The sequence below is a fragment of the Halorussus lipolyticus genome (assembly GCF_029338375.1).
GTDB lineage: Archaea > Halobacteriota > Halobacteria > Halobacteriales > Haladaptataceae > Halorussus > Halorussus lipolyticus.
Map to the genome: position 1 here is coordinate 1 of NZ_CP119806.1, position 87,025 is coordinate 87,025.

An 87,025-nucleotide genomic window follows, 5' to 3' on the forward strand; every position below is an offset into this window, starting at 1 on the left:
CCATTACAAATGAGTGTTGCAAATAGTTGTTTCAAATGAGTCTAGCAAACGAGTGTTACAAATGAACCCAACAAACGAGTGTTGCAAATGAATCGTCTGACGAAAACTTATAAATGAAGTCTTCGATGACACCCGTATATGCTCTCGTACTCGGTCTATAGTGAAGCAGGTGGCGTCGGAAAAACCACGCTCACCGCAAACTTAGCGGTAGCGCACGCCAGAGCCGGCCTCAACGTCCTTGTCGTCCCACTCGACCCCCAAGACGGCGATCTAAGCTACCTTTTCGATGTCGACCACAACCGAGCAGACAGCGATGTCGACACGCTCGTCCACCACCTCGTGGGGCGAGGGAAAGGCGAGTTCATGGACCTCATCGAAACCGTCGAACACGGTGTCGATATCATCCCAGAACACAATCGACTCGAAGATTTAGGGGAAACACTACGGAAAGAGCAGGAAGCCCGAAGCGACTTCGGCGAGTCATTCCCAATGTGGACGCAACTCCAGCGGGTTCTCCGAGAAGCAGAAGTTCACAAGCACTACGATGTCCTCCTCGTTGACCCGCCCGCAAGTTCGGGCCCGCACCTCTACAACGCGCTGGACGCAACTCGGAATCTCGTTATGCCGGTCGAACCCTCCGGAAAAGGGCAGGCGTCAGTAAGTGGACTGAACGACCTCGTGTCGAACCTCGAAGAACAGTTAGAGATCAATATTGGTGTCCTCGCTGCAGTACCGAATCGGGTGAAAGGGACACGCGATCAGGATGCAGTCATCGAAGATATCGAGGATCAAGGGTTCGACGTACCAGTTGTTCTCCGTGACCGTACGTCACTACTCGAAGGATGCTGGAGTGAGAAGTGTAGTGCATACACGTACGTGCGCGAACACAGAAGTCGGGAGCGCGACTACGAATTAGAGACGCTCGCGAAGTTCGACGATATCGCACGGCACCTCGAAGCTGAAGGGAGCATCGAAGCGCCAAACCCACCGGAGTCCGGTAGCCTCAAACGCGACGACGTGGAGGTGCGTGCATGACAGGGCTGAAATCAGGTTCAGGAGACGATCTATGGGGTGACGAGAGTGACGAGACGGACGAGGCGGACGCCGAGGAGACGGAAAGCAAGAGCGACACAGTAGCTACTGATGCTGAATCACCCACGAATAACGAGACAGAGCAGACGTCGCAGTCATCTGTGACGAACACGAGGAATGAGGAGAACTCTGCTTCATCCTCGGATTCGACTACGTCAAGTGAGTCGATGAATCAACAGCAGCCGTACATTGTTCGGCGGGCGGTCCAGGATAAGTCCATCAAGTTTGAGCGTGACGAGCGGCTGACGTTCTTTGTCCACGACGATGTCGTTGACGGAGAGCGAAACCTCATTACGGATATGGAATCAGAACTCGGCCGATCTATCCCGAAGTTCGACGTTCGCGAGGCAGTATATCGTGCGGCACTTCGAAACCGCGACGACATTCTCGACGAACTTCTCAAAATGGGATACTCGACCGACGATAGTTAGCGATTGCAAGCCACGACTCAATCACGTTTTGCCACGTTTGCTAATCTCGCGTTGCTTGAGTTGAGGGTTATAGATAGTTGAGTACTCGTTGGGACGTAGCTGGAATTGGTTTGGCGATGAGAAACCACGATGGCTGGTGGAACCCCCTCCCCCCTTTTTCGAGTTGTAAAACCTTGAGGGGGTGGGGAGGGGGTAGCCCGTCAGGACACCGTGAAACTAACGAAAACGCCGATTTAGAAAGATAGAAACCGTGTACGTCCTGTTCTGCTTCCCACTATTAAAAAGGAAAGTTTTATACTGGTAGCTCAGAAACAGTATCTGTAATACGTTCTTAAACAAACCATTAATAATATTTTATTATATAGTTGCAGACACTCTAAGCTTCTCACTAAAGAGCCGAGTAAATCTGCTATTATCGAAAACTCCGGCAAGTAAGCCGCTCTACGACGCTTTCAACTATAGCATTTCCCGTTAGATACTGTTGGAGACTACCCCTCCATACCGATTTACAACTCGAAAAAGGGGGGAGAGGGTGTCCGCAACATCTTCTCATGCTGACGCACGAGGAATCTTTAAGGTGACATGGAGCTATTCCATCGTCTCCGAAAACAACCTTCCTCCTTGCGTAGGGACCTTTCTCTTGAGTCGAGAATACTCTGTTTGTGTACCACACATCAGGTCTCATCGAGAGTCAGGCGAATTTGATGTCCAAAAGGAGAGCAGAACCGACCGAGCAACTGACTGGACGCCACCAAAACGATCAGAGTACACACCAAGCGGGATAGGTTCGGTGTGTTGTCGCTGTACTATCGACTAAGACACTTACTACTCGAAAACGGGGGGAGAGATAACCCCCGAAATGAAGGAACTGACGACGACGTATCCGTTACAAATCGATAACGGGGGGTGATAGTTTACGAAGACGGTATCTAGGGAGAGATAGTAATATCCGCCTACAATAGCTAGCTCGACCGATTTCGCTGGCTTACAACTCCACAAAGGTCCACTTTTTTATAGCCGGAGTTCGATGGGGTTCATAATGGGCCGGAAGGGACGGACAGAGAGCTCGGATGAGCAAGCAACCGAACAGAACCGTGAATTTTTCGCTACTGATTCTGAAGACTCCGAGCAGGCCGACTCAACGGGTGAAAGTTCGGACTCATCTTCGACCTCGCAAACGACTTTCGAGAACGACCCCGATGCTCTCAATAATGCGATAGATGATGACGGGGGTGGGATTTCAATCCGCGACCGACTTCAAACTCAGTCATCTGGTGGCGTCTTCGCTGACAAAGATCTTGTCCGGTCAGATACCATCATCGATGAGGACCGTATCGTTGGCCGTGATGACCAGCTAGCCCGCGTCGTTGACAACCTCAAACCTGTCCTTCAGAACGAAGGCATCCCAGATATGCTCCTGAGTGGCCCGTCAGGAACCGGGAAATCCCTCATCATCCATGCGGTCTGCAAGCAAATCGTCGAACTCTGTGAATCACAGGACAAGACGTTCGGGGTTCTTTCTATTAACTGCGAGGGGCCAAAGACCGCAGACCGAGCAGTCTATCGGTTAGTCAAAGCTGCTGCTGACGATCTCGGTGTCGATCCGGGGGTACCTCAGACTGGCGTTTCAACGGACCAAAAGCTAGAACGGCTCTATGAACTTATGCGGGAGCATTACGACGGAGTCATCTTCATTCTCGACGAAATCGACATGCTCGAAGGGCCATACCAGGAGGCAGAATATAATTCTCTCATCTACCAGCTTTCACGGGCCCGAAAGCTCGCTGATTTTGATGGCCCAATCTCACTCACGACCATCACTAACTACGCTGATTTCATGAAGGACCTCAACAGTCGAGCGCAGAGTTCCTACAACCCGGATGATATCTTCTTCGATGACTATGATGCGACGCAACTCCGGAGCATTCTCAAATATCGCCGTGACGCGTTCAAACCAGATTCCCTCGCAGAAGACGTCATTCCGCTCGTGGCTGCGTTCGGTTCCCAAACGCATGGTGACGCTCGAAAAGCAATTGATCTCCTCAGATGGGCTGGTGAACTCGCTGAACGACGTGGCGCTGACATGGTCACCGAGAATGATGTTCGCGAGGCCCAAGAGAAATACACCGAGAATCGGAAACTCCGCCATATTAGCGGGATTTCGACGCAGAAGAAACTCTCCATCTATGCCGTGGCGGCTACTGCCCACTATGCAAAGGAACATCCTGAGTGGATACCGGCCGGGCCTGCGTTCAAAACGTATCAATTCATCGCAGATACGATGGACGCGGATCAATACAGTCGTGAAACCTTCGTGAATCACGTCACGGAGCAGAGTACGTATGGTGTGTTGGACTTCGAGCGACGAGGTAAGGGTCGAGGAAGAGGGGTGCACATGTATTTCTCCCTCTCTGAGAATCCAGAGACGATATTGGAGACGATTCGTGAGGATTCTCGGTTCGCTGATTTAGCTCACGAAGACGCGACTATCCGTGCTGTCGTTCGTGAACGGCTGAAGAACTTCCACACTAAGAACTGATTGCGTCTCCTGCCCTAGGGGTTTACTACTCGAAAACGGGGGGTGTGTGTTTCGAGTGTCGGATTACAACTCGAAAAAGGGGGGTGGTAGATGTCGTTGATTTCGTTACTACTCGAAAACGGGGGGTGGGTGCATCTTAGGTAGAGTGTTACAGCTCGAAAACGGAGTGGGTGAACCGTGAGAACCGTCTCTCTGCATCATCGGATCTCCTCTCGCTACTCCCTTCCCTACTTACTACTCGAAAACGGGGTATTAGTCCTCTCGCTGATTTACTGGAGTATCAGTAAATATCGACTCACTCGTCCGGATTGACGGGTCCCTTGTACTGTGAACGGATTTTGTCTCCGTCCCGCCATTGCCAATAGTAGTAGCGATTGTCGTTAATCTCCTTGATCGTAATCGTCGCCTTCGAGGGAACGTCATCTGGGAGGTCGTCCGGCCGTTCTTCGATTTCATCTTCTTCGTCTTTCTCGGCAAGACGAGCTTCACGCTCACGGTGTTCAGCGAGCTTCTCCGCGTAGCTGGCGACGTGACGAAGGAGCTCGGGCGAGGAGTCGTTGAGGGTGTCGACGATGTCGGTGGGGAGTTCGGCTGGGGGTGTCGGTGGCTCGTAGGACATGGTGGCACACTCTGTGTTAACCAACATAGGCCGCTACTACTGTAGTTTTGTTGGTTAAGGCTGTTTCGGGACCGCCAACCCCTGGCAACTGTAACATTACCCGAAACCATTTCATATACTAGTTTCGTATTATGTTACACCGAGTTGCAGAGCATCGAACTGGAGGTCCTCGCCACCGTCGAACGCGGCGACACGATCTCCGACCTCGCGACGAATCTCGACCATAGCAAGAGTTATCTCTCCCGTGCCGTCGCGGCCCTCGCCGAGAAAGGCTTAGTCTACACGAAGCGCAACGGCCGCGAAAAACGAGTCATCCCTTCGGATGCTCGGGCGGTCGAACTCTACCAAGATTTCGTGCGCCAGCACTCCTACATCGAGTTTGCCGAGTTGCTGACGGGCAAGGCACTCGAGGTACTCTATTACCTGGACCAGCCACAAACCGTCTCTGAGATCGCCGCGTAAAGCGACAACTACCGCAACACCGTCAATCGCGTTCTCAAACGGTTACGGGACCGGGGACTCGTCGGCACGGACGACGGACGCTACCACTTCAACGGAAACTTCGGGCGACTTCACGACTTCGCACGTGAGCTTGCCCACCATCTCCACCGACAGTGCCTCGAATCGGTAGTCGACACCGCAACCAACACCACCCAAACGGGGGAAATATAATGCGGGGCGAGTACGTACCCCCAGATATGAATAGTGAGGCCGCGGCCGAGGCGCTTCCTGCTGGCTCACACCGCGAGGCAGCCACAGCCTTTGTCGAGCGCGCACGGTCTCAGCACGGTGATGACCTCGTTGAGCTATACGTTTTCGGGTCGACTGTCCGTGGCGAAGCAAGGGGTCGGTCGAGCGACGTCGATATCCTGGTCGTCCTCCCGGATGCACCAGACCGAGACGCTATCGCTGATTCCCTCCGTGACATCGCCTACGATGTGATGCTTGAACACGGGCCGCTCGTCGAACTCCACATTTTGGACGAGACTACGTTTGAGCGCCACCGGAACGAAGGGAACCCGTTTGTTCACAATGTTCTCAGCGAGGGTCGATCCTATGCCTGATGAGGAAGCCCCGAGTGATGCTGCGGTCGAGGATCAACTCCGACAGGCCACCAAGCGCTTTCTGATGCTGACGGAGCACGGGATGCAGGGCTCTCCGACGCGGTCATCATTAACCGACTGTACTATGCGTGCTTTCATGCCGCACAGGCCGCCTTATACGACCGAGGGTATGATCCTAGCACCCATGGCGGTGTTCTCTCCTTATTCGGATCAGAGATCGTTAGTGAAGGCGATGCATCGCGCGAAGACGGTCGCTTTCTGAACGACCTCGGGGAACTCCGCCAGCAGGCTGACTACGGCTATGGGACTCTCGACGAGGATGTCGATGCACTTCTTTCACGAACTCGCAAATTCGTCGCCGAAATGGAAACTCTCTGCTCAACTGAGGATTGACATCCCTAACTACGTTCCGTTCAATGGGCCTGACGAGTTCGCACAGCTCTACTCCGAGTCGCCCGAGAGCAAGTTGAGAAAGTAGATACTTGAGCGGATTACGTCTCGTCTGGTTCTCTGGTTGATTAGTCAATCCTCTCAATGATTTCTTTTGCCGTGTTGCTAATCCGGTCAAGCCGATTTTGGATCGACGCTGGATTATCTTCTTGCCATGCAGCAAGATAGAACGCCGACCCACTTGTGTCGAGCCCGCAGTACCGGCCAACGATGTATGCGACGGCTTCTGCTTCGACCTCGCGTTTCGCCCGCTCGGTTTTGTCGGTGATGTCCGAGTGGAGGAGTGCGTGGGCGTATTCGTGAATCAGCGTGACAGCGAGATCGGCGTGATTCGAGCGGGCTTTCGCCTCGACGACTGGTTGGAGATCACGCTTCCTCCGATATTTGCAGACGCCCGTTGCGTCGCCATGCTCCCACTCGCCAGCATTGACGATACGAACTGTCACGCCGATATCAGCGGCTGCATCCTTGAGTGTAGGCACGAGGTCGTCGGCGTCGCCAGTCGCCTCCGTTTCTAACTCAGGGAGCGGCTCACCTTCAGTCTGGGACACGTCGAAGACCGCCGTTGGCTTGAAGCCGACAAGCCCCTTCGACCACTCCTCCGGTGATGTCTCGTCGTACTCACAACCGATTTGCTCGTGGTAGCTCGGCGAATTCTCACACTCGGGACATCGGTTGGTGATGATCGGTGTCCAGATCCAGATGGCCTGTTCGCCTTCCTGGACGTGCCGGTCGAACTCATTCCGCCACGTGTTGTAGCCTGCGACCTTCGTCGCTTCGGGATACTGGAGCTTAATGAGAAGCGTGTTCCGATGGGAATAGTCGTGGAAGCGACTCTGGACGTCCAGCCAGTCTTGGAACTCCTCGCTGGCCTGCGCATCGTCGACGTGGTCGACGAGGTCGTCGATCCACGCTTCGATGGTACTGTGCATCTCGTCGCGTCGGGCGTCGGTCTCCTCGAATGAGACCGACGAATCACTGGTCGTAGTCATGATTTTCAGTAAATCGCGTTCACGGCGACTGCGTCGGAGTAGGACGCGCCGCACCCCTCGGGGCGCAAAAAACACTCGTGGCGTCACGCCGGTGGGAGGTAGACGCTCTGCTCGCCAGCAAGTTCTTCGAGGTGATTCCGGTGCCGGTGTGAAAAGTAGCAGTCGTAGCTGCAGTAGCCACAGATGTCCCCCGTGTCGTACTCTGCGACGTATGGACCGCGGTCGGTCGTCCACACGTTTGTGCCACACTCAGTACACGCCGCACTCTCGATATCGCCCGGTGACGGACCCTGATACGCGATTTGGGGCTCGTCTTCCTGGGGTGTCGACTCGGGCCAGACGCCCTGCGCCTGCCAGAACTCACGAATCCGAGCGAGGCCGTGGCGCACGGTCTTGCGAACAGTTACATGATCGGCGTTGCGACCGCTGTCGTCCCACCCATCGGGCGTCCAAAACTCGCCGAACTGCGCCCCCCGATGGACACCGTTCCAATCGAGGCCGACGATATCGGCCGGTGGGTCGCCCGTCAGCGTCGGGCGAGTAAGCTGGTCAATCACGCTGAGTTGCTTGGGCGGGCTTCCACCGAGAATGTGGACGCGACGGCCACGCCAATCCACAGGGTCAGAGAATTCGTGAGCGAGTCGATCGGCGTAGCCGCGGGAGTACCCGACGACAAGATCATCGGGGACTGCGCGAATTGTGGCACGGCACTTTGGAACGATCACGAGGTCTGCACCGGGGTAGCTTCCCTGGATTTCGCGTGCGGTGGTAACGTATTCATCGACCTCGTCGACGTCGTAGGCGTCACCGATTACCCCGACCTGCGGTTCGTACTCGAAAAAGCGCTCGACGTATCGATCAAGGTCGGGATTGCGAAAATCGTTGTCGAGCATCCCGACCGGTAGCTCCAGATCTGTGTACTGGTGCTGTTGGTAGGTACAGTCTTCGCGAAAGCCCGTAAGAAAACCGAGTCGGAATGCATCAAGCGCGAAGGGAACGCGGTGGAGGAACGCTACGTGGTCGGCCTGACGGGCAGTTGTAATTTCCGTTGCGATGCGACTGGTCGGACGTGCTGAGAGTGCCATCTCGAATCACCTCGAAGACGCGGGAGTGGTCGCCCCGCACCCCTCGGGGGCAGAAAAACCAGTCGCAGACGCCAACGTTAACCAACAATGTCCGTAGCTCTTTCCCTATTGTTGGTTAATCCTCGAAGAGACACCGAGTGGCCGCATCCTCGCCTGTAAGCGTCCGTTGGTCGTCGGCAGTATCGGCGAATAGGGTCGCTTGGTCACTCTCGGCCGAGCGCGCTACTTCGGGCCGGTCGTCAACGCCGAACTGGTCTGCTTCCGGCCGTTCCAGCTTGGAATCACGCTCACGGTGGTCGACCTCACCGCCGAAATCTTCGAGGGATGTCTCGACGCTTTCTTCGACGACTTCGAGTTGGCCGTCGTCTCCAAACGCGGTCTGGTGCCGAATCTCGATTTCTGGTTGATTACTCATGTTCTTCGAGCCTCCGCCCATTCGAGGCTCAAAAACGTGCTCTCCGCGAGACGAAGTGTTACCCGTAGTTGGTAGCATGGTTTCTGTATTCAGAACCGCCCGTGTAACCGTCGCTGAATCTGGAGCGTGCCTCTATTACTGCCACCAACGATTTGACCTACAGGTGTCAGAAAGAGTGTGCTGAATAGAGGGCGCAAATCGGTCGGTGTCACAAACTCTCTACAGTCGCACTGTTACAAAATATGACCACCAATCGGTGTCGATATTTCGACAAAAAGGTGCGTCAGACGGTGGGCTATCTATTCAAATTCTGGATACTCTTCTAAATGTTCCCATACCTCATCGAAACACAGGTCAGCCATTACTTTAGCTGGGTGTATTATCCACGATTCATCTGTAGCTGTTTCACTAACATCCAAATTTGTGGCATTTCGGACCACCCGAGCACGAGTTTCTGGATCTACGTGGCTGCCCCAGAGTTTCGTCTCAATAAGAAGCTCTGGTGATTCGACTATGCTCGCCGCCCTGGTCCGCACAATTCTGGCATCATCAATAAAACCATCCGCAAGTGTGGCCATTGCGGAGTCTGCCCAGTCGGTGATGGGCTCTTGTCTCCAGATATCATGACACAATGCACCAATCGCCGCTGCACGTACCCGAGGATCAGAATCTTCAGACGCTTCCAAGAGTTGTTCCGCGACAGGATCTGGATCAAATTCGTACGTATAATCGAATGCTTTTGCACTCCAGGCCCGGATATCAGCATCATCAGCCGACAGACACTCCCCAAGAGCGTTGATAGTGGTGGTTGAATGGTTGCGGCCGCAACGCCCCTCAGTTGGAATCCCGTGTCGGGCACAGAGCGCTGCTGCCGCCTTCGCTGTCTTCGTATTACGTACTTTCTTTGTGATATGCTCGCTGTCGAGTTCTCCATTCTTTCCCAGATCGGTTTGATCTGTCTCTGGCAGCACGTGTATCATCCTACGTGCATATTGGCCTGCAGGTGATGTGTCTCTGAGGTGATCCGTGGCGAGATCCAGTATCTCCCATATCCTTGTTGGGTCTGAAATCCTCTTTGTCCCTTGATTTTCGAGCGCTTTGATGAATTGTTCGGTGGATTCCTGAAAGTTCATGGTTTAGAGCTCCCTTTTCCCCTGTATTCCATGTTCCAAGAGAAAATAGTCAAGGACCACACGTCCATACGAGACATCACGAAAGATGTCCGTCTGTAAGAATTCTCCATCAATCCATTCGTAAATCCGCCCGGTTCCGGCCCCAGCTGTGTCTTGAATGTTTATTGCGAGTGCTTTTGAACACGGTACCTCCAAGGACTGAAATGCCTCGCCATCAAAACCGTGAACTCGCCAGACGACTCTTGTTTCATCAAAGCCTATGTTCGGATCTTGCTGTTCGTCTTCTCGACAGACTTGAGCGTCAACTTCTGTTAAGGAGTGACGAAGATCAGAAGCTACACTTTCTGGTGTATGTTTTCCTGGGTCGAATGTTACACATGTCCAACTACTCATGCCAACTTCTATACGTGGAATGGATTAAAAATTATGCACGCTGTCAAACCGTTGCATCACGCTGCAGAGAATCGACTCCCTGGAATCTCTTTAGTGTGTTTGGGGCCTGGTATGTATCACATGGTCTGTAGAGATGCAAACTCAGTAACTGACTTGAGCGAGTAACTGAAAAAACGAAAACGCTGTGCTGACTACATGCTCTGTATTCAGCATGTCCCTCGAAATACTATCTGTAACTAATGGGAAGTCCCATAGTTAATCCGTACCACGAATTGAGCAAAACCACCGAATCAGTTACGGGCTATAAACTGAATAAAGAAATCGTATCACCAACTACTGCTACGCCTACTTTGACCTGATTTCTTCTGCACGCCGCTTGAGTCGTCGAAGAATCTGGATGCGATTCTGGTGGGTATTCTCGTAGGCGACACAGGCACGGAGGGTGTCCATGTCGTCTATCGTCGCAATGCTTGGGTCGATGAGCCGGATGTTTCGCGGCTCAAGTCGTTGTTCTGGTGAGAGTCCATTCGATTCGCCATCTGTGACGTTGCTCATTTGTTGTCGCCTCTGCTCCTGTCGGAGGCGACGAAAAAACAACCGAGAGCGATTTTTTGGACTCTACGCCGGAAGCCTACATGAGACGTGTTTCGAGGTGCGGATGAAAGAGCGCGACCGGACTAGCAGTCGCGGTCGGTGTACCGCTGGCGCTCCGGCCGAATCCCTCCAGCGAGGACCTCGCTTTCGTAGTGATCGCCGACGCTTCTATTGAGATCAACGAGTTTGAACACGCCGTCACCGGTCCAGCCACAGTCGGCTGAACATCGAGCGACCGCGTACGCATCTGCATCCTCGCCAAGATGAATGCCGTCGAGCGTGAGCGCGCTATCGCACGCTGGACAGATGGGACTGACCGAGGTGTACGTGTGTCCGAGCATCACCTGAATGTCTGCAGTGGTGTCACCGAGCGTCTCGTTGAAGACGCTGCCGACGGCCGTTTCGAGTGACTCACAGAGTGCCTGCTGTCCGGCTTCGTCTTCTGGAAGGTTGGCGTTCGTAACTGCGATGGTTAGTCGTGCGAGCGAAGCGTCGTCGTTGGTGTTTTCGGGGGAAGTCATAGAGTTCGGAATCTGCTGTTGATTGTGCTTCGATACCGCGTGGCAGAACGTACAGGGGTCGTCTTGACGTACAGAGTGCTATTCAGGGAGGTCACGTCGTCCAGTCCGGTAGCACTCCCAGCACGGAAAATCGCTGGAGAGGTCTGCACAGTCGCAGTCTGGCTCGTCGGCCTCCGGTTGTTCTTCGGAGTTCTCCTCGTGGTCGCGCACTTGGTTTGAGGGCTGGACAGCCTCGCCACCGTCGGCGAGGAGTTGGTGGTGGCGGACAGCGTCGAGAATGGGTCGGCGGAGCGCAACAGCGACGCGGTGTTTGCACGCCCCGCTGTATTTCGCGTCTGCCGGGCACGTACACGCTGTCGGCAGGTCGTCCTCGATGCGAACGGTGTACTCGTGATTCTCCGGGTCGGCGTAGCTTCCATTCCGAACACGCACATCACCGTTTTGGAGTTCGAATTCAAGGGCTTCGTACTGGGCGCGTTTCCGGACTCTACTCGTCGTCTCTAGGTTTGCAAGTGGCGTTGTCATACTGGTCGTGGGGCACCGAGAAGTCGAGTGCCCCGCACCCTTCGGGGGCAGAAAATAATCCTGCTGTATCAATACTACTTAGAACCCCTTCGGGAAATGGGGAATACTGCTTGTCTTCTCATCTACGCTCCCGAGGAGACTCTTGTTTGCCCAGCTACGATACTACAATCTGGAAAACGCTACCCAATCGGCGTCATCGATACGTTTCGATCTCGACGCCGTCGATCGTTCCGAAATGAGAGTCGGCCGTCAAAATCGGCTCGTCGCGTTCGAGTGCTGTCGCTGCAATTGCGGCATCACCTTTCCCGATGCCCGGCCCATCGCCATCGTCTGCGTTCATTTGCTCGCCGAGCAGTCGACCAGCACGACGGGAGATACTCGGTGTCATCTCCACGAGCGGGTAGGTGTCGAGAATCGCTTCGACTTGCTGGCGTTCCTGTGCCGAGTTTGCGACTTTCCCCACGCCGATGTAGAGTTCGAGCAGGGTCATCGCGGGAATGACGAGGGGGACACCTGCGGCTTCGAGTTCTCGTTCTTTCTCGACGGCCTCCTCCACACCGTCGATGACGTCCAGAACGAAGCTCGTGTCGACGATCATTCGAAGCGTTCGCCGATTTCACGGACCTCGGCAACGTCCTCTTCATCTGCTGTTTCGATCGCGTCCCGCATCTCGTCCACCTGGTCATCATCGAAGACGTCCTGAAGGTCACGAAGCGAACGGTCGTTGATGAGGCGCTCGATGGCGTCACTAAACGACTCTCCCTCCTGCTTGGTTGCTTTGATGCGCTCGTAGAGGTCATCGTTGAGTCGGACCTGGTGCGACATTCTTGTTGACAACGTTGACACCGAACGTGAATTAGTGTTTGGGTCACTCACGAAACCTCTCCTCCGACATTCGCTGCAAACGAGTTCAGTATTAGCATTCAGTTCTCAACTGGCTCAAGAGTCCGAAGGTCTGCTCGCAGGACGTCGCCATGCCGGACGACGTATCGAGAGGCAAGCACCGGGAACCGACATTTCGTAAATCCGGCCGTCTGAATATCGAGTTCGTCGCCCTCCTTGACGTACGTTGCGAGTGCTTGAAGGAACTCGTGGGTCCGCTGTCCTGCTTCGTAGTCTGGCAGGCCGTTTTCTCGACGCCCGTAGACCTCGAATGCGTCGTAGCCCCAAATCGAGAGTCGGTCGTTGTCGTCAACCTCCCATTCAAGCGTTCCGAAACAGTATGATTCGCAGAGTTCTCGAACTGCCTGTGCATCGGTGACGGTGACACCGTCCGACGTTGTTGCTGCTTGGAGTGTTGCCATGTTTCTCGGGCAGGGACTGCTATCCCCGCACCTTTCAGGGGTCGAAAAACACATCGTAATCGCCGGTCTCAATCGGATTCACTTCTGCGCGGCCTCGGCGAGTTTCGATGGCGAGTCTCTATTCGAGGGGGACGAAATAGAGTATTCTAGTAGTGGAGGAACTCTTTGTCGGGTTTTCAAGTACGGGTGGTCCTATCGTACTTGTAAATAGATGGATGTCTCGTACCAGAATGCGAATGTCTACGCTGGCAATGAGTCTACCCTCTTGCGATTTCACACGAATGACGGGACGACCGCGTGCATCCTCATCGACGCTGGAGAAGGCGTCGATGTAGACGAATTACTCGCTGATGACGAATATCTTAACGCGATACTGCTCACGCACGGCCATATCGACCACTATCGAACGCTTGGCGACAACGTTCGCCACAACGCTCCGATCTATACTGCGCCCGCAACAGCAACAATTGTCGAGCGCGCACTCCCCGAAGCCCAGAAACACAACGACCTCGGGGCTGTCTCAGACGCACTCAACGCGCTCGAACCAATCGAGGACTGGACCGCTATCCTGCCGAATCTCGAAGTTCGTCCAATTCCAGTCGGGCACACACCGGGTGCTGTCGGATTCGTCATCCGGTTCCACGACGAGGCGAGCGCTAACTCAGCATTCGATGACGAGATGCAGTATCTCTTGGCGACCGGTGACTTCACGACTCGGCCCTGCGCGGGATACCTTGGACTGGAGACGGCCTTGCCGGTCGATATCGACGCCGTTCTGCTGAACGTTTCGACGGCCGACGAGTACACGACCCACCTCAACGATTCGTTGCGAACGATTCTCGAACGTGGGTTCGCCGGGTCATCTGTCGTCGTTGCAACGAGCGCGCTAACTGGCGTCCACTACGCGACGCTCCTCGGCCACTTAGTCAACGAACTTGACCGGACACTTCCGATTCGACTCGTCGGTCAAACCGCGAAACTCTGGGACGACCTTGACTTCGATACGCCGAACGTCGAATCACAGCCGGTTTTCTCTGAGCCGTCGGAGGTCTTGGACTCGGGCGTCATCACGATTTGTGGTCCTGACGAGCCTGTCCGAGGAAGCGCCAAGCGATTGTTCGGGGCTATCGAGGACGACCCCTCTGCGGTGTTCGTCCAACTTACGACGGGCGGGGCTGAGCCTGCTTCCGGCGGGTCGTGTACCACCCACGCATTCGAGGTCATCAACCACCCGACGCCAGAGACACTCGACGAGACCGTCGCGGAGCTAGCGCCACAGCACGTCGTCATCAAGCACGCGACGGGTGGGGAGCTGAATCGGTTCCAGAAGCGCTACGACGAATGTTTCACATGGGGTACCAACGACTCACACGAGCACACTCTCTACGAGTCGGGGGAATGGGTTGCTCCGGGCTGGCTCACCGAGAGAGTCGTCCAAAAGATTCGGATGCAACAATGGCAGGCGCTCGGCGACAAACCCGTTGCCACCCGAGAGGACTTTCCCACTCCCGAGCGAACACCGGTCGATGTAGCGGCGGAAGGTGTGGCCGTTGATGAGTTCCGAGACCGATTCTCTACTCAATCGATTGAAGCGAGTCACGATGGTCGAACAAATGGCCCGTCTGCTTCGACTGAGGATCAACAGTCACATCCAGCAACGACTGAAGACGTGTGCGACGACCCAGTGGCGGCGAGTTCGCCGGATTCCGAGGCGGATTCGTTCGAATCAACGGTGTTGACTCAGCTGGACGCTATCGAGGCGAAGCTCGACGCCGAGGACGCGACCGAGACTGTGACGGCACGAGTATTGAGTGGAGATGGGCAGACATTCCTCCAAGTCTTGGACGAGACTGACCTCCCACCGGGCCAGCTAGTCGAGCTTCAAATCGGTGAGACGGCTATAGACGATTCTGGCTGAGACGCTATTTTAATGTGGTGGCTACCTGACAGTTGATTTTCGAGAACAGGAGGTCTCGTTTGACCGACGGGCTGGTGTGTGACGGGATTTCTGCTCCCACCTGTTTCTTGTCTCAAAATCTGGCAGTCCTATTTAGTTGCGTAGGTATATCAGGCTCGGTTGACCGTGACTGTTTGAATCTATTCATTCCACTCCTATTCAATAATACCAAAAATAATTTTATAACTGAATTTATATCGGGATGTAATCAATGGACCGTCGCATGCAACGCACCCTCGCCGTCATCTTCTCTATCCTCATCGTCACGGCGACACTCACCCCTGCCAGCGCCGCTCTCTCCCCGCCGAACCAATCGCAGACCGACAGTTCACTCACCGACTCGCTCACGAATTCCCTCGCCGAGTTCGACGCACTTCCCGCGATACTCGGTGCAGGCAACGGCAACGGGAACGGCAAGGGGAAAGGCAAAAACACCTCGCAGACGACCACAGCCACCACGACACCGCCCGAAACCACCACCGCAAAACCACCGGGAGGCCCGCCAACAACCACCCGCAACAAAACGCGGGGCCCACCCGAGAACAAAACTCAGGGTCCTCCGGGGAATAAGACGCAAGGGCCACCAGGCAACAAAACTCAGGGGCCACCCGAAAACAAGACGCAGGGACCGCCGGGCAACAAAACCCAAGGCCCGCCCGGAAATAAGACGCGAGGTCCACCGGAAGACCCTGGTCCTCCTGAGGACCCCGGCCCGCCTGAAGACCGAGGGCCACCCGAAGACCGTGGCGGCGGTCCGCCGGAAGACCGCGGCCCGCCCGAGTGGGCACAGAACCCCAAAACGCCGCCGAGCGTCGCGCACAATCGGTCGGCGCTCGCCAACAAGAGCAAGCCACTCGCCAACGCCTCGGTCAACGTCACCTTCCGCGACGACGCCTCGGCCGCTGACTACCGGCTCGCGGCCATCGCCGCGCTCCAGCAGGCTGACTTCGACGGCCCCGGCCGGTCGGCCGAACGCCACCGCACCGCCGCGCTCAAAGCCCTCAACAAAACCCTCCCCTACATCCTCGACGCGAACCGCACCACGTCGGCAGTCCTCTTCGACCACGACAAAGAAGCCAGCACCCCGCCGCAATTCGCGCCGAATGTCACGAACCTCCTCGTGCGGTCCGACGAACAACTCGCCGCAACCGCTATTGGGGACGCCGAGCGTGTCCGCAAGACGCTCCGCGAGCGAAACATCTCGTTCAACGAATCGGCAGTCGCGGAGAATATCACGACCGCCAAAGCCGCGGTCGAGCGTGCTGAGCGCTTCCGGAATCGCGGCCAGCACCACACCGCCATCAGCCAGTACCGGGTCGCATGGATTCACGCCCAGCAGGCACTCGACGTGATGGACCTCGCCACCACACCGAACGTCACGATTACTAGCCGCGGGGACTTGCCGCACACGGAGAATATCACTCACGCGGTCCGAGGCCGGGTGTTCGACGTGCGCGGCCACGAACTCGATACTGTCCGCGTCACGCTGAATGGAACAAGTCGCACGGTCACGCTCTCGGTGAACGCGACACCCGAGACGACCCCCGGCGCAGTCGCCACCTTCCGGACCAACCTGACCCTCACTAAGCAGATCAACGTCATCGAGGTTTCGGCGACCGACCCGAACCGACGCTGGGCACCTGACTATCCCGACGTGAACGCGACAACGGGCCGGGATGTCCTCCGGCTTGACGCCGATGGTCTGCCCGACACCTACGAGCAGAACGTTATCGGGACTGACCCGCTGGACCCCGACAGCAATGCAACCCAGACCGCACAGAACGAGTCGGCGAACAACATCACGGACGGTGCGGAGGACTTAGATGGCGACGGCGAAACCGTCTACGAGGCCTACCGCTACGGTCTCGACCCGTTCGACAACGACACCGACGGGGACCGCCTGCAGGACGGCTTCGAACTTCGGTTCCAAGGCATCGACCCTGCCCGCAACGATACCGACAACGACTCGGTCTCGGACGCCGCGGAGGACCTCGACAACGACACGCTGTCGAACTTCCGCGAACAGAACGCAAGTACCAGTCCTGTTCAACCGGACACCGATATCGACGGGCTGAACGACTCGGAAGAACTGGCGAACGGGACCGACCCCCTTGCGCCTGATACGGACGCTGACGGGCTTCTCGACCCCGACGAGTACGAGGTCGGGACGGACCCGACCGTGGCCGACACTGACGGAGACGGGGTACTCGACGGCAACGAGACGTTCTCGACCAGTAAAACCGATTCGGAGACTGGCGTGTCGGTCAACATCACCGGCAAGGGTAACGCCGCGTCGACGCTCTCGATCAACAACAGCACCGAGCCGATGCTGAAGACCGACAGCATCAAGAACGTCAGCGCGTCGGCCGCCTACGATTTCGAGGCCACGGCGAATTTCTCGACCGCGAATATCACGATTCCCTACAACGAGTCGCGCGTCGGCGACGCCGACGAGTCGAACCTCGGCGCGTACCGATATAACGAAACGCTCCAGACGCTCATCCCGGTGAACAACTCGACGGTCGATACCCGGAATAATACGGTGACGGCCGAGACGCCGCACTTCTCGACGTACACCGTACTTTCGACCGAGAAATGGGAGTCGCGCTTCGACGAGCCACTCCCCTCGAAGTGGTCGAACTCCGATAACTTCAGCGACCTCAACGAGTGGCGACAGAGCGGGAACGTCTCGATACAGACCGTCGAGAACGTCGAGGCCTCACTCGTGAGCGAAACCCGCCGTGAGAACGAGACCGACGAGGACTCGACCGCGGTCGTCGGGTCGGTTCACCGGGACACCGAGCGAAATTGGACGATTCCGAAGGAGAACGAGACGACCGAGAAACCACCGGACGACAACTCCAGCTCTGAGTGTCTCGTCAATACTACTTGTGTCGTACCGACGACGGAGGAAACCACCACCACGACTGAAGAACACGTCACAACCAAAGACCCCTACGAGGACTCCGACGGCGACGATACGTACGACCGAAACGACGACTGTCCGGACAAGCCCGGTGAAGCTGACGACGGGTGTGAAAAACACAGCGACGACGACGATATCCGGGACTGGAACGACGAGTGCGATACCCGGGAAGGCGAAGGTGACGGTTGTCCGACCCACAGCGACGACGACGACGTTCGAGACTTCTACGACGAGTGTGAGAACACGCCCGGCCTCGGCGAGGACGGCTGTACGATTCACTCCGACGACGACGATTACAACGACTACGACGACGACTGTCCGGAAGAACCGGGTACCGGGTCTGACGGGTGTCCCATCGACGACGACGGTGACGACACTCGCAATTTCTACGATAAATGTCCGGAGTTCCCCGGCTGGAAGGACAACGGCTGTCCGCACGAATCCGGCCTCGAACGCACCATCACGTTACGAGACGCCGAGACAGTCACGCTCGGCACCATCGCAAAGGCCGAGGCCGTCAGCAAGCGGTCGGTCGCCCAACTTGTCGTCGTCGGCCCTGACGGCGAGCGTATGGAGGTCTACGGCGAGGAGAACACGCCCGAGAGCGCGACTGATTCGATTGTTCGCACGAAGGGCATCATCCCCGGCGGCGACGGCGACGCCCACGGCGATTTCGAGGCGGTCGAGTACGACCTCTCGGAGTTCGCAGGAGAGGAGGTCACCATCAAAGTCGAGACGGTCGGGCGGGCGACCTTCGAGATTGACGCGCTGAAAATCGGCTACGACACCGACGGCGACACCATCTACGACGCCATCGAACGCCCGAGTTGCGGGCTTCGAGACGGCTCTGGACAGTGTCTGGACACCGACCCGTATCTCGCCGACACCGACGGTGACGGCCTCTCTGACAACTACGAAATCGGCGAGCGCAGGCAGGTCCATGGCCACGTCTACAAGAAGCTATACAGTAATCCGACGGTTCGGGACACCGACCACGACGGGCTGAGCGACGCTCAGGAAGTCCGCGGGACTTTCGAGATGGCGGTCACGCGGGACCCAGAGGCTTCCCGCAAGTACCTCAATGGAGAATGGCCGTCGGACAAACAAGAGCATCTCTACACCGAGACGGTCGATAGCGATCCGCTGAAATACGATACTGACGGCGACGGGTTGAACGACCGTCAAGAATGGCTGTACAAGACCGACCCGCGAAACAAGGACAGCGACGGTGACGGCCGCCTCGACGGTCGTGAGCGTGCGGTCGGTGAAGACCCCACACTTCACGATTATCGGGGGCCGGACATTCGGCCAAAGCGGTACGGATATATATTCAATTACAGCGCACCTCATATCAAGTATGTAGTCGAATATTTTGTCTTCGATCCAAGTGGTGTTTCCCGGACGAAGGTCACAAAGAATGGCGGGACGCGCTATCGAGCGTCGCCGAACGAGTTGTTCAGCCGCCACGACGGGTCATTCATCGAGACAGAAGCCGAAGTTAGCACAGGTGGCGGCAGTCTGACTGGCACGACGGTCAAAATAGTGGCAACTGACAGCCACGGAAACCGTGAGTCGCTTACTGCGGTCCAACGCTCGAATGATTGCGGTCAAGCCGCCAAACGCTGGACGGGATCGTACGAATACTTTACTGAAAGCGCGGTGCGAGGCTACGGTGTTTGTTCTGGCTTCCAAGCGAGCATCGGCAGTAGTCTCCAGTCTATTGTTGACTTGATAAACAACCCTGAGCAGATTCTTCCAAATCTCGTCGCCATCTTCAAATTGCTCGACAAATCCGGTCTTCTCGACATGTTTATCGATATGTTCATCTCCAGTATGGAAACGAAACAGAAGACCAATAATCCGTTTGCGGAAGGAACAGAGAAATATAGCGAATACCGTCGCGCATGGTACGCTGGGTACGCGACTGCATTCATCGCGAAGGCCCTTTATGGCGCTTCTGCCACTAAAGCGGTCAAAAGCACGAGCTATGCCGAAAAAATAGAGGATTTCGCTAAAGCGACGCGCGCCGGGAAGACCGCGATGCGAATAAAAGCGCCCTACGACCGCGGGAAAGCGCGCGTGGCGACGGGGCTTGCTCAGGCAGGCGGGAAGGCTGCTGGGCCGATTCTCCGCCGTGCGAAATCTGCTGGGGCGGCCTATCGGCTGTGGAAACTACAACGGAAGGGAGACGTTGATGTTGACTCCCTCTCGGAGACAGAGCGCAAGCGCGTCACTGGGTATCTCGCTCGTCATGGTGAAGACGGCGCGACAAATCTGCGCTGGATGGACGATGAAGACTTCGACGCGCTGTTTCGGAAAGCCTGCAGTAGCGGTGTTGGGATATCGAGACGTGGCGGTAGTGACTGTGCCGAGTTAGATGAAATTGAGCAGGATCAATACGAGGACGCCGCGGTGGAAGCAGGCGTAGACCCGAACCAGTTTGATGCGCGCTTAGAACAGTTAGATGTAAACGAGGGGTCAGCAAAGCGCGTCTTCGCTCAGACTGGAACAGACGGCGTCAAATTAGCGACCCAACTGGATGACGATGCACTTAGTCAGTTCGTCGAGATGGACGATGAAGCACGTCAAGTCCTTGTACGATCCTCGCGCTACGACGATGTTGAACTCACCTCCGAAAAAGTAGAGGATATTGGTAAAACACTTGCTAATCTTGATGGTGACGCCAAATATCAAGCGATTCGGGTGATGGACGATGCTGGCCCAGCAGGTATTCGCCTTACAAAGCGGCTATCTGCTGATGATCTCAAGCGGTTGTTTGACTACGACGGCGCTGGCGATCAGAAAATGCTGACGCGACTAAGCATAGTGTACGATAATGGGAAAATATCGGCTGAGCAAATTGAGATGTTCAGTCGTGACCTCGATGCACTCCGACGTGCCGATGTTGATGGTGTCGAACACGTGATTTACGAAGATATTGTCAAAAACGGTGAAGCGAGCAATGTTCAGGGTGCACTGTACGAATTCCGCACAGCTAATGCCCGCGTGGACAATCTAGATGATATTCGAGAAATCGGTAGAGAAATCAGAACTGTAAAATATGGTGAATTGAATGACGACCAACTCAAACAACTGATTAAAGAGATTGAATTCAAAGACGCCACGACATTCGAGCAGAAGAAAGAGGTCATACAGAGTGTTCTGAGTCCGACCTCTGACGGGCAAATCAAAGAAAATGAATTTGATATTTTGTTGGAAAATGGAAATTATCTAGAAGCAAAATCTGGAAGCGTCACGTACTCAGATATCCAAAGCAAGGTTATACGCTACAAAGCTGCCCAATTGAATAGAGACATCGCTCCGTCTGATGGAGTTATGAAAGTCATTGCCCCAGATGGTGAGTTCACAGACGGTCGTAGCGGAGAGTTGAATAAGGTCGGAGAACTAATTCGTGACACTCGTGGTCTTACGAAAGGAACGATGGCTAATAAGAAGGAACTGTCGGATAGCGATATCAATAGTTACCACGATTCCAAAGTGAGGAATATGAAAACCGATAAACGTCACAGTCAGATACTCGAAACGAGCGACATAGTCGATAGTATTCGTTCTCCCACCAAACTCAAAACCGCCACCAGATTTAAACCCAAAAATGGATTACAGTAATATATACTGTTGCAACCAATCCACTAATTAAAGATGTCTGACGAGTTCGTACAAGTCCATTTTGCCTACTGGGACGGCGACCACGACGAATTAGAGGCGGCCCACAAACAGGTGATTGAAGCAAATGGGATATTTGACATCGGCACCATGTCCATTTCCGGGCCATTCGGAACTGTCCAAATACGCACAAATGACGTTCCCGAAATCACGAGCATGTCTCATTTGGAACACTACGAATACGTAGATGATTCCATGGATATTGACCTCCTGTATGCACCACTGGTAAAATACTTTCTCGTGGAATCGCAATATCTAGATGAGGAGACCCACACAACCAATATCTCAAAGGCAACACCTTTGGAACAGTTCATCGAATTAGTAACCATCGGCTATCAGGCTACAGAGCAGAAACCTGCCGCAGTGTACGCCGAATCTCCGCCGCACAATTACTGGATTGCTACGTCAGGGACACCCCCCTTTACTGCGGAGTCACTCGCACACAACCAGTACCATCACCTGAGTTGGCTGACAATATTCACACCACCGATGGTTGAACACTACGGTCGTGAGACACTCCTCTCGGCCCCTGCGTGGAAAGTCGAGGAACTTGACGACGGCGCAATTTTGGTCGTCTGCCACGACGACGTTGCCGAGTGGCAAACCGACTGTCACGATGTTGCCGAACACATCGGACTCCCTTGGTATACAGATATCGAGTAAGTTTAGACCGCCTCAAGCACAGTCTAATTCAGCAGATTTGAGAGGAGATCATCTGCACCGTCTAAGACATCTACCAACTTCGAGTGGTTGGTTGACCCTACTCCTTCATCATGAGTCGAATTTTGGAAGACTTGCTCAACGTTCCTTTCGACAGTCGAGAGATCGAACTCGATTTAGGACGTTCGGAGAGACTCCCTTTGACTGCACTTCTGCCGAAACCTCTCCCAACGGACTTCAATCGACTCTTTTACTCTGCTAGTTGAATCTGACGAGTTTCCTCGGCGAGGTCTCGAATGTACGCTCGAAGTGTGTCCATATCGTCACGGGCGTCGTCAAGTGTTTTCGCTTTGACCTTCGCCTTAATCTGGTCTTCATCCCGCGTCCCACTCCCTCGCTTGAGTTTTACCGTGAGCGAGACACCGACATCGCTCCGCTCAATGTGCTCTGTCGGCGATGATTCGTCATTGGTTGATTTCGATTCGTTGCCTGCACGAGACGGTGAGTTGTGTTCTGACATGGTGTATCTGTATTACTTGATGTTCAGTTGGACGGTGCGACGGCTTTGTCGGACAGTTCATGAAGGACATTTTCGATGTCGGTGCCGGTGAGTCGCCAATACCCCTCCGGATGTGAGCAGTCTAACTGGCTCACGACCCTGCTTTTGAATGCGGTGTAGTGGGCTAGTGCGACATCTTCGTCGCCGGTGTAGTCCAGTAGGAGCGCAAGCGCAAGTTGCGCTGGGCCACTCCCACTGTATCCCCAGCTGAAGCCCGAGGGACTGTGGTTCGCCAGTTCGAGACTCTGCTGTGGCGTCACCTGCTCTTGACCGGGTTGTTTTTCTACGATAGCGCGTCCGCGCCGCCGGTAGCCGACGTAGACGACATCCTGTTTCTGGCTTGGCCGTGTCTGTTCGAGTGATTGTGAGTCGGTTGTTCCACTCATAGTTCGTTCCGAGGGACTACTTTGAGTCCCCCGCACCCCTCAGGGGGTGAAAAACTCACGCGGTCACACCGTCACGTTCCTTGGCTAGCTTGGGCGCTCAGTAGTGAACGTCTGCTGGGACAATCCAGAGATTCTCGCGCTCCTCAAGGATGCGGTCGAGTTGACCTCGATGCCGAATACCGCTGCCGTGTTCGTCATACAGGAAGATAGTGGGTCCATCGTACGCGCCAACTTGGTGGAACGCATGCCGGGCAAGCCCGTCGTCACGCATAATCTCCTCATCGCTCAGTTCCTCAAGTGCGTCCCGGACACGGTCGAGATTCCGCTTGAACTCGCTCTTCGTCGCCTCCCAGCCACGCTCCAACAGTTCTTGCCCATCGTCGGACTTGACGGGTGCTGCTACTGGCAGGTCGCCCCACCGGGCCTTCCCAGCGACTGACGTGCCCGACTCGTCAAACGTCACGTAGTAATCGAACACCGCAGTTGCGTGTGGGCTGGCTCCGACGAGTCGGTCGAAGACCGTCTTTCCATTTGCGAGTGCGTCGTCTCGTGTCGATGCCTCTACCAGCGAGTAAATAACCGTATGCATTGGTTTTCACTTCGATCTGCCGACGCACGCGACTACACGTCGCGCTACTGCTTGGTGCGCCGGCACTCATCGCCGGCGTAAAAAACACAGACAGTCATCGTCCAACTGGGAAGTAGTGGTAAGTGGGACTGTAGTTAACCAACAAACGCCGAATTCCGTGCTCGTCTGTTGGTTAAGGATGTCCGCTCTTATGTAGAGCTGCGGAAAGCCCCTGTAGTTACACTGAGCTGGCCATAATTCGGGAGTATGTCGTCTGCTCAGCCAGCGTTCGGCGCAATGTTTCGAGAGCTGATCGAGCTGGGCGTTGTCAAGATCGACACCGAGCCGCTCGATGCCCGCATCGAGCGGCGACTCAAGGACTTCTGGGAGAACACGTCCTGTCCACGCTGCGGGCACAACTCGGTTCAAACGTGGCCGCATCTCGACCGCGTGTGGTGCCGAGACTGCAACTTCAAGCCGGTCTACACCTACGGAACGCCGTTCCACGAGAAGCACCTCACCTGCGGCGAGGTACTTCTCGCATTCACGCTCTACGCTGATACCTTACTCAGTATCAACCAGATCGCGCCGTTGGTCGGGCGAGCCTACAAAACCATTCACACGGCGATTCGGGAGGTGGAAGCCGCGATTCATCGCGGCTTCCCCGTCGTCTGGAGCCTCCTCGACCAAACCATCGACGGACCGATACAAGTCGACGAATCTGGTGAGATCTGTTCGGGCTACAAAGGCCAAGAGCCGCCGCGGCACAGCCGTTCTCGCGGCGGCTCGTCCCAGAGAGGCCGATCACGCTGGCGAGGGCGTCACGGTGATCAACTGACGCTCGTCGCGGCGTGCCGCGACTCGCTTCGCGTGATCCGCGGCCAACTCGGCATCGACTACGACGGTGATCTTGAGCCAGTGATTCAGGCGGCTGAAGACCTCTCCCAGCCACTGGGAGAGGTCTGGACCGACGGTCTCCAAGCCTACCGAGAGATGGAGCGTGACCATCGAACCGTCGTGCACAAGGAACGGTACGTATCGCCCGAGGGCGTCCACATTAATCAGGCTGAGTGCCTGTTTTCGCTTGTTCAACCATGGCTGCGGAAGTTCCGCGGCCTGTCCAAGCAGGGCTTGGAACAGGCCGCTCGTACCTTCGGCATTGTTCGCTCACTCATCCTGGCTGGCAAATCCGTCGACTCAACCATTGAGTGTCTCGTTATCGGGGCTTTCCGCAGCTCTACATAAGAGCGAGGATGTCCTCCCGTCTATTGGTTCGCTTTGGGTTCTGGCCCGTATCGGGGCGTGCTGCAGACGTGGCACTCCCACATTGGCTGGCCACTCCATTCGTCGTCGGTGACAGTCTCGAAGTCGAGAAATCGATGCCTCGTATCGCGGTCGCACTCACGACACTCGAGGTGCCTCCTGTTCGGTCGCTCGCGTTGGTGGCTGTCAGTCCTGGTCTCTTCGACAGATTGCTGGAGTGCAATTGCGGGGACTAGCCACACGTCGTCTACGTCCTCAAGAAGAGTCTCAAGATGGTCTTTGTTCTGAATCCCACGTCCACCTTCGTCATAGAGGAACGTCGCATGTTCGCCGTCATGACGCGATTGCGTCGTGTCCTGCCACTCCGTCAGTTCACGAGCAGTCTTGAGTAGCTGTCTACCCGAGTTGGACGTAGTCCGTACTGCCTCAGGGAGTGAAGGCCATTTGCTGGTAAGTTGTGGTGCAGGCTCCTCGTCGAACTCGGAGATTGGTTGGCAGTCGTTGACCGCGGAGTCTCTGTCGGCCTTCACGAGGAGGTCCGCAGCTGCAGTCCCCTTCGCAATGGCACTATAGAATGTCGATGCTTCCACGACGAAATGAACAACGTGAAGCAGTGTCCACTCCGTATCTGAATTCGACTGTCCTGCGTCAGAGCTATCGAGGTGGTTCACCAGACAGAACCGACATTTGGTCCGACTCGAAGGAATAGTTGCTCCACAGGAAGAACACTCGCTCTCCGTTGCTATCGTCTCGTTTGGATATCTTGCAGCGACTGCATCTAGTCGCTGTTGGCTCGACTCCTTGTCGCTACTATTGGAGAGTTTGTCGTCGGGAACATGCGTTGCTTCGCCGACCGGCCGAAGTTCTTTGTAGTTAGAGCTCCGCTTAGTCATCAAGTAATGTAGTACTGCCTCGTCTTCGTATTTAAACGATCGCCCATAGTCAACTCCTATTGAGAACTGCGAATTAGGGGAACACGCGCATTTACATGACGAGTTCAGTCCCATTCACGTCGGTCCCACGCCCGATTTCGGCCGAGAGGCCGCGGTCATGACGGGTGGCCGTCAGTGGTGCTCCGGTACGTTTGCGTTCATTTTCCTCGAACGACTGCCACTCTGGTCCGTGGTCGATTCTGTGAATCGGTCGGGCGGGGTGTCGATTAGCCGTCGCCTCTGGCCCTATCGAAGCAATAAAAACGAGACCAGACAGAGGACGATGTTCGTGGAAATCGAACGTCTGATTTGTTCTAAACTTATATTCTATTCTCTTCTGATTCAAATTGGCTCTCGGAACCCTTACCCTATTTATAACCCACACATTAAAAGTAAATATATAATTTCAACTTTATTGAGGGGTGAGATCGTAGTGTAACGATGTCAGAGGCAGAAACCACCGAGCTAGTAGCGTTTCTTCACGAACACCCGCGGTTGATGGGGCTCCTGTTTACAAGCGCACTACTCGCTATGGAAACGATAGGACGAGCCGAAGCAGGCGGTGCCGCTACCGCTGGCCCCTAAGACTCACGAAGATCCTTCGCGGTAATCTCGTTGCTCCAGAACAGGTCGCCGTCGTAGACGACTGGATGATTGTCAATAGTAAAATGCCGCTCCAATTCTGCATCAGTAACTTCAAACGAATCTAACGGTCCCGATGCGAGATACTGCGTCGAACTTCCTCCGACTGTCGGGTCGAAAAGGGTGCCCATATTGAACTCCCGCATCGGAACTGTCGAGAGGTCCAGTTGCCACCCTTCCGTCGTCTTAGCTACGTCTGAGAGCAAGCAACAGCCACTTTTCGACTGCACGAGCGCTAGACCTCCGTCGCCAATCGTCATGTACGAATACCCTGCGACGACCCGCTGTACCAGATTGACGGCGGCCTGTAGTGGATAGCCACGATTGAGGGCCTTAGCCAGCGCGCATCCGACTTGCGTGCCCGTGCTATTCGTGATTTCTGAGAGAGTGACGACACCGCCGAGACTGCCAGCTTTGACGAGGGCCTCACCCTGTGCGTACGAGCGACAGGCATTCAGCAGGAACGCCTTCACGTTCACGTCGTCAAGCGTCCGCGCATCGAGATGGCCATCTGGACACCGGAGACCATTCGCGTCAACATGCCCGATGAAATGGAAGAAGTCGACGGACGTCTCTAGCAGTTCACGTACTTCCTCGCTCGTCAGCCCGTAGTGAATGTTTACGTCGAACTCGAGGAGTTCGCGGACGCCGTAGAACTCTTCGACGACGCCCTCGGATTCCATTTGGGCGTCATTACAGACGACGTGAATCGTAATCGAGGACTGCTCCGGCGTTTCTTGTTCGAGTTGGCGTTCGTACGCTTTTTTCGTCGCCTTCGTCGCACCAAGCGGATATCCGTCGCCGACCCACGCATGGCGAAGCGAGTCCGTCTCCTTCGGTGTAAAGATGTCGTCGTCAGAGCTGTCGTGTAGTTTACCAGCCGATCGGGTTAGCACACCGCCTGCATTACGAGTGTTTGTACCGCGAGTGAACTCGGTGAGCATGTCCGGTGTTGGTGCTGGGTCGTGCCCGTCCGGGGTCGGACTCCGGACGAATGCGAGTTGTGCTGCTGCGAAGGGAAGCATCGGTGCGTGGTCCGACTCGGGGACGATATCCATCGTCAACATCCACTGAGGGAGGTACGGTTCGACGACGGAGAACGGGACGGACAGATATGCCGCGAGTTGCTCTGGAAGCGACTGGTCGTAGAGCGTCTCGAAGTCAAGGTCGACGAGCGGCTCAACCTGATTTCGCTCGTGTAGATCAACCTCGTACAACCCCTCTGTCCGGGTGAGACAGTCGAAGAAGAACACTTGCTGTAACGTCCGGCTGACCACCTCCTCGTAGCCGAGTGGTCCGTCAAGTCGATACTCAAATCCGTCCGTGGTCACGAGTCGCGGTGTCTGTGCCGGTTCGACAGCCGCACCGAGATAGTACGCCAACGAGACCGCAGGATAGACGTACCCGTACTCCGGTGGCAATTCGAGTCGGACACCCGTTGCAGGTGACTTGATATCACTTGGCGCGTCGAACGTCTCACCGCGTTCGAGCAGTGGCGGGTGGCCACGCAACGTCGGGAATGACCGCTCTGGGGACGTATCTTTCAACGCGGAACCGAACAACGATACCGCGTCCATCAAGTCACGCGGGTCGTCAGGGACCGTAATCATCCCTGCGGGTTGCTCGTGGAACGACCGCGCACCGACGTGAACACAGACCGGCGTCGTCCCAAAGCTGATCCGAACCGTCGCGTCTCGGTACTCAATATCGAGGGTACTCTCGACACGAAGGTAGAGCTTGACGGGTGCTGTCGTCAGTTCCAGAACGTATTCACCATGTGGAAGCGACCGATCTGTCTGCCCACTCGTTTCGGCGAGTAGGTCTCCCGTTGGCGAACGAACATAGATATTCGACAACGACGGAATCTCAATGTCGGTCGTCTCGATACGAACCGCCGTCGTAATAGGAACCGGAAAGAGAGCGACGTCCGACGTTGTCGGATCAACTGCTGTCGGTGTAAAGAGAGCGAACTGTGCGTGTTCGATAGGGTCAAAAATATCGAGTCCCGTTTGGGAAGCGTGAGTCGTAATTCGAGGCTCCATTTTGTATTGAATCCGTGAATCCTACTTAGAGCTGCGTCCAGGGTGTCGATCCGACTTTTGGAATTCGCCAGCGTTGCTCCGCGGGGCTGCCGTTCCGTTTCCGAAGCTGGATTTCGGCGTCACAGTGCGCCATCAGCTTTTTAACGGTTTCGCGGTTTTCGTCAGGGTCCCGCTGATAAATAATGTGGAACATTCCGTTATCGACTTTCACACTCGCACTGATGGTGGCGATCAGTCGCTCAACTTCTGAGAAACTGTGTTTTTCGAGCAGGTGGCTGATTGAGTTGATGCCAACTCGCAGTTGGGCCGGTTTGAGGTCGCCGTCGCCGAACCACTCGATAGCATGCTGCAACTCCGACCGGAGTCCTTTGACTGCGTCTGTGTCTTGGCTGGCCGTTGCAATCTTCGGGGCCGCTGAGGCCGGAACACTCCGTTCATGTCCGTCGAGATCGATAATCCAGTTACGTGACGCCGCCTGTGGATCTGTCTCTTGAAAGTGAGCCGCTGCCTGCGCACGCGAACCGTCTGTTAACGCGAGGACGCGTTTTCGTGGTGGGGTGGCTTCCGGATCACCGAAGAGATTGCTAGTGGCGTACGCTGCGGTCTGCTCGCCGACCGCTCCGGTGACGAGGAGTGTACTGCCGGACTGTTTGAGTTTGCTGAGTTTTGCTCGCATTTCGTCCACGTCGAACTCTTCAGTCTCGGGGGCTGGCCCACCGCGAAAAGAAAGTCCATCAGCATTCCGTACCGACATCTCTGTTCTATATCTTATATTATAGAAATTAAACTTAATACTACTGGTTTCTAACAGCTCAGAAGTAACGAATTAGTAGCTGATTCTTGCGACCACTCAAAGACTCAGTATGAACGTCCGCAGGCACGACCCACACCTGCTCGTCGCTGTCAAGGACGCGGTCGAGTTGGTCTCGGTGACGAATCCCCGTGCCGGACTCCTCGTAGAGGAATACTGGCGGGCCGCGATATGCACCGAGGTCGTAGCACGCCTTCCGAACGAAGTTCTTATTCTGCATTATTGCTTCCGTATCGAGTTCCCCGAGTGCGTCGCGCACTCGGTCGAGGTTGTGCTCGAACTCCTTGACGGTCGCTTCCCAACCGGATTCGACTAGTTCTGTTCCGTCCTCAGAATCGATGGGTGCTGCTACAGGGCGCTCGCCCCAGCGTGCTTTGCCTGCAACGGTCGAACTGTTGTCGTCGAACGTTACGTAATAGTCGAAGACGGCACCGTCGGTTGGGCTTGCACCGACGAGTCCGTCGAACGTCGTCTTCGCGGCCGCGAGTGCTTGGTCTTCGCTCGATGCTTCGACAAGTGCGTAGATTAGCTGGTGCATCTGGATCACCTCGCCGACGCACCGTCCTCACAGTCCGAACGCGCTCGGGACTCCGACGTGCACCAGCGCCCCTGCTGGCGCACGACAAATTACGTCGGCTCGACATGGAATTCGCTACTTGCAGATGTACGGAAAGTAGAGACAGAATTCTGATAGCATCCGGGCACACGAGTCTCGCTATTAATTCTCCGAAACCGGTTCGAGTCCATCGAGATCTGCATACAGCACCTCACCACGTCGGACGACGTACCGAGACGCAAGGACGGGGAAGCGACACTTCGTAAATCCTGCCGTCTGGATGTCGAGGGTCTCACCCGTAGCGATATACGACGCGAGCTCTCGTAGAAATTCTTCAGTCCGCTCGCCACCCTCGTAATCTGGAAGGCCATTCTCACGCTGTTCGTAGACCTCGAACGCGTCGTATCCCCACAACGAGAATCGACCGTCGTCGTCCACATCCCACTTGAGCGTCCCGAAACAGTACGACTCGCAGAGCCTACGAACGCGCTCGGGGTCCGTTACAACTGCACCGTTTGATGTTGTCGCCGCTTGAAGCGTTGCCATTGGTTGCTATGATTTTGTCTCAGAAGCCGGATTCACGCCCAGTTCATCGAGCGCGTCTCGATGTGTCCGTATCGTCCGCGGACTAATGTCAGCTACCTCCGCGACGTCCCGCTGGCTGACCAACCAGCCGTGTTCGTGACATGCTTTGTAGAGGCAGGCCGCCGCGAACCCAGACGGCTGGACCCCAACCGTGATATCTGCTTCTTGTGCCGCCCTTGTGAGTGCTCGTGCCCGCTGACGTATCGAATCGGTCACCTCAAGCGCCGAGGCAAGTCGCGGCACGAACGCGGTCGGTTTGACGGGTTTCGTCGGAAGCCCGAGTTCCACGTTTATTGCTTGATAGGAACTACGCACTCTCGACTGCTTGACCCGCGCGACGTTCGCTACGTCGGCGAGCGTTCTGGAGAGACCGAGACATCGACACGCGCCGTGGACGCTCGCCGCCGCCATCGCTTCGACCGACCGTCCGCACAGGATGTCCTCGTTCTGTGCACTCCGGAACAGCGAACACGCCTGCTCGCCGAATGCTTTCGAGAGCCCGAGTGCACTAGTCAGCCGATGGATTTCACCGAGTCCATGCGCGAGAATCCGCTCGGCTTTCGACTGGAACCGACTACGACTGTGTTCACGACGCATCCGCGCGAGCCGACGGCGCTTCCGGCCCGCGAACTGTTCCCTCGTCGCTTCAACTTTCTCGCCGATTTCGGTTGAGAGGCCGCGGTCGTGGCGCGTCGCCGTCAGCGGCGCACCTGTACGCTCTCGGTTCTGCTCGTCGTCACTGAACGACCGCCACTCCGGCCCGTGGTCAATCCGTTCGTCCTCAAGAACGAGTCCACACTCCTCACACACGGTCTCTGCGACGTTGGTAGTGACCTGTCCGTCGCACTCCGGGCATTGGTTACTTTCGTTCTGTACGTCCTCGTCGAACGCCGTCTCGTAGATTTCGCTCGTTGCCATGATACTCACGAGGGACTCCGTGGATTGGTCTCTCGAAGAGGCCCTCACCCATTGAGGGCAAAATAAACACGTCGCGGTGGGGAACCAAATCTGACTGCTGTGGCGAAAGCCCGGCCGCGAACGGCACGTGGGCCGTGAGCGGCCCGGACCGGGGAGGTGGCGGTGACCGCATCACACCAGCAAAAATGGGGCCGAACCTTCTTTACTAGGTTTAGGAGAAAACTCGAGTTCCCCATTCGGGATTTGTACTCCATCGACTTCGACACTGGAGAAAGTGAAGGTTGCTGACTGCTAGATATCACCGAACTTCTCTCGGTACCACTCTCTATCCCGGGGATCTTTGATGTACGGCATTCTCGATACAAACTCGCTCGGTCAGTTCATAAACGTCCACAAACTACCCCCAGAAACGAAGGGACATCAACCGATTCGTAGCAGTAAACCGTATGTAGATGTTGTGGGAGACGTCTAGGAGAGAACGAAGTAGTTGTCTCCGCCGGCTTCTGCTCCTACTGCGTACTTGACATAGTCGTAGGCGTAATGCGAGATAGTGATGCGGTCATGCATTTCCATATCTCGGTCCATCGTCCAGATCTCGAAGTCATCTTCACCCGGTTGAGGAATCATCTCTTTGTTATCCATATTTGACTTAGCCGTATACCGCATCTGGCCATTCTTGAACTCTTGAGTCACATCAAACTCATCTTTGTGTTCCTCGTACATTGACCGAAGAAACTGGTGGTACTCGGTGTGAACCTGAGCTAGCACTTTCTCAATCCGTTCAAAGGCCAGTTGCAGTGTTGGCGGATCAGTACTTTCGACTTTGAGCTCAACCTTGAAATCCTCTGGACCCAACTCAACGAAGTTCATACCTCTCACTAGTGGATTGCCCAGCTCTGTTGATCTCTTCATATAGATCTGCAGGTAGTGGTACCGCATATCCGTCTCAAGCTGAAATAAATCATTCGGACGGTTCGGATCGCTGACCGAAACGGTTAGGTACGTCAGTTCCTCCTCATCATCAAAAGCACAATTGCGTAGCTGTAGGTTGATTTGCTCACCAACTTCAGGTGTGAAAGAGATTTCTTGGCCGGCGACGGCGTCGAAGATATTCCTGCGAGTATCCGATGTTGATTCTTGCTCAGGGGTTATGGATTGTGCCAATCTGATGGAGGATATGATACTACTGATGTCCATAAGATAGATCGTGGGCTCAAATCATATAGATGTCTGGTGACCATGGCGAAATTAGATCTCAGCCCGGTAAATGTCAGATCTATATTCTTCACAGCCCACGCCCTAGTGGAGTTCTAAGGGGCGAGGTCGGTTGACGAGCCGCGACGATGTCTTCGGGAGTGAACGACTGAAGGCTCGTCAGAGCTTCTCTCTGACGGTGTAAGCACCGCAACGGAGTGAGGAGCGCAGCGAGCCGCGGCCGTCGAGCGGCCGAGGGCCTTTGTGGACTACTCGATCCCGTCTGTCCCCGAGAACCGTACTCAGGGAACGTTTATTTGAGCGGGCTGACGTGAACCGATATGAATCGTAGACAGGTCCTCGCTGGCGCTGCCCTCGGAAGTACTGCCCTCACAGGGTGTACTTCTCGCCTTCCCTCCATTGGTTCCTTATCGACCACGTCGGGTCGCACGGAACCGCTTCCCGGCGAAGACGACGAGTCGTGGGCACAGTTCGGGTGAACGGCCGCCCATCCCGGACAGAATACGGACGTCACTATCGAGAGTCCTCAAGTACGCTGGCAGACGACCCTCCCTGCGGGTGTCACCCCTCCGGCAGTCGTCGGCGAGACGGTGTTCGTCAGCGGCGGTATCTTCAACGACCACAACGAGGACCACGCCGCAGGCGGCGTGTACGCCTTCGACCGTGAGACAGGCGACGAGAAGTGGAAGACGACATTCCCAGCGCTCGGTGGTGGGTTCGCTGGCTGTCCGCCGACGATCTACAAGGGGTCGGTCTATGTTGGCGACGCTGGGGAGCACTACTTTCACGCGCTCGACGCTCGGACTGGTGAGAAACGATGGCATCTCGATCTCGACGGGTCAGTGAACGAGGCGATTCCTGCGGCGAACGACCGCGTCTGCTTCGTCGAACAGGAGGCCGCGATTGGTGTCGATACACAGGGCGAGGAACGTTGGCGTTACACCAAGGACGGTCACGTCTTCCTCGCTCCACCGGCCATCGCTGACGGGACGGCGTACGTGGGGTCCGTCTACGACGAGCGCGACCAGAGCGAAAGCGAGGACAATACCTCGTCGCTCCTCGCGGCAGTCGAGGTCGAAACGGGCGAGGAACAGTGGGCACACCAACTGGGCGAGAATTTCCACAGTCTCGTGGTGGACGACGACAACGACACCCTGTTCGCCTGCGATACGCGCGCCGTCTACGCCGTCGAGACGGCAACGGGGACTCAACGCTGGCGACATGTCATCGAGGACTTCGGCCTCGGAGAACTCGCCGTGGGCGACGAGACGGTGTTTGTCGCCGATGGTCGAACGCTCCGAGCATTCGAACGCGCCGACGGGAGTACGCGGTGGCAGTTCGAGATCGAGTCAGGCTATCTGCGGACAACCCCGGTCGTTATCGACGGCGCGGTCGTGGTGACGTCCGAACACCCCCAACAGCTGTCGACCGACGCGACGACCTACGCGCTCGACATTAAGACAGGTGACATTCGCTGGACGTACCAACAGCCGGGGAACATGGGGTATTCCGCGGCGGCCGTGGGCGACGCGCTCTATCTTCCGGTGTATCGAGGTGGCGGGGAAACAGAAGCGACGCTGACGGTCTTGGAGGCCGAGCAGTAACTGACAGATTGCTAGGCGGACTCGAAGGCGACGAGTCGCTGTCGAAATGGATCAACTAGAAAGAGACATCCTGCACCGACGGCGGGCGCGGCGAACGTGGCCGGATCGAATGCTGTCTCCCAAAGCTTCCGCCCAGAGAGCTTCACTTGGAGACCGTTTCCATGTCGGATTGCGACCGCGCGGTGGCTCGGTGCGATGATGGCGTTCTCGAGTACCGGCGATGGAGACGACATGACGGTCGTCCGAAGGTCGAACGACCAGCGGGTCTCACCACTCTTGGGGTTGAGTTCTCGGACTGTATCGCCGTCTTTGGCGTATACTGCATCGCCGGATAGCGTTGGTGCGGAGGTCCCACCAATGTCATCGCGCGACCAGCGACCTGAGCCGTCGAGAGTGAACGCTCGGAGCTGTTTGTAGCCCTGTGCGTAGACACCGCGCTCGCCGACGGAGACGCCCAGCGCGTACCTCACGTCGTCCCGCCAGCGCTGTTCGCCTGTCTTGCGGTTGAGTGCGAGGACGCCATGCCGTACAGGGACGTACACCCGGTCTTCGGTCACCGCGGGCGCGATATTCCCTGTGACGCTGACAGAGTCCGGAATATTATACTCGTGATATTCGAGCGGTTCGAGACCGTTGTATCGCCACAACTCCTCGCCGTTCGAGAGCGCGACAACGGCGTTGCTGGTCCGAGCATAAACTGTGCCCTTCCGAAGAGTGAGTGCATATACTGCGTCGTCGCCGACTTTCCGTGCCCACTTTCTATTGCCGTCTGTCGCGTCGTAGGCGTAGACGAATGCGCCTTCCTCATCGGTCGTTCGGTCGTAGGCTGGCACGTAGACTGTCGAACTATCGGAATCGTAGGCAGGTGTCCCACCGGGTTCGTGCGGGAGGTCAGCTTCGAAGGTACGCTTGCCGCTCGTGGCTCTAATTGCAGTAAGCGTGTTCTGCGTAGCGATGAACATTCGACGATCACCGACGATGGGAGAAGTGTAGGGCCAGCCGCCAATATGAGCGTCCCATGCTTCGGTGACCTTCGAGGGTACGGTCGCATTCGGATAGAAGGCGGTGTTCGTCGGAGTACGGGCTACCTGCGGCCAGTCGCCTAACGGGAGCGACCCAGACTCTTCGAAGGTAGCACAGCCAGCGAGACCAGTTGTGAGTCCACTGGCCGCGGTGAGGAGGGCTCGCCGCGAGAACGTTGGAGAGGGCATCATCGGAGTAGTCCCATTGATACTGGAAAAGTTTTCTGAATGATTATATCTTGGTTCTCGACCAAGAGTCCCGAAAATCCTGTTACTCACCCTCTGCGTTCAGTTCGCCTGAACGAGAATTTATCGGGCTACAGCGTGAGCAATAGCTGATTCGACGGATTCCACATGCCTTCCGATGACTCCTCTCCGACTTCCTCCGAACGACAGTATATTCGAATCCAGCCGACCACCGACTCGCTCTCGGTCGATTCGGTAACGACGCAGTTTACTCGTCTCCATCGTTTCCTCATGAACGACGACGAGCGCTCGTGGTCACGACGACTCGTCTCGAAGACTGATCCAGACCCGAGGACACTCGAATGGCTCTTCGTCGCCTCACCCGATGGTCGCCTCGAATACTACGTCGGGCTACCCACATCCGACGACGACCGAGAACTCGAGTCGCTCGAAGGACTCCTCCGAAGTCTCTTTCCGGATAGCTACGAACTCGACCGATCCTCGTTCGACCTCGATGAATTCCTCGGCTTCCGATTACTCGACGAGCACACGGCCGACGATTTCGAGACCCTCAATCCTCCGACGGACGATTCCCAACGAACGACACCTCGCCTCCGGAAACCTTTTGGAACTACTGAATCGTCTCCATGCTCAGTCACCATCTTCGTCGGGGGGAGAATTTCGTTCGAGAAATGAAAGAGAACGCTACGTCAGAAGGGAGTGATGAAAGCACGCCTTCGCTTCAGCAGTCAGGGCAAGTTTCGCAACAATTGGTCTTACAGTACGAGGCCTACCCACTCCGGTAATCACCGTAGGTACAGTTTCCGGAACAACACTACCAACTGCCGCAGAAGAAACAGTCCTGACCACCGATACAAGCGGACGTATTGACTGAGAGTCGTTGCCCGAAGTGTAGATTTCGCTCGTTGCCATGATACTCACGAGGGTCTTAAACACGTCGCGGTGGAGCAACAGCAGAGTTGACTGCTGTGGCGAAAGCCCGGTCGCGAAACGGCACGTGGGCCGTGAGCGGCCCGGACCGTGGAGGTGGTGGGAGGTGGCGGTGACCGCACCACACCAGCAAAAAAGGGGGTACTCGGGCTATTCCCACCAGCGACCGCGCTCAGGGAACTGGATGGTCGTCCACCCGGTCACGGCCAACGAGACGCGCCCTTCGTACCAGTTCCGGGCCGCTCCGCGAATGCACACTTGCTCGCCTTCCTCCATCCATGGCGCTCGCGAGTTTTTCCAGACCGTCACTCGAACTCGCCCGCTTTCGTCCGCGATAAGGCCGACTTGCGCGATACTTGGATGCGATGGCTCCCACAACGTCTCGACACGCCCGGAGATGCTCACCTCCTTGCGATTCACGTCTTCGAGTTTGCCGATTGGAATCACCTGTCCCGGGGCCGTCTGCAATTCTTCGTGGACGCCGACGACTGCACTCATCAGGCTCGCTCCTTCGACCACGCGCTCGGCCAATCGCCGACTGATCGCCGCTCTCGTCCACCCATCCAACTTCTCGCTCAATCGCTTCGCCTGTTCGTTCACGCTCGATAGTTCGTCCTGCGACAGCTCCTCGCGTGGGTCCGGCCGCTCCGGGTCTGCCATGGGGGTCACGCTTGCCGCCCGCTTCTGGAACTCTCGACGCCGCTCTTTGCTCCGTTTCGCCGCGATGTCTCGCGCTCGTTCTGCCCGACCATCCTGCCGACTGACTTTAGCTCTGACACTAATTCGCTCTAGTTCCGCTTCCCGCGCCCGAATGCGCTCCTCCTGTTCGAGGGTCGCACCCTGAATTCGTTCGTTGTTCGTCTCCTTGATTCCGTCCGGATGGTTCGCATCTACCTTCGCCTGCGTCTCCTGCTCAACCGTCGCCCTCATCTCGGGAGTCTCCTTGACGACCTCGAAGCCATCCGCATCGACTTCCGTCTCGTCCGCCTGTTCGAGTGCCTGTTCATCGACCGAAACGACCTTGCCGCTTGCGTTGTTACTAGACATTGGTCTTACCGACCTGAAGGCGCTCACGCGCCCGACACCGCGATGTCCTACCATCGCGGATTTCCTCGACAACCACAACCAACAGACTCATCTGCGCTCTCGCTCGCGCCTTCGCGCGCCCCTTGGGGCGCGAGCGAGAGCGCACCCGGAGAGGGGACGCATCCAGCACCGCGCGCCGTCTCGGCCGCCGCGAGCGTCCAGCGGAGTATGCGTCGCGGGGTGAGCACCTACGGCGCGCAACCCCCGGTGGATACCCGCTGGCGTCGAGACCAGATTCACTTTAGCCCGGACCGGGCGCTCGCGGTGTGGAGAGCGCCCGCATGCCCGGAATGGTCGGTCGCGAGTGACGCGGCGGTCTCGTGAGCGAAGCGAACGAGACGTCGGTGAGCTTGCTCACCGGAAGCCGGTAAGCGGCGAGCGGGGCGGGCCGTTGAGAGTCACTTGTCTTGTCGGCCATATCGTTCGGGGAGTCAACCACCGTCCTGGCGGACTCAGAAAGGGCGAGGCCGTCTCGGTCGTCCCCCGACCCTGCAAGCACCACAGGCACGAGGAGCGCAGTCGTGGTCGCGGGATGCCGAGCGGCCGAGGGCTTTCAAGGGAAGGGTCTTGTCGGTCCTCGCTGTGTTGTATTCTCGACAGAGCCGTCCTCCAGCCGTCCGGATTCAACCTTCCGTCGAGTAGGACGGACGAAGCTCCCCGACGTTCAAGTAGCGGCCGTCGCCCTCTCCTTATGGACTTCCCTGTAACAGTCGCGCAATACAGAGCGTGATCGATAACGCGGGGAAAGTTATTTACCGTGAAGAGTTCACGCGCAAGTATGTCGTTGCCGTTCTCACGGCCATCACTCGACTAAATGCTTTCTAAATCGATTCCCGGAACCGTACTGGTCCTTCTTGGTGGAGTGGTTCTGCTGGCTGGAAGCCTATATGGAATGGCTCTCGGCTTTACTGAACTGCTTTCACCGCCACCTTCTGGCCCAACGCCAGCCGGAAACAGTAACATCTTCAGTTCCGTTGGGGTCCTTCTTTTAATTGGCTCGGCAATTATCGTTCTTGGTGGACAGCTGATAGGGTACTCCAGATAAATCCGCACCACAAATTGCGTACGTCACCTGCTGTCACACCTGAAGGACCTCAACAGAGTTAGGCTTCTCTTCTGTCCCGCCCGCTCTTGAACGCCAGCGTCGAGGGAATAGCAGAACTCACCACGGCCTCTTTGGAAATCTCAACAAACACATGGTGTTAGCTGGATTTACTCCGCGTCCGTCGGTTCGACGACCGCCGACGACCGCACTTCAAGACATACCCACCGCTAGCCAACCTAGAGAGAACAGGACTGCTCGGGCTTCCTTGGGAAGCGTGGGATAGTTCCTAGAGCGATTGCGTGGTGTGGACGGGGGTATGGTGACACCCCGTCGTGGTGGCTGTGCTAACACCACCTGCAAGCCGACTCGCCATCACTCGCCCTCGACGCTGGCGTCGTGAAGTTGGACGACGAGTCGGTGTTCGCCCGCCTGATTCTTATCCACGCGAACGGTACGTGGTGAGATGGCCGCGAGGTCCTCGATTTTCTCGAAGATGCGTTTGAGTTCGCTCGAGGCGAACGTCCGGTCAAAGTACGCGTTCAGGAACGGCCGAACTGCTGGGGCGGTGTAGACGACGCGCTGGCCGTTCGCATCCGAGACCACTCTCCCCCATTCGTCGGGGTGTTCGAGGAGTGCTTGGGCGCGTTCGTGGACGGGGTAGACGCGGTCGGTAACGGCGTCAGGCCCCTGCTGGACGAGTCGCACGATTTTGTCTTTTTCGATTAGGTCAGCGTCCGATACGTCGATGTCGGCTTCGTCGGCAATGTCCGAGAGCCGTTGTTTCAGGCGGGCGTCTGCTTGACTTCGCGTCTGTTGCTCGGTCTGGATGGTGTCGTGGAGATCGTGGACGTCCTCGCGCACATCCGCCTTCGCGCGAGCAATCTGTTGGGTGCGGTCTTTCTTGAGGCCCTCCTCGGCCTGCTTGCGGGCGTGGTGTTCTGCTTGGAGGTCACCTCGGAGTTCTTTAATCTCGGTTTCTTGGCGGTCGATAGTCGCCTGTTGGTCGTCCACATCGCTCCGGAGGTTCTGGACCTCCTCGCGGAGCTGGCGGACTTCCGTGGCGAGTTCTCCGATAGTCATTGCCGACACGGGTGTCTCGGCGTCTGGCTCAGACGACATGCGCGGTCACTCCCTCGTCGGCGTCGGTCTGACGGCGTAGAGTCGATCGAGCAGATGATTCAGCTAGTCGTGCGGGAGATTCAAGTCCCCGCGTCATGATTGCGTACATGGCTTCCGTAGGGTGCTTACGGAGGCTCACGCGGACTCGATGGTCCTAACATCGGGGTCCGCTTTTTGTGATGGACCTATCGGCGAGCGACAGGTCTGAGATTGTGTCTCCGTGAGTTCTCGTTTAGAGCCACACCTCATAAGCTTTGATACCAAGTAGTGTTATAGACAAACCAGAAGGTGTTAGAAGCAGATGGGTGATATGCAGTTATGGCAGTTGCGGAACCAGAGCGGAGTAATGCGTCCGTTGGTGTCTTGGATGACCAAATCTGATCCTGCTATCCTCGAATTCTTCGAGGAACAAGACATAGCCATGCCACCAGCGGTGGTCTCGTTCAATATTCAGGGCGTCTCGCATCCGACGGTCAAGCGGCGAATGCCAGAATTGGCCAATCACAGACTATTGGAAAAAGTCGAAGGGAAGCGCGGATACTATCGGATTACTGAAAGGGGTCGACAGTATCTTGCCGGAGAGCTTGATGCGAGCGAACTGGAAGACGACGTATAACTGGTTCCGTGTCTCTTCTCCTTAAAATCGCTAATTGTCGAAATCCTGTTTTAAACGTCAGGTTAGGTGGTCACTTTGTTAATTCGTCCGGTAGGGGACCATCCCCGAAGTTGTCAGTAACAATTTGGCATTTATTCAGGAATCCAAGCGTCATTCGCTTTGTCGTTTATAAGTGAATGTATATACTGGGATCCGAAAGCGTTTCTCTCGGGTGACTGACGCCTCTGAGTTTATAATAGCAGAGTAACGGTACTTCGTGAGTAGCGAAATAGACTGAGTGGAGCAGAAATCTATGTATATTGAGACTCCAGATAATGGTGTCACGTGCATGTATCCTGGCGACTGTATATATTCACGTCAAAACTATGGTGTTATGCAAAAACATCGTGTCCACCCTTTTAAGGAGATGAGTAGTATACCTAGCATCGTGGCTTTCACCAAAGAAGAATGAATATCGTAAGTACAATGCGAACTGGTTTTGTAGGGCGCGAGATGGACTTAGAACCGCTCGTTAGCGACCTTCAGTCACAACATGGTAAAGTAATGAATGCGAATTTTCGTGGCGATTCTATGGTGACCGTTCGATTGGAAGAAGCTGGCCCTGCTTACACGATCTATTGAACGGGTTCATTCCAAATCCGGGGTGCTGAGACTGAAGCGGATTTAGTTTCGGCTGAGAATCGTTTTCGAGAGGCGCTAGATGAGCTTGAGATCGAAATAGATAATTACGAGTTTGAGCACGTCACTTCGGTGTTCCTGGAAAGCCTGAACCAAGAGATAGATCTTGAAGCTGCGGCGATTGCTTTAGGTCTGGAAAACACCGAGTATGAGCCGGAATAATTGCCAGGACTCATTCATCGCCTTCCTTCATTCGGGGTCACCTTGCTGGTCTTCGCAAGCGGGAAGATCATCATCGGTGGAACTACCGAAAGAGATCAAGCTCTCGAAGCGGTGAATCAGCTACATGATCAATTGAGCACCATAGAACGCGTTTGAACTTCTCGCTCCTAAATGAAAGTATCAATCTGATCCAAAAGATACGCGACCGCCTCTTCCGCAGAATCAACGGCCGTTGTCCCCGTGATGATCACCTTCTCAGAACCGAAGATTAACATTACACAGTCATGGTCCGTCGGTCGGTAAACTAATCCGGGAAATTGCTCTGGCTCATACTCAGTGAATTCTAGCTCTAGTCCGATAGCAAGTGCTGAGAGATCCAGTTGTTGGTCAATGTCGGCCATACAGACGTAGTTCTGAATTTTATACCATTCGTCCTCGGCCTTCGAAAGTATACTATGTTCTGTGAGTAACTGGAGAAATTTTGTGCGTGTAGATGATGCTTCCTCTTCTGAGCCCGCTCCGGTAATTATGTACTTCCCTGTACGGTAAACCGTAATTAGCGGTGCAGAGTCATTAAGGCGGAAATAGGAACCAGGATATTTCTCTGGGTCGTAATCAAGGTCGTGTTTAGTTAAGAGTGAAGGATGAGGCGAGTGTGATTTTGTGCTGGTTCATGGCCAAAATCACCCGCCTCAGCGGTTGTAGTGACTGGATCGACTTGGAGTTTGTGGAGCGTGAACGGACACCGCCCCGACTGATGAAGCTCGGTATTCGATTGCATCTCGCCGGATTATCACTCTCGAATACCGTCTCAGAACTTGAGAAATCCGGTGTCCAACGGAGTCGGAAAGCGGTCCACGATTGGGTACAAAAAGCCGGTCTACAGCCCACTGACGGTGAAAATCCGAATCAAATTGCGGTGGACGAAACAGTGATTCGCATCGATGATGAGCAGTATTGGCTGTACGCCGCCGTCGATCCAGCGACGAACCACCTACTTCATGTTCGGCTATTTTCAACGTACACAACCGCTCTAACCCAGATTTTCCTCCGGGAACTCCGGGAGAAACACGACGTCGAAGGGAGTCTGTTTCTCGTCGATGGCGCATCCCACCTCCAGACTGCGCTTGACCGTGCAGGCCTCCGATTTCAGTACGAACGCCACGGAAATCGGAATAGCGCCGAACGTGTCTTCCGTGAAATAAAACGACGAACCTCCTCGTTCAGCAATTGTTTCAGCCACGTCGAACCAGCAACTGCTGAAACATGGCTCCAAGCGTTCGCCGTCTGGCACAATTCCACTAACTAAACACGATGGTAATCAACCACCTCGCTTAATTCATGAGCTACAGCCTCTAGATCGATCTCTACGTCCAGAGAGCCCGAAGCGACGACGTTCTCTACGCTAACTATTTTGTGATCTTCTGTATCACGTTTCTCATCTCGCCAAATAATAAACTGTGGTAACTGACTCCCCTTTGCCGCTGGTCTTTGCTGGATCCATAAACCGGCATGAATTGCAGCTGTCCAGATGGACCGTAGGTTCATATACGAAAACGTAGGGAATTACCCTCGGATGAATCACCGACAACTTGCGGGCGTTTCCCAAGAGTATAAATGATGATGGCGAGAAAGGCCGTCAACCGAAATATGTCTGTCCGAACTCCTATCGAAGGTCTCGCCTCAATCGAAGACGGAGGCGATGTCATCGACTATTTGCTCGACTCAGAGGGGCTAAACTACAGTACCTTCGTTAAGGTGCCGAGTGGAATAAAGCGCAATCAAGGAAGGAACGATTGGTACGAGGCGCACTTAGTTGATGAGAATGGTGGCGGCATCATTCGATACATTGAACTTGAAGCGTCTGGGGATGCCCCTGCATTTAGCGATCTGAAGAGACATCTGAAACGTCACGGTAGCCCGATTAACGAACTATTTACTGTCATTGCGTACAGGGAATCTGACGAGGGGCCACTGACCAGTCCCCTGAACGACGACCTAACGTTCCTTCATATTGAGGAGCAGTTCTCTTCAGAAGATGTCGAGGTGACCTTCGATCTCAACTACTTCACCGTCAAGCGGTTTGGTGTCGAGCCAGCCTATCTCGACTATCTTGAGGACCTTACGGTGGACTCTGGACAAGGCCGACCGAGTCTCGAAGGCGACATCGAGGATGTCTTCTCCATTCGAGAGGTCACGCGTAGCTTCTACCAAGATTTTGGCGAGATATTCCGCGAAGACCTTCAAGATGCGATTCACAGTCTGGAAAACCCGGAGGAGAATCTCAACGCTTACACGAGAACTGTCGTCAACCGAGTGTTATTCCTGCTGTTCATTGAGGAGAAGAGATGGCTCGACGGGGATGTTGACTATATCGAGAACAAGTACGAAGAAGTAGCCGAAGAGCCTGATGTGCACGTCTATGACGACTTCTTCGAGCCGTTGTTCTTCGAAGCACTCTCAGAGGAAGGGACGACTGAGTCCGAGACACTCGGCCGGATTCCCTTCCTTAATGGCGGACTCTTTGAGCGCAAGGACATCGAGAAGAATGTCAAAATCGACGAGGCATTCTTCGATAAGCTCCTCAGCCCAGAGGAGAACGACTCCGGTAACCCAGAGGGACTCCTCCGCCGTTACAAGATCTCCCTGCGCGAGTCGAATCCAAGCGAGCAAGAACTCGTTGTAGACCCAGAGTTCATCGGGCGCATCTTTGAGATGTTTATGCAGAAGGACGACCGCGCCGATCTGGGTGCATTCTACACACCGAAGCCGATCACCGCCTATATGACAAAAAATGCCCTCAAGCAGCACTTGCTGGGCCAGACAGATATCACACACGAGGAGGCGGTATCACTGGTGACCGATCACACTACACCGGATTCCCTCTCTGAGAGCCAGATTGAGGCCCTTGACGATGCGCTCCGCTCCGCGACCGTATTAGATCCAGCTGTAGGTAGCGGTGCGTTCATTATCGCTATGCTAGAGGAGCTCGTCGCGGTATCAGAGGCGCTGGACTCCAGCTGTGGCGACGACCGGAGTCGATTCCAACTTAAGAAGGAATTCATTGCCGACACGCTCTACGGTGTCGACATTGATGCTACCGGCATCGAAATGTGTAAATTCCGAGTTTGGCTCCACCTGATGCAGGATCTCAAGCATGTGAGTCACGAGGAGTTCCTTGAGGCCAACGAGAAATTCGCCCTGCCAAACCTTGGATTCAAATTCTTTGTCGGGAATAGCCTCGTCGGCGAACACGACCCGACACGTGTGGACGTTAGTTCCTATCAGGAGACGCTCACTGGTGGACTCAGTAGTACCCTAAAGGAGATTCACCAGACGCGAAAGGAGTTCCAGACTGCGCATGGCGAGAATAAAGACCGCCTCAGCGAGCAACTGGAAAAACTCACGACGGAACTGGAAGCTCAGTTAGCTGTGAAAGAGAAGGGTGGCTGGATGGCTGAAGCTGCAGAAGCAGCGGAATCTAGCTTTACTTGGACTACGAATATCCCGGAAGTGATTCTGGACGGTGGCTTTGATATAGTCATTGGGAACCCACCGTACGAGGGCCAAGAGGGAGCAGAATACAAGAGCGAGCTCGGAGATTTCTACTCGGAAAAAGAAGGGTTCAGATACTACTCTAAAACAGATCTGTTCCAATTTTTCGTCCACCGTGGGTACGAACTCGCCAATAGCGAGGGAGTATTCACATACATAATGTCTGATACCTTCTTCACCCAAATAAACAAAACTGACGTTCGATCCACTCTACTTGACGAGTTGGACGAACTGACCCGTGTGAACCCGGATGCCTTCGATGCATCTGTGGAGACAGCGATATTCTCACTGAGTAAGTCCAGCAACAAGTCGAACGAAGTACGACTCAATGATAGCTATGATGTCGATATTAAGTCGTATCCGCAATTGTTGACCCCGATTAACAACGATGAATCGTACTCTGTCACAATAGGAGACGTATCGTATGAGACCAAGAGATCACATCTAGGGGAGCACACCATCTATCAGTTGAATAGGGAACTCTATAGAAAGTCGATAAATAACTCATTCTTTACACCGACAGAGCTAAACACCGAGATATTCGGAGAATTCATCGCGCCGTTTAATTCAGTCTACGACCGCTGGCAAAAGGAGATCGCAGACGTATCGAACCTTGAAAACAGTCTGCCAGAGGTAGAATCCCTGATACAAGAGACAAGTCCCGGAGAAATTCTTCCGTTCGGCCTGCTGACCGTCGGTGGACAGGGCATCTCAATGAGAACCAATAAGGACTTCATCCACGTGTTGGAGGGGACAAAAAAGGCCAAAAGAATCGAGGAGGAAGATTCCTATAGCCGGAGTAAACTCTATAAGACTGTCAAAGAAGAGAAGGTCATACACGATGCCAGTCAGCTCTCTGAGGAAGAGAAGTTACATGGCGTTGCTAATGATGCTGACCGAACCTTCGTGAAGGTGACACGGGAAAGCAAAAGTCGGGATCTCTATTTCTGTCCGACTGACGAGTTCGTGGAGTGGTCACGCGATAACGTCGATAAGCTCAAGGACCAAGGAGTTCCCCGGAACGACCAGTACTACCTGAATCAGGGAATCGCAACGAAGCAAGGAGGTGGGGTCAGAAATCTGGAGTGCCGGATGATTGAGCCATCTGTATTTACGAATACAAATCTTGTCTTCTTCAGTATCGACGAGGAGAAAGCTGACCTGAAGTATATGATGGCCATTCTCAACTCCACTTTCTCCGGATATATCGCTAAGAATTTCCTCAATCGGATCGGGCTATCGACACGGGACGTGCGTCGACTACCGATCAAAATCCCGGACGACGATGAGAAGGAGAAGATAGTCGGGTTGGTGGAAGATGCGATTCAGATCCAGAAAAAGCGACCCGACGTTTTAGACGACCCCGATATGGACGCTATCGAGGAAATAGATCGAAAGCTCGACGAAGCGGTCGCGGAGCTTTACGGGGTTGACTTGGAGAGGCTCGAAAATGGGATCTGACGAAGGAGACAATCCGGACTGGTCCGGCTACTCTGACGTCCTTGACAACCGCGAGTATGATGTCGCCGAGCGAGCGAATGCCCTCGCGCCTGAAGCCGAGACCATCCGAATCGCTGTCGGCTACTTCTACCTCGGTGGATTCGATCTTCTGAGGGAAAATCTCCGAGGGGCCGAACGTGTCGAACTCCTCATCGGGACCGATACAGATCAGCGCACCATCGATGAACTAGAACGCGGGTTCGCTGACGACCTAGAAGAGTACGACCGATCTGAAGCCCAAGAGGGGATCAATCGACTTTACGAGCTCATCCAAGAGGAGAAGGTGGATGTGCGGGTGTATGACGACAGTCGATTCCATCCAAAGCTCTATCTCTTCGAGCATCCGGCGGGTTCCCCGGACCTGGGTCGGGCGATCATCGGCTCTTCAAACCTCTCCGCCAGCGGCCTCCGCGGAAACGTCGAACTGAACGTTGAAAAGAAGGACAACAACACTATCCGGTATCTCGGCGAGTGGTTCGAGGAGATCTGGACGGAGGCCAGCGAATTCGACACGAATTTGATGTCCGCCGAAATAGAGAAGTCGCAGTTCGGAGACGACCTGCCGGACACCTCCAAGGGAGAAGGTGGGTCATCGGTTGCCGAGGTGGAAACGATTTCACCGTACGAAGCAACGAAGCGGTTTATTGTTGAGCAATTCTCCCGAGACGTTCGAGAGGGCACCCTACTTCAGGACATCACCGGCGATTACGAAGAGCAACTCACTGCGTTCCAGCAAGACGCGTTCAGGGCAGCCCGTCGTCCGCTCGAAAAATACAACGGTGTGGTTTTAGCAGACAGTGTCGGGCTCGGCAAGTCATACATCGGAGCACCGCTTGTACAGGACTATACGAGTTCCCGAGACGATGTTCTCGTCATTGCTCCCAAACGGCTGAAGCAGATGTGGATGCAGGAGCTCCTTGATGCGGACACAGGAGAGTTCCCGACGACTGCCGAGAAGACGTTCATCAGTTTCAACAAACTCTCCCGGCTTTCTGAGAAGGAGATTCAGCGGCTCCGTGGAGTTGATCTGATCCTCGTCGACGAGGCTCATAATCTCCGAAACACCGGCACACAGCGGTACGACAAGCTCCAGTCAATCGGTCGGAAGGGCAAGAAGTTCGTGATGCTTACCGCGACGCCGATCCATAACTCTGTCCGGGATGTGGACAATCTGATCAAGGTATTCGCCGACGACGACGACTTCGACATCGAGCTGAAGGGTTTGTCACCGAGCGAGATTTTCAAACAGTACGACCGACTCTCTAGCGAAGAAGACAAGTCTTCGAGCACTCAGAGCCGGATTTCAGAGCTTGAAGAGCTCATCGAGTCGATAATGAGGGAGGTGATTATTTCGAGGGATCGTAAGTACATTCTCAACAACTATGATGACATCACTATCGGAGACCGGGCCATTAGCGTTCCTGACCGAAAGCCCCGTCTCGTTACACCCGATGACCCTCGCCTTGACGAACTCTATAGCGACATCGTCGATACGGTCATCGGCTCGGATGACTCCGAGAACTCCGGATTGAACATTCCCTACGTCAGCGCTGATCGGTATGACGCCGATGGAGATGAAGAGGAGGAGTTGATCATAGAGTACCAGAATGCGAGCATTCTGATGCTCATCAACCTCCTCAAGCGTCTTGAGAGCAGCCTCGCCGCATTCGAGAGCTCTGTCGAACGCCTCATAGAAAGAGAAAAAATCACACGCCACATCGCTACTGGCGAGTTAGAGGATGCCGAAGATCGGAAGGACGCAGTTGATCAGATACGAGATACCTTCGAGGACGATTTCGCCAAGGACGTTGACTTTGAGGACGTTGCAGAGGCGATCAATCGAGTTAGTCCGTCTAAAAGAGACGAGATCGTCGCGGATATCGACGAAGACCTACAGGAACTGGATCGTATAAAACGGCAAGCACAAAATGCACTTCAGACCAAGGAAGACGGGCGAACTAAGGACGCAAAGGCAGAACGTCTGCGTGGATTAATCGACCGAGAGCTATCAGACGAGAAGGTTCTCATATTCAGCCAATACGTACCCACAATTACGCATCTCTTTAAACAACTAACTGATGAGAATCCAACGCACACTAACGTTGCTACGCTTGGTCAAGATCCGAGTAGTCCTACTGTCGGATTTGTCCACGGGGGCAGCGGGTTCGACGAGAGAATTATTGAGCGATTCGCTCCAGAGGCTCAAGAAGCCGACGTTACCCCCGGTGAAGAGATTGACATCCTGTTTGCAACCGACGTATTGGGGGTCGGACAGAATCTCCAGGATGCGCGAGTTATCGTGAATTACGACCTTCACTGGAACCCGATGAAGATGGAGCAGAGAATTGGGCGTATTGACCGCATCACAACGCGACATGACGAACTGTGGATCTACAACTTTGCTCCGACAGGTGACCTACGGAAGCAACTCGGGCTTGTTGAGCGGATCCAAGAGAAAATCGAAGACATTGCAAACACCTTCGGTCATGCCGCCCCCATCCTAGATACTGCTGAAGAGCAAGTACACAAGACGCTCATCACTTACGAGCGACTAGAAGAAGGCGGTGCAGAGTTTGGGGACGAACGGTTGGAGGGTATTGGGTCGAAGTACGACGATCTCAGAAACGTCGTTCGAGCATTCTGTGAAGGGAATAATGTCGAGATTGAGGAACTTCAGGAAACCTATGATGCCGTTGAAGACAGGTCGGAACCGCAGTATTTCGTCTCCCCTGGCGAAGAAGGATACGTCTCACTCGCACATTTAGAACACAGTAGTGGACGCACTGAATGGCGAACCACTATCTTCGATTCGGATCGGGTACAAAGCACTACAATCGGGGGACAAACGGTCTTCACCCAATTCCCACGGCTAGAGACAGATGAAGTTCGTGTGTTCGAGACAATATCCTCTCCCGATACCACTCGCCACGCAATCCCGGAGGATGATTTTGAGGAATTGAAATCCTTCGTAAGTGAGCTGGGTACGCCGAGTACGTGGCAAAACGACATTTTAAGCCGGCAGAGTGGCGATAGTGATGTCGTTACTGACATCAAACAGTTATGTCGTCAGATTGCGGACAGCAATGAGGACGTAAGTGGAGAAGCAGAGCATATCCTCGGTCTACTGGATGATCACGAGATGAGCGACTGGGCAGAGGGTCAATTACGTACGATCCACCGTAGACGGCGTCGATACGGAACTAACGGCACAATTCGTAGGATACATCATAAGCTCACGGAAGAGATCGAATTAGTTGATCCAGAAACTGTTACGGAAGCGGATGTCGCGCTTGCCGGCCAATTAGACGAAAGCACATCCGAGACATAATCGAAGTATCTCGAAGAGGTCTTGGGAACTCCCTTGCTTCTGGAAGATCTCTGTTGTGTGGAAGGCAGAGTAGGTCTTTTGATTTTATGTCCTTAGGTACACCCTCTAAGAGAGAACCGGAAACGCGCCACCTGGTTTTTCCGTTAGGATAGCTATCAGATCACCAAATCGAAATAGCACTCAGGTCTATCCAGTGTTGGGAGAAGGTGATAAGCGGCCGAAAAAAGCGAATGTTAGAAAGAGCTCAGTTGGCAGATAGTGTTGTCATTCAATCATTATGCGATATTTGGTGCGCGTTGGCGCTCCTTTTTAGCCTAAGTATCCCAATCAACGGATTCCGTTTCGGCGCTCTGCCAACGGCATTCTTCTTCAGCGGCAGCTGTCGACGACTTGCGGGCGTCTAGATAGGCCGAAATGTCCCCGAATGCGTTCTCACCTTCCATTGGTGAACTTGACTATAGCATGAATTCATGCGATAGACTCGTCAAAGACTTCTCGATAGGCGTTGGCACCTGACTGCAGCAACTCTCGGAGTCCTTCCGTGTCGGGGTTGTTCCGGATTTTCAGCAGCTTTCGGCAGTCATCGGTTTCTCGGATTGTAACTTTGTAGTCGCGTTCCATCGGCCCCACGGGCCACAGCCGCGTTCATTGGTAAGATCAGCAATAACAGCATTCCCGTTTCAGGGGAGTTTGTATTCCGCGATCTCGGTTGGTCCACAGTAGGAGCAGGGCTCTGTCTGTGAGTTAACAGTCGTCCCACACTGCCGACACTCATAGACCGTCGTTGATTTGCTTTGCCTCGCTAAGAGACGGTAGAGAAGTTGCAGAACGCTCATCTACGGGTCCCCCCGAATCGGGCACTGGTTCCCGCGCGACGCCTCGTCCCATGAGCGCGGGATGACGCCGCGATGCTCAATCACGTCGGCATACTCGCGGAGGAGATCAACGAGCACGAGTTCGGGGACCCCGGCTTGTGCTTGCAGGAGTAGCCAGCGTTTGAGGTCTTGTTCGACTGTGTCGATACGACTCTGGCCAAACGGACGTTGAGTGTTCTCAGTCATTGTTGTGGCGCGACCTCGCGGGTCGCGCCTGCACCCCTACAGGCGCACACAAACTCCCCGAATGCCACATGTCACAACACGCCATCGTGAGGACCGATGACCGCCGTCTCGTCACGACTCCATGCTCGGAGTTTTTCAACCATGTACGTCCGTGCCTCCCCGGGCGTGAATTCACCGTCGTCAACGCGGTCACCGACGATGTCTTTCAACGCTTGGAATTGGCCGTGGCTGTACTCCTCGGGACGGGGTTCGCCGTCCCGCCAACTGACGGACTGGAGGACGCCATTGCCTGTCGTCTCTGAGGACTCGACAGCCTCAGCGTCGTACTCGAGACCAAGCCAGCGTGTTCGGTACGCCCTCACCTCGAAGTCCTCTGTGACCACGTAGAAGGCTTCGTGGTGGAGATAGTCGAGATACTCCGAGTAGACTTCGTCCAATGAAACTCCCACGGCGATTGGGTCTGGGTTGACTGGTGTCTGTGACTGTCGGTTGACGGCGTATGCGTCGGCGGTCGTCTTCGTGCTTGATTGCAGGGCTTCGTACTGGTCGTGAGCCCATTGGGTTGGGTGGTCACCACCGAAGGGCGTCTCTGACGTGAGTTGGTGTTTCAGCTGGTAGTCAAGGGCTCCGTTATGCGAGTAGTGGAGGGTATGCGATGCGTCTGGTCGTTCGTAGGCGATGAGTGCGCGATATCCCATGTGGAATCAGCGGGGCCACCGAGGTGCGCCCGCAGTCCTGCCGGGCGCACAAAAATCGATAACGGCGCAATAGTAAAATCGTAATTAGTAAAATCGTGATTTAGATAATCGTTAGTATTATCTTCAGCTGGCTCGAAGGAGGGGTATGGCTTATCCGCGCTTTGTTAACCGAGAGGACGAACTTGAGATGTTGCACTCACGGTTTGAGAGTGATACCGCAGAATTGCTCGTTGTGTATGGACGTCGCCGACTCGGCAAGAGCGCACTCGTTCGTGAAGCAATCGAAGACCGAGATGACGCAATCTACTGGCAGGCGACCGAGGAGACCCCGGAAGTACAACTTACGAACTTCATTGAGACTGCCCGTGAGACATTTCCGCTGATTGAGGACATCAAGCGAGACTGGGAAGCACTCCTCCGAGTTCTCGGACGTCAAAATGCAGTTGTCGTTCTTGACGAATTCCCATATCTTATCGAATCGGATGATGCGCTGCCCTCGAAGATTCAGCGTGTGTGGGACATGCACCTCGAAGAAACTGAGATAACGCTCGTTCTCGTTGGCTCATCGATCAGTATCATGGAAGAGAAGGTACTGAGTGGTGGAAGTCCACTCTACGGTCGGCGGACAGCCACGATTGATTTGCCACCACTCGAACTTGAAGATGCACGCCAATTCTATCCGGAAGACGACCCGGATTCAGTCATTCAGACATGGGGGGTTTTCGGAGGTACTCCGTACTACTTGCAGGCGCTCACTCCGTCTGCATCACTCACTGAGAACGTGCAATCACATGTGCTCTCAGAACATGGCGTGCTCCATAACGAGCCAGAGTTTCTGTTACGAACGGAGTTTGGGATTCGTGAGCCTCAGACCTACTACACAATCCTCAGAGCGATCGCCATGGGCAAGCGTGAAGCGAATGAGATTGCTGACTTCGCTGGCATCGATTCGAACGCACTCGGGTCATACCTCTCGAAGCTCCGGCGACTCCGATTGGTTGAACGAGATATTCCGGTAACGGCGAACCCGAACTCGACTCGGAAAAGCCGGTATCGGCTGAAAGAACCGTTGTTCCGCTTCTGGTTTCGATACGTCTACGGGCGAGAAGGGAAACTCGCACAACTTGGCGAGGACGCCTACGAACAACTCGTTGAGACGACGTTCTCGGACTACATGGGATCAATGTTCGAGATCGTCTGCCAGAATCAACTCCCGTCGTTAGTCCCGAAAACATATCAGGGGATCGGCTACTGGTGGCACAAACATCATGAACTTGACGTTGTCGGGTTGGCGAGCGACGGGACGCTCGTCGCTGGTGAGTGCAAATACACGACCCGAGAAATGACAGAAGGCGATTTAGCCGACCTCGAACGAAGTGCAACACACGTCCAGTGGACGCCACCGAACGGCGGGTCGCCCGACTACCACTACTGCTGCTTCTGTCGGTCTGGCTTCTCAAATGGACTTCAACAGACTGCAGACGAGCGAGATGATGTCTCGCTGTTCACACCCACCGATATCGTAGAATCTAGTTAATAGAGTTTACGCGCTTCCTCCCACCCCTAAAGGGGGGTTTCCGCGCTGTACTGCTGTGGTGGCTCAAGATGGCTGAATCGTCCACAGGGGGGGAATGAATGGGGCCGGGTGCTCGCGTCCGAAGGACGTGGTCGGTTCTGCGGGCGACTATCTGTGCCGACTAGTGCTGAGAGGCACAGATATCTTGCAGAGCAACCGCGAGCACCCGGGGGCGTTCGAGGATGTCGTCGCTACTGTTTCGAGGAGCCTCCATCTTAACCAACAGTCGCTCCCGAGTAGTACCGCGTGTTGGTTAATGATTTGGGCTTGCTGGAATTGTCTGCTGTTGAGAGACGTGACTTGTGGGAGCAATGCAGTCCCAATACCGTATGTTTATATCGTGCGACCAGAACCAATCGGGGCGTGGGATACCCTGTTTCTCCCCAAATCCCCATTGGGTATCCCACGCCTGAGCCTGACCTCGTAGACACGTACCATACAGTGCGTCACCCCGCCGAGATCGTTTTGTACTACAGGTCAAGTACAGAAATCGCATTCCTACAGACGGCAGTTCTCGAAAGCACCGCTAGAGATCACCCTCACTCGCGAGGGGGCTGTCACTGTCGTACTGGAGACGCTCGGATAATGGTGGGTGGTCCGGGAATTGAGCTCGATACTCCGTAATAGCGTCAGCACACGTCGTGTGGAGTTGCGTCAGAAAGTCCTCCGCATTCATCTCATGGTATCGAACGAAGGCTTGCTCAGTATTTATAGGTACTCGATCAACACGTTCTAATCAACCAGGGGAGAACCCTCAGATATGCCCTCCCAAGACGCTCCTTCCACGCAAAAACAGGCACTCGTCACTGCCCTTCAATGGGGATTAGTCCAGACTTTCGTTCTTGATACACTTGGCCGTCTCCTCCGGAACTATTACCGTGCAACGACGGACGCCTTCTTTCCGCCAAGCTGGGTGACTTCAATTCAATTCGCAGCCCCGTTGGGTCTCCTCGTCGGCGGCATCGGCGGATACCGCTGGGTGACGAGCGACCGAGCTTCAACATCAGCCTCAGCACATCGAAACCGCGTTATCTTCGTCGGGTCGCTCCTTGCTGGTTGGGCGCTCGCCATCGTCCCAACAATGGCGTTCCAGTGGCTCCTTGGAGATCGGCTGTTTTCGATGCCGTATTTCGTCCTTCCGACCCTGACAGCAATCTCCGTTTTCGTCGGGTCGTACCTGCTTGCCTATCGAGTCGAGACCGCGTGGTACCGCCGTCACCGACCCCGACTTCTAGGCGCAGTCAAAGGGGCATTTGCTGGACTGCTGGTTGGCTTCATCGGTTTCATCGCGTACGGTGGGTATCTCGCTTCGACGCAGACCAACTACAGTCTCAGTGGTGGCCCGGGGATCGTCACGGCCGTGTGTCTTGGTGCAATTGCCGGTTACATGCTAACTGACACGGAACGTGGCGGGGATCGATCTGCCGAGTTTGTTGGTCTCCTGATTGTATCTCTTCTCGCGTTCAGTCTACTGATGACTCTCGGGATGGTTGCATTCAATGCAGTCGGAGTGTCTCTATTCGGGTTTAGTTCGTCGTTCATTTGGCCCCTTATTCCGCTTGTTTTGGCGCTCGGAGTGGCTAGTTACCTAGCGTACGGGGTTCAGACAACATTCTACCGACGATTCGCTGGTCGATAGCCGACGACGCAATCTTTCTCCCGACTTCCGAGGCTACGAGTCCAAGCCGAAGGTTCGGTCGGACCCCAATGGTCTATTTGATGGCGTCCAATATATCGAATGATGCCGAGTTCACGGAGGCCCTTGAGCACGAGCGAGCAGGCTGTGCTCGACCACCTCGACACGTATGTCGAGACCACGGCAGATGAGGAGCGTCTCTCACATGCAGACGCCGTCACGTACCTCAGTGAGCAAGGACTCACGCGTGCCGACGCCGATGAGCTTGTCGAACAACTGTTGTTGAAAGGATATCTGTACGAGGTCGGCGACAAACTCCGTATTCCGCCTCGCATCTAAAGCTGGTTCGAGGATTTCGGATTCGGAGAGATCCCGTATCTCAGAAATCTCCTGAACACGCTCTGTGAAAGTATCCGTCATACTGGAACGTCACTCCGTCTTTTCATAAACGCCATCGCAACTGTCCAACAATTTTGAAATTGGTGGTTAGTCTGCGCTCGCAGGTGTACTCTCTGTGTCCTCGTCCTCAAGGAGGGGGTAGTGGATGTGCATCTCGATTTTGTCGAAGGGCACAACTGGCTGGATTGCGCCACCAGGGCCGCCCTCTTTGAGTTCGAGAATTCCGAGTACCTCCGAGTGCTTCAAGTCTGAATGAACATCGGACACATCCCGATCGACGAGGCGGGCGGCCTCACGCATGCTCTCGGGTTGTTCGTTCGCAATCGCTTTGATGAGTTCAAGGCGAAGTGGCGTGAGGCTGTCAACGAATTCATCGTAGGTGCCGAACTGGAGGACGGCACGCTCATCACTCTCTTCTAACTCGTCTTCTTTGGCATGCTGGATGAAGTTGAGGATGTCCTCACGGAGCTGTGCTCGGTCGCCGACGGTGATGTGAAGTGTAGTCATGATTGGCTGTGGATGCTGTTACTGTTTAGTAGGGGCGTGGTGGAGTGGTGCCGATTGTTTCCCAGTACTCGTCGGCACTCGCCCAAAACTCGATGATGAGTTCCGCCATACCTGGAAACTCCACGTCAGTATCGCCAGCGGCGGTGTGGAGTTCGTGGCCTTTGATGTCTTCGTACGTCTTCAGACTAAATCAGCCGCATTGAGCTCCCAGCATCATCCCCGATGACATCTGTAAGTCCGCACACGGTAATCACATCCGTATAGCCCTGTGCGGTCACTGCATTTTTCAATCCCTCTCTAGCTGGTTGATCATCTGTGAGGACAACGACGTTTGGCTCTGGGCGGTCGCGAACGTACTGGACGACAAGCCCTGCAAGAATTGCGTCTGTCTTTTCAACATCATGTTCGGCCTGCCCCGTTTCACTCGCAATCGTTCGCTTGGCAATATCGCTTGCCGCAACAGCATCCCCATCCGTCGGGTCCGGCGCGTCAATGATCTCCGCCCATCCTTCCTCAAGTGCTGTCTGTACGCGGTCTGCCTGTGGTCCACCGAGTTCACCAATTACCCGACGTGGTAGTTTCAGCACAACGTTAGCCGTCCGAACTGCCTGTCGGAATTGGCTATACTGTGGTTTCGATGGGCGACCAAGCGCGATGAACACGTTCGCGTCGACAAGAACAGTCGTCGCATCCGACAAGGGAGTATCCTGACCCATTCCTCGTCCTCACTCCTCATTCGCGGGGTCCGCTGGCATCGTCTCCGTCTCTTTGGGGTCGGGAAGGTCCATCTGGTCGTGGACATCAGGGAAGAGATACTCGAAGTAGGGGTCGTGGTCACGTCCGACAGCGAGCGCGGGCACCAGCGCGTACACGATCAGCATCGCGTCGGCGTCCCGCACGTCGATATCGCTCGCGACCATCCGTTGGGTGGTCTTCCCTGCGAAGTGAAGTCCTGCGCCACGAAGTGCCGCGACGAGCTTGCCGATGCCATGCCGGTCAACAAAGTACTCAACGTCTTCGTCGACCTCCTGGAGCGCAAAGGCGTGGAGCACAGTCGGCGTGATGATAATTGGGAGCTGTTGCTCAACAAGGACGAGCGGCTCGGCAGTCAACTGCTGAGGCCGAGTCGCCTCATCACGGTCGACAAGCCCGAGGTCAACCAGCCGATCGACGTATTCGTAGGTGGTTGATTTCGAGAGGTCGAGATCATCCATGACCTCTGGTGGCGTGACTGGCCCCCAATAGCAGACGTACACGTACACACGAGCGAGTGCTGGCTGATTGAGAAGCTCGACAACTGTCTCTAATCCAGGGGCATTTCTGGCAAGCGCTTCCGGTGTCAGCGTCTCCTCATTCAACACGTCGGTTGGTGGTGGGTCACGGATGTCGATTCCTCCGTCTGGAAGAACGCGGTTTCGCTGTGGTAGGTGAGTCATATCTACTAGTTCAAAGTCCATGAACTTCAGACTACTGGTGGTCAATGGTATTCTCTCTACTGTCGTACTATTCGTGTTCTCAAGCTATCGTAGTTCCCAAAGTCTCGTCCAAGGTGCGCCTCACCCTTCAGGCGCACAAAAACGATTACTCAGAGTCGTTTCCGAACAATCGCTTCGTCCGCCCCCAGACAGACTCCGACTGTGATTCTTCATCGTCTCGATTCCCACCACCAACAACAGGCTCCTCGTGGGTTTGATCTGTCGCTTGGTCACGCTCCGTGAGTTCAATTGTGAGTCGCTCAACTTCTGCTTCGAGTTCCTCAATACGCTCGTTCTTCCATTCGAGAAGCGTCTCTAGCTCCTCGACACGCTCGGTTAACAGCCGATTCTTCTCGGTGAGATACGCTTGACTCCGCTTAGACCCGTCACGGCCAGCATCGGCAGAGGAGTCCCCAGTCGAGGTAGAGTCCTGAGGCGAGTCCTCTCTCGGTTCTAGGTCGTAGAACGCCGACGTATTCCCTACTGCTCGCTCAATCGTCTTCTCGCCGTACGTTGAGCCATCGGCGTAGTGGACCTCATCCCATTTGTCACGAAGTAACCCCGACTGGCGGAACAATTCGTCCATCCGTGTGTGGTCGCCACCAGTCCAGAACGCCAGCATGTTGCAGAGCGCCATATCAGCCTCCGACTGACTATCGTATCCACCCGTATTCCCCTTCCAAAGACGCTCAAACTTCGCGCCATTCGACGCATTCATCGCCTTCTCCAGCAACTCCTCGTCCGCAAGATCCACATCGACGCTGGATGGTCCATTCGTCGTGGACTCTTCGTCAGTGCTCTCACGCCGGTCAGGTTCGGCCTCCGAACTATCGTCGGTGTCTTGGACGTACTCACGATGAATGGCCGTGAGCGCGTCCTGCCGTCGTGCAACACACGACGGCGTCTCCTCGACGTGATCACCGGTCACAGTAAAGAAGCGCGCCGTCTCGTACAACTCGAAACTCCCACGCCGATTCCGACCATCAGGGAGGCCACCCTTGATGAGCACGTGGTAGCCAGTTCCGGATGGTGAGACCTCTGTGTACGAATCGAGACGCTCAATAATGTCACGTGCCGCCTCGTCAACCTCCTCGGTTTCGGGGTCCCGACAGTCGTCGAGGTCCACCCCCACAATTGGATCATCATCGGTGAACACGAACCCGACGCCATCAGCATTCCCCGATTCGACGTAGTCAAACGCGGTCTCGACCCCCGTCCATGTCTCCGAGTCCGTCGAGGACGCGAACCTACCCGATCCGGGTGTTACTGGAATCTTCGTCGCCTTCCCATCCCGTTGCTCCTCCTTCCAGCACACCCATTGCTCGCGTTCACACAACTCGTCTGGTAGGACATTTACATCAACACTCACTCGAAGTCACCTCGCATGGCTCTCGCCCCAAGCGAGCCACCAGAAACTACCCACCATCTCTCTTCCCTCTTTCAATCCGCGAGTTCCAACGGGGACCCCCCGTTCTATAGTAGTTGGTTTTTGCTGTAACAGAATCTGCCGTCCTGACGTACACTCCATGAACTGCGTTTGAACAGCATTTACGGCATTTCGAAGGGCTGGTTTACGTGTTACGGCAATCCACCTATTGCCGTAACACGACGCCGTCTTGCGTTTTTCCCGAGATTGCTGGCCGACGGACATCTGGGCCTGTTGCCGTAACGTAGAATGCTGTTTGAGGCGTTCACCTAGCTCAAAATGGCTGAATCCGCTATTCATCTTCTTCCTCCTGTTGTTGGAGTGCGATGCCATCGTAGCACCGCACTTGTGACCCACCTTTCCGCTCAGTTGTTCGCTCGAAGGTCACGTGATTGCCGAGACGACGACCGAACCAACTCTTTGAGTCCGGATCTACATCATGGGTGTCAGCCCACGTTTCGTAGACCGTGTACACCTCTGCAGAGGTGACTGATTCGGCTTCGTCCTCACGGACACATTCGGCTGCAAAGCGCCCGATTGCGGCGTCCGGATCTTCCTTCCAGTTCTCATCCTGTAAAGGAGTTGCAGACACCTCAAAGTCGTCAGAAGTAGGTTCATCCGGTGTCTCCGGTTCTGTAGTCACTGGACTCCGACCAGACTGGGTTCCATTCTTAAATGAGTCTGGAGAGCCAACGGTAAACGATGTGTCGAGCAGGGATTGGATTGAACTCGTTGTACCGTTTCTGTAGAACACCGGGTCACCATCCATCGGGAGGATAACGATTCCATACGCATCATTCCCGTAGGTTGGGTGTGGAAGCTCATCCTCGGGGACGAACGGCTTTTTGACGGGAACCCAGTTCTCCTCAAATGCGGCTTTTGACTCGTAGGTAGATGTCTCGCCGCGAGCGTGAACGAGGTACTCGTTTGCAGTCTGGTCGTAGCTGTATATCGCTGGCACTCGGTCCTTAGTTACGGACGCAATCGATGACGTTCGAAGATGCTCCGTTCCAGTCTCGTCCCGGAGGATGATGCAATCATCCTCCTGCACCCAAACGGTACGGTTTGTATCAGTTTCTTCTGCGATAGGACGGACGGCGGTAACTCCGCCGTCTTCGGTCGCACCACCGTTGAACGTGAGGTTAGAGTCGTGCGTGTAGAATTGTGTTTCACCACTCTGGAGGTGTCTGACTGGTGGAGAGAGAATTCCTTCAACTCGTTCGGCCCAGGCCGTTTTCGACGAACCGGGACGAACGATGAACAGCGGTATTTCCGCTGTCTTCTGGGCTTTCTGGAAATTCGTCAGCACCTTTACGGGGTTCTCTGGTGTTGTCGTCTCGACCTCGATTGCGAACGTCTCCTCGATGTCCGGGTGGGTCGCTCGTGCGTCGGGTTTCTCACTTCCGTCTTGAGAGAGTATCGTGACGGTGAACCCGAGCGCCGTCAATTCCGCTTCGATTTCGAGGAGTGCATCGTCGTGGTCACTTCCTCCGGCGGCTTGGACGCTTCCAGTATCCGGGGTCGCTACGTCTTCACCCGCCTCGGTGAGTCGGATGACAATCTCGTCGGTATCGATATCGACGGTTGTCTCAAGGAACCGCGAGCGCTGGCGAATTGCCGCTAGCTCCTCGTACGACGGTGCGTCTGCGTCGACATCTTCGAAGAAATACCGGAGCTCATCATCGACTGTTTCGACTGCAACCAATCCATTTTCCTCCCGAACGTCCTCTCGAAGTTGGATACTCCGCACGACCTTCGAGATAGCAACATCCAACTCGTCGTCGCTTATATCGAGGATGTCATGCAGTTCCGCAGGTGTGTCTGTGCGTGGCTCACCAGTCGTTTCGGGAACCCCGTATTCCTCTTGAACGCGTTCGTGTATCGCCGACAGCGTCTCGGTGAACTGTTGTTCTTCTCGTGGTGTGAGCGGGTGGTCACTCTCGGGGTGGCCTGCTGGAATCGGGAGGGGTTTGAGACTGAACGGATACGGACCGGTCTTCCCGAATGTCGGACTTGGCAAGTTGGCGATCCATTCACCACGAGGGAGCGACCGAATCCGGTTGGCGAAATCGTCCGGGTCCATCTCCTCGTGAGCCATCGCTCGGGCTAACTCTCGGTCGACGTTGACGTTCCCGACGAGCGAACTCCCGATGTTGTTGAGGACGTTCAAGTACATCCGCCGACCGCCTGCTGATTCGATTTGTTCGGGAAACTGCATCGCCAACCCAACCGAAAGCCGAAAACTCCGTCCTTTTTCTAGCAGGTCATTCATGATGTCGGAGACCACGAGTGATGCCGCCTCGTCGATGAATAGGTTGACTACGTAGTCGTCCGGATACTGGCCAACGTTCTGCTTGCGTTCTTTGAGCGCATCTTGGAGATTGCTCAGTATCAGGCCAGTCATCAAGTGCGCACCGTCGTCGCGCAAATCGCCAAGGTCGAATATGATGACCGTATCCTCGTCAAGGATATCCCGAAAGTCGAATCGATTCTCGGTGTTATTGAACACCCGGCGCAGATGGCTATTCTGCGAAATATACGCAAGACGATTCCCGACACCACCCACCACGTTCTTGAACGCACGCTCATCAAGGTCGAGTTGCCGTCGAATCATCCGGGTATCTTCCTCATCGCTCGACTGGGGAGCCTGCTCAAAGTCGGGGTTCGGTGGCCCTGCATTCTGAAGTTGGTCAACGGCGTTTTCTAGTTGCCGGTGGGCGAAATAGTCGACTGACTCTCGGTAAACACCGTTCTCACGGCCGTGTTCCTCGTCAAAGAGCGCCTTGATAAGAGTCTTCATCAGGTTATTCGACACGGTGACTCGGTCATATTTGTCTTCGCCCATTGCGAGCTTCAGAATCTCTTCGTAGTGGTCGGCCTTGCGTTGGACAGCATCGACACGCCGTCGGCCGTTTGCTAGCGAAGAGGTGAGGTTGAAAAACGAGAAGCCGGGAAGTGTATTCGGGATATCGAAGTGAATCACGTTCTCTTCGAGGTCGGTCATTCCGAACCGGCGGGCATGGGCACGCATGTAGTTCGTGGCCATCCCGTCTCCTTTCCGGTCGATAAGAATGGTTGGCCCGCTCGTATTCTCGTATAGCGAGAGAGAACTGTTACTCGCTAAAATTGACTTTCCTGACCCTGTCGTTCCGTATATGCCGTAGTGGACTGGCAACAAACTCGACGGGATGTGTACGGGGATATCTTCGGGTTCACCGTCTTCGTCGAGCGCGTAGCCGATTGCCATTCCATCACGGAACTCACGCATCAAGTCCGGGTGTGGACGTGGGAGTGGGTTGCGACTCCGTTGTTCCGCCCGTGTTCCCCGGACCCCTTCGACGCTGAGTTGTTCACTCGATGGGACGAGAATGAAGTTCGCGAGTTCGTCTGCATTCAACACGAGGTCGGGCCGGGTCTTTCCGCTATCCGTCAGGAGTTCTCGGTTGAGAATGCGTTTGAGGGCCTTGCGAGCGTTCTTCGTTTTGGTCTTCTGTCGCCAGCCAGCGTGACGGAATCGCTGGCCTTCAACCTCGTAGAATTTCCCATCAAGCGGGTCGAAGACTGGGGCGAGCGACTCCATCTTCGACTCTAGTTTCGCCGTGGCATCCTCGCTCGTTAGGACTGTAACTGCTCGTAGGTTGACCGTGAACGTTCGCTTTGGGTCCTTCTCGGAGATCCGCTTAATGCGGTCCTCCACAATCTCACCTAATTCTCGGTCTTCAGTATCGATGGATTCACCTTCGAGTAGTGGTCCGATCCATCGCTGACTCCATGTATCCCGACCGTCTTTCAGGTCCTCTTGTCGAAGCTCTGCGTCCGAAACCCAACTCGGTCGGCGCTGGAAGAGCGCTTGGAATCCAATCGGATGCTCGGAGCTACTTAGCTCGTCGATGAGCGCCGCTAGTGGTGTTCCTGTCGACTCACTCGCCGAGTCGGATGTCGTGGACTCTGAGTCAGTATCGTGGGTAAGCGTCGTCATCCAGTCGTCTTTCCGAGTGGCGACACCACACCACCGCACACCTATCGGTTGGAGGTAGTCAATCGCTTGGCGAGCCAGAATCGTGCCATCCGTCGTGAGTGTTGGCTTCCGAACCGAGGTCGGTAGAAAACCCTCGGAGCCCGTCTCTTGAGCGTCGGTTTGGAAGAGACCTGTCTCGGTCTCGACCACGGTATCGGCATCTGAATCGATGCCAACTTCAGTCGATTCTGACAGTTCCGCAGAGGTATCTACGGTGTTCGAATCAGGCTCGGTGGAGGTATCTGAGTCACTCTCGACCTGCTCGTCCTCGGAGAACTCGTAGAGCAATTGACCGCTATCGAGGCTCTCCCTGAACTCTTCGCGTTCGTATTCGGTTGGTGGAATGAGCTTTGTCGCGGGGTCGATCTCGGCCGGGTTGATGTCGAACGTCGACGGATAGATAGAGCGAAGCCGTCGTTCGAGAATATCGAGATGATCGTCCGCCCCGTAGTAGAACTCGACAGGAGCATCCCGTCCTTCACTAATCGCCAGAAACTCGAAGCGAAGGGGCTGTGCCGATTTGAGTGGGTTCACTCTCTCAAGAAGGCCAGATGCCTCATCAGTCGTCAATTTGTGAAGGCTGGCGAGGACCGTTGAGACCTTGCTGGCTGGAAGTTCCTCGGAGGTTGGTGTGACGCGAAGGTATTCGCGTTTCATCGCGGTCGGTCCACCTCCGACCCGCCGTCCGTTTCTGTCTCGACACCCGGGCTCGAATTACTCGAAGCCCGCTGTTGGAGGTCCTCACGGAACGCTTGAACCTCCGGATCGACTGCATCTCGGTCCGCACCGGGAAGTGATTCTCGTGTCTGTTCGGTCGGGTCGAAATCGATAACCTGTTTTTCTTTGTCCATTGCTTGGACCTTGATGCCGCGCCATTCACCGTCAACGCCGACGAGCGCCTCAGAGAACCCAGCATCCTCGTTACCCGGAACCGCATCCTGCACGTAGCGCATCTGTGCGTAATTCAAGCCGAACTCGTCGGCCCACTCCTCGTCCATCCCGTCCAACCGATGGAACTGCTTGACGGCACACTGATCGAGGATGGCTTCAGCTTGGGCGTGTTCGAAGAACTCGTCGACAGTCTGGGTAACCAGTCGAATCGAGAGGTCGTGATGACGGTGGTGCCGGAACACCGTTTCGAGGAACGCCAGACTTGCGGCGTCCTGCATGATGTACCGCGCCTCGTCGATGTAGAACACGACTTCCTTGTCCGTCTCTTTCGCTCGTTCGTACACGAGCGAGATGAGCAACTGCATCGTCAGCGCCGTGCTACTGTCGACGCTGCCTTCCTGCTGGGCAAGGTCAAGGTAAATGACCTTCTCGTCGCGGATGTCGAACTCCGAGGATTTCCCGAGGTTGGCGTGGCGACCATCGTCCTCGAAGGGGCGAAGCTGGTCCAACAGCCACGTCGCGTCCTCGCGGATCTTTCCAGCCTCTTCGTCAGACCGGACGACGAACTCCTCGGGGTCGTCAACCATGTCCTCGAAGACGTCCATCATCTCCCGGATGGTCGGGCTGAGGTTGCTGTGCGTCGAGATATCGTCGGTGATGTCGTTGCGCTTGTAGGCGCGCTTCAGGCCGAGTTCGAGCGTTGTCCGACGGTCACCGAGCGAGATACCGCGTAGTGCGAAGAAGTTCGTCAGGAAGCTCATCGCGTCGTCGAGCTTCTCGTTGAACGGACTCGCGTCCTCACCCATCGCTCGCTGAACGTGCTCGGGTGTCTGGCGAATCTCTAGGGGATTCAGGCCGAGTGTCCCACCGACGGTGATGCGTTTCGCATCGAGGGCTTCGGAGACGCCTGCCCAGTTGTTGAGCGGTTCGAGAATGATGCCGATGCGGTCCTTGCTCTGTTCGATGGAACGGATGAAGTTCTGTTTGGAACTGAACGACTTCCCCGAGCCGGTGTCGCCGACGGTGAACATCGCGTACCCGTTGTCACGGGCGAACGGGTCGATGACGACGGGGCTCTGGTTGTCCTTGTGAATCCCGAACTCGACTCCGTCCTCCTCGAGGATGGTCGCATTATGCGGCGACGAGAGCAGGGCGCCAACGGCTCCACCAAGGGCGATAGATTCTCGCCCGAATACGTTGTCTCCGATGGGGGCTGCCGACTGCAGCGCGAGGTCCTGCCGACAAATCGCGGTCTTCGGCGTGAGATTCGCCGGGTCGTCACGGAGAGCACTCTTGACCTTCTGGACCGAATCCCGGAGGTCCTCCTTGTCGTCGGCGCGAACCGTGACGAACATTCCCTGGTCGAAGACGTTCGCTCCGCTCTCGACGGCTTTGTAGGTCGCAGCGGCTTCGTTTGCTCGTTCCTGTAGATACGCACTACGGACGCTCTGTTCGAGGTCGGCGTCGACTTGGAGGTCATCAGCGATATCCTGTAGTTCGTTCCGCGCTCGTTGCTGGTTCTTCGGGGTGATGTGCGCTGTGAGATCGAACTCAACGTCAGTCAACTCGAAGAGGTCGCTCAGATAGCCGTCGCTCGGGTAATCGGCGTAGTCGGCCATGTATAGTGTCGTCGTCCACTGCTCGCCAACGCGTGCGGCGCGTGTCCCCCACTCGATGGCTGCTGGCGCAGTTACCGTCTTGTGTGACTCGGACATATCGTCAAGGAGTTGGCCCTCTGCGTGGCCCTCCTCAAGCATCTCCTCGTCAAGAACATCCGAGAAGTCAACTTCTGGCTCGTCGGCGGCGGTGTGCCGGTCCCAGAGGAGTTTACCGGCGACTCCGAGGACCACAACCAGTAGGAGATAAACCGACGCACCTCCGGGTGACGTTGGGTTCAGAAGCCACTCTGTGAGCTGGCTGAAGGTCCCGCCACCCGCCTGCAGGACGACGTTACGCATTGGTCTCGTCCTCCCGGCGGGAGTGGCCGATAATCGGTTGCTCGCGAACGACGCGCTCGGCGTCGTCGTAGTCGTGCTCCCGTCCGTTCCAGAAATCCATGTTCAGGACGAACAGTTCGACTGTACTGAGCCGACGAGCAGACCAGCCGGACGCCTGCTGGATGAACTCGGCGCGAACGTCGTTGACGCGGCTATCGAGTTTCTCGAACATCTGCACACGGCGCTCGACATCGGTGAGGTCCTCACGACGTGTCACGAACGGGTTGAACAGGAATCCGATGACAGGGAACTTAGTCAGTTTCTCGGCGGGCGTCCCTTCGTCTCTAAATCGGTCGTAGACCTCCAGCGGCGTGACCTCGACGCCGATGTAGTAGCGAACTTGCTGGATGCCTCGGTCACGCATCTCCTTGGGACGCGTCTCACGGTACTCTTCGAGGAGTTCCCGGAAGATCGGGTTCTGCGTGACGTCCTCATCGCTGAGTCGGTCCTCGATGGTCTCGGTGATCTGCTCTACCGGAAATGACCGAGTTGTCGCGTGGAATTTGAGCTTCGAGTCGAGTTCCTTGTTGGCGAACTCTTCGCCCGCCTCTTGGAGTTGCGCCCAGTCATCAGACATGGCGAAATCCATGTTCCCTGGATCAATCTCGATGAACGCCTCCATCGTGCCGTCTGACCGCTGAATTGCACCCGCGCCCGGCCACGCTCGCTTAACGTTCGTGAGGTCTTGCGTTCGCTCGTCCGGTTTGAACGGCGTGTAGTTCGCGAGTCCGCCTTCGTTTCGCTCGGTCTCGTTTGTACTACTGTCTGCTTCCTCTGGAGCACTGAACGTAACTCGCGGACGCTTGGCGTAGCGGTAGACGTCCTTCGTCCACGTCCACGCATTCAGGTGGTCGGGAGAGACGTAGATGACAGCAACGCCAAACCCGAATCCGCCCGCTACGAACGGGAGGGCGAGTGATTCGATTCCGGTGATGCCAGCGATGAACAGGCCGATAATCGGGAAGGCGATGAGTACACCGACATCCTCTTCCTCGATGTTGAGGTAGGGAATGCGGCTCTCCTCGCCGAACTGGTTCATGATGCGCCGTGCGGCTGCGTCTGGGTCTGTCGACATTAGTGAATACCTCGATCATACTCCATTCCGCGTTTGTCACTCGATGCATCTGGTGTGGGCCCACTCGGGTCATTCTCTGTCCGACGGTACGACGGTGTACCCCCACCCTCGCTTCCGTGCCCTCCTCGATCGGCAACTTTCTGTGCTATGGCTTGACCGGCTGCTGCTTTCGGTCCCCAGCGCGCTGCGGTCGTCGCGACGCCAGCACCGCCGACATACGCACCGGCTGCGACACCGCCGATAAGAGCAGCCCCTTTCGTCGCTCCTCCGACGACCCTGGCTGTCAGCGGAGTCGCATACTTGAACGTCTTCCAGGTGATGTAGAGAGCAACCAGCGGGAGGGAAGCAGCGACTAAGAATTTGAGAAATGCAGTCTGAGGGGTGAGCGTCCCGCCACCGTATATTAAGTCGTAGCCTTTGAATACTATCGAGGCTGGTAGTGGTAGGACGGCAAGGGGGACAAACCGCTTGCAGAACCCTATGGCGATATCGGATACTATAGGTATATTGCCATACCCGATAGCAATCGCAATCGGCATTCCGTAGAGATAGACATAGAGGAGAATCTCACGGATGTAAAACAGGGCTTCTAGTGCCCACATCGAGATGCCGCCGATTAGTGCAAACAACAGCGATAACCCTGGATTGGTCAGTGTTACGCCGAGGAACCCCAACATAGCATTTCGAAGCGAAGCCATACCGGGCATCAGAGCAATCGAGAACCCGTCAACAATGTAGAGCGAGAGGACACCGACCCAATACCAGACAATAATCAGAAACGCACCAACCCACGCAGTTTTCTTCGTCTTCCTCGCTTCGTATGCACTTCCGATGTTGAATATTCGAATAGTATGACGCCCTTGTACGCTCATCACGAGCAGCAGCAACGCAATGAGCATTATTTCGCCACCGACGAGTGCATCCTGAATCGTTGACCAGAGTGCGTTCGTCGGTTCCCCAAAGACGAATGCTCCATCTGTCTGAGGGGTGGGAGTCCCGAACATCTCCTCGGTGAGGTTATTGTATCCCGTCGTCAGGCCATCCATGAAGAGGCCGATAATCCAGTCAACGACGTCTTTGAACCCTTCTAAGACAACATCGATTAGATCAACCATAGTCAAGTCTCACTAATTGCGATTTCGCAGTTTTGCATCTCGTCAGAGCCCGTGTACTCTACACCGTACGATTTCGTGATTTCCTGGCCTGTAACTCGAGTTTCCAAAACGACCGTGAATTGCCCACTATTTCCGTCAGTCGAACAGCCCATACCCTCGTTCCCGATTTCTGAACCGAATGGGAATGAATCGCTAAAGAGCGCTACTGTCTTACCTGCCGGGACCACAACGTTGTCTTTTCCAAATATCCCACTTCTACGAGGATCATCGACAGGGTTAGGGACGTCTCCAGTAAACCGGAGTTCAACGACCGCATCCGGTCCGCTTCCAGAGTTCTGAATAGTAACAAATACCTCTCCGTTCTTTTTCGAGTCAGTTTTACTCTCACCGTAGACCTCGTCCCACGGCTTGTCAGGATTATTCCGGTAGAGTCCAACGTCCTGAATCTGAACCTCCGGTACGATATCCGTCGTGCTCTCTACGACTGTCTCTTCACCTTTCAGTGCGACCACGCGGTACTCTCCAGGCTCGTAAGCAGTCCCAATCTCGAACGAGACCTGTTGGACCCCCGCGGCCACATCACGCTTTCCGAACAGCTCTCCATTAGGCTGGACGAGGTTGACTTGGTCAACGTTGGCTTCTGCCGAGAGTTCGACGACGAGCGTCGTTCCGTCGACGGCGATTCGCTTGAGCGGTCCCTGACTTTCTGAAGAGGTTGTCTCGACACCGGGAGTTCCGGAGTTTCCGCTGTTGTCCAGACAGCCAGCTACGCTCACAAGCGTAGCGCCTGTGACTGTTCGGAGGGCGTTTCTTCGACTGATGTGTGGATGATCTCTGGTCATGAGTTTCGTTGGAAGATGTCTTCTGGGCCGAGCATTCGGAGGAGGCGGTGTCCCGCGTAGAACATCACGAAGAAGGGGATGAACTGCCAGCCGACCTCGAAGATGAACGCGAACCAGCCATCAATGGTTCCGAGTGGATGCCACCGGGCGGTCGCCGTATCACTCACATAAGCCGGGCTATGTCCGAGCCACGACCCAGGATGATACCGGGCCGTGTAGATACCGGGCTCAGTAATCGTCAGAATGGCGACTCCAGAGGCGTTGGTTTCGACCGTCTGATTGGCAATGGTGATGTAGCCATTACGTTGGTTACCACCAATGGGAAATCGACGGGCGCTATCGTTGAGGACAATGGGTGCGCCAGTCTGGTTGTCACGCAGTTCGATTCGAAGGGTCGCCTGCGACTGGTTTTGCTGGAGCACTTCGACGGTGAGGTTACTGCGCCGAAGCTGTCGTTCAGAACCGGCGTCGGGCACCACAATCGACGCGTTCACCCCACGAACGATGCCTGCAACGTGAAGTGCCTCTCTGTCGACGGTCTCAGCGCGGACGCCCACACCGTACGTCGTCTCATAGGATTGGTTGACGACCTCAATGGTGACGTTCTCGCCGATGGTCTCTAACGGGGAGGGTCGTTCCGTTCCCCATGTGTCGATAATCTCCGGGCCGTCCCGGACGGGTTCAGCACGCGGTCCAATCCGGGATGGATACGCGTGGACGTACACGGGAATGGCGTCGGACTCAACTTTGGCACTGTCTGTCCGGTTCGATTTGACGAGCGTGTCCCAGTTTGTGTTTCGGGCGGTGTAGAACCGCCAGACACCACGCACGCTCGCGTTTCCCTCGTCAGTGAGCGTGTACCCTTGCCACGGCCGAGACTGGAAGATAGCCACGCCAGCATCGCCATTGGGGTACTTAGCGTAGTAGGGGTACGCCGAGAGGTCGTAGATCTCGACGTCGGTCGAGTCCGAGACGTTTCGCGTCTCCTCACGGTAGACGACGTCGACGTTGGTTCCGTTGACCATATTGGTCCGTATCGTCTTCTTCAACCGAACGTGAATTTCTGCTTCGAGGGTAAGGGTCGCGCTCCAGTCGTCATCGATCTGGTAGTCGATGGCCGGCGTGTGCGACCCATCGGTCCTCGCAATGGTCTCCTCGTCCTTCTTCAGGCGTACTTCCTCGATCTCGTGTTCCGTAAGCGACCACTCGACGGTCCTGTTCCTGGAGGAACTCCCGTTCGGCACGCGGATTCGGTAATCGACGAATCCGCGCATCGTCCCGTTCGGGGCGATGTAGAGTGGAGTGTCACCGGATTCGAGGTGGCCACGGGTCGACGGCTGAAGCGCGAATACAGTCGCATGGGCGTCCTCGATGAACACGCCGTTTTCGAGTGATGCGTGAGGCGGATGCAACGACGTATCTGACCCTCCGGCTTCGAGGTCCTCGAAGTCGTTTTGAGTCCACGTTGCGGCAGTTGCGGGCGGCCGCTTGAACGTGATGTCCGTTCCGTTTGCGAGCTGGTGGATCGACGTCCGCTCGTCACCGTAGCGTTGGCGGTACTCTTTTTGACTGATGTAGTTGTCCGCGTCGCGCGACCAGAGTGTCGCCGACTCGTTTTCGGTGAGTCCATTTTCTTCTGTCCCTGGCCGCGGTGGGCTTGCTGTGACGATACCTGTGACTAAGCTCGTCACGAACAGGACGGCCATGAGTATGGAGCGTTCTCGTTGTTCCATGAGGGCTCGCAATGAGGGTCGTAAAGTGGCTTACCAGGGGACGAGGTCGACACACTGCGCTAGCGGGAGGCCCATCATCGATCCGGCGACTGTGTATAGCGGACCGAGGACCACGAGGACAATGGTGGACTTCATCGCTGAGCGCTTGTGGCGCTTGAGGCCCTTCTTCTGCTCGGGATTGAGGGTGAACATCTCAATGAGGGAGTCAGCCTGCCAGACGACGGCGAGACCGACGATTCCCAGCCCGGTTGTCAGTTGGAAGAACCCCTCAATCATTCCAGGGAGGTTGTCTGCGCTGCAGACCGCGCTCTGAGAGGTTACTGCATCTTGGGTCGTTTGTTGAGCGAGCGCTGGTTCAACTACTATGAATGAGAGTACTACGATGGTGAAGGGGAGTTTTAGTCCAACAGTACTCTGTGTAGTGGTTTTCGACTTTTCTTGTGGGGAGTCAGTATCTGATTCTTGCATACGTAGCTGTGGTTGGCTGTTCCACCACCCGATCAATTGCGAGGGTATCGCGGGGACGTGGAATCAGCGTTCAGTTCTACCACAAACAGACCGGGTATATGAATTTGAGCATACGAACGTATTTTTTGGTGTCTATTTGTATTTTCTAGCCTCTGATAAGATGTCTAGAGAACTAATCGGAAGGTATATACATATGTTCGGATGACAGTGAAACTATCCACATGTATCGAGAAGTTAATTGGGCGGTACCGGCTGACCCATACATTCTCGAAGAACTAGGAAAGTATGAGGGCTGGCACACAGCAAAGAATCTCGAAATCAATACTGACTTCAGCCGACAATGGATTTCCCAGCGCTGTCCAGTATTTGTTGATCATGAACTCGCTGAGCGCCACGAAGAGGAGCCCGCATATCGCCTCACTGAGTTCGGCGAGCAAATCCTCAACGGTAAAGCAGAGTACGAAGAGCTCAACGAAACAGAGGACTAAGTAGGGTGGTGGTTAACCAACATACCGCCAGGGGCTACAACCGCGTTGGTTAATAACTACTCGAAGATACGCAGTCACTCAGTAGTTTGCTGGCTTTCACCAGCTAGAATACTCGCTTACGGTACATGATAATAGAGAGGTGGGGAAATTTGATAGCGGTCGGACGTGAAGCGTGAGGCAACGTGGTTACGGAACAGATTTCAGCGGCAGATATTCAGGCTTGGAATTCACTCGATGCAGTTGCAGATTCATTAGTTGGCCGAGGGTTGGAAGTAATTTCTCGCTCTGACGAGCAGATTGAACTTGCGTTTACCGGAGATGCGACAGCCTGTATAACGGCCATTGAGGAGGGCCAATCACCCGAATCAGCGCTTCCGATAGAGGACCTCACCCAGCAGTTTGATCTCATTGTTGTAGCCACATGGAATGCGGGGAGATTTGATCTCTACTCTAAGCCAGTTTCAGCAACAGGACTTGGTCAGACTACGATAGTTCACCTCGGATTTGAGAAAGGTGACATCAATACAGACACCGGGACTTCCCGACGCCTAGTAGAACGATTGAATCAAATCGATGGATATGACGCTGACTCTCTTTCTGAGGTGTTTGATGATGAATACGTCATCGAGAGCTTCGCAACCGGTTACCAAGAGATGGTGGACACTGTAGCTGAAGCTATTGATGCTGATCCTGACGTCAACGTGCAAGCGCGTCGTCGATATGGACAACGGCTCACCAATCGACTCGTATACCTTTACCTCCTTCAGCACACTGGCGTGATTCCGGAGGCCTATCTGGAACAACAGCAGGGACCAGCGTCTGTGGCAGGGCAAAATGTCTATGAGGAGTTCTACTCACCCCTTTTTGATGGGGAAGTCCCAAAAGAGACTCACAATAATCTGCGTCCATACCTGCAAACCTTCCTTTTTGAGGAGACTTCCAGCGAGGCTGCTGGTCAAGTGCGGCTCCCAACATCAACATCTGTAGTAAATAAACTGTTCTCTGACATCCTCGAATTCTTAGCAGACTGGAATTGGCAAGTTGGTAGCTCCCACGATATCCGGCACGCAACAAGCGTGACTCCTCGCGTGATTGGACTCGCTCTTGAACGTTATATTAACAAACAACATACCGGAGCATATCACACACCAGACCGCCTCAGACACTCTCTCGTCTCAAAGACACTTCGTGAGTCACTACTTGGGACACTCAACCAACAGACGGACAGTGAGTATGAGTCACTAAGTCAACTCTTCGAACCAGATCCAGATACTCCCGAGCGCAATCCGAATCTGGAAGCTATCAACCAACTCTACTTTGATGTTCTCCCAGAGTTCCACGTCGTCGATCCGGCGGTGGGCAGCGGTTCATTCATCCAAGAAGCGCAAGTCTATCTAATCGACGTTTACACCGAATGCCTCCAACATCTCGCCTCTGCTCAAACAGGCACCCGAGGTGATTTGCCAGAATTTGAGACTACTAGTGAGCGCATACAGTTTGCTCGTCTACTTGCAGTCCGACGAAATTTATTCGGCGTAGATTTGAATCCAGAGGCGATTGAGTTGACACGGTTTCGACTGCAGTTGTCAGTTTTCGATAGCGCTAGTGAGGAACCACTTCGTGAGCTTCGCGTACTCGAATACCACTCGGAATATAACTTCTTCACTGGAAACAGCCTGATCGGATATACAGATAGTTTCAGTAATCAGCCAGAGGGCACTTCAATTACTCTCTCTGATTATACGAGTGCGTATGAAGAATACAAAGAATTGGTCTGGGAATATCGACAGGCTGTTGGAGATGATATTACAGATACCAAGCAGCGCATCAACGAGAAAGTCACTGAGTTGAATAATGAACTGACAGAGACGTTCTCGGAACAATATGCTTCCTTGCTCGAAGAAGAAACCAGCGCTGCTCAGATAGCGGACAAGATGACACCATTTCACTGGTGGGTCGGATTCCCCAATATCATGGCCGATGGAGGGTTCGATGCGGTCATCAGTAACCCACCGTGGCAGAGTCTCAAAGACGTTGGTAGTGAGACCCCGAAAGGAATCTCTGGTAGACATTTTAGAGGAGAGTCTGATGCCTCCACAGAAGACGAAATAGGGATCGACCAGCAGCGAACGTATTTCGAAAACACGTATGAGTTTGGAGGCAACCGCAGACTGAACCTTAGCGGTCTCTTTATCGAGCGTGCAATGGAGATTGCGGCACCGACCGCAGTCGTTTCGATGTTAACTCCTGGGGCGCTATTCCGAGAGCGTTCGTTCGAATCGATTCGTCGATCGCTCGTTCGTGAGAAAGAACTACAGCGAATAATCGGGTTTGAAAACCACGGTATTTTCCCAGACATCCACAGACAGTACGAGTTCGGGCTCGTCCAATTCATTAATTCTGGCACGACACATATACTTCGAGCGAAATTCCGTCAACCGTCTCTCGACATCCTCGGTGAAGATGAGTTGTCATTTCCAGCAGTATCCCGAAACCTACTCAACTCGTATTCACCGTCACTTCTAGCATTCCCGCCTATAGAATCACAAGACGATGTTGAGGCGTACGAAACTATTGTCCAGCACCAGCGCCTAGACTCCGAAGATGGCTGGCAGGTCGCTCCTTCCCGAGGCATCCATCAAACTCGACAAGGTGATACACTACTGGAGGAGCCAGGTGATTATCCAATTTATCGAGGACGGAATATCTACCAATATACCCACGATGCAGCCTATTATGACGTAGATCCGCCAAAATATTGGGGCGTCAATGAGGGAGGTAACCAAGCGAGCGCCAAAGGCGTAATCCGAGATCGAGAGATTCGGACACTCACCCACCAATATCCTGTAAACACACACGGAAATACAGTCACCTTCGAGGACGGGGAGACAATACCTGCTTCAGATATCCCGATGCCATATGAGGAATACCGAATTGCGTATCGGGACATCGCGACGTCGTCGAATGAGCGGACAGTCATTGCTACCGTTCTCCCCCCGAATGTTCTCAGTGTCAATACGATCCACACGGTCCACCCGCATAGCTGGCGGGAACCGGGGACTCTGCCAAACAGTGCGACGAAAGCAGCACTCTTCGAGCCACGGTACACCCCAAAGGAACTCTTCTGTTTACTCGGAATCCTCAATAGCACACCCTTCGACTACCTGCTCCGGTCTAAAATCGAGACACACCTGTCCGACTACCTGATTACAGAATCCCAAGCGCCAAAGCCACCCATCGAGAGCGACATCGCCGAGAGCATTTGGAAACCTGCGGCACGGCTAAATTGTTACGGGGAACGGTTCCAACCACTTCGTGACGAACTTGATATTGACGTAATTGAGGAAGTTGAAGCACGGGCAGAGACACAGGCGAGTATTGATGCTACTGTTTTCCATGCGTATGGATTCGAAGATCCAGAGATAGTATGGTCGGTTCTTGACTCCTTACCGCGGGTGCGAAGCCCGCGTGTCCTCAATGAAGCATATTTTGACACGGTCATCAATCGATTTGAGCAGTTTCGAGGTGAGTTCTGATGAGTGATGATCTTACTCTCTCAGAATGCGTAAAGCGGGCGGTCGAGTTGTTACCGGAGGACGATGAGCCAATGGTGAGCACTGGAGCTGATGAATACGCGCTCCTCGTACGACGGATTTGTGTTGAAAAACAATCGCCAGACTACGACGAGGCAGTCGAAGAACGGCACATCGCAGACGTCGTCGATCAAGCACTCAGTCGGGCCCAAGACGAAGAAGACGTATTTGGGGCCTTCCAACGAGAGTTCGGACAGTTATCAAACTCGAGTGAACAGTATCATTTCCGTATTTTCTTTCCACTGAATATGCGCACAGGGCGTGGTGAAAACCCGCCAGAAACAATTGAAGCTAATAGTACAACGATTCGAAGGGTAGAGAATGATCAGTGGGAAGACGCCGTAGAGGCCGCTCAAACCGCAGAGAGTACATCTGCAGCTCCAGATAGTCTCCCGAAAATACTCCAGGAGGAGTCGGATACGAGACTCTCAACCCGACAGTATTCATTCTATGTTTTCGAAACGGAAGCGAGAGAGGCAGCGCTAGCACGCTCAAAATTACAACGGGACTTGGACATTATTCTGGGGAAGCTCAATTTCACAGCCGTCGATTGGCAATTAGAGAAAGATACGATGGATGAACTGCGGTCGCTTAATCGGACACTTCCGGATGCAATAAATCGTCCCCCAGTATATTTATTATTTAAAGAGGAAGAGTACGATACATTCCAAGCAACGCAAGTTGACCCTTCAGGGACTGGGTTCAGGTTGCCGCGGGGATTCAATGCCGATTTTAAGCTAGTTCGACGATTTCCGCCCGCAGGTGTCGGTGAATCGTGTGACGGTGAACTTAGCCGTGGCTTCCGAGCACTGCAGGCAGGACTAACGGCTGAACGAAATGAGAATGCTTTTCTCTATTATTGGCGGGGTATTGAGGAAATTACGTTCCATGACCGCGGTGACAGTTCGAAAAATGCCCTGGAACGTAGTCTTCCTCTTGTCCATGACTCGTTCAATCTCACGATTTTGAAATCTGTGCTGGAGAGTTTAGCCGACAAACGGAACGACATAGTCCACAGTGGAATTGAATCGCCAGTCTATGATCGAGACGTGATCTTGCTTCGGCAAATGTTGTATAATTCACTTAATGAGGTCTTCGCTTTGCGGGAAAATGACTATTCAAAGAATGAAATTATTGGCGTCTTAGACTATGGATTGCATGAAACAGGCAGCCTGGAACAGAAAGAAGACAGTCATCAGGAGGACTATTTAGAGTTAGAGAATTCTCTCGAAGAACTAGAAGGTGCTCGGCGATGGCGCAAAGAACGGGCCTCGTTTGAAGACGTACAGCATATACAACAACCCTAGAAATAACTAGAACACAGGTATGGCAGCACGATCTAGTTAAGCAACTCTGAATTATACGGGGATTACAGCACCTCTCTCGCTGTTACTGGACAAGGCAGTATACTGTGCATTTTACGAGAGGTATAGTCAGACCAGCGAATTCACGTCGCTCAGTAGTTCCCGGTCGTTCGTCCCATCGAACAGACACTGCTTTTTCCTCATCTGCGGCTTGTTCATCGTATCGATGTCTTCTGGTTTCGCTTATCTAGACAGTTCCGTCATGAATACTTCTAAGTGGGATTGTCGGGACATTGAGGACATGGCTTTCAATGTCTACAAAATGCGTCTCAAACCCGGATCTGCGGATGACGACGCAACGCCGTTCAAGTTCTGCAAAGAGAAGGAAATCGTCGGGGTTGGGCACGAAATCTACATGGATCGTACCTATGAGAACGTTGAGAATGTGGAAGAAGCCCACTGGGAGTACGAGGCGGAGCACTACGATCCAGATAATCGATCTCGGTTCCGCCAAGATGGGGAATTGGACTCTGATCTTCGATATATCCTCAAGGAGATAGAGGAAGGCGACTACATCTGGGTCAACAAGGAGAACACCTTCGGTCTCTGTAAGGTGACTGGCGATTGGGAGGTCCTTCCAAATCTCCCCGAAGAGGAGCGAGACAAGTACATGAAGAACGATATCCAGAACTTCCGGTATGTCGACTGGGCCATCATCCCGTACTTCGCAGTTCCTGGATTCGTTCGGCGCCAGTTCTCCGGTCGATTCGGAACGATCGCGCGGATAAGAAAGCCCATTAACGATACAACCCGTGCCCTGATTGAACGGCTGTTCGAGCAGGACGACTACCACCGGCAAGACGAGTTTCTCTGGACAGAGATCCAGACATACGTCGAGGAGACCCCAGCCGACGAGCTGATCAATCTTTTGGGACCGACAGCGACCGAGGATTTGGTCCTACTCTATCTCCAAGAACAGGGATGGAAACTGGTTGGTTCAAGCCTCTCCAATACCCAGGCCAAGATTGAGTGCGAGATGTACCGTGGAGACGAGTTGAGCTACGTTCAGGTCAAGTCCGGGAACGCGAGCGTCAACCCGTCGAATTTTGAGAACTATGATGGAACAGTCTTCCTCTTTGTCGGGGATGACTTGAACCTCGAATCCTACGAACACATCCACCAGATTGACCCTGACGACGTCATGGCGTACCTACACAAGAACATAGAGGAAGCACCGCATGACGTCCTCTCTGGGGTCCAAGATGTAGTTGAGTATGAGTGACGCCACGCTAGAGGACTTGTTCAAGTCCAGCAGTGTCTTTGGCCTCGCTAGATTGAAGCGACACGTTCAACACGCGACGGTATATCCACCGTCTCCCTGTTGGCTGGCTCACAGCAACGGATTTCCTCGTACAATCTCGACACCTACGAGTTTTAATTCTAGAATTGTTACTTGTATTATCTTTTCAATAGTGCTTGTCTAGCCAGTCTAATAGAGTCTTCTCGAAGAACGGGTTAGTAGTCGAAAAGCGTCTTCTGACGCTCAAAATCGTAGGGATCGGTAAGCGAAGCCCGTATTCCTGAGTAGTCGTACTGGGCATGGTGGTTTTCCTCAATGGCTCGGTCGACGAACCATGCCCGAAATCGTTCATACTCGTCACGGTCATTAATTATGTCATCCATGTCGACCGTTTGGAGTTCGCCATACCGAGCGAAATAGATTCCAACTCTATTCACTTTCGGGTACTCTTGATCAGTTCGGTCAGTTTCTTCGTAGAGTACTCGTTGAACGTCATTGAGAATATAGTAGGTGAGAAGTTGCCGCCAAAACGCGGGCGTGAACGTCTCGTCTTCTGTCGTCTTTACATCGACCAATAAATCGTCGATAATAAAGTCGGCTTCACCTTCGAGGATATTCCAATGTTGGCCAAAATTTGGGTTGAGATACGTCAGTTCTCCAGTCGTCCACTCTTGCGATCGGAGTTGGTTGAAGAGTCCTTGCAGTTCTGTTACAAGGTCATCATTAAATGACTCCAGATCAATTGAAGAGTTCTCTTCCTTTTCTTGATCCCATCCTGAGTAAAGGAGTGCAGCGTTGACGACTTCATCAGCGTTCATTCCCGTTTTTACGAACTGCTCTGCATGCTTCTTTGCTCGATAAAGGGACTTAGGCGTTATACTCACGATTGTCCTATTTCGGTGTTTCCTCACCTTTTGGACTCGCTCAGACTCAAGTAATGACTCCTCAGGTTCTTCTCCCTTATCGAAGATTCTGCGCTCCGTGCCAGAATAGATTCGTGGTGGTTCTCCGTCTTCATATGTAACTAGCCCATCCCAACGGAATGGTTCACGGGTAACCTCGGACTGCCGGGTCAGCCAGAGCCGACATACAAACTCAAACGCATTGCCAATCAGCCGGTGACTATAACCGCTGTGTTCAACTTCGAGACCATCGACATCCCGACCAGGATTCGGATATGCAGAGTCGATTTCTTTTCTGACCTCATCGATTTTGATGAAGTCAGTTGCACCGATGCCCATACGGCAGAATCCTCACCTCCAACCTATAATCGTTGTGAGAAACTGCCCTGCTGGATAGCCCAGGACGATGACGTGAACTCGTTGACGAGGACGCATGAGATTCTGTTTGAGTGCGAGGAGGCGGCGGACGTCCTCACGGTTGAGGAGACCGCGGAGCATCCGTGGTATCGCGACCGACGATATGACCCGTTCGAGGACTCGGGGAGCGTGGCGGCCAACTACGACCGTGGCGAGGTGCTGCTCATCCTCCAGCACAACTTGGCCGACATCCACCGCACATGGGAGCTCGGCGAACTGGTGCGGCGGGCCGTCCATCGAAAGACATCACCACTAAGAAACTATAGTACGGTCCAGAAGACTGATTGAAGTCGAAGGAGTGGAGGTGGCTAAGTCGGTGACTCCATGGATTTGGGGCTGCACGACGGTCGCACTTTGCGGTCACTTTATTACTACCGGATGGGTACATCGCATTATGCCAATCGGCCCGATCGAATGGTTTGCTAAACGAATACTACTTGAGAAGGTCAAGCATAGTCTATTCCCCCATGATAATCCGACAGAACGGGAAATCGAAGACGAACTCTACAACACCTTTGTCCGGGATACAGAAGAATTCGAGCTGACCCCACCTACTGGTGGGGAAGATGAAGAACCGGCCGTCCTGAATCGGCCAGACGAGGATATACATGGCGAGATCATTAACCTCGCCTCCGGTCAGGATACCACTACGGGCGTGACCTGTGTTGAGATTACCTTTGACGAGGCCATCCTGAACTATCTTCCGCCAGAGGAGAGAACAGAAAACGCGATCAGGTTTTGGTTTCAGAAAGACGACATTGATATTTCGTTCGATGAGAACTCCCGAATTGGTCCCCTGTTCTCCATGTACCTCCCCTCCACGCGGAAAAGCAATCATCCGATCCGGGATTGAAGCAACGAAGGAGATTATCAGCCGTGTTGTGTATGGCCCCACCCATCTAACGAGGTTTACCTATGAAGCACTTGAAGCCGGATTCGACCTTGACGACCTATTTGAAGATACAGCGGAATTGACGCAAATGAAAGAAGAAATCGGTGAAGAAGAAGCAAAAGAGGCAATCCAGTTCTTACTCGGATCGGCCGCGGGCTACGATCCGGATTACGGGTCTGAATCAACCACCGACGAAGTCGCCTCAAACACGTAAGGAAAGACGCGGTTTGTAGTAATCCACCCTATTAACTACTGGTCAGGGGGAGAATCTGGATTCTGTATACCGTTATTTGGTTTACTATATTTCGTCATGACCTTGCTAGCTATAGTACTTAGTTCGGTTGTGTAGAGAGCTACAACCCAATCACCAAAAATATAAAATAGCTAGTACGAAAACCCAGCAACCAGCAATGACCCACCTTAGAATCACCCACCCCCGCAGAAATCCGGCTACACCCCCATGAGCGAGACCATCAACTGGAGTCACCACGACCTCGATGGCCTCGAAGAACTGTACTGGGATGAAATCGCGCCCGCGTTGCGTCGTGACGGATGCGACCCCCACATTCGACCGTCCTACGAGACGCTCGCCGACCTCGGATACAGCGGTATCAGCTATACCCTTCGGCAACATCACGACCGCACCGTCAAAGAGTTCCTCGCCGACGTGGTCGGCCTCGACGACCCCACCATTTCCAGTAAATCACCTGATGACTACGCTTGGCAGATTTCGTCCACCGAGACCATCGACGAGTTCGAAGCCTACCTTCACGCGCTCGACCGCCGCCGGAAGCTTGCCGACTCCACGCTCGCCTCGAAACGCACTCATCTAGCGACCTATGCGCAGATCTACGAGGAACTCCACGGGACGTCGGACCTCCTTACGCCGCTGTCTGATCCAACAGAGCAGGCCACCGAAACCGAGCGCGCCTACCAAGTTATGGAGGTCCTCGACGACAAACTTGCGACCGACGGTACGAAATTCACGTACGTCGGAACTGTCCAGGGCTGGTACGACCGACTCGACCGGCACGGCGCGGCCGCTTACAATCCCTTAGATGGCGTGACAACTGACTTCGGCTGGGAGCGCGCAGAACCCGACAATAAGGCACTAGCGCCTTCGGACGTCCGCGCACTCAACAACGAAGCCGACACACCCGCAGACCGCCTCCTGCTCGTTGCACTCGCCGCGTGGGGGTTACGGTCGGGCGAGGTTGCGCGACTCCGCGTCAACCAGTTCGTCGGTGTCGACTCCGATGACCCACACCTTGAGTTCGAAGAGCGAAAGAACGGGCCTAGTACTGTCAGCCTACTCTATGGCTTGGACACCTACCGGGAGCGCCAGCGCGAACTCGCTGATGATTACGACGAGTGGAATGGCTACCTCTTCCCTTCGACACAGGCTGAGACCGGCCACATCGACTCGGATACTGTCCGAAATCGATTCCACCAACTCGCCGAACAGGCGAATGTCCGCGTCGACGGCGGCCTCCCGAAGCCACACATGGCCCGCCGGTTCTGGTATAGCCAGTACCAGGACGCGCTTGCAGACGTGCTCGACCGCCTCAATATCATCGCCGATGAGCAGGGGAGTTCATCAGCGGACGTGGTGCATCAGAACTATCTCTCCGAGGAGAAACGCCGAGAGGCCCGGCGGCCTGCGATGCGGGAGTTGCTTGCGGACGCCTTCGGCGAGTAGTTGAACTAGCTTTCAACTCATAGAACCTAATATCGAGGCCCTCCCATTCACCGAACATCATCACAATATTCTTGGAGGTCAGCTGGAACTAGGCCGTTGCACTCGCTAATTCGGAGGGAGAATCAAGAATTCGGTCAAGGACGATTCGAATCCGATAGGCAAGGTATTGGGGAGCAAGAAACTACTACTTCAGTAAAATAACAACATACTGTACTATAATTATCGTTGGATTCTTGGGAGCTTACAACTACATTACCCCATGAATAGACGATTGCTCATCAAAGGTGCAGGGACTGGGCTACTTGCATCAACCAGTGGTTGTCTCTCTAGGGTATTTGACAACCGGATAGTCACTTCGATTAATGGAGCAGGAATATACTATGACTCAAACCAATTCTTCCTAATTGTTTCTGTGTCCTCAGAACAACGGGAAACCGAAGTGAACCTTCGGTGGGAAATGGAAACATATGGTGACAGTCCAATTTACGCAGTAGAACAAGGCTTTTTAGTGTCAAAAGGAAATAATGAGGTGGCAATGAAAATGGAAGCTAACGGGATGGGTATGGAGGATATCAGAAATTCACGGGTTAAGATAGTCCGTGACGGAAAACAAGATTCAGATTGGATACAACCAGATTCTAGCGAATAATTCGCCTTTTACATCGTTTGCTCAATCCGCTCTTGGATTGGTTCCGGAATAGTATCTCTGACCACAGGTTCAACCTTAACGAAATCCGGATTCTTGGCAACGTAAACAGTTTCGTCAGGGCCAACTTCTTTTGCAAGAGCTGGACCAACTCGACTTGACTCCAATTCCGAACCAGACATTTCTTCAACGCCCATACTACTATACGAAATGGCAGAAGATGGCTTCGGTCCGGTATTGAGGACTACGTCAAAGGAATTAATTCCCACGTTCTCTCGGTGAGCAGCACCAGTACTATCTACTGTAAACTCGTCATATGAGTCTGGTGCTGCTTCATATCGACAAAGAAGGAAAGAGCCGGTTTTATGAGGAGACCCTTCGTTGTCATTGTCCCAGAACCGGCGGATTCGGTCGCCATTGACTTGGTCTGCTACCCAATTGATGAATCCGCTTGAAAAGTTTGCTACCGTGTAGCTCGTTGCTACTGCCGGGTTGAGTTTTGAGAGTGCCAAACTAATTGCACTTGACACCATCGTATTTGATTCATAGTCGTAGCTACCAGCATCAGCATGTGTTCCACCAAGCCAGTCCGGGTCAGACCGAGAGTACAAATCACCACTGTAATTATCGACAATGGTTTCCTGCCAGAACATTTCCTCCGCTTTACTACCATCTGACGCAAAATGAGTGGCAGCATCTCCTGAAATGGTGATGTCCATCTCCCAGACTTGGTTTGATGGCCGCCAGATAGGTTCGTAAACTGTAACACCGGTGGAATGGGAAAGGGTTACATCATCACCGTTTGTGCCCGGGCCGGTGAACTTGTCTATCTTGTTCTTCTCGATTGGATAACTATAGCATCCATCTGGACATGTTTCTCCTTGAGTGGCCGGTCCACTACTGGCAACCTGCCCAGAACTGATGAAAAGGGAAGTTCCTACGACTCCTGCCTTTTTTAAAACGTTTCTTCTACTTGCTTTTTTAGTATGCTCTCGCATACTTACAATACTAAGTGTTAACTTTATAAATATTTCTAACGATAGAATTCATAATTTATGTTCAAGTATGTTAACATCGATGCAATAGTGTGGAATTAGATACAAAGGGCTAGCATCTTCGTCATGCGCTTATAAGAAATGTCACCTCCATGAGGCCCATGTCGTCGGCGTAGTCGGCGAACACGTTCTTCTATCGCTTGTACGTTAACGCACCGGGATTCACTCCTGCTGCAATTGAAAACAGAAATCGTGGTAGGTTCGTTCTCCTTACTGCAAAACGCCTCCAATATCTCATCGAACGACATAATGAGTACGGCTTCACACCCGAAACGATTGCAGAACACCTCTTTGAACCAGGGGCGTTCCAAGACGACCGCCTCGACCAACTCGATGACATCCTTCACGAAAGACAGGGTGCCGCTGAGTCACTCCTTCGTGTAATCGAAGCGCTTGAGTTGAAAGGTGACGGCGGCCATTCTGCACGTGACCTCCAGAATGTGCTAGTTGGACTACGAACAGGCGAGCCTGCTCCTTCTATACAGTTCATCGAGAACTCACTGACCTTACTTTCGCATCCTACTCTCGATCTCGTAGAGAAAAACGACGAGGGATACAAACTAACCACCACTTTACAGTCCGCTGAGGACCTCCTCACACGTTTTAGTACACTCATTGATGACGCCATAGACACAGGATCGTAGTCACAATCATCAAGCTGATTTCCTGTAGATTCGGAGTTGGCCTGGCGGTAGAATCGGGTGACAGATCGTTCTGAATCTACGCTTAGTCTGTTCGCGGATCGTGGACAAACGCCACTTGGAATCAGCGTCGAAACCACCAATGTGGTCGTAGATCTAACTAATGTGGTTCCAACACGCTTCCTTCTGGGGATTTCGCACAGACCACTGCGCAGTTTTAGCTTGCCATCAGCATCATCATTGCTTCTGGCATCCAGTATTTCGGGAGTCTCGCTCTTGTGTAGAGTTGCGGAAAGACGATCTGACATGAACGAGCCCTGCTGTCTTCTGGCGATTTGACCGCTTACTCAGTCGCTCAACTGGAAGCCACTATACGCAGATAGCCTCTTTCCGCGTTTCTACATAAGAGCGGGGAGTCTTAACCAACAACCATCGCCAATTCAGCCCGTATGTTGGTTAATTCTGGTATCCCCAATACCGACGGAAGATGAGTTCCCTGGTTCAGTCCTCGTCGATCAGCTGGAGAATGAGGCACTACTCGGCGAGCAGAAGCCCATCAGTCAGAATCGTCCGACGTCCTCGGGGACGAGTGTGAATCCGAGTGTTTGAAAGTCACTATCGAATGCGAAGATGTGGTTGATGTCGCGGCTTCCGGCGAGGACACTACTGGTGTGGTCGACGAACGAGATTTGGTGGTCGTCGTATTGGGCGAACTCATCACAGGCAGCATTGAATGCGGGTTTGTCCACAGGTAGGATGTTGAAGCTCTCTGACGCTCGGATGGTCTTGAGTGTCTCGACGGCTTCAGCGTGCCCGACCTTTCGGAGTATCAACGTTGCGAGCTCCGAGAGAACTGACCGGCTCGTGTAGAGGAGGCGGTATGGGAGATCGCCAGCACCGATTGCATCGAACACGTTTCGAGCGCGGTCGATGGCGTTCGGCCTGTTCGTAGGCCCACGCGAAGAATGCACCTGTATCGATAAACAACGGGGTTGCACCCTGTACCATTACGATTCGACCTCGCCGTAGAGGATATCATCGATGTCGTCCTCGCCGACAGATTCGTCCTCGTCACCGGCGTGCGCCTCGGCATCCCAGAACGGGTCGTCTGGATTAATTTCGGCTGTGGTGTCCTCGGTGTCGGTGAGCCACCAGACGACGGCGTTTGCGCCGACGGTGCGGCGTTCAACTCGGCCTTGTTCGTGGAGCGTGATCAGTTTCTGGCGGGCGGCTTCAGAACTACAGTCGAGGAGTTCGCCGAGTTCTTTTGCGGTGGCGACGGGGTGTCGGTTTGGCGGATGGCTTCGAGGACGTCCTCGAGGGAGATTGTCTCGACGTATTGGCCGTGGTCGTTCCGCTCGCGGTCCTGACTCACTACTCCTCGTTCGTGGACTACTCAACTAAACCTATTGCCATGAGGCAACAGGAAGGGAAAGGCTGTTCTCTCAAGAGGTGGTGAACCATCCGGGGATAGCATATTGTTCGATAATACAGCGATGTGGCTCTGTTGAAACTCTCAGTGAGTGAACTTTTTGACCCGGTTGCGGGCCATACAGAGGCCTCACTTATCGATTAGTACAAACGAGGGAAGGTCGTTTGTAGTCGGTCAGTCCAACGAGTTGCCGGAGTCACTATTGAGTGCCAGACTCATCAAGCCCAGTAGTGCGCCTACTACCATCACACCACCAGCAAAACCACTAATCAAGGTGAGCAACGTGCCATATCCGCGTGTAGCGTTCACAACTTCGGCGAGTAAGAGTATACAGAAACCGAGTTGAAAAACGATTACAAGCAGGAGACTACGGATAGAGAGGCGATAAGCGCGGGAGGGCATTAATCGATGTTCCGCGGAGGTAGATGAAGTTGTTCCGATATTCTACTTAGAAGCCCTTGTTCCATTTGCACCCTCTAGTGACCTACTATTCCACACGGTTTTTATATATGAACAAGAGGATTTCAACAGAGCCAGCGACGGCTACTTCCTACTGGATTCGTCGAATTCGAGAATCGAGGTGATCTAATCGATGAGGCAGGAGTCCAGTATGGACGTTCCACATTCGCCAAACGCATACAAATCGCCGGTATTCGTCGCTGCGAATACGAGATCAGACGTTACCGCTGGGATACTCCGCCCCATTTCCTGATTCCGCCCTAATTCGACGCGCGTCTGTTCTGTTCCCGTCTGTGCGTCGAGGACGAATAAGTGGCCGTACATAGTGTCGCGCTGAATCCAACCCGGAACGTAGACAGAGTCACTCGCAACGACGGGCGTCGAAACTAGATTAATTTCAGGCTGTCCTTCAGTACGGCTGCCGAACCGCCAGACACGTTCGCCCGTCTCGACGCGGCGTGCTTCGACACCGAACTCGGCCACGTAGTACACTAAATTATCGGCGACTGCCAGGCCTGCGTCCCCCATCGAGCACCGACGGGTTTCCGCCAGCGAACCGTTTTCGTGGAGAGGTCGACCGTAGCGATAGACTGCTGGTTATCGTGTTCACGAAGGGGAATCAAGAGCGTGTTATCAACGATTGTTGGTGTTCCGGCGACCGGCGCTTCCAACTGCCATTGCTTCTCGCCGGTGTCGATGTCAAGGCCGACGAGACGCTCGGAGTCGACCATCGGGACGTAAACGGTACCGTCCGCCGCCGCTAACTGCCACATTCCGGATGAGGTGGGGAGTGTGACTCGCCACCGTTCGGTACCATCGTCAGGGTCAAGTCCGAATACCGTCTCTGGTTGGCCTGTCTCCTCAACGGACGTACTGTACGTTCCCGTCACGACAATGTCGTCCGTTACAACCGGTGAGATAGTATCGGGTGTCTGTTGCCCTCGATAGAGATTATCGAATGTCCACTGCTCGTTGCCGCCCACGTCGACCGCTTTCAATCCGAGTTTCGTCTGGACGAACAGCTGGTTGTCGTTGAGGACAAGCGAATCGGAGAGATAGAAGTAGGAGAACTCGTCACTTCGCCAGAGTTCCGTCGTCCAGAGCGATTCGCCGGTTGCGGCGTCGAACGCCTCTAGCCACGCCCCTCCCTGTTCGTCGCTTGTCGCCTCACGAGAATACCCAAAATAGAGGATTCCATCGCCAACAACTGGTGAGACCGTCACAACGCCTCGACTCTTCCGTGACTGTTGCCACTCTGCGTGAAGCGACGCTGTCGGGCCGTCAGTCGAGGCGAATCCCGTATGGGCGTTATCGACTGTTCGACGCGGCCAGCGTCCGCGTGCGCTTGGATTATCGAACGAGAGACAACCTGTGAGCGTAGTGAGAGTGCTCGTACATGCTGCGAGGAATGTTCGACGGGTGGAGGGCATGGTAAGAGAGGAACACATCGGTCACATATGCGTTATCATCTTGGCAGGTTGATCTCGAGTTGAATGCTGACGATGTTTCGATTGATGCCCCCAATTCTTCGTTTCATATGCATGAGCCAACGGCTCGTTACAAACAC

At 54.5% G+C, this 87,025-nt stretch carries 75 protein-coding genes and 4 pseudogenes; 32 read left to right on the forward strand and 47 right to left on the reverse strand.

All coding sequences use genetic code 11. From position 1 onward, the window contains the following. The first annotated feature begins 138 nt into the window (after positions 1-138). The 3 genes from P2T57_RS19060 (at position 139) to P2T57_RS19070 (ending at position 4,062) form a co-directional block, all read left to right on the forward strand. On the forward strand, positions 139-1,035 hold the full coding sequence (locus tag P2T57_RS19060; protein ID WP_276302568.1) for a ParA family protein: 897 nt from the start codon (positions 139-141) through the stop codon (positions 1,033-1,035). After that, positions 1,032-1,523, forward strand: a complete 492-nt coding sequence (locus tag P2T57_RS19065) for a DUF7970 domain-containing protein (RefSeq protein ID WP_276302569.1) — start codon at positions 1,032-1,034, stop codon at positions 1,521-1,523. Before P2T57_RS19060 ends, P2T57_RS19065 begins: the two co-directional genes overlap by 4 nt. 1,039 nt (positions 1,524-2,562) lie before the next feature. Further along, entirely contained in the window at positions 2,563-4,062 is a 1,500-nt protein-coding gene (locus P2T57_RS19070) for a Cdc6/Cdc18 family protein (protein WP_276302570.1), read from the forward strand. Positions 4,063-4,357: 295 nt separating this feature from the next. Here the strand turns inward: P2T57_RS19070 and P2T57_RS19075 are convergent, their stop codons facing one another. Continuing rightward, on the reverse strand, positions 4,358-4,681 hold the full coding sequence (locus P2T57_RS19075; protein ID WP_276302571.1) for a DUF6788 family protein: 324 nt from the start codon (positions 4,679-4,681) through the stop codon (positions 4,358-4,360). A gap of 144 nt (positions 4,682-4,825) precedes the next feature. Between P2T57_RS19075 and P2T57_RS19080 the strand changes: the two are divergent. The 3 genes and pseudogenes from P2T57_RS19080 to P2T57_RS19090 form a co-directional block, all read left to right on the forward strand. Next, a pseudogene (locus P2T57_RS19080) lies at positions 4,826-5,326 on the forward strand (MarR family transcriptional regulator); the annotation flags it as partial. Between the two features lie 53 nt (positions 5,327-5,379). Continuing rightward, complete coding sequence (locus tag P2T57_RS19085; protein ID WP_276302572.1) at positions 5,380-5,745, forward strand: nucleotidyltransferase domain-containing protein; 366 nt, start codon at positions 5,380-5,382, stop codon at positions 5,743-5,745. A gap of 117 nt (positions 5,746-5,862) precedes the next feature. Next, positions 5,863-6,138 (forward strand): HEPN domain-containing protein, encoded by a 276-nt coding sequence (locus P2T57_RS19090; protein ID WP_276302604.1) that lies wholly within the window; start codon positions 5,863-5,865, stop codon positions 6,136-6,138. A gap of 125 nt (positions 6,139-6,263) precedes the next feature. Here P2T57_RS19090 and P2T57_RS19095 read toward each other — a convergent pair whose 3' ends face one another. The 11 genes from P2T57_RS19095 to P2T57_RS19145 all read right to left on the reverse strand — a co-directional run bounded on the left by P2T57_RS19095 (position 6,264) and on the right by P2T57_RS19145 (position 13,157). Continuing rightward, positions 6,264-7,187, reverse strand: coding sequence for an ImmA/IrrE family metallo-endopeptidase (locus P2T57_RS19095; protein WP_276302573.1), 924 nt, complete (start codon positions 7,185-7,187; stop codon positions 6,264-6,266). Between the two features lie 83 nt (positions 7,188-7,270). After that, positions 7,271-8,272 (reverse strand): DUF6610 family protein, encoded by a 1,002-nt coding sequence (locus P2T57_RS19100; protein WP_276302574.1) that lies wholly within the window; start codon positions 8,270-8,272, stop codon positions 7,271-7,273. Positions 8,273-8,387: 115 nt separating this feature from the next. Beyond that, on the reverse strand, positions 8,388-8,687 hold the full coding sequence (locus tag P2T57_RS19105; RefSeq protein WP_276302575.1) for a hypothetical protein: 300 nt from the start codon (positions 8,685-8,687) through the stop codon (positions 8,388-8,390). Positions 8,688-8,986: 299 nt separating this feature from the next. Continuing rightward, on the reverse strand, positions 8,987-9,820 hold the full coding sequence (locus P2T57_RS19110) for a HEAT repeat domain-containing protein (protein ID WP_276302576.1): 834 nt from the start codon (positions 9,818-9,820) through the stop codon (positions 8,987-8,989). A gap of 3 nt (positions 9,821-9,823) precedes the next feature. Then, the gene (locus tag P2T57_RS19115) at positions 9,824-10,213 is read right to left on the reverse strand and encodes a hypothetical protein (protein ID WP_276302577.1); all 390 of its coding nucleotides are present in this window, start codon (positions 10,211-10,213) and stop codon (positions 9,824-9,826) included. Positions 10,214-10,558: 345 nt separating this feature from the next. Beyond that, positions 10,559-10,768 carry a DUF8129 domain-containing protein gene (locus P2T57_RS19120; RefSeq protein ID WP_276302578.1) on the reverse strand — a complete coding sequence of 70 codons (210 nt, stop codon included), beginning with the start codon at positions 10,766-10,768 and terminating at the stop codon, positions 10,559-10,561. A gap of 122 nt (positions 10,769-10,890) precedes the next feature. Further along, positions 10,891-11,328 (reverse strand): hypothetical protein, encoded by a 438-nt coding sequence (locus P2T57_RS19125; protein WP_276302579.1) that lies wholly within the window; start codon positions 11,326-11,328, stop codon positions 10,891-10,893. A gap of 78 nt (positions 11,329-11,406) precedes the next feature. Then, positions 11,407-11,853: an SWIM zinc finger family protein gene (locus P2T57_RS19130; RefSeq protein ID WP_276302580.1), complete on the reverse strand. Its 447-nt coding sequence runs from the start codon at positions 11,851-11,853 to the stop codon at positions 11,407-11,409. A gap of 193 nt (positions 11,854-12,046) precedes the next feature. Further along, positions 12,047-12,451 (reverse strand): PIN domain-containing protein, encoded by a 405-nt coding sequence (locus P2T57_RS19135; protein WP_276302581.1) that lies wholly within the window; start codon positions 12,449-12,451, stop codon positions 12,047-12,049. Beyond that, positions 12,448-12,678: a DUF7557 family protein gene (locus P2T57_RS19140; RefSeq protein ID WP_276302582.1), complete on the reverse strand. Its 231-nt coding sequence runs from the start codon at positions 12,676-12,678 to the stop codon at positions 12,448-12,450. The genes P2T57_RS19135 and P2T57_RS19140 overlap by 4 nt, the downstream gene beginning before the upstream one ends. Positions 12,679-12,776: 98 nt before the next feature. Next, on the reverse strand, positions 12,777-13,157 hold the full coding sequence (locus P2T57_RS19145; protein WP_276302583.1) for a hypothetical protein: 381 nt from the start codon (positions 13,155-13,157) through the stop codon (positions 12,777-12,779). A 211-nt stretch (positions 13,158-13,368) separates the two neighbouring features. On the opposite strand from P2T57_RS19145, the gene P2T57_RS19150 reads away from it, so the two are divergent. The 3 genes from P2T57_RS19150 to P2T57_RS19160 all read left to right on the forward strand — a co-directional run bounded on the left by P2T57_RS19150 (position 13,369) and on the right by P2T57_RS19160 (position 22,387). After that, positions 13,369-15,075 carry an MBL fold metallo-hydrolase gene (locus P2T57_RS19150; protein ID WP_276302584.1) on the forward strand — a complete coding sequence of 569 codons (1,707 nt, stop codon included), beginning with the start codon at positions 13,369-13,371 and terminating at the stop codon, positions 15,073-15,075. A 262-nt stretch (positions 15,076-15,337) separates the two neighbouring features. Next, positions 15,338-21,667, forward strand: a complete 6,330-nt coding sequence (locus P2T57_RS19155; RefSeq protein ID WP_276302585.1) for a hypothetical protein — start codon at positions 15,338-15,340, stop codon at positions 21,665-21,667. Between the two features lie 33 nt (positions 21,668-21,700). Beyond that, the gene (locus P2T57_RS19160) at positions 21,701-22,387 is read left to right on the forward strand and encodes a hypothetical protein (RefSeq protein WP_276302586.1); all 687 of its coding nucleotides are present in this window, start codon (positions 21,701-21,703) and stop codon (positions 22,385-22,387) included. A gap of 247 nt (positions 22,388-22,634) precedes the next feature. On the opposite strand, the gene P2T57_RS19165 is transcribed toward P2T57_RS19160, so the two are convergent. From P2T57_RS19165 to P2T57_RS19175, 3 genes are all read right to left on the reverse strand, one after another. After that, positions 22,635-22,904, reverse strand: coding sequence for a DUF7389 domain-containing protein (locus P2T57_RS19165; RefSeq protein ID WP_276302587.1), 270 nt, complete (start codon positions 22,902-22,904; stop codon positions 22,635-22,637). A gap of 23 nt (positions 22,905-22,927) precedes the next feature. Beyond that, a complete protein-coding gene (locus P2T57_RS19170; RefSeq protein WP_276302588.1) occupies positions 22,928-23,329 on the reverse strand; it encodes a DUF6166 domain-containing protein in 402 nt (133 codons plus the stop codon). 97 nt (positions 23,330-23,426) lie between these two features. Continuing rightward, a complete protein-coding gene (locus P2T57_RS19175) occupies positions 23,427-23,918 on the reverse strand; it encodes a DUF7995 family protein (RefSeq protein WP_276302589.1) in 492 nt (163 codons plus the stop codon). Between the two features lie 246 nt (positions 23,919-24,164). Between P2T57_RS19175 and P2T57_RS19180 the strand changes: the two genes are divergently transcribed. After that, complete coding sequence (locus P2T57_RS19180; protein WP_276302590.1) at positions 24,165-25,142, forward strand: IS1595 family transposase; 978 nt, start codon at positions 24,165-24,167, stop codon at positions 25,140-25,142. Positions 25,143-25,162: 20 nt separating this feature from the next. On the opposite strand, the gene P2T57_RS19185 is transcribed toward P2T57_RS19180, so the two are convergent. Together P2T57_RS19185 and P2T57_RS19190 are read right to left on the reverse strand one after the other, a co-directional pair. Further along, positions 25,163-26,053: a biosurfactant protein 1 gene (locus P2T57_RS19185; RefSeq protein WP_276302591.1), complete on the reverse strand. Its 891-nt coding sequence runs from the start codon at positions 26,051-26,053 to the stop codon at positions 25,163-25,165. Between the two features lie 100 nt (positions 26,054-26,153). Further along, positions 26,154-26,294: pseudogene (locus P2T57_RS19190) on the reverse strand (transcription initiation factor IIB family protein); the annotation flags it as partial. 239 nt (positions 26,295-26,533) lie between these two features. On the opposite strand from P2T57_RS19190, the gene P2T57_RS20390 reads away from it, so the two are divergent. After that, on the forward strand, positions 26,534-26,677 hold the full coding sequence (locus P2T57_RS20390) for a DUF7503 family protein (protein ID WP_420028560.1): 144 nt from the start codon (positions 26,534-26,536) through the stop codon (positions 26,675-26,677). On the opposite strand, the gene P2T57_RS19195 is transcribed toward P2T57_RS20390, so the two are convergent. The 6 genes from P2T57_RS19195 to P2T57_RS19220 all read right to left on the reverse strand — a co-directional run bounded on the left by P2T57_RS19195 (position 26,674) and on the right by P2T57_RS19220 (position 32,843). Continuing rightward, positions 26,674-28,776, reverse strand: coding sequence for a hypothetical protein (locus P2T57_RS19195; protein WP_276302592.1), 2,103 nt, complete (start codon positions 28,774-28,776; stop codon positions 26,674-26,676). The genes P2T57_RS20390 and P2T57_RS19195 overlap by 4 nt on opposite strands. 25 nt (positions 28,777-28,801) lie before the next feature. Continuing rightward, positions 28,802-29,530: a DUF7504 family protein gene (locus tag P2T57_RS19200; RefSeq protein WP_276302593.1), complete on the reverse strand. Its 729-nt coding sequence runs from the start codon at positions 29,528-29,530 to the stop codon at positions 28,802-28,804. A gap of 58 nt (positions 29,531-29,588) precedes the next feature. Beyond that, entirely contained in the window at positions 29,589-30,125 is a 537-nt protein-coding gene (locus tag P2T57_RS19205) for a DUF7995 family protein (protein ID WP_276302594.1), read from the reverse strand. Positions 30,126-30,305: 180 nt separating this feature from the next. After that, positions 30,306-30,689 (reverse strand): hypothetical protein, encoded by a 384-nt coding sequence (locus P2T57_RS19210; RefSeq protein WP_276302595.1) that lies wholly within the window; start codon positions 30,687-30,689, stop codon positions 30,306-30,308. A gap of 6 nt (positions 30,690-30,695) precedes the next feature. Beyond that, positions 30,696-31,646: a transcription initiation factor IIB gene (locus tag P2T57_RS19215; RefSeq protein WP_276302596.1), complete on the reverse strand. Its 951-nt coding sequence runs from the start codon at positions 31,644-31,646 to the stop codon at positions 30,696-30,698. 468 nt (positions 31,647-32,114) lie between these two features. Beyond that, entirely contained in the window at positions 32,115-32,843 is a 729-nt protein-coding gene (locus P2T57_RS19220; protein WP_276302597.1) for a hypothetical protein, read from the reverse strand. 608 nt (positions 32,844-33,451) lie between these two features. On the opposite strand from P2T57_RS19220, the gene P2T57_RS19225 reads away from it, so the two are divergent. Continuing rightward, positions 33,452-34,465, forward strand: a complete 1,014-nt coding sequence (locus tag P2T57_RS19225) for an outer membrane protein assembly factor BamB family protein (protein WP_474198311.1) — start codon at positions 33,452-33,454, stop codon at positions 34,463-34,465. 11 nt (positions 34,466-34,476) lie between these two features. Here P2T57_RS19225 and P2T57_RS19230 read toward each other — a convergent pair whose 3' ends face one another. Beyond that, positions 34,477-35,679 carry an outer membrane protein assembly factor BamB family protein gene (locus tag P2T57_RS19230; RefSeq protein ID WP_337250815.1) on the reverse strand — a complete coding sequence of 401 codons (1,203 nt, stop codon included), beginning with the start codon at positions 35,677-35,679 and terminating at the stop codon, positions 34,477-34,479. A 285-nt stretch (positions 35,680-35,964) separates the two neighbouring features. On the opposite strand from P2T57_RS19230, the gene P2T57_RS19235 reads away from it, so the two are divergent. Next, positions 35,965-36,369: a hypothetical protein gene (locus tag P2T57_RS19235; RefSeq protein ID WP_276302599.1), complete on the forward strand. Its 405-nt coding sequence runs from the start codon at positions 35,965-35,967 to the stop codon at positions 36,367-36,369. Positions 36,370-36,774: 405 nt separating this feature from the next. Here P2T57_RS19235 and P2T57_RS19240 read toward each other — a convergent pair whose 3' ends face one another. Continuing rightward, complete coding sequence (locus P2T57_RS19240) at positions 36,775-37,671, reverse strand: DNA-binding protein (protein WP_276302600.1); 897 nt, start codon at positions 37,669-37,671, stop codon at positions 36,775-36,777. A 1,456-nt stretch (positions 37,672-39,127) separates the two neighbouring features. Continuing rightward, a complete protein-coding gene (locus P2T57_RS19245) occupies positions 39,128-39,835 on the reverse strand; it encodes a hypothetical protein (protein ID WP_276302601.1) in 708 nt (235 codons plus the stop codon). A 340-nt stretch (positions 39,836-40,175) separates the two neighbouring features. Between P2T57_RS19245 and P2T57_RS19250 the strand changes: the two genes are divergently transcribed. Both P2T57_RS19250 and P2T57_RS20395 read left to right on the forward strand, forming a co-directional pair. Continuing rightward, the gene (locus P2T57_RS19250; RefSeq protein WP_420028561.1) at positions 40,176-40,490 is read left to right on the forward strand and encodes an ArsR family transcriptional regulator; all 315 of its coding nucleotides are present in this window, start codon (positions 40,176-40,178) and stop codon (positions 40,488-40,490) included. 840 nt (positions 40,491-41,330) lie between these two features. Next, entirely contained in the window at positions 41,331-41,486 is a 156-nt protein-coding gene (locus P2T57_RS20395; protein WP_420028562.1) for a hypothetical protein, read from the forward strand. An 11-nt stretch (positions 41,487-41,497) separates the two neighbouring features. Here the strand turns inward: P2T57_RS20395 and P2T57_RS20305 are convergent, their stop codons facing one another. Further along, complete coding sequence (locus tag P2T57_RS20305) at positions 41,498-41,782, reverse strand: hypothetical protein (RefSeq protein WP_420028563.1); 285 nt, start codon at positions 41,780-41,782, stop codon at positions 41,498-41,500. 18 nt (positions 41,783-41,800) lie between these two features. Then, positions 41,801-41,944 (reverse strand): annotated as a pseudogene (locus P2T57_RS19260) (TATA-box-binding protein); the annotation flags it as partial. A 59-nt stretch (positions 41,945-42,003) separates the two neighbouring features. Between P2T57_RS19260 and P2T57_RS19265 the strand changes: the two are divergent. The 3 genes from P2T57_RS19265 to P2T57_RS19275 all read left to right on the forward strand — a co-directional run bounded on the left by P2T57_RS19265 (position 42,004) and on the right by P2T57_RS19275 (position 49,713). Further along, entirely contained in the window at positions 42,004-42,639 is a 636-nt protein-coding gene (locus P2T57_RS19265) for an IS6 family transposase (protein WP_276302602.1), read from the forward strand. A gap of 341 nt (positions 42,640-42,980) precedes the next feature. After that, positions 42,981-46,346, forward strand: a complete 3,366-nt coding sequence (locus P2T57_RS19270) for an Eco57I restriction-modification methylase domain-containing protein (protein WP_276302603.1) — start codon at positions 42,981-42,983, stop codon at positions 46,344-46,346. Beyond that, positions 46,336-49,713 (forward strand): helicase-related protein, encoded by a 3,378-nt coding sequence (locus P2T57_RS19275; protein ID WP_276302536.1) that lies wholly within the window; start codon positions 46,336-46,338, stop codon positions 49,711-49,713. Before P2T57_RS19270 ends, P2T57_RS19275 begins: the two co-directional genes overlap by 11 nt. An 836-nt stretch (positions 49,714-50,549) precedes the next feature. Here the strand turns inward: P2T57_RS19275 and P2T57_RS19280 are convergent. Both P2T57_RS19280 and P2T57_RS19285 read right to left on the reverse strand, forming a co-directional pair. Continuing rightward, the gene (locus tag P2T57_RS19280; protein ID WP_276302537.1) at positions 50,550-50,774 is read right to left on the reverse strand and encodes a hypothetical protein; all 225 of its coding nucleotides are present in this window, start codon (positions 50,772-50,774) and stop codon (positions 50,550-50,552) included. Between the two features lie 71 nt (positions 50,775-50,845). Then, a complete protein-coding gene (locus P2T57_RS19285; protein ID WP_276302538.1) occupies positions 50,846-51,472 on the reverse strand; it encodes a DUF6735 family protein in 627 nt (208 codons plus the stop codon). A 145-nt stretch (positions 51,473-51,617) separates the two neighbouring features. On the opposite strand from P2T57_RS19285, the gene P2T57_RS19290 reads away from it, so the two are divergent. The 3 genes from P2T57_RS19290 (at position 51,618) to P2T57_RS19300 (ending at position 55,023) form a co-directional block, all read left to right on the forward strand. Beyond that, positions 51,618-53,009 carry an ATP-binding protein gene (locus P2T57_RS19290; protein ID WP_276302539.1) on the forward strand — a complete coding sequence of 464 codons (1,392 nt, stop codon included), beginning with the start codon at positions 51,618-51,620 and terminating at the stop codon, positions 53,007-53,009. A 799-nt stretch (positions 53,010-53,808) separates the two neighbouring features. Next, positions 53,809-54,687, forward strand: a complete 879-nt coding sequence (locus tag P2T57_RS19295) for a hypothetical protein (RefSeq protein WP_276302540.1) — start codon at positions 53,809-53,811, stop codon at positions 54,685-54,687. Between the two features lie 123 nt (positions 54,688-54,810). Further along, the gene (locus P2T57_RS19300) at positions 54,811-55,023 is read left to right on the forward strand and encodes a hypothetical protein (protein WP_276302541.1); all 213 of its coding nucleotides are present in this window, start codon (positions 54,811-54,813) and stop codon (positions 55,021-55,023) included. 147 nt (positions 55,024-55,170) lie between these two features. Here the strand turns inward: P2T57_RS19300 and P2T57_RS19305 are convergent, their stop codons facing one another. The 12 genes and pseudogenes from P2T57_RS19305 to P2T57_RS19355 form a co-directional block, all read right to left on the reverse strand. Beyond that, positions 55,171-55,590 (reverse strand): HVO_A0114 family putative DNA-binding protein, encoded by a 420-nt coding sequence (locus P2T57_RS19305; RefSeq protein WP_276302542.1) that lies wholly within the window; start codon positions 55,588-55,590, stop codon positions 55,171-55,173. 25 nt (positions 55,591-55,615) lie between these two features. Beyond that, a pseudogene (locus tag P2T57_RS20435) lies at positions 55,616-55,768 on the reverse strand (toxin-antitoxin system TumE family protein); the annotation flags it as partial. A gap of 7 nt (positions 55,769-55,775) precedes the next feature. Beyond that, on the reverse strand, positions 55,776-56,306 hold the full coding sequence (locus P2T57_RS19310) for a PIN domain-containing protein (protein ID WP_276302543.1): 531 nt from the start codon (positions 56,304-56,306) through the stop codon (positions 55,776-55,778). A gap of 9 nt (positions 56,307-56,315) precedes the next feature. After that, positions 56,316-57,047, reverse strand: a complete 732-nt coding sequence (locus P2T57_RS19315; RefSeq protein WP_276302544.1) for a DUF7437 domain-containing protein — start codon at positions 57,045-57,047, stop codon at positions 56,316-56,318. Positions 57,048-57,171: 124 nt separating this feature from the next. Then, positions 57,172-58,434: a phage NrS-1 polymerase family protein gene (locus tag P2T57_RS19320; RefSeq protein WP_276302545.1), complete on the reverse strand. Its 1,263-nt coding sequence runs from the start codon at positions 58,432-58,434 to the stop codon at positions 57,172-57,174. A gap of 349 nt (positions 58,435-58,783) precedes the next feature. After that, a complete protein-coding gene (locus tag P2T57_RS19325) occupies positions 58,784-63,166 on the reverse strand; it encodes a helicase HerA domain-containing protein (protein ID WP_276302546.1) in 4,383 nt (1,460 codons plus the stop codon). Then, entirely contained in the window at positions 63,163-65,358 is a 2,196-nt protein-coding gene (locus tag P2T57_RS19330) for a VirB4 family type IV secretion system protein (RefSeq protein WP_276302547.1), read from the reverse strand. Before P2T57_RS19330 ends, P2T57_RS19325 begins: the two co-directional genes overlap by 4 nt. After that, positions 65,351-66,472 carry a TraC-like domain-containing protein gene (locus P2T57_RS19335; protein WP_276302548.1) on the reverse strand — a complete coding sequence of 374 codons (1,122 nt, stop codon included), beginning with the start codon at positions 66,470-66,472 and terminating at the stop codon, positions 65,351-65,353. Before P2T57_RS19335 ends, P2T57_RS19330 begins: the two co-directional genes overlap by 8 nt. After that, positions 66,472-67,587 (reverse strand): TrbL/VirB6 family protein, encoded by a 1,116-nt coding sequence (locus P2T57_RS19340; protein WP_276302549.1) that lies wholly within the window; start codon positions 67,585-67,587, stop codon positions 66,472-66,474. The genes P2T57_RS19335 and P2T57_RS19340 overlap by 1 nt, the downstream gene beginning before the upstream one ends. A gap of 2 nt (positions 67,588-67,589) precedes the next feature. Continuing rightward, positions 67,590-68,429 (reverse strand): hypothetical protein, encoded by an 840-nt coding sequence (locus tag P2T57_RS19345; RefSeq protein WP_276302550.1) that lies wholly within the window; start codon positions 68,427-68,429, stop codon positions 67,590-67,592. After that, positions 68,426-70,162: a DUF8186 domain-containing protein gene (locus P2T57_RS19350; protein WP_276302551.1), complete on the reverse strand. Its 1,737-nt coding sequence runs from the start codon at positions 70,160-70,162 to the stop codon at positions 68,426-68,428. The genes P2T57_RS19345 and P2T57_RS19350 overlap by 4 nt, the downstream gene beginning before the upstream one ends. A 30-nt stretch (positions 70,163-70,192) precedes the next feature. Then, positions 70,193-70,630, reverse strand: a complete 438-nt coding sequence (locus P2T57_RS19355) for a DUF7985 family protein (RefSeq protein WP_276302552.1) — start codon at positions 70,628-70,630, stop codon at positions 70,193-70,195. 221 nt (positions 70,631-70,851) lie between these two features. Here P2T57_RS19355 and P2T57_RS19360 point away from each other — a divergent pair, with 221 nt between their 5' ends. The 4 genes from P2T57_RS19360 to P2T57_RS19375 all read left to right on the forward strand — a co-directional run bounded on the left by P2T57_RS19360 (position 70,852) and on the right by P2T57_RS19375 (position 77,297). After that, on the forward strand, positions 70,852-71,118 hold the full coding sequence (locus P2T57_RS19360) for a hypothetical protein (RefSeq protein WP_276302553.1): 267 nt from the start codon (positions 70,852-70,854) through the stop codon (positions 71,116-71,118). Between the two features lie 182 nt (positions 71,119-71,300). Further along, positions 71,301-74,654: an Eco57I restriction-modification methylase domain-containing protein gene (locus tag P2T57_RS19365; RefSeq protein ID WP_276302554.1), complete on the forward strand. Its 3,354-nt coding sequence runs from the start codon at positions 71,301-71,303 to the stop codon at positions 74,652-74,654. After that, positions 74,654-76,018 carry a hypothetical protein gene (locus P2T57_RS19370; RefSeq protein WP_276302555.1) on the forward strand — a complete coding sequence of 455 codons (1,365 nt, stop codon included), beginning with the start codon at positions 74,654-74,656 and terminating at the stop codon, positions 76,016-76,018. Before P2T57_RS19365 ends, P2T57_RS19370 begins: the two co-directional genes overlap by 1 nt. 298 nt (positions 76,019-76,316) lie before the next feature. Next, positions 76,317-77,297 (forward strand): hypothetical protein, encoded by a 981-nt coding sequence (locus tag P2T57_RS19375; RefSeq protein ID WP_276302556.1) that lies wholly within the window; start codon positions 76,317-76,319, stop codon positions 77,295-77,297. Positions 77,298-77,530: 233 nt separating this feature from the next. Here P2T57_RS19375 and P2T57_RS19380 read toward each other — a convergent pair whose 3' ends face one another. Next, the gene (locus tag P2T57_RS19380; RefSeq protein ID WP_276302557.1) at positions 77,531-78,556 is read right to left on the reverse strand and encodes a hypothetical protein; all 1,026 of its coding nucleotides are present in this window, start codon (positions 78,554-78,556) and stop codon (positions 77,531-77,533) included. Between the two features lie 72 nt (positions 78,557-78,628). On the opposite strand from P2T57_RS19380, the gene P2T57_RS19385 reads away from it, so the two are divergent. From P2T57_RS19385 to P2T57_RS19405, 5 genes are all read left to right on the forward strand, one after another. Beyond that, positions 78,629-78,922: a hypothetical protein gene (locus tag P2T57_RS19385; protein ID WP_276302558.1), complete on the forward strand. Its 294-nt coding sequence runs from the start codon at positions 78,629-78,631 to the stop codon at positions 78,920-78,922. Between the two features lie 106 nt (positions 78,923-79,028). Next, entirely contained in the window at positions 79,029-79,487 is a 459-nt protein-coding gene (locus P2T57_RS19390; RefSeq protein ID WP_276302559.1) for a hypothetical protein, read from the forward strand. Between the two features lie 127 nt (positions 79,488-79,614). Next, a complete protein-coding gene (locus P2T57_RS19395; protein ID WP_276302560.1) occupies positions 79,615-79,740 on the forward strand; it encodes a hypothetical protein in 126 nt (41 codons plus the stop codon). Positions 79,741-79,986: 246 nt separating this feature from the next. Next, positions 79,987-81,225, forward strand: a complete 1,239-nt coding sequence (locus P2T57_RS19400) for a tyrosine-type recombinase/integrase (protein ID WP_276302561.1) — start codon at positions 79,987-79,989, stop codon at positions 81,223-81,225. Between the two features lie 259 nt (positions 81,226-81,484). After that, complete coding sequence (locus P2T57_RS19405) at positions 81,485-81,874, forward strand: hypothetical protein (protein ID WP_276302562.1); 390 nt, start codon at positions 81,485-81,487, stop codon at positions 81,872-81,874. A gap of 8 nt (positions 81,875-81,882) precedes the next feature. On the opposite strand, the gene P2T57_RS19410 is transcribed toward P2T57_RS19405, so the two are convergent. Further along, complete coding sequence (locus tag P2T57_RS19410) at positions 81,883-82,869, reverse strand: hypothetical protein (protein ID WP_276302563.1); 987 nt, start codon at positions 82,867-82,869, stop codon at positions 81,883-81,885. 197 nt (positions 82,870-83,066) lie between these two features. Between P2T57_RS19410 and P2T57_RS19415 the strand changes: the two genes are divergently transcribed. Next, positions 83,067-83,570: a hypothetical protein gene (locus P2T57_RS19415; RefSeq protein WP_276302564.1), complete on the forward strand. Its 504-nt coding sequence runs from the start codon at positions 83,067-83,069 to the stop codon at positions 83,568-83,570. A gap of 557 nt (positions 83,571-84,127) precedes the next feature. Here the strand turns inward: P2T57_RS19415 and P2T57_RS19420 are convergent. Next, positions 84,128-84,481, reverse strand: a complete 354-nt coding sequence (locus P2T57_RS19420; RefSeq protein WP_337250814.1) for a type II toxin-antitoxin system VapC family toxin — start codon at positions 84,479-84,481, stop codon at positions 84,128-84,130. A 78-nt stretch (positions 84,482-84,559) separates the two neighbouring features. Between P2T57_RS19420 and P2T57_RS19425 the strand changes: the two genes are divergently transcribed. Then, a complete protein-coding gene (locus P2T57_RS19425; RefSeq protein ID WP_276302565.1) occupies positions 84,560-84,937 on the forward strand; it encodes a hypothetical protein in 378 nt (125 codons plus the stop codon). Positions 84,938-85,584: 647 nt separating this feature from the next. Here P2T57_RS19425 and P2T57_RS19430 read toward each other — a convergent pair. After that, positions 85,585-85,986, reverse strand: coding sequence for an outer membrane protein assembly factor BamB family protein (locus P2T57_RS19430; RefSeq protein ID WP_276302566.1), 402 nt, complete (start codon positions 85,984-85,986; stop codon positions 85,585-85,587). Further along, positions 85,950-86,681: an outer membrane protein assembly factor BamB family protein gene (locus P2T57_RS19435; protein WP_276302567.1), complete on the reverse strand. Its 732-nt coding sequence runs from the start codon at positions 86,679-86,681 to the stop codon at positions 85,950-85,952. Before P2T57_RS19435 ends, P2T57_RS19430 begins: the two co-directional genes overlap by 37 nt. Positions 86,682-87,025 lie beyond the last annotated feature (344 nt).

Coding starts and splice junctions, on each gene's coding strand:
- P2T57_RS19060 (WP_276302568.1), top strand. CDS start 139: ATGCTCTCGTACTCGGTCTATAGTGAAGCAGGTGGCGTCGGAAAAACC.
- P2T57_RS19065 (WP_276302569.1), top strand. CDS start 1,032: ATGACAGGGCTGAAATCAGGTTCAGGAGACGATCTATGGGGTGACGAG.
- P2T57_RS19070 (WP_276302570.1), top strand. CDS start 2,563: ATGGGCCGGAAGGGACGGACAGAGAGCTCGGATGAGCAAGCAACCGAA.
- P2T57_RS19075 (WP_276302571.1), bottom strand. CDS start 4,681: ATGTCCTACGAGCCACCGACACCCCCAGCCGAACTCCCCACCGACATC.
- P2T57_RS19085 (WP_276302572.1), top strand. CDS start 5,380: ATGAATAGTGAGGCCGCGGCCGAGGCGCTTCCTGCTGGCTCACACCGC.
- P2T57_RS19095 (WP_276302573.1), bottom strand. CDS start 7,187: ATGACTACGACCAGTGATTCGTCGGTCTCATTCGAGGAGACCGACGCC.
- P2T57_RS19100 (WP_276302574.1), bottom strand. CDS start 8,272: ATGGCACTCTCAGCACGTCCGACCAGTCGCATCGCAACGGAAATTACA.
- P2T57_RS19105 (WP_276302575.1), bottom strand. CDS start 8,687: ATGAGTAATCAACCAGAAATCGAGATTCGGCACCAGACCGCGTTTGGA.
- P2T57_RS19110 (WP_276302576.1), bottom strand. CDS start 9,820: ATGAACTTTCAGGAATCCACCGAACAATTCATCAAAGCGCTCGAAAAT.
- P2T57_RS19115 (WP_276302577.1), bottom strand. CDS start 10,213: ATGAGTAGTTGGACATGTGTAACATTCGACCCAGGAAAACATACACCA.
- P2T57_RS19120 (WP_276302578.1), bottom strand. CDS start 10,768: ATGAGCAACGTCACAGATGGCGAATCGAATGGACTCTCACCAGAACAA.
- P2T57_RS19125 (WP_276302579.1), bottom strand. CDS start 11,328: ATGACTTCCCCCGAAAACACCAACGACGACGCTTCGCTCGCACGACTA.
- P2T57_RS19130 (WP_276302580.1), bottom strand. CDS start 11,853: ATGACAACGCCACTTGCAAACCTAGAGACGACGAGTAGAGTCCGGAAA.
- P2T57_RS19135 (WP_276302581.1), bottom strand. CDS start 12,451: ATGATCGTCGACACGAGCTTCGTTCTGGACGTCATCGACGGTGTGGAG.
- P2T57_RS19140 (WP_276302582.1), bottom strand. CDS start 12,678: ATGTCGCACCAGGTCCGACTCAACGATGACCTCTACGAGCGCATCAAA.
- P2T57_RS19145 (WP_276302583.1), bottom strand. CDS start 13,157: ATGGCAACACTCCAAGCAGCAACAACGTCGGACGGTGTCACCGTCACC.
- P2T57_RS19150 (WP_276302584.1), top strand. CDS start 13,369: ATGGATGTCTCGTACCAGAATGCGAATGTCTACGCTGGCAATGAGTCT.
- P2T57_RS19155 (WP_276302585.1), top strand. CDS start 15,338: ATGCAACGCACCCTCGCCGTCATCTTCTCTATCCTCATCGTCACGGCG.
- P2T57_RS19160 (WP_276302586.1), top strand. CDS start 21,701: ATGTCTGACGAGTTCGTACAAGTCCATTTTGCCTACTGGGACGGCGAC.
- P2T57_RS19165 (WP_276302587.1), bottom strand. CDS start 22,904: ATGTCAGAACACAACTCACCGTCTCGTGCAGGCAACGAATCGAAATCA.
- P2T57_RS19170 (WP_276302588.1), bottom strand. CDS start 23,329: ATGAGTGGAACAACCGACTCACAATCACTCGAACAGACACGGCCAAGC.
- P2T57_RS19175 (WP_276302589.1), bottom strand. CDS start 23,918: ATGCATACGGTTATTTACTCGCTGGTAGAGGCATCGACACGAGACGAC.
- P2T57_RS19180 (WP_276302590.1), top strand. CDS start 24,165: ATGTCGTCTGCTCAGCCAGCGTTCGGCGCAATGTTTCGAGAGCTGATC.
- P2T57_RS19185 (WP_276302591.1), bottom strand. CDS start 26,053: ATGACTAAGCGGAGCTCTAACTACAAAGAACTTCGGCCGGTCGGCGAA.
- P2T57_RS20390 (WP_420028560.1), top strand. CDS start 26,534: ATGTCAGAGGCAGAAACCACCGAGCTAGTAGCGTTTCTTCACGAACAC.
- P2T57_RS19195 (WP_276302592.1), bottom strand. CDS start 28,776: ATGGAGCCTCGAATTACGACTCACGCTTCCCAAACGGGACTCGATATT.
- P2T57_RS19200 (WP_276302593.1), bottom strand. CDS start 29,530: ATGTCGGTACGGAATGCTGATGGACTTTCTTTTCGCGGTGGGCCAGCC.
- P2T57_RS19205 (WP_276302594.1), bottom strand. CDS start 30,125: ATGCACCAGCTAATCTACGCACTTGTCGAAGCATCGAGCGAAGACCAA.
- P2T57_RS19210 (WP_276302595.1), bottom strand. CDS start 30,689: ATGGCAACGCTTCAAGCGGCGACAACATCAAACGGTGCAGTTGTAACG.
- P2T57_RS19215 (WP_276302596.1), bottom strand. CDS start 31,646: ATGGCAACGAGCGAAATCTACGAGACGGCGTTCGACGAGGACGTACAG.
- P2T57_RS19220 (WP_276302597.1), bottom strand. CDS start 32,843: ATGGACATCAGTAGTATCATATCCTCCATCAGATTGGCACAATCCATA.
- P2T57_RS19230 (WP_337250815.1), bottom strand. CDS start 35,679: ATGATGCCCTCTCCAACGTTCTCGCGGCGAGCCCTCCTCACCGCGGCC.
- P2T57_RS19235 (WP_276302599.1), top strand. CDS start 35,965: ATGAACGACGACGAGCGCTCGTGGTCACGACGACTCGTCTCGAAGACT.
- P2T57_RS19240 (WP_276302600.1), bottom strand. CDS start 37,671: ATGTCTAGTAACAACGCAAGCGGCAAGGTCGTTTCGGTCGATGAACAG.
- P2T57_RS19245 (WP_276302601.1), bottom strand. CDS start 39,835: ATGACTATCGGAGAACTCGCCACGGAAGTCCGCCAGCTCCGCGAGGAG.
- P2T57_RS19250 (WP_420028561.1), top strand. CDS start 40,176: ATGGGTGATATGCAGTTATGGCAGTTGCGGAACCAGAGCGGAGTAATG.
- P2T57_RS19265 (WP_276302602.1), top strand. CDS start 42,004: ATGGCCAAAATCACCCGCCTCAGCGGTTGTAGTGACTGGATCGACTTG.
- P2T57_RS19270 (WP_276302603.1), top strand. CDS start 42,981: ATGTCTGTCCGAACTCCTATCGAAGGTCTCGCCTCAATCGAAGACGGA.
- P2T57_RS19275 (WP_276302536.1), top strand. CDS start 46,336: ATGGGATCTGACGAAGGAGACAATCCGGACTGGTCCGGCTACTCTGAC.
- P2T57_RS19280 (WP_276302537.1), bottom strand. CDS start 50,774: ATGACTGAGAACACTCAACGTCCGTTTGGCCAGAGTCGTATCGACACA.
- P2T57_RS19285 (WP_276302538.1), bottom strand. CDS start 51,472: ATGGGATATCGCGCACTCATCGCCTACGAACGACCAGACGCATCGCAT.
- P2T57_RS19290 (WP_276302539.1), top strand. CDS start 51,618: ATGGCTTATCCGCGCTTTGTTAACCGAGAGGACGAACTTGAGATGTTG.
- P2T57_RS19295 (WP_276302540.1), top strand. CDS start 53,809: ATGCCCTCCCAAGACGCTCCTTCCACGCAAAAACAGGCACTCGTCACT.
- P2T57_RS19305 (WP_276302542.1), bottom strand. CDS start 55,590: ATGACTACACTTCACATCACCGTCGGCGACCGAGCACAGCTCCGTGAG.
- P2T57_RS19310 (WP_276302543.1), bottom strand. CDS start 56,306: ATGGGTCAGGATACTCCCTTGTCGGATGCGACGACTGTTCTTGTCGAC.
- P2T57_RS19315 (WP_276302544.1), bottom strand. CDS start 57,047: ATGGACTTTGAACTAGTAGATATGACTCACCTACCACAGCGAAACCGC.
- P2T57_RS19325 (WP_276302546.1), bottom strand. CDS start 63,166: ATGAAACGCGAATACCTTCGCGTCACACCAACCTCCGAGGAACTTCCA.
- P2T57_RS19330 (WP_276302547.1), bottom strand. CDS start 65,358: ATGCGTAACGTCGTCCTGCAGGCGGGTGGCGGGACCTTCAGCCAGCTC.
- P2T57_RS19335 (WP_276302548.1), bottom strand. CDS start 66,472: ATGTCGACAGACCCAGACGCAGCCGCACGGCGCATCATGAACCAGTTC.
- P2T57_RS19340 (WP_276302549.1), bottom strand. CDS start 67,587: ATGGTTGATCTAATCGATGTTGTCTTAGAAGGGTTCAAAGACGTCGTT.
- P2T57_RS19345 (WP_276302550.1), bottom strand. CDS start 68,429: ATGACCAGAGATCATCCACACATCAGTCGAAGAAACGCCCTCCGAACA.
- P2T57_RS19350 (WP_276302551.1), bottom strand. CDS start 70,162: ATGGAACAACGAGAACGCTCCATACTCATGGCCGTCCTGTTCGTGACG.
- P2T57_RS19355 (WP_276302552.1), bottom strand. CDS start 70,630: ATGCAAGAATCAGATACTGACTCCCCACAAGAAAAGTCGAAAACCACT.
- P2T57_RS19360 (WP_276302553.1), top strand. CDS start 70,852: ATGTATCGAGAAGTTAATTGGGCGGTACCGGCTGACCCATACATTCTC.
- P2T57_RS19370 (WP_276302555.1), top strand. CDS start 74,654: ATGAGTGATGATCTTACTCTCTCAGAATGCGTAAAGCGGGCGGTCGAG.
- P2T57_RS19375 (WP_276302556.1), top strand. CDS start 76,317: ATGGCTTTCAATGTCTACAAAATGCGTCTCAAACCCGGATCTGCGGAT.
- P2T57_RS19380 (WP_276302557.1), bottom strand. CDS start 78,556: ATGGGCATCGGTGCAACTGACTTCATCAAAATCGATGAGGTCAGAAAA.
- P2T57_RS19390 (WP_276302559.1), top strand. CDS start 79,029: ATGCCAATCGGCCCGATCGAATGGTTTGCTAAACGAATACTACTTGAG.
- P2T57_RS19395 (WP_276302560.1), top strand. CDS start 79,615: ATGAAAGAAGAAATCGGTGAAGAAGAAGCAAAAGAGGCAATCCAGTTC.
- P2T57_RS19400 (WP_276302561.1), top strand. CDS start 79,987: ATGAGCGAGACCATCAACTGGAGTCACCACGACCTCGATGGCCTCGAA.
- P2T57_RS19405 (WP_276302562.1), top strand. CDS start 81,485: ATGAATAGACGATTGCTCATCAAAGGTGCAGGGACTGGGCTACTTGCA.
- P2T57_RS19410 (WP_276302563.1), bottom strand. CDS start 82,869: ATGCGAGAGCATACTAAAAAAGCAAGTAGAAGAAACGTTTTAAAAAAG.
- P2T57_RS19430 (WP_276302566.1), bottom strand. CDS start 85,986: ATGGGGGACGCAGGCCTGGCAGTCGCCGATAATTTAGTGTACTACGTG.